The organism is Streptomyces winkii, from assembly GCF_032248595.1.
In the GTDB taxonomy this organism is placed as follows: Bacteria; Actinomycetota; Actinomycetes; order Streptomycetales; family Streptomycetaceae; genus Streptomyces; species Streptomyces winkii.
The window spans coordinates 458,712-574,054 of the sequence record NZ_JASTTH010000006.1 but is presented as its reverse complement, the minus strand read 5'-3'; the positions used below and the strand labels follow the sequence as shown (position 1 = coordinate 574,054).

Annotated in this window: 93 protein-coding genes, 1 other RNA gene and 2 pseudogenes (2 of these 96 cut by a window edge); 59 read left to right on the top strand and 37 right to left on the bottom strand. The window is 71.4% G+C overall.

All coding sequences use genetic code 11. From position 1 onward, the window contains the following. Window positions 1–458, bottom strand: the 5' portion of a protein-coding gene (locus QQM67_RS21365; RefSeq protein ID WP_314175586.1) for a glycosyltransferase family 4 protein. It extends 2,224 nt beyond the left edge of the window; 458 of the gene's 2,682 nt are visible here — the first part of the coding sequence; the start codon lies at window positions 456–458; its stop codon lies beyond the left edge, outside the window. Window positions 459–843: 385 nt separating this feature from the next. Here QQM67_RS21365 and QQM67_RS21360 point away from each other — a divergent pair, with 385 nt between their 5' ends. Beyond that, window positions 844–1,812, top strand: a complete 969-nt coding sequence (locus QQM67_RS21360) for a class I SAM-dependent methyltransferase (protein WP_314175585.1) — start codon at window positions 844–846, stop codon at window positions 1,810–1,812. Window positions 1,813–1,885: 73 nt separating this feature from the next. On the opposite strand, the gene QQM67_RS21355 is transcribed toward QQM67_RS21360, so the two are convergent. From QQM67_RS21355 to QQM67_RS21340, 4 genes are all read right to left on the bottom strand, one after another. After that, complete coding sequence (locus QQM67_RS21355; RefSeq protein WP_314175583.1) at window positions 1,886–2,842, bottom strand: carbohydrate ABC transporter permease; 957 nt, start codon at window positions 2,840–2,842, stop codon at window positions 1,886–1,888. Next, window positions 2,839–4,116 carry a carbohydrate ABC transporter permease gene (locus QQM67_RS21350; RefSeq protein WP_314175582.1) on the bottom strand — a complete coding sequence of 426 codons (1,278 nt, stop codon included), beginning with the start codon at window positions 4,114–4,116 and terminating at the stop codon, window positions 2,839–2,841. Before QQM67_RS21350 ends, QQM67_RS21355 begins: the two co-directional genes overlap by 4 nt. Before the next feature lie 282 nt (window positions 4,117–4,398). Then, window positions 4,399–5,829 (bottom strand): ABC transporter substrate-binding protein, encoded by a 1,431-nt coding sequence (locus QQM67_RS21345; protein ID WP_314175581.1) that lies wholly within the window; start codon window positions 5,827–5,829, stop codon window positions 4,399–4,401. A gap of 145 nt (window positions 5,830–5,974) precedes the next feature. Then, entirely contained in the window at window positions 5,975–9,640 is a 3,666-nt protein-coding gene (locus QQM67_RS21340) for an FtsK/SpoIIIE domain-containing protein (RefSeq protein ID WP_314175579.1), read from the bottom strand. 501 nt (window positions 9,641–10,141) lie between these two features. Here QQM67_RS21340 and QQM67_RS21335 point away from each other — a divergent pair. The 4 genes from QQM67_RS21335 (at window position 10,142) to QQM67_RS21320 (ending at window position 15,741) form a co-directional block, all read left to right on the top strand. Further along, window positions 10,142–11,890 carry a serine/threonine-protein kinase gene (locus QQM67_RS21335; RefSeq protein WP_314175578.1) on the top strand — a complete coding sequence of 583 codons (1,749 nt, stop codon included), beginning with the start codon at window positions 10,142–10,144 and terminating at the stop codon, window positions 11,888–11,890. A 120-nt stretch (window positions 11,891–12,010) separates the two neighbouring features. Continuing rightward, complete coding sequence (locus QQM67_RS21330; RefSeq protein ID WP_314175577.1) at window positions 12,011–13,405, top strand: serine/threonine-protein kinase; 1,395 nt, start codon at window positions 12,011–12,013, stop codon at window positions 13,403–13,405. A 275-nt stretch (window positions 13,406–13,680) separates the two neighbouring features. Next, window positions 13,681–14,799 carry a peptide chain release factor 2 gene (gene prfB, locus QQM67_RS21325; RefSeq protein ID WP_314175575.1) on the top strand — a complete coding sequence of 373 codons (1,119 nt, stop codon included), beginning with the start codon at window positions 13,681–13,683 and terminating at the stop codon, window positions 14,797–14,799. A 255-nt stretch (window positions 14,800–15,054) separates the two neighbouring features. Continuing rightward, entirely contained in the window at window positions 15,055–15,741 is a 687-nt protein-coding gene (locus QQM67_RS21320; protein WP_314175574.1) for an LPXTG cell wall anchor domain-containing protein, read from the top strand. Between the two features lie 150 nt (window positions 15,742–15,891). On the opposite strand, the gene QQM67_RS21315 is transcribed toward QQM67_RS21320, so the two are convergent. Next, window positions 15,892–16,086, bottom strand: coding sequence for a hypothetical protein (locus QQM67_RS21315; protein WP_314175573.1), 195 nt, complete (start codon window positions 16,084–16,086; stop codon window positions 15,892–15,894). A gap of 401 nt (window positions 16,087–16,487) precedes the next feature. On the opposite strand from QQM67_RS21315, the gene ftsE reads away from it, so the two are divergent. From ftsE to QQM67_RS21280, 7 genes are all read left to right on the top strand, one after another. Next, the gene (ftsE, locus tag QQM67_RS21310) at window positions 16,488–17,177 is read left to right on the top strand and encodes a cell division ATP-binding protein FtsE (RefSeq protein ID WP_169133142.1); all 690 of its coding nucleotides are present in this window, start codon (window positions 16,488–16,490) and stop codon (window positions 17,175–17,177) included. Between the two features lie 100 nt (window positions 17,178–17,277). Further along, window positions 17,278–18,189, top strand: coding sequence for a permease-like cell division protein FtsX (gene ftsX / locus QQM67_RS21305; protein ID WP_314175572.1), 912 nt, complete (start codon window positions 17,278–17,280; stop codon window positions 18,187–18,189). Window positions 18,190–18,257: 68 nt separating this feature from the next. Next, window positions 18,258–19,556 carry a S41 family peptidase gene (locus QQM67_RS21300; RefSeq protein ID WP_314175571.1) on the top strand — a complete coding sequence of 433 codons (1,299 nt, stop codon included), beginning with the start codon at window positions 18,258–18,260 and terminating at the stop codon, window positions 19,554–19,556. Window positions 19,557–19,574: 18 nt separating this feature from the next. Continuing rightward, complete coding sequence (smpB, locus tag QQM67_RS21295) at window positions 19,575–20,099, top strand: SsrA-binding protein SmpB (protein ID WP_314175570.1); 525 nt, start codon at window positions 19,575–19,577, stop codon at window positions 20,097–20,099. Between the two features lie 235 nt (window positions 20,100–20,334). Beyond that, window positions 20,335–20,705: a transfer-messenger RNA gene (gene ssrA / locus QQM67_RS21290) on the top strand. Between the two features lie 582 nt (window positions 20,706–21,287). Next, on the top strand, window positions 21,288–21,965 hold the full coding sequence (locus QQM67_RS21285; RefSeq protein WP_314175569.1) for a GOLPH3/VPS74 family protein: 678 nt from the start codon (window positions 21,288–21,290) through the stop codon (window positions 21,963–21,965). Window positions 21,966–21,997: 32 nt separating this feature from the next. Further along, a complete protein-coding gene (locus tag QQM67_RS21280; protein WP_314175568.1) occupies window positions 21,998–22,975 on the top strand; it encodes an oxygenase MpaB family protein in 978 nt (325 codons plus the stop codon). Between the two features lie 104 nt (window positions 22,976–23,079). Here the strand turns inward: QQM67_RS21280 and QQM67_RS21275 are convergent, their stop codons facing one another. After that, window positions 23,080–23,805, bottom strand: a complete 726-nt coding sequence (locus tag QQM67_RS21275; protein ID WP_314175567.1) for a dienelactone hydrolase family protein — start codon at window positions 23,803–23,805, stop codon at window positions 23,080–23,082. A gap of 344 nt (window positions 23,806–24,149) precedes the next feature. Here QQM67_RS21275 and QQM67_RS30710 point away from each other — a divergent pair, with 344 nt between their 5' ends. The 5 genes from QQM67_RS30710 to QQM67_RS21255 all read left to right on the top strand — a co-directional run bounded on the left by QQM67_RS30710 (window position 24,150) and on the right by QQM67_RS21255 (window position 28,593). Then, window positions 24,150–24,224 carry a putative leader peptide gene (locus tag QQM67_RS30710; RefSeq protein WP_399067307.1) on the top strand — a complete coding sequence of 25 codons (75 nt, stop codon included), beginning with the start codon at window positions 24,150–24,152 and terminating at the stop codon, window positions 24,222–24,224. A 190-nt stretch (window positions 24,225–24,414) separates the two neighbouring features. Next, window positions 24,415–25,536 carry an ABC transporter substrate-binding protein gene (locus QQM67_RS21270; protein WP_314175566.1) on the top strand — a complete coding sequence of 374 codons (1,122 nt, stop codon included), beginning with the start codon at window positions 24,415–24,417 and terminating at the stop codon, window positions 25,534–25,536. Beyond that, a complete protein-coding gene (locus QQM67_RS21265) occupies window positions 25,533–26,387 on the top strand; it encodes an ABC transporter permease subunit (protein WP_399067268.1) in 855 nt (284 codons plus the stop codon). The genes QQM67_RS21270 and QQM67_RS21265 overlap by 4 nt, the downstream gene beginning before the upstream one ends. Continuing rightward, window positions 26,363–27,157, top strand: coding sequence for an ABC transporter ATP-binding protein (locus QQM67_RS21260; protein WP_314175565.1), 795 nt, complete (start codon window positions 26,363–26,365; stop codon window positions 27,155–27,157). Before QQM67_RS21265 ends, QQM67_RS21260 begins: the two co-directional genes overlap by 25 nt. A gap of 68 nt (window positions 27,158–27,225) precedes the next feature. Further along, window positions 27,226–28,593, top strand: a complete 1,368-nt coding sequence (locus tag QQM67_RS21255) for an LLM class flavin-dependent oxidoreductase (RefSeq protein WP_314175647.1) — start codon at window positions 27,226–27,228, stop codon at window positions 28,591–28,593. A gap of 33 nt (window positions 28,594–28,626) precedes the next feature. On the opposite strand, the gene QQM67_RS21250 is transcribed toward QQM67_RS21255, so the two are convergent. Continuing rightward, entirely contained in the window at window positions 28,627–29,997 is a 1,371-nt protein-coding gene (locus QQM67_RS21250; protein WP_314175563.1) for a lipase family protein, read from the bottom strand. A 96-nt stretch (window positions 29,998–30,093) separates the two neighbouring features. Then, window positions 30,094–31,488, bottom strand: coding sequence for an MFS transporter (locus QQM67_RS21245; protein ID WP_399067266.1), 1,395 nt, complete (start codon window positions 31,486–31,488; stop codon window positions 30,094–30,096). 59 nt (window positions 31,489–31,547) lie between these two features. Here QQM67_RS21245 and QQM67_RS21240 point away from each other — a divergent pair, with 59 nt between their 5' ends. After that, on the top strand, window positions 31,548–31,892 hold the full coding sequence (locus QQM67_RS21240) for a hypothetical protein (protein WP_314175562.1): 345 nt from the start codon (window positions 31,548–31,550) through the stop codon (window positions 31,890–31,892). A 138-nt stretch (window positions 31,893–32,030) separates the two neighbouring features. Here the strand turns inward: QQM67_RS21240 and QQM67_RS21235 are convergent, their stop codons facing one another. The 3 genes from QQM67_RS21235 to QQM67_RS21225 all read right to left on the bottom strand — a co-directional run bounded on the left by QQM67_RS21235 (window position 32,031) and on the right by QQM67_RS21225 (window position 36,591). Continuing rightward, window positions 32,031–33,572, bottom strand: coding sequence for an alpha/beta hydrolase (locus tag QQM67_RS21235; RefSeq protein WP_314175561.1), 1,542 nt, complete (start codon window positions 33,570–33,572; stop codon window positions 32,031–32,033). A gap of 179 nt (window positions 33,573–33,751) precedes the next feature. Then, window positions 33,752–34,426, bottom strand: coding sequence for a DUF6445 family protein (locus QQM67_RS21230; RefSeq protein ID WP_314175560.1), 675 nt, complete (start codon window positions 34,424–34,426; stop codon window positions 33,752–33,754). A gap of 212 nt (window positions 34,427–34,638) precedes the next feature. Then, a complete protein-coding gene (locus QQM67_RS21225) occupies window positions 34,639–36,591 on the bottom strand; it encodes a S53 family peptidase (RefSeq protein WP_314175559.1) in 1,953 nt (650 codons plus the stop codon). Between the two features lie 327 nt (window positions 36,592–36,918). Between QQM67_RS21225 and QQM67_RS30775 the strand changes: the two are divergent. The 6 genes and pseudogenes from QQM67_RS30775 to QQM67_RS21195 form a co-directional block, all read left to right on the top strand. Next, a pseudogene (locus QQM67_RS30775) lies at window positions 36,919–36,990 on the top strand (DUF1062 domain-containing protein); the annotation flags it as partial. 349 nt (window positions 36,991–37,339) lie between these two features. After that, complete coding sequence (locus tag QQM67_RS21215; RefSeq protein ID WP_314175558.1) at window positions 37,340–38,029, top strand: hypothetical protein; 690 nt, start codon at window positions 37,340–37,342, stop codon at window positions 38,027–38,029. A gap of 38 nt (window positions 38,030–38,067) precedes the next feature. Then, window positions 38,068–40,389 (top strand): glycosyltransferase, encoded by a 2,322-nt coding sequence (locus tag QQM67_RS21210; RefSeq protein ID WP_399067305.1) that lies wholly within the window; start codon window positions 38,068–38,070, stop codon window positions 40,387–40,389. Further along, window positions 40,386–41,750: an acyltransferase family protein gene (locus QQM67_RS21205; protein WP_314175557.1), complete on the top strand. Its 1,365-nt coding sequence runs from the start codon at window positions 40,386–40,388 to the stop codon at window positions 41,748–41,750. Before QQM67_RS21210 ends, QQM67_RS21205 begins: the two co-directional genes overlap by 4 nt. Window positions 41,751–41,843: 93 nt before the next feature. After that, window positions 41,844–43,247, top strand: coding sequence for a nitrate/nitrite transporter (locus QQM67_RS21200; RefSeq protein WP_314175556.1), 1,404 nt, complete (start codon window positions 41,844–41,846; stop codon window positions 43,245–43,247). A 110-nt stretch (window positions 43,248–43,357) separates the two neighbouring features. After that, complete coding sequence (locus tag QQM67_RS21195; RefSeq protein WP_314175555.1) at window positions 43,358–44,662, top strand: uroporphyrinogen-III synthase; 1,305 nt, start codon at window positions 43,358–43,360, stop codon at window positions 44,660–44,662. Here QQM67_RS21195 and QQM67_RS21190 read toward each other — a convergent pair. Beyond that, entirely contained in the window at window positions 44,652–45,104 is a 453-nt protein-coding gene (locus tag QQM67_RS21190) for a DUF4190 domain-containing protein (RefSeq protein WP_314175554.1), read from the bottom strand. The genes QQM67_RS21195 and QQM67_RS21190 overlap by 11 nt on opposite strands. A 262-nt stretch (window positions 45,105–45,366) precedes the next feature. On the opposite strand from QQM67_RS21190, the gene QQM67_RS21185 reads away from it, so the two are divergent. Then, a complete protein-coding gene (locus tag QQM67_RS21185) occupies window positions 45,367–47,889 on the top strand; it encodes a HelD family protein (protein ID WP_314175553.1) in 2,523 nt (840 codons plus the stop codon). 207 nt (window positions 47,890–48,096) lie between these two features. On the opposite strand, the gene QQM67_RS21180 is transcribed toward QQM67_RS21185, so the two are convergent. Further along, a complete protein-coding gene (locus QQM67_RS21180; RefSeq protein ID WP_028433118.1) occupies window positions 48,097–48,303 on the bottom strand; it encodes a cold-shock protein in 207 nt (68 codons plus the stop codon). Window positions 48,304–48,618: 315 nt separating this feature from the next. Between QQM67_RS21180 and QQM67_RS21175 the strand changes: the two genes are divergently transcribed. Together QQM67_RS21175 and QQM67_RS21170 are read left to right on the top strand one after the other, a co-directional pair. Continuing rightward, window positions 48,619–50,091 carry an NAD-dependent malic enzyme gene (locus QQM67_RS21175; protein WP_314175552.1) on the top strand — a complete coding sequence of 491 codons (1,473 nt, stop codon included), beginning with the start codon at window positions 48,619–48,621 and terminating at the stop codon, window positions 50,089–50,091. A 460-nt stretch (window positions 50,092–50,551) separates the two neighbouring features. After that, window positions 50,552–50,833, top strand: coding sequence for an HU family DNA-binding protein (locus QQM67_RS21170; RefSeq protein WP_028433116.1), 282 nt, complete (start codon window positions 50,552–50,554; stop codon window positions 50,831–50,833). A 274-nt stretch (window positions 50,834–51,107) separates the two neighbouring features. Here QQM67_RS21170 and murA read toward each other — a convergent pair whose 3' ends face one another. Further along, the gene (murA, locus tag QQM67_RS21165) at window positions 51,108–52,427 is read right to left on the bottom strand and encodes a UDP-N-acetylglucosamine 1-carboxyvinyltransferase (RefSeq protein WP_314175551.1); all 1,320 of its coding nucleotides are present in this window, start codon (window positions 52,425–52,427) and stop codon (window positions 51,108–51,110) included. Window positions 52,428–52,794: 367 nt separating this feature from the next. Here murA and QQM67_RS21160 point away from each other — a divergent pair, with 367 nt between their 5' ends. From QQM67_RS21160 to QQM67_RS21085, 16 genes are all read left to right on the top strand, one after another. Beyond that, window positions 52,795–53,532 (top strand): YqgE/AlgH family protein, encoded by a 738-nt coding sequence (locus QQM67_RS21160; RefSeq protein ID WP_314175550.1) that lies wholly within the window; start codon window positions 52,795–52,797, stop codon window positions 53,530–53,532. Window positions 53,533–53,543: 11 nt separating this feature from the next. Beyond that, a complete protein-coding gene (locus QQM67_RS21155; RefSeq protein WP_314175549.1) occupies window positions 53,544–53,840 on the top strand; it encodes a DUF3039 domain-containing protein in 297 nt (98 codons plus the stop codon). A 405-nt stretch (window positions 53,841–54,245) separates the two neighbouring features. Continuing rightward, window positions 54,246–55,547, top strand: a complete 1,302-nt coding sequence (locus QQM67_RS21150; RefSeq protein WP_314175548.1) for an extracellular solute-binding protein — start codon at window positions 54,246–54,248, stop codon at window positions 55,545–55,547. Further along, entirely contained in the window at window positions 55,544–56,509 is a 966-nt protein-coding gene (locus tag QQM67_RS21145) for an ABC transporter permease subunit (RefSeq protein ID WP_399067258.1), read from the top strand. Before QQM67_RS21150 ends, QQM67_RS21145 begins: the two co-directional genes overlap by 4 nt. After that, entirely contained in the window at window positions 56,506–57,378 is an 873-nt protein-coding gene (locus tag QQM67_RS21140; RefSeq protein ID WP_314175547.1) for a carbohydrate ABC transporter permease, read from the top strand. The genes QQM67_RS21145 and QQM67_RS21140 overlap by 4 nt, the downstream gene beginning before the upstream one ends. Before the next feature lie 45 nt (window positions 57,379–57,423). After that, the gene (locus tag QQM67_RS21135) at window positions 57,424–59,211 is read left to right on the top strand and encodes a beta-N-acetylhexosaminidase (RefSeq protein WP_314175546.1); all 1,788 of its coding nucleotides are present in this window, start codon (window positions 57,424–57,426) and stop codon (window positions 59,209–59,211) included. Between the two features lie 335 nt (window positions 59,212–59,546). Continuing rightward, window positions 59,547–60,407, top strand: a complete 861-nt coding sequence (locus tag QQM67_RS21130; protein WP_314175545.1) for an FAD binding domain-containing protein — start codon at window positions 59,547–59,549, stop codon at window positions 60,405–60,407. Continuing rightward, window positions 60,404–62,632 (top strand): 2Fe-2S iron-sulfur cluster-binding protein, encoded by a 2,229-nt coding sequence (locus QQM67_RS21125; protein WP_314175544.1) that lies wholly within the window; start codon window positions 60,404–60,406, stop codon window positions 62,630–62,632. The genes QQM67_RS21130 and QQM67_RS21125 overlap by 4 nt, the downstream gene beginning before the upstream one ends. Window positions 62,633–63,056: 424 nt before the next feature. Next, window positions 63,057–65,390, top strand: a complete 2,334-nt coding sequence (locus QQM67_RS21120) for a xanthine dehydrogenase family protein molybdopterin-binding subunit (protein ID WP_314175543.1) — start codon at window positions 63,057–63,059, stop codon at window positions 65,388–65,390. A 358-nt stretch (window positions 65,391–65,748) separates the two neighbouring features. Next, window positions 65,749–66,078 carry a hypothetical protein gene (locus QQM67_RS21115; protein ID WP_314175542.1) on the top strand — a complete coding sequence of 110 codons (330 nt, stop codon included), beginning with the start codon at window positions 65,749–65,751 and terminating at the stop codon, window positions 66,076–66,078. A gap of 21 nt (window positions 66,079–66,099) precedes the next feature. Next, complete coding sequence (locus QQM67_RS21110) at window positions 66,100–67,503, top strand: hypothetical protein (protein ID WP_314175541.1); 1,404 nt, start codon at window positions 66,100–66,102, stop codon at window positions 67,501–67,503. Between the two features lie 114 nt (window positions 67,504–67,617). Beyond that, a complete protein-coding gene (locus QQM67_RS21105) occupies window positions 67,618–68,880 on the top strand; it encodes a S8 family serine peptidase (protein WP_314175540.1) in 1,263 nt (420 codons plus the stop codon). 351 nt (window positions 68,881–69,231) lie between these two features. Next, a complete protein-coding gene (locus QQM67_RS21100; protein ID WP_314175538.1) occupies window positions 69,232–69,522 on the top strand; it encodes a WXG100 family type VII secretion target in 291 nt (96 codons plus the stop codon). Window positions 69,523–69,552: 30 nt separating this feature from the next. Continuing rightward, window positions 69,553–70,764, top strand: coding sequence for a putative T7SS-secreted protein (locus QQM67_RS21095; RefSeq protein WP_314175537.1), 1,212 nt, complete (start codon window positions 69,553–69,555; stop codon window positions 70,762–70,764). Between the two features lie 365 nt (window positions 70,765–71,129). Beyond that, window positions 71,130–71,468, top strand: coding sequence for a hypothetical protein (locus QQM67_RS21090; RefSeq protein ID WP_314175536.1), 339 nt, complete (start codon window positions 71,130–71,132; stop codon window positions 71,466–71,468). 51 nt (window positions 71,469–71,519) lie between these two features. Further along, entirely contained in the window at window positions 71,520–72,617 is a 1,098-nt protein-coding gene (locus QQM67_RS21085) for a hypothetical protein (RefSeq protein WP_314175534.1), read from the top strand. A 113-nt stretch (window positions 72,618–72,730) separates the two neighbouring features. Here QQM67_RS21085 and QQM67_RS21080 read toward each other — a convergent pair. The 5 genes and pseudogenes from QQM67_RS21080 to QQM67_RS21060 all read right to left on the bottom strand — a co-directional run bounded on the left by QQM67_RS21080 (window position 72,731) and on the right by QQM67_RS21060 (window position 75,993). Next, window positions 72,731–73,248 (bottom strand): annotated as a pseudogene (locus tag QQM67_RS21080) (DUF1203 domain-containing protein). A gap of 184 nt (window positions 73,249–73,432) precedes the next feature. Beyond that, window positions 73,433–74,017 (bottom strand): GNAT family N-acetyltransferase, encoded by a 585-nt coding sequence (locus tag QQM67_RS21075; RefSeq protein ID WP_314175533.1) that lies wholly within the window; start codon window positions 74,015–74,017, stop codon window positions 73,433–73,435. 102 nt (window positions 74,018–74,119) lie between these two features. Beyond that, a complete protein-coding gene (locus tag QQM67_RS21070) occupies window positions 74,120–74,812 on the bottom strand; it encodes an HAD family hydrolase (protein ID WP_314175532.1) in 693 nt (230 codons plus the stop codon). A 157-nt stretch (window positions 74,813–74,969) separates the two neighbouring features. Beyond that, on the bottom strand, window positions 74,970–75,374 hold the full coding sequence (locus tag QQM67_RS21065) for a hypothetical protein (RefSeq protein ID WP_314175531.1): 405 nt from the start codon (window positions 75,372–75,374) through the stop codon (window positions 74,970–74,972). A 262-nt stretch (window positions 75,375–75,636) separates the two neighbouring features. Next, complete coding sequence (locus QQM67_RS21060) at window positions 75,637–75,993, bottom strand: hypothetical protein (protein ID WP_314175530.1); 357 nt, start codon at window positions 75,991–75,993, stop codon at window positions 75,637–75,639. Window positions 75,994–76,435: 442 nt separating this feature from the next. On the opposite strand from QQM67_RS21060, the gene QQM67_RS21055 reads away from it, so the two are divergent. Continuing rightward, on the top strand, window positions 76,436–76,921 hold the full coding sequence (locus tag QQM67_RS21055; protein WP_314175529.1) for an acyl-CoA thioesterase: 486 nt from the start codon (window positions 76,436–76,438) through the stop codon (window positions 76,919–76,921). Window positions 76,922–76,947: 26 nt separating this feature from the next. Here QQM67_RS21055 and QQM67_RS21050 read toward each other — a convergent pair whose 3' ends face one another. Genes QQM67_RS21050 through QQM67_RS21025 form a run of 6 tightly spaced genes read right to left on the bottom strand, consistent with a single transcriptional unit; the run spans window position 76,948 to window position 85,710 of the window. Next, window positions 76,948–81,396, bottom strand: coding sequence for a trypsin-like peptidase domain-containing protein (locus QQM67_RS21050; RefSeq protein ID WP_314175528.1), 4,449 nt, complete (start codon window positions 81,394–81,396; stop codon window positions 76,948–76,950). 7 nt (window positions 81,397–81,403) lie between these two features. Then, a complete protein-coding gene (locus QQM67_RS21045) occupies window positions 81,404–81,739 on the bottom strand; it encodes a trypco2 family protein (protein ID WP_314175527.1) in 336 nt (111 codons plus the stop codon). 10 nt (window positions 81,740–81,749) lie between these two features. Continuing rightward, entirely contained in the window at window positions 81,750–83,015 is a 1,266-nt protein-coding gene (locus tag QQM67_RS21040) for an FAD-dependent monooxygenase (RefSeq protein WP_314175526.1), read from the bottom strand. Window positions 83,016–83,042: 27 nt separating this feature from the next. Then, on the bottom strand, window positions 83,043–83,612 hold the full coding sequence (locus QQM67_RS21035) for a maleylpyruvate isomerase N-terminal domain-containing protein (protein WP_314175525.1): 570 nt from the start codon (window positions 83,610–83,612) through the stop codon (window positions 83,043–83,045). Window positions 83,613–83,638: 26 nt separating this feature from the next. Next, window positions 83,639–84,490 (bottom strand): fumarylacetoacetate hydrolase family protein, encoded by an 852-nt coding sequence (locus tag QQM67_RS21030; RefSeq protein WP_314175524.1) that lies wholly within the window; start codon window positions 84,488–84,490, stop codon window positions 83,639–83,641. Next, a complete protein-coding gene (locus tag QQM67_RS21025; RefSeq protein ID WP_314175523.1) occupies window positions 84,487–85,710 on the bottom strand; it encodes a cupin domain-containing protein in 1,224 nt (407 codons plus the stop codon). Before QQM67_RS21025 ends, QQM67_RS21030 begins: the two co-directional genes overlap by 4 nt. A 205-nt stretch (window positions 85,711–85,915) precedes the next feature. Here QQM67_RS21025 and QQM67_RS21020 point away from each other — a divergent pair, with 205 nt between their 5' ends. Then, window positions 85,916–86,737 (top strand): IclR family transcriptional regulator, encoded by an 822-nt coding sequence (locus tag QQM67_RS21020; RefSeq protein WP_314175522.1) that lies wholly within the window; start codon window positions 85,916–85,918, stop codon window positions 86,735–86,737. Between the two features lie 96 nt (window positions 86,738–86,833). On the opposite strand, the gene QQM67_RS21015 is transcribed toward QQM67_RS21020, so the two are convergent. Beyond that, window positions 86,834–87,709, bottom strand: coding sequence for an alpha/beta fold hydrolase (locus tag QQM67_RS21015; RefSeq protein ID WP_314175521.1), 876 nt, complete (start codon window positions 87,707–87,709; stop codon window positions 86,834–86,836). A gap of 931 nt (window positions 87,710–88,640) precedes the next feature. On the opposite strand from QQM67_RS21015, the gene QQM67_RS21010 reads away from it, so the two are divergent. The 7 genes from QQM67_RS21010 to QQM67_RS20980 all read left to right on the top strand — a co-directional run bounded on the left by QQM67_RS21010 (window position 88,641) and on the right by QQM67_RS20980 (window position 97,360). Continuing rightward, on the top strand, window positions 88,641–90,269 hold the full coding sequence (locus QQM67_RS21010) for an MFS transporter (RefSeq protein WP_314175520.1): 1,629 nt from the start codon (window positions 88,641–88,643) through the stop codon (window positions 90,267–90,269). A 174-nt stretch (window positions 90,270–90,443) separates the two neighbouring features. Continuing rightward, entirely contained in the window at window positions 90,444–91,349 is a 906-nt protein-coding gene (locus QQM67_RS21005; protein WP_314175519.1) for a LysR family transcriptional regulator, read from the top strand. 118 nt (window positions 91,350–91,467) lie between these two features. Continuing rightward, the gene (locus QQM67_RS21000) at window positions 91,468–92,088 is read left to right on the top strand and encodes a cysteine dioxygenase family protein (RefSeq protein WP_314175518.1); all 621 of its coding nucleotides are present in this window, start codon (window positions 91,468–91,470) and stop codon (window positions 92,086–92,088) included. A gap of 221 nt (window positions 92,089–92,309) precedes the next feature. Beyond that, window positions 92,310–93,344 carry a putative sulfate exporter family transporter gene (locus tag QQM67_RS20995; protein ID WP_399067303.1) on the top strand — a complete coding sequence of 345 codons (1,035 nt, stop codon included), beginning with the start codon at window positions 92,310–92,312 and terminating at the stop codon, window positions 93,342–93,344. 271 nt (window positions 93,345–93,615) lie between these two features. Then, window positions 93,616–95,418 carry a DEAD/DEAH box helicase gene (locus tag QQM67_RS20990; protein ID WP_314175516.1) on the top strand — a complete coding sequence of 601 codons (1,803 nt, stop codon included), beginning with the start codon at window positions 93,616–93,618 and terminating at the stop codon, window positions 95,416–95,418. A gap of 338 nt (window positions 95,419–95,756) precedes the next feature. After that, window positions 95,757–96,401, top strand: a complete 645-nt coding sequence (locus QQM67_RS20985; protein ID WP_314175515.1) for an IclR family transcriptional regulator — start codon at window positions 95,757–95,759, stop codon at window positions 96,399–96,401. A gap of 164 nt (window positions 96,402–96,565) precedes the next feature. Further along, window positions 96,566–97,360, top strand: coding sequence for a S16 family serine protease (locus tag QQM67_RS20980; RefSeq protein ID WP_314175641.1), 795 nt, complete (start codon window positions 96,566–96,568; stop codon window positions 97,358–97,360). 49 nt (window positions 97,361–97,409) lie between these two features. On the opposite strand, the gene QQM67_RS20975 is transcribed toward QQM67_RS20980, so the two are convergent. From QQM67_RS20975 to QQM67_RS20955, 5 genes are all read right to left on the bottom strand, one after another. Next, complete coding sequence (locus QQM67_RS20975; protein ID WP_314175514.1) at window positions 97,410–98,399, bottom strand: glycine betaine ABC transporter substrate-binding protein; 990 nt, start codon at window positions 98,397–98,399, stop codon at window positions 97,410–97,412. Further along, window positions 98,399–99,268 carry an ABC transporter permease subunit gene (locus tag QQM67_RS20970; protein ID WP_399067300.1) on the bottom strand — a complete coding sequence of 290 codons (870 nt, stop codon included), beginning with the start codon at window positions 99,266–99,268 and terminating at the stop codon, window positions 98,399–98,401. Before QQM67_RS20970 ends, QQM67_RS20975 begins: the two co-directional genes overlap by 1 nt. 110 nt (window positions 99,269–99,378) lie before the next feature. After that, complete coding sequence (locus QQM67_RS20965) at window positions 99,379–100,623, bottom strand: ABC transporter ATP-binding protein (RefSeq protein ID WP_314175512.1); 1,245 nt, start codon at window positions 100,621–100,623, stop codon at window positions 99,379–99,381. Continuing rightward, window positions 100,616–101,263 carry an ABC transporter permease gene (locus QQM67_RS20960; protein ID WP_314175511.1) on the bottom strand — a complete coding sequence of 216 codons (648 nt, stop codon included), beginning with the start codon at window positions 101,261–101,263 and terminating at the stop codon, window positions 100,616–100,618. The genes QQM67_RS20965 and QQM67_RS20960 overlap by 8 nt, the downstream gene beginning before the upstream one ends. A 216-nt stretch (window positions 101,264–101,479) precedes the next feature. Then, window positions 101,480–102,007, bottom strand: coding sequence for an Lrp/AsnC family transcriptional regulator (locus QQM67_RS20955; RefSeq protein ID WP_314175510.1), 528 nt, complete (start codon window positions 102,005–102,007; stop codon window positions 101,480–101,482). 146 nt (window positions 102,008–102,153) lie between these two features. Here QQM67_RS20955 and hppD point away from each other — a divergent pair, with 146 nt between their 5' ends. Beyond that, window positions 102,154–103,311, top strand: a complete 1,158-nt coding sequence (gene hppD / locus QQM67_RS20950; RefSeq protein ID WP_314175509.1) for a 4-hydroxyphenylpyruvate dioxygenase — start codon at window positions 102,154–102,156, stop codon at window positions 103,309–103,311. 180 nt (window positions 103,312–103,491) lie between these two features. After that, entirely contained in the window at window positions 103,492–104,859 is a 1,368-nt protein-coding gene (locus QQM67_RS20945) for an FAD-binding oxidoreductase (RefSeq protein WP_314175508.1), read from the top strand. Between the two features lie 32 nt (window positions 104,860–104,891). On the opposite strand, the gene QQM67_RS20940 is transcribed toward QQM67_RS20945, so the two are convergent. After that, window positions 104,892–105,428 (bottom strand): winged helix-turn-helix transcriptional regulator, encoded by a 537-nt coding sequence (locus QQM67_RS20940; RefSeq protein ID WP_314175507.1) that lies wholly within the window; start codon window positions 105,426–105,428, stop codon window positions 104,892–104,894. An 81-nt stretch (window positions 105,429–105,509) separates the two neighbouring features. On the opposite strand from QQM67_RS20940, the gene QQM67_RS20935 reads away from it, so the two are divergent. Further along, window positions 105,510–107,069 carry an MFS transporter gene (locus tag QQM67_RS20935; protein WP_314175506.1) on the top strand — a complete coding sequence of 520 codons (1,560 nt, stop codon included), beginning with the start codon at window positions 105,510–105,512 and terminating at the stop codon, window positions 107,067–107,069. A 20-nt stretch (window positions 107,070–107,089) separates the two neighbouring features. Here the strand turns inward: QQM67_RS20935 and QQM67_RS20930 are convergent, their stop codons facing one another. Next, on the bottom strand, window positions 107,090–107,569 hold the full coding sequence (locus QQM67_RS20930) for an SsgA family sporulation/cell division regulator (RefSeq protein ID WP_314175505.1): 480 nt from the start codon (window positions 107,567–107,569) through the stop codon (window positions 107,090–107,092). A 646-nt stretch (window positions 107,570–108,215) separates the two neighbouring features. On the opposite strand from QQM67_RS20930, the gene QQM67_RS20925 reads away from it, so the two are divergent. Continuing rightward, a complete protein-coding gene (locus QQM67_RS20925; protein WP_314175504.1) occupies window positions 108,216–109,979 on the top strand; it encodes an RDD family protein in 1,764 nt (587 codons plus the stop codon). A 115-nt stretch (window positions 109,980–110,094) separates the two neighbouring features. After that, on the top strand, window positions 110,095–110,778 hold the full coding sequence (locus tag QQM67_RS20920; RefSeq protein WP_314175503.1) for an RDD family protein: 684 nt from the start codon (window positions 110,095–110,097) through the stop codon (window positions 110,776–110,778). A 63-nt stretch (window positions 110,779–110,841) separates the two neighbouring features. Here the strand turns inward: QQM67_RS20920 and QQM67_RS20915 are convergent, their stop codons facing one another. After that, complete coding sequence (locus QQM67_RS20915) at window positions 110,842–111,165, bottom strand: hypothetical protein (protein WP_314175502.1); 324 nt, start codon at window positions 111,163–111,165, stop codon at window positions 110,842–110,844. A gap of 312 nt (window positions 111,166–111,477) precedes the next feature. On the opposite strand from QQM67_RS20915, the gene QQM67_RS20910 reads away from it, so the two are divergent. Together QQM67_RS20910 and QQM67_RS20905 are read left to right on the top strand one after the other, a co-directional pair. Continuing rightward, a complete protein-coding gene (locus QQM67_RS20910) occupies window positions 111,478–113,865 on the top strand; it encodes an immune inhibitor A domain-containing protein (RefSeq protein WP_314175501.1) in 2,388 nt (795 codons plus the stop codon). Window positions 113,866–114,209: 344 nt separating this feature from the next. Further along, window positions 114,210–114,533: a hypothetical protein gene (locus QQM67_RS20905; RefSeq protein WP_314175640.1), complete on the top strand. Its 324-nt coding sequence runs from the start codon at window positions 114,210–114,212 to the stop codon at window positions 114,531–114,533. Between the two features lie 96 nt (window positions 114,534–114,629). On the opposite strand, the gene QQM67_RS20900 is transcribed toward QQM67_RS20905, so the two are convergent. Beyond that, window positions 114,630–115,223, bottom strand: a complete 594-nt coding sequence (locus QQM67_RS20900) for a nicotinamidase (RefSeq protein ID WP_314175500.1) — start codon at window positions 115,221–115,223, stop codon at window positions 114,630–114,632. Window positions 115,224–115,317: 94 nt separating this feature from the next. Continuing rightward, window positions 115,318–115,343, bottom strand: the 3' end of a protein-coding gene (locus tag QQM67_RS20895; RefSeq protein WP_314175499.1) for a nicotinate phosphoribosyltransferase. It continues 1,303 nt past the right edge of the window; only the last 26 of its 1,329 coding nucleotides appear in the window; its start codon lies off the right edge, out of view; the stop codon is at window positions 115,318–115,320.

The window sequence follows — 115,343 nt, the reverse complement described above, 5'->3', positions numbered from 1 at the left end:
TGGGACCGCACATGCTCGCTGTGCATGGCGTGCGTGAGGTGCTCCTGGCCGATGCGCAGATAGCGGTCGCTGCCGTACGCCGCCAGATAGTCGTTGATCTTGGGGCGGGTGGCGATGACGACGTCGGCGTCGGTCTCGCGCAGGAACTCCTCGACGCGTACGTCGCCCAGGCGCGTCGAGACTCCGCGCTCCAGGTGGTCCGCGCCCTCCGTGAAGCGGTGGCTGGGTTCGCGGAAGCGGGGGTCGTCGCCGTCGAAGCCGCGCTCGGTCCGGCGCAGCTCCAGCAGGTGGGTCATGATGACCCGCGGATCGAAGGAGAGGGAGGTCTCACGGACCGTGCGGCGGAGGCTGACGACCTCGACCGTGTGGCGATCGGCAAGCGCCCGGGAGAGATTCACAGTGGAGCGGATCGTTCCGCCGATTCCGTAGGCATTGTCCAGCAGAAAAGCGATTTTCATCTGGCCTGTTCCTCACAGGTGCTGCTCGAAAACTGGCATCCGAAATGCCCCATATCGGCAGTATTGTCCATAGGTGATCTGAAAATAGCCAGCAGGGGCGAACTCGACGTGTTCGGGGAGCCGATACGCGTCGGCGCGCTGCCGGCGGCGGCCGTCCCCGCTTCGTGCGCCCGGCCCCAACACCGGCTGAACCATCGGTGGACACGGGACGTCGGTCGGCGGAAGCCCTGCTCGCAGGCGCCCTGAGGACGTGCATGCAGGGGCGGGGGACTCATATACAGGGCGGTGGGTGCTGTGGACCCTGCGGAGTTTCACCGGATGCTGCGGATTCTCCGGTTCCGGCGCCTACGTTCCGCCCTTCCGCCGTACAAGGAGAGCCCTCTCCATGACCTCCACCTCCACGACCCGAGCCGGGACAGAGGACGCCAACGGAACCGTCACGGCAGACACGGAAGACCCGCTGCCGCGGCCACGCTCCTTCCGCGACGTGCGCGGCTGGTTCTACAACACCGACATCGTGCTCTTCGACTGGCTGCTCTCCCGGCAGCGCAGGCTCGAACAGCGCGGCGACCTGCTGGAGATGGGCGCCTATCTCGGCAAGAGCGCGATCATGCTGCGCTCGTATCTGGAGGCGGGTGAGACGTTCACGGTGTGCGATCTCTTCGGCTCCGAGGCGCCGACCGAGAGCAACGAACGCGAGATGCGCGGCTCGTACTCGACGTTGACCCGGCGGGGGTTCGAGAGCAACTTCCTCTCCTTCCACGACGAGCTGCCGCGTGTGCTGCACGCGCCGACGTCCGTCGTTCCCGGCGAAGTCACGGCGGGCAGCTGCCGCTTCGTGCACGTCGACGCGTCCCACCTCTACGAGCACGTGCGTCCCGACATAGCGGCCGCGCGCGGCACGCTGATACGCGACGGCATCGTCGTCCTCGACGACTACCGCTCGTCGCACACGCCTGGCGTCGCGTGCGCGACGTGGCAGGCCGTGCTGGAGGACGGGCTGCGGCCCGTGTGCGTCAGCGCCCAGAAGTTCTACGGGACGTGGGGCGACCCCGAGCCCGTACAGGAGGAGCTGCACGCGGCGCTGCGCGAGCGCGGCGACTGCTGGTTGCAGTGGCAGGACGTGGCGGGGCAGCGGCTGCTGCTGGTGGGGGCGGACAAGGCCGCGATACCGCCGCTGCCGCGCTCCCGGTACGCCAAGTCCGGGGCCGGAGCAGGGGAGTTCGAGCAGGGCGGCGGGCGTCGCGGAAGGGGCTCGTTCTCCGCGCTCTCCCGCAAGGCCGCTCGTGAGGTGCTGCCGCCGGTGGTCTCACGTCACCTGTCCCGGATGCTGCGAGGCACCCGGGACAGGTGACCGGCGGGGGCGGCCCCCGCGTCTGTGCTGTCGTGTTCCTTCCGCGTCGCGTTGAACTGCCGTCGTACGGCGGCTACTTCACCGCGCCGGCCATCATTCCCGAGACGAACTGACGCTGGAACGCGAAGAAGACGATCAGCGGGATGATCATCGATACGAAGGCGCCCGGCGCCAGCACGTCGATGTTGTTGCCGAACTGGCGGACCTGTTGCTGAAGGGCGACCGTGATCGGCGGATTGCCGGAATCCGCGAAGATCAGCGCGACGAGCATGTCGTTCCACACCCACAGGAACTGGAAGATGCCCAGCGACGCGATGGCCGGACCGCCGAGCGGCATCACCACGCGGGTGAAGAGGCGCACCTCGCCCGCACCGTCGAGACGGGCGGCCTCCAGCAGCTCGCGGGGGATCTCACCGAAGAAGTTACGGAGAAGAAAGATCGCGAACGGCAGACCGAAGGCCGTGTGGAAGATGACGACACCCGCCGTGGTCTCGAAGAGCCCCAGGGCGTTGAACAGCTTGGCGATCGGGATCAGAGCCACCTGCACGGGGACCACGAGCAGTCCCACGACGAGCAGGAAGAACCAGTCGCGGCCCGGGAAGTCGAGCCACGCGAAGGCGTATCCGGCGAGTGCGCCGATGACGACGACCGTCACCGTGGACGGGACCGTGATCATCATCGTGGTGAAGAGAGAGTTCGTCACCACGTCGTTGGTGAGCAGAGCGTCGTAGTTCACCGTCGAGAACTGACTCGCGTCGAGCACCCACGGGAAGCTGGAGTTGAAGTCGAAGATCTCCCACCAGCCGGAGAGCGAGATGTCCTCCGGGCTGCGCAGCGACGAACTCAGCAGACCGGCCGTCGGCATCAGCCACAGGAGGGCGACGACGACCAGTCCCAGCCGCACTGCCCAGTGGCCGGTCAGGGTGACCAGCCGGGAGGCGACGGACGTCTTCTTCTGTCCCTCCGGCACCGAAGGCTTCGGGGAGTCGATAGCGGCGGGTTCGGGCTGGGCCGCACTGACCGCGGTCATCGGCGTGACTCCCTTCGCAGGCGGCGGATGTTGACGATCATCACCGGTACGACGAGAAGCAGCAGGATGACGGCGATGGCACTGCCGACACCTTGGTTCGACTTCGTGCCGAATGACGACAGATACAGCTCTAGGGCGAGCACGTTGGCATCCTTCTGGCTCGCGCTGGGAGCGATGACGTAGACGAGGTCGAAGATCTTCATCACGTTGATCATCAACGTGACGACGACGACGCCGAGGACCGGAGCCAGCACCGGCACCGTGATCTTGCGGAAGACCTGCCACTCGTTGGCGCCGTCGACTCTCGCGGCCTCCAGCAACTCACGTGGCACGCCCGCGAGTCCGGCCGCGATGAGGACCATGGCGAAGCCCGCCCACATCCACACGTAGGAACCGATGATGGAAGGGGTGACCAGAGTCGAGCCGAGCCAGTCGATGCCGTTGTACGGCGCCGCGAAGTTCGAGGCGGGCAGGCGGAGTTTGGCGCCGTCGGCCGCCGACGGCAGCGAGAACGTACCGTCGGCCGCGGTCTCGGCGGTGCCGACGACCTTGCCGCCCTTGACCGCCTCGACCTTGATGCCCTTGAGCGCCTTCTCCTTCTTGTCGATGACGTCCGGCTTGCCCGCGCCGCCGGGGGCGAAGTCGAGCCAGACGGTGCCCGTGACCTTGCCGGCGTCGGGTTTGGCCGACTTGGCGGGGGCCGCACCGGCCACGTCCTTCGGCGGGACGCCGACGAGCGCGAGATCGGCCGGACCGGACGCGGAGACCGCCGACTTGGTGGTGAAGGCGCCTCCGCCGGACTTGGCCAGATCGGCGTTGGGCCGGGGGCGGGCGCCGGGCCAGGCGGAGGACTCGGCGAAGGTGTCGTGCACGCCGACCCAGACGGCGTTCGCGACGCCCTTGTCCGGGTCCTGCTCGTACACGAGCTTGAAGATGATGCCCGAGGCGAGCATGGAGATCGCCATCGGCATGAAGATGATCAACTTGAACGCCGTGCCCCAGCGCACCCGTTCCGTCAGTACGGCGAAGATCAGCCCGAGAGCCGTGCACACGGACGGGACGACGATGATCCAGACGAGGTTGTTCTTGAGCGCGATCAGGGTGTCCTCGTCGGTGAAGATCTCGGCGTAGTTGCCGAATCCGACGAAGTTCGACCCGGAGGCGTCCAAGGTGCTGCGGAAGATCGAGTACAGGATCGGGTAGACGACGAGCAAGCCCAGCAGCACCAGCGCGGGCATCAAGAACGTGAAGGCGATTCCGGGCCGTGCGCGCATCACGGAGACGCTCGCAGGCGCCGGGCTCGGACCCGAGGGTGCGGAGGCGGCGTCGCCGGCTGCCGTGATCGACGTCGTCCCGCCGGCTGCGGTGCCGGAAGTCTCACCTGTGCCTGGTGGTTCGTCCGTCGGCGGGGAGGGGGTTGGGGTGGGCATGACAGTGTGTCCCTTGTCCGGGCCCTGGTGTTCCCAGGGTTGGAGGTGGCTGGATGCGAGCGGTGCCCACTGTGCCGGACCAGCCGCGAACGGCGGGTCCGGCACAGGCGGTCGTGTCGCTGCTCGTCAGTCCTTGAAGACCTTGGCCGCGGAGGCCTCGAGGGCGCTCTGCGTGCCGGCTACGTCCTTCGGGTTCTTCAGGAAGTCCTGCAAGGCCTTCCACTCACCCTCGCCCTTGGTGCCGCCGAAGGCGGCCGGGGCCTGGTCGGACATGTCGAAGCGGAAGTCGTCGCCTGCCGCGACCAGGGACTTGGCGATCTTCTGCTGTGCGGCGTTCGGGTAAGCGGAGTTCTCCAGCGCCTTGTTCGGCGACAGGTATCCGCCTTCCTGGGCCCAGACGGCTGCGGCCTCGGGAGACGCGAGGAACGTCATCAGAGCGTTGGTGGCCTTGCCCTCCTTCAGCACCACAGCGGCGTCGCCACCGGTGATGACGGGGGCGTCTCCGCCGACCGCGGGGAACGGGTAGACCTTGGCGTCCTTTCCGATCTTCGCCTTCGTGTCCTTGGCGATGTTGATGCCGACGAAGTCACCCTCGAACACGCTTGCCGCACTGGGGCTGTCGGTGGAGTCGAAAGCCTTCGAGACGGAACCGGGGAAGTCGGTCTGGAGCGCGCCCTTGTTGCCGCCGGCGAGCAGTTCCTTCTTCCCGAACAGCTCGGCGAGGGTGGTGAGCGCCTTCTTGACCGAGGGGTCGGTCCACTTGATCTTGTGCTCGGCGAGCTTGTCGTACTTCTCGGGGCCCGCCTGGGAGAGGTAGATGTTCTCGAACCAGTCGGTGAGGGGCCAGCCGTCGGAACCGCCGACGGCGACAGGCTCGACGCCCGAATCGGCGATCGTCTGGGAGTTCTTGATGAACTCGTCCCAGGTCTTCGCCTCGCCCACGCCCGCGTTCTTGTACGCGGCGGTGTTGTACCAGATCAAGGACTTGCTGGCGGCCTTGAAGTACACGCCGTACTGCTTGCCGTCGACGGCGCCCAGATCCTGCCAGCCCTTGGAGAAGTTCTTCCCGAGTTCGGCCTTGGTGCCGGCGTCGAGCTCCTTGAGCCAGCCCTTGTCCGCGAACTGCTTGAGCACGCCGACCTGGGGCAGCATCGCGACGTTCGGCGGTGCGCCGCCCTCGATCTTGGAGCCGAGGAAAGCCTCCACGTTGTCGCCGGTGGGCGTGAACTTCACCTCGGCACCCGTCCGCTTCTCGAAGGCCTGGAGGACCTTCTCGAAGTTCTTCTGCTCGTCGCCCGTCCAGACGGCGGCGACTTGAAGCTTCTCGCCCTTGAGCTTGGGCAGCTTCACGGTGCTCTTCTCGGCTTGCGAAGAGCCGCCGCCCTCTCCCTTGTCCTCGCTGCCCCCGCCGCCGCAGGCGGCCGTCAGCGACAGGGCTGCGACGGCGCACAGCGCCACCGCGCCACGTGCGGCCGCCCTGGTGGTGCCGGTCTTGCTGAAGATACTGGTGTCGCTCCCGGTGCCCGATGCACCAGTCGCACGAACCGTATTACGCATAGCTCCCGCCGTCCCCATCGGAGGCGCTGGCTCCGGATCCCGGCCGCCGCGCCGCTTCGTCACAAGGAAGAGGGCTTCTGGTCAACGCCCCTCAGTCCTGTGCGCAAAGTCCTACGCCTGAACGCGGAGGAGCCGCAATACGTTGTCAGCTTTCAAGAACCTCATCTTGACCACTCCGTGATCTGTTCGCAGCGGGAGTGCCCGTTTCCTGTCGGTCCAGCCCGAGAGATCGGGCCGCCCGGCCCACCGCGCTCGCCAGCAGGGCGAGGTCCGTCGGGCCGTTGCCGAGCTCCCGTACGGGACGGCGGGCCGGCGGATCGCCGGCGCGCGTCCAGTCCAGCTGAACGACCGTCGGACGCTGCGTCGCGGTGCGCGGAATGCGGCCCGTGATGCGGCCCGCCTGGAAGGCCGTTGCGGTGCCGTCGGCCTCGATTAGCGTGCCGCGGCCGGGCAGTGCGCCTTCGCCGCCCGCTCCGCCGCCGTGCCCTGACAACTCGGCGCGGAGCGCGGCCGCGTGGGCGACCGCCGTCTCCGCCGTACGGTCGGGACGGCCGCTCGCCGCGACGATGTGCATCCCGAGGCGCGCTCCGTCCCGCGCGACGCTCTCCAAGGCGCGCATGACCGAACCGGCCGCGGGGCGGCCCGGATTGCCGAGAGAGGGATCGGCGAGTGTGTCGAAGTCGTCGACGATGATGACGATTCTGGGGAGAGGGGCAGCCTGTGCGTCCAAGTGTTGAACGGTCGCGCCGGTCGGAGTGCTGGTCGTGGCCTCGGCCCGCTCACCGGCGCCGGGGCTCGGGACGGGCCCCGTCTGCGTACGGAGGCGGAGGGTGCCGGGCTCGTCGCGCGAGCTGCGCACCGGGGCCGCGTCGGGCGCGGCGGCGGGCTGTGCGCGACGGCGCTGCTGCGCGGCCAACCGGTGGCCCGCGCGGGCGTACTGGCGCGCGAACCCCTCGTAGGTGCTCTCCTCGCCGATCAACTCCGCACGCCGCTTGAGCTCACCGCTGAGCGACTGCGCGAACTCCCGCATGAGGGCGGGGTCGTTGGCGGCCAGATGGTGCCGGGCGTGCGGCAGTTCGAGGCAGATGTGCAGGCCGTCGCCCGCGGCGCCGTCGCCGTCCAGCAGCACGAGTTGGAGCCGGTCGGGCGGGCTGCCGACGGAGAGGGAGGCGGCGAGCGAGCGCAGCAGCTCCGTCTTGCCCGAGCCGGTCGGGCCCGTGACGAGGGCGTGTCCGCGGGTGAGGCCCAACTCGGCCTGGAGAGCGCCGCGCGGCCCCGCTCCGAACACGAGAGTGGCACGGCCGGCCGCGGGGCCCGCACCGGAGCCGGGGGCGCCCGGGCCTGTGCCGCTCCGGCCGCCGGAACTCGCCTGGCCGCCGCGCATCCCGTACGCGGCGGATCCTTCCTCCGCGGCCTCGCCGGAGCCGGAGGTCCCGGCGTCCGTGCCGCCGGGCTCGGCCCAACGGGACAGCAGCGCGGCGGGAGTCGCCCGGGCCAGCCCCAACTCGTCGAGCAGGCGCGAGCTTCGGGGAAGCGTGACGACGGACCTGGCCGCCGCGCCCGAACGCGCCCGGCCCTCCTGGGACTCGCGCAGCGGAGCCATGGCGCGTGCGAAGCGCTCGGCCCATGCCGCCGAGACGGCGTCGAGCGTGCAGACGGTGCCGGGAGCGCCCGGACCGCCGGGCGCCGTGGCGCCCCGGTGCACCACCCGGACCGCCGTCGCGACCGCTCCGCTGAGCAGCGCGAGCGCGCCGCACTCACGGAACGCGGCGGACGCGGCGCACGCCGCCCGCACCGTCTCGGAGACGGGGGAGGAGGGAGTCGCCGCCGGTGTCTCCGCGAGGCAGAGCAGATGGATGCCGGCCCGCGGACCCTCCGCCGCCAGCCGCGCCACCGTGTCCCGCAGCGAGGCGGAACCGGGATCGCCGTCGACGACGAGCAGGGTGTACGGGCCGGGGGCGGGCATGGAGCCGGGGCTCACGCTCCGCGGGCCTGCGCCGTGCCCCGCGTGCTCCCCCGACTCCTCCAGCCTGTGGACGAGTTCGGCCGCGCGGGCAGCGGCCTGATCCCTGTCGTACGCCGTGAGCAGACGGCAGTCCTGGCCGTGCGCCGGACGCAGATGCGGCAGCCACCCGAGCCAGGACCACTCGCGGATGCGCGCCTCGGCCTCGCGCGAGCGGTCCGCCGAGATCAGCACCATCTCCAGGGTGCTCGGCCCGTGCAGCGCGGCGAGCTGTGCCAGCACCGAGCGGGCCATTCCCGTCAGGCGCGGCCGGGGCCCCGCGAGGCCGAGGGCGCCCGCCTCGCGCAGATCGACCGTGACCGGAGCGCCGGGGAGGCCGTGGCCGCGGTGCGCCGTGCCGATCCGCACCGTCATGGCCTCGGGGTGGGCCGGCTCGCGCTCCCAGAGCCGGGGGCCCGGGCCGAGCGCGGTGAGCAGGATCGTGGCCGGATCGGGCCGGCTTCCGTCCTCGGACTGGGACGGGGCGTGCGTGGCGGCGTCAGCGCCGTGCGGGGACGCGGCGCCCGGGCCTCCGGTGCCGGCCGGGCGCGCGAAGGACGGTGAGGGCTCGCCGCCCTGCTCCTCCTGCCGGCCGCCCGCGAACCGCCGGGCCCAGGCGCCCAGTCCGCGGGCGCGCGGCCGCTCGGCCCCGCCGGTGGCGGTGGCCTCCGGCGCGCCGGGGCCGCCAGGGCCCTCGGGCGGGAACTGCTGTGCGTAACGGGCGTGTTGGGCGATTCCGGAGCCGTGGGTGGTGCCGCCGTCGGGGAAGGGGCCGCCCGGTGCGTAACCGTGCGCGCCGTCTCCGGCGGGCGGTGCGGCGCTCTCCCGTGGGCCCTCCGCCTCGGGACCGGAACCGGCACCCTCCGGACCGCCGCCGCGCCGGGACGTGCCGTCGGCACCGTCGGCGCCTTCCAGGCCAGCGGACGCCGAGGCGCCCGCGGCGTCTCCGGAACGGGCCGCCGCTTCCCGGCCGTGTGCCGGCGCCGCCAGACGCAGCTGCCCGTTCCCGTCCGGCGTCGTCGGCAGCGCGCCCGGCACCGGAGCGGACGCCGAAAGCCCGTCGCTGCCCGCGCCGGCGGACTCCGGAAGAGCACCCGGCGCCGACGTCTCGACCCGCAAGGCCGACTCCCCGACCCGCAGCGTCGAACCGGGACGGAAGAGCACCGGCGTGCCGCCGACGGGCGCGCCGTCCAGCGAAGTGCCGTTCGTGGAGCCCAGATCGGCGACGGTGACGGCGCCGCCGTCGGAGACCGTGACCGCGCAGTGCAGCCGCGAGACGTCCGGGTCGTCGAGCGGGACGTCCGCCTCGGCGGCCCGGCCGAGCCGCACCACGCCGCCCTGAAGAAGGTGTATCCCACCGGCATCGGGACCCGAGATCACGTGCAGCCGCGCCTTCGCCGAGCCGTACGCCGCGAGGGCCGGTACGGCCGCCGGGAGCGCCGGGCCGTGCAGCGAGACGACCGCGCCGTCCAGCAGCGGGGGCTCGCCAAGGATCTGACGGTGCGGATCCAGCCGTTCCGTGCCCGCGTACACCGCGGCCGTCGAGTCCGCTGCGGACTCCGCTCCGGCGCCCTGCGACGGTCCGCCCGCCCCGGCGCCGGACGAGGAGCCACCCGCTCCGGAGCCCGAGCCGCTCACCGCGGCGGCGGCCGTGGAGACGAGCCCGCCGGTGACGGCGGACAGCGGCGTCCCGGACGGAGCGGTGATCAGCACGTCGCACGCCGACCCCGCGCTCGGCGCACCTGCCGCGCCACCCGCGCCCTGGCCGCCTCCACGCGGCCCGAGGGTGACAGTCAGCCGGATCTGCATCGGCCCTCCCGGTACCAACCACCGGTGTGCCGGTCGCTTACGCGGTGAGGCGGTCGCCCTCGCCGACTCCGCGCCCGGCACACATGTCCCACACGGCACAGCACACGCCGCGGGCCGCGCCGTCCACGGACCGGCCGGAGCGACCCCGCGGAACCAGGCGCTCGCGCACAGTGCTGTCGATGCCGGAAGCATCTTCGCACTCGTCACCGACATCGCGTCCCGCCCGCGGCGGTCAATGATCATGATTTTGCGCCCGGGTGCGCAAGAGGGCCTGCCCGTACGCCCGGCCGGATACGATCCGCGCTCCGCGCGCGGCGCCGTCCCGTGGTCTCGCGCGGGGGCCGCTTCCGCGGCGGGCGCGGAGCGGTCCGGCCGCAACCGCCCTGGGGGCGGCGCGCGTCTTCACCGGAAGTCGCCCATCCGTTCGCACTCGGCGTCGACCGTTCGCGAGACGGCACTATTGTGGGCGGGATTGCAGTACGACACCAGGGAGCGCATGACGTGCGGCCTGTAGGCAGCAAGTACCTGCTCGAGGAACCGCTGGGCCGCGGCGCCACGGGCACCGTGTGGCGGGCGAGGCAGAACGAGACGGCGGGCGCCGAGGCGGCTGTGGCCGGCCAGCCGGGCGAGACGGTGGCGATCAAGGTCCTCAAGGAGGAGCTCGCCAACGATCCCGACGTGGTCATGCGCTTCCTGAGAGAGCGCTCCGTCCTGCTCCGCCTCACGCACCACAACATCGTCCGTACGCGCGACCTGGTGGTCGAGGGCGATCTCCTCGCCCTGGTGATGGACCTGATCGAGGGGCCCGACCTCCAGCGCTATCTGCGCGAGAACGGGCCGTTCTCGCCGGTGGCCGCGGCGCTGGTGACCGCTCAGGTCGCCGACGCGCTCGCCGCGAGCCACTCGGACGGCATCGTGCACCGGGATCTCAAACCGGCCAATGTTCTGCTGGCGAACGGTCCCGAGGGCATGCGCCCGATGCTCACCGACTTCGGCATCGCGCGGCTCGCCGATTCGCCGGGCCTCACGCGCACCCAGGAGTTCGTCGGCACGCCCGCCTACGTCGCTCCCGAGTCCGCCGAGGGCCGCCCGCAGACGTCCGCGGTCGACATCTACGGCGCGGGCATCCTGCTGTACGAACTGGCCACGGGGCAGCCGCCGTTCGCGGGCGGCTCCGCACTGGAGATGATCCACCGCCACCTGGGAGAGGAGCCGGCGCGGCCGCCGAGCATGCCCGATCCGCTGTGGACGGTGACGGAGCGGTGCCTGCGCAAGCGGCCCGAGGAGCGGCCCAGCGCGGTGAACCTCGCGAACGCTCTGCGTACGGTCGCGTCCGGCATCGGCGCGCAGGCCACGCCGGAGCAGGCGGCCGCCGCGATGGGCGTCGCGGGGCTGCTCGCACCGGACCCCGCGCCCGCTGCGGTGCCGGAGACCGGTACGGGCCCCGGCGGTGCGGCGGCAGCGGCCGCCGGCGGAGCCGTCGCGGGGGCCGCGGCGGGAGCGGCGGCCGGTGCGGCCGCGGGCAACGCCGACCCCACGCAGGTCCTGCCGCACTCCGCGTCCGCTCACGCGCAGGGCCCGGGTCAGGGACAAGGCCAGGGGCAGGGCGGCGCTCAGTACGACCCCAACGCCGCCACCAGTTACATGCCCCAGTCCGCCGGTCAGGGCGGGCAAGGGGGCGGTCAGGGCCCGAACGCGGACCCGACACAGGTGATGCCGCCCGTCCCCGGTGCGCCGCCTCCGCCGTCGCAGTCGCCGGACGTCGGGACTCCGGACGGCCCGCACCCCTGGGAGACCCAGATGCGTGCGGCCCGCGACCGCAACGAGCAGACGCAGGTCCAGCCGCTCGACCCGAGCATGGACCCGCTGCGCCGCCGTCCGCACCGCCAGCCCGCGCCGCAGCAGCCGCCTCCCGGCCGCCGTCAGGGCCCGCCGCCGGAGCACTACGGACGGCAGCAGCGCCGCCCGGCACAACCGCCCCCGCAGCGGTACGAGCCCGAGCCGCCGCCGCGGCGGGAGCCGCGCCCCCGGCGCGAGCCGCGGCAGCGCAGCGCGAATCCGATGCACATTCCCGGACTCGGCTGCCTCAAGGGCTGTCTGTTCATGATCCTGCTTCTGGTCGTGGCGGCCGTACTCGTGTGGAATCTCACTCCGCTTCCCGAGTGGTGGGAGCAGGGCAAGAGTTTCTGGGAGTCGGTGGAGAACACGGTCGACAAGATCGGGAATCTGATCGACAGTGCTCCCAATTAGCGCTTCCAGTACGCGAGTTCGGTGATTTGTCGACTTCCTGAGAGGGAATTCCCCCTCGAAAGTGACGGTTAGCGCGCTCCGGGGCCCTCAACCCCCCTTCCGCCGCGTAGTTTTGTCGTTATGGCACGGAAGATCGGCAGTCGCTACACCGCTCACCAGATCCTGGGCCGCGGCAGCGCCGGCACGGTGTGGCTCGGCGAAGGGCCCGAGGGCCCCGTCGCGGTCAAGCTCCTGCGCGAGGATCTCGCCTCCGACGGAGACCTGGTGGAGCGGTTCGTGCAGGAGCGCAGCGCCCTGCTCTGCCTGGACCACCCGAGCGTGGTCGGCGTCCGCGACCTCGTCGTGGACGGCAACGACCTCGCTCTCGTCATGCAGTTGGTGCGCGGCACGGATCTGCGCACGCGTCTGGAGCACGACCGCCGCATCGCGCCGCAGCCCGCGGCCGCCATCGCGGCGGACATCGCGGAGGGCCTCGCGGCGGCGCACGCGGCGGGCATCGTCCACCGCGACGTCAAGCCCGAGAACGTACTGCTGGACGCGCTGGCCCCGGCCGGCCCAGGAGGCGCACCGCCCGCGCTGCTCACGGACTTCGGCGTCGCCAAGCTGATCGACTCGCCCCGCACCACGCGCGCGACGTCGATCATCGGCACGCCCGACTATCTGGCCCCGGAGATCGTCGAGGGCCTGCCGCCGCGCGCGTCCGTCGACATATACGCGCTCGCCACCGTGCTCTACGAACTCCTCGCCGGATTCACGCCGTTCGGCGGCGGACATCCCGGCGCGGTGCTGCGCCGCCACGTCACGGAGTCGGTGGCTCCGCTGCCCGGCATCCCGGACGAGCTGTGGCTGCTGATCCACCAGTGCCTCGCCAAGGCGCCCGCCTCCCGGCTGCGCGCGGAGGAGGTGGCGTCCCGGCTGCGCGAGCTGCTCCCGGATCTGGAGGGGCTGCCTCCGCTGGACATCGACGAACAGCCCGAGGAGGCCTACGAGCCGTACGAGTACGAAGGCGCGGACGGCCCGTACGGGACCGGCGGCTCGCGCGAGCCGCACGGCGGCGGGCGCGCTGCGGCGGGCGAGCCGGGCCGCGCGACGGCGTCCGCCTCCGCGAGGCAGGGCGCGAGCCGTCCCGCGGGCGCCGGTCCTGCGGGTTCCGGCCCCGGCACACACGCCCACGGACGCACCGGCCGTGCGGCGGTGCCGCTGGTGCACGGCGGTGCGGGCCCCGACTCCAACCGGGACACGCACACGAGCATGCGCGTGCCCGGCGCCGACGAACTGGCGGGCGGCGCGCACGGCACCGCCCGCGCCCCGAGGGCGGTGGGCGAGCCGCGTGCGGGCTCCGCGCGGAGCCGGAGCGCGGTGGCGGCGGCTCGGCGGCGACGGCGCCTCAAGCTCGGCGCCGGAGCGGCGGTGATCGCGGCGGTCGCGGGGCTGGGCGGATGGCTCGCCGCCTCCGGCGACGACGGCGAGACCACGCAGCCGGCGCCCGCGGTCGAGCACCCGCAGGAGCCCTGACCGGAGCCTCCCCGGCCGGACCGGCCGGGGAGACCGTACGAGCCGCGACGACAGCGAGCCGGTACGGAGGGGGTACGGAGCCGGCGCGGAGGCGGACGCCGTGAGCGCTCCCGCGCGCTCCCGCGCGCTCCCACCGGACCCGCCGGACCCGCCTCGCGGGCAGCGCACGGCCCGCCCGCCGCTGCGACGGGGCCGCGCCCCTGCCCCGTCCCGGCCGCGTCCGCGGCCTCACCCGGCCGGGACCGGCCGCATCGCCCAGCCGTTAGGGTGGAGGTGTGGCCATCCCCGATTTCCCCGAAGAGCTCAAGTCCCTCCGCTCCACCATGGAGTCGATCGAGGCCGTGATGGACCTCGACAGGATGAGGGCCGACATCGCCTCCCTCGAGGAGCGGGCCGCGGCCCCGGACCTGTGGGACGACGTGGACAACGCGCAGCAGGTCACCAGCAAGCTGTCCTATCTCCAGGGCCAGCTGCGGAGGATCGAGGAGCTGCGCTCGCGGATCGACGACGTCGAGGTGCTCTTCGAGCTCGCCGGAAGTGAGAACGACGCGGAGGCGCGCGGCGAGGCGGAAACCGAGCTCGAATCGCTCCGCAAGTCGGTCGACGAGCTGGAGGTCCGCACCCTCCTCTCAGGTGAGTACGACCCGCGCGAGGCCGTCGTCAGCGTGCGGGCCGAGGCCGGCGGCGTCGACGCCGCGGACTTCGCCGAGCAGCTCATGCGGATGTATCTGCGCTGGAGCGAGCGCCGGGGCTATTCCACCGAGGTCTACGACACCAGCTACGCGGAGGAGGCGGGCATCAAGTCCGCGACCTTCGCCGTCAAGGCGCCCTACGCGTACGGGACTCTCTCCGTCGAGCAGGGCACGCACCGCATGGTGCGGATCTCGCCGTTCGACAACCAGGGCCGCCGTCAGACGTCCTTCGCCGGCGTCGAGGTGCTGCCCGTCGTCGAGCAGGTCGACCACATCGACATCCCGGAGAACGAACTGCGGATCGACGTGTTCCGTTCCTCCGGCCCGGGCGGTCAGTCGGTCAACACCACTGATTCCGCGGTGCGGATGACCCACATCCCCACGGGCATCGTCGTCTCCTGCCAGAACGAGAAGTCCCAGATCCAGAACCGCGCCGCCGCCATGCGCGTGATGCAGTCACGTCTGCTCGCCCACCGCCGTCAGGAGGAGCAGGCGAAGATGGACGCGCTGAAGGGTGACGGAGGCAACTCCTGGGGCAGCCAGATGCGTTCGTACGTCCTGCACCCGTACCAAATGGTGAAGGACTTGCGGACGGAACATGAAGTCGGCAATCCCCAGGCCGTTCTCGACGGAGATATCGACGGCTTTCTCGAAGCGGGCATCCGCTGGCGCAAGCAGCAGGAGCAGCAGGACGAGGGCTGAGTGCCGGGGCCAACAAGCCACGCCCGCATAACGATTCGGGCGGCACCCGTGAACTCGCAGTGTGGAACGGCCAATTCACACCCTTCTCGCTTGACTGAGGTGTGAAATATGGGAAAGCTGTTCGCTCGCATGCCTGTGTCAGGGGCGCGCGCGGGGGTGATGAAGCGGGCAGGTTCCGTGTCCCGGCAAGAGGCTCCGCAGCCCGTCAACACAGCTGCTCCATTGAAAATTGAAACTACTGGGGGTAGTTGGCCAATGATCAAATCGAAGACGCGGCTGCGTGTGGCGCGCGTTGCTGCCGGCACTGTGTTCGCCGTCGGCGCCTCGCTCACCGCTGCGGGCGCCGCGCAGGCCGCGGACAGCAGCCCCTCCGCTGCGCAGGAGGACGAGGGCCTCGTCGGTGGCCTCCTCGGCGGCGTCATCGGTGGTGGCGACAGCGGCGGCGACTCCGGTGGCGACACCGAGGGCTCCACCGGTGGTGACACGGGCGGCGACACCGAGGGCACCGTCAGCGGCGGCGCCGACGGCGCCGTGACGGGCGGCGACGACGGTGGCGACACCGACGGCGGCTCCACCACCACGACGGGCGGCGACACCGAGGGCAGCACCGGTGGCGACGACGGCGGCTCCACCACCACGACGGGCGGCGGCGACGACGGTGGCGACACCGGCGGCGAGGAGCCCGCGACGATCGGCGGCTCCGGCGGCGGCGACGACACCTGCGACCTGAACGACGACAGCGTCGACTGCGAGGGCGGCACCCAGCCCGACAGCACCGACAGCCAGCCCGTCGAGCAGCAGCCGCAGGGCCCGAAGGAGGAGCTGGCCGACACCGGTTCCGCCGAGACGACCTACCTGCTGGTCGGCGCCGCGACGATGATCGCGGGCGGCGTGGCCTTCCGTGTGATGCCGCGCATGATCAACCGCCGTACGGCCGCCTGAGGTCCGTAAGGCGTACTTACGCAGACGAGGGGCCCGGAACGCAGCACAGAGCGCGTTCCGGGCCCCTCGTCTCGTCGTATCGCGGACTTCCGCCCGCTGAGGAAAGAACGCAGCGTCCCACCGCGCTTACACAGCGCCAGGTGGCCGCTCTTACGCCGTGGCCATCCGCTGGGCCACGAGCGCCACGGTGAGCAGCGCCAGCAGCACCGCGAAGAGGGCGGCGGGGGAGAGGCTCGCGAGGGGCGACTCCCGGTGCAGACGCTCGCGGTGCGCACGGCACACGGAGCAGCGGCCCTCGCTCACGGGGCCGGCGCAGTTGGCACACACCAGTCGGTCGCATGTCATGCGAACTCCTCCTCAGTCTGCCAACGACACCGGGGAGTAATCGGTTCCCCAAAGGATGCGGTTCTCCCCTCCACTGTGCCAGCATCCGCGCGCGGGCGCAGAGGCTCCGTCCTGCCCGAGGCGCCGTGTGCCGCCTCGCGACACCGCTCGCCTCGGCGCGCTGGAGAAATGGACCGTGGATGTCCGCTTTGTTCCGGCCGATGTCCGCTTTGTCCCAAAGGGTGCGTGACCAAGCCCACCAACAACCAACGCCGACTGCGCGCCCCGCACCGGTTCGCGTAAGGTCGCCACACCGTCCCCAGTCAGTGCTGGTGGGCGTCCCCCGGGGGAGCTCGGGGGAGTACCCCGGGGAGCCGCACCGCGGCTTCCGTGCCCCTACCCCAGGCCGACATGGTGTATCCGTGATCCGATTCGACAGCGTCTCCAAGTCCTACCCCAAGCAGAACCGCCCGGCGCTGCACGATGTCTCGCTGGACATCGAGCGCGGCGAGTTCGTCTTCCTGGTGGGCTCGTCCGGCTCCGGCAAGTCCACCTTCCTGCGGCTGATCCTCCGCGAGGAGCGCGCCAGCAACGGCCAGGTGCACGTACTGGGCAAGGACCTCGCGCGGCTGTCCAACTGGAAGGTGCCGCAGATGCGCCGCCAGCTGGGCACCGTCTTCCAGGACTTCCGGCTGCTGGCCAACAAGACGGTCGGTGAGAACGTCGCGTTCGCGCTCGAAGTCATCGGCAAGTCCCGTGTGCAGATCCGCAAGACGGTCCCGGAAGTGCTCGACCTGGTCGGCCTGGGCGGCAAGGGCGACCGGATGCCGGGCGAGCTCTCCGGCGGTGAGCAGCAACGCGTCGCCATCGCCCGGGCGTTCGCGAACCGTCCGATGCTGCTCATCGCGGACGAGCCGACCGGCAACCTGGACCCGCAGACGTCCGTCGGAATCATGAAGCTTCTGGACCGGATCAACCGGACCGGCACGACAGTGGTGATGGCCACGCACGATCAGCAGATCGTCGACCAGATGCGCAAGCGCGTCGTCGAACTGGAGCGCGGCCGGCTCGTGCGTGACCAGACGCGCGGTGTCTACGGCTATCAGCACTGAGCCGCCCGCGAGCGGTCGCCGGCGCTGCGGCGGGCCGTCCCGCGGGCCAACAGTCTGAGCAGTCTGAGCAGTTGAGACGGCAACACACTGAAAGGACGCCATGCGCGCCCAGTTCGTACTGTCGGAGATCAGCGTCGGTCTCCGCCGCAATCTCACGATGACCTTCGCGGTGATCGTGTCGGTAGCCCTGTCTCTGGCCCTCGCGGGCGGTTCCCTGCTCGCACGCGAGCAGGTCAGCACGATGAAGGGCTACTGGTACGACAAGGTCCAGGTGTCGGTCTACCTGTGCAACGAGAACGACGCCGACTCCGACCCGAACTGCGCCAAGGGCGCCGTCACCGCGCAGCAGAAGACGCAGATCCGCACGGAGTTGCAGAAGCTGCGCGTCGTCGACAAGGTCTACCACGAGTCCGCCGACGAGGCGTTCAAGCACTACAAGGAGCAGTTCAAGGACTCGCCGCTCGCGGACTCCCTCACGCCCGACCAGATGCAGGAGTCCTACCGGGTCAAGCTCAAGGACCCCACCAAATACCGGGTGTTGCAGACCGCGTTCTCCGGCAGACCAGGGGTCCAGGAGGTACAGGACCAGCGGAACCTGCTGGAGAACCTGTTCAACCTCCTCAACGGCATGAACATCGCTGCCCTGTTCGTGATGGGACTGATGCTGGTCGTTGCGCTGCTGCTGATCGTCAACACGGTCAGGGTCTCCGCGTTCAGCCGCCGCCGCGAGACCGGGATCATGAGACTGGTGGGGGCGTCCAGCTTCTACATCCAGATGCCGTTCATCCTGGAGGCGGCGATCGCCGGCCTCATCGGCGCGGGCTTCGCGTGCGTGCTCCTCGTCGGCGGCAAGTTCTTCCTCATCGACAGCTGGCTCGCGGAGAAGATCGCACTCATCAACTTCATCGGCTGGGACGCGGTGTTGAAGGTCCTTCCGCTCCTCATCGCGGTGGGTGTCCTGATGCCCGCGGTGGCAGCGTTCTTCACGCTGCGCAAGTACTTGAAGGTGTGACGCACGACGCTGGCGCCGTACGGCCAACGGGCCGTGCGGCGCCCCTCGTCTGGCCTAGACTCCGAATCATGTCGGACTCGTGGTATTCCGCCCCATCCCCCGACAAACGCAGGGGAAGCTCCCGGCAACTGCGCCGCGGGGCGGGCCTGGCACTCGTTTTCGCGAGCGTGCTCGCGACGGGAGCGGCAACAGGCGCCTGGGGCGACGGTGTTCGGGCCTTCGCGGGCTCGCGTGACATGTCGTTGGACGGAGGCCCCGGGGACGCCGAGTTCGCCGAGGGCACCTACGGCGGCGCCACGAGCAGAGTGGCCGGCCTGCACGAGGAGACAGAGCGCGGCCGGGACGGCGGCGGCCAGTCCGGCGGCGAAGAGGCCGAGGAGCTCGTCAGCCGCAGCGGCGACCGCTGGTCGTCCGCGTACACGGCGCGTGAGTACGAGGGACTTCAGCGAACCCTCGACGGCGAATACGTCGGCGTCGGCATCTCCGTGCGCCGCGAACGGGACGCGGAGGGCGCACCGTCCGTCGCCGTCGCACGGGTCGCACCGGACAGCCCCGCCCACCGCGCGGGCGTCCGCCGCGGCGACCGGCTGCGCGCCGTCGACGGCAAGGGCGTCTCCGACCATCCCGTCACCGACGTCGTGGCGCGGCTGCGCGGCTCGGAGTCCGGAGGCTCGTCCGCGGAGCGGTCCCCGGTGGGCAGCTACGTGGACCTGGAACTCGAGCGCGACGGGCAGCAGTGGACGGAGACCCTGCGCCGGACCCGGCTCAGCGCCGACGCCGTGACCGTGGACGACATGGGGCGGGGCGTGACCCGCATCAAGGTCTCCTCCTTCACGAAGGGCTCCGCCCAGCAGGTGCGCGACGCGGTCGCCGAGCACGTCCGGTACGGCTCCGGCATCCTGCTCGACCTGCGCGGCAACTCCGGCGGCCTGGTCAGCGAGGCCGTCACCGCGGCCTCGACGTTCCTGGAGGGCGGCCTCGTGGCCACGTATGAGGAGCACGGCAGCCAGCACGCCCTCTACGCGGACAGCCGTCCCGGCCCCGCGGCGCCCGGCAGGGCGGCACCGCCGCTGGTGGTGCTCGTGGACGGCGGCACGATGAGCGCCGCCGAGCTGCTGACCGGCGCCTTGCAGGACCGGGGCCGTGCCGTCGTCGTCGGCTCCCGCACCTTCGGCAAGGGCTCCGTGCAGATGCCGCGGAAGCTGCCGGACGGCTCCGTCGCGGAGCTCACCGTCGGTCACTACGCCACGCCCTCGGGTCGCTCGCTCGACGGGGAGGGCATCACGCCGGACCTGTCGATCGACCCTTCCGGGGACGCCGCCGAGCGGGCCCGCACGGTATTGAGTGGCCTGGAGGCCCGGTCGTAGTGGGAGAATGGCCGGGCTATGGCGAAGAAGGACGACAAGAAGAAGAGCGCGGCCAAGAAGGCCAAGGACGCGAGCGGCGGCCGTAAGCTCATCGCGCAGAACAAGAAGGCGCGGCACGACTACCACATCCTGGACACCTACGAGTGCGGCATCGCGCTCATGGGAACCGAGGTCAAGTCCCTGCGGCAGGGCCGTGCTTCGCTGGTCGACGGCTTCGCCCAGCTCGACGGCGGCGAGGTCTGGCTGCACAACGTGCACATCCCCGAGTACGCACAGGGCACGTGGACGAACCACACCGCCCGGCGGAAGCGGAAGCTGCTGCTGCACCGGTACGAGATCGACAAGCTGATCGGCAAGACCCAGGAGACGGGCCTCACGCTGGTGCCGCTCCAGCTGTACTTCCTCAACGGGCGGGCGAAGGTCGAGCTCGCGCTGGCGAAGGGCAAGAAGGAGTACGACAAGCGGCAGGCGCTGCGGGAGAAGCAGGACCGGCGCGAGTCGGACCGGGCGATCTCGGCGGCGAGGCGGCGGCAGCGCGTGTAGGGCCGCGGGGCGGCTGGGCGGGCCGCCTCGGCGGTCGGGCCTGACGGGCAGGGACTGTAAGGAAACCTTACGGTTGCGTTGCGGGCTTGCCGTGCGGCGGTGGGGTACGGAGCGGGGCGGCCGGCCCCGGAGCGGGAATACGGGGCGGCGTCAAAGAGTTGGCCTCCGTGTGGCGAGGTCACGTACCATGGTCACAGCGCCGTCCGCCAGGCGGCGTGGGTTGTCAACTCAACATGGGGATGATCGGTTTCGACAGCGGATGTCGAAGCAGGTGAAGCGAGCCGAGGAACGCGGCAATGATCTCGTTAACCATGGGCCGCAAAAAAATAATCGCCAATCAGAAGCGCGATTCCTTCGCCCTCGCTGCCTAAGCAGCGAGTGTGAAGTGTCAGCCCGGGTGCGTTCCCGACCCGGATCCTGGCATCAGCTAGGGAACTCACCGCGTAGGCCCGGTCACGGGGTCTGCCGGGACACCTCACAGTGACTGGGCCCGTCGGAGACTTGTCCACGTGATCTCCGGGGCCGAGAAAATCGAAGTGGACTGCGCTCGGAGAAGCCCTTCTTCTGCTCCGTTGGACGCGGGTTCGATTCCCGCCATCTCCACGAGTTCGAGGGTGATCTGTGTCCGCGGAAAGCGCGGACCGGGTCGCCCTCGTTGTTTTTGCGCGGCTGGCGCCGCGCGGGGCGGGGGCTCCGCCACCCGCACCCCCGGCGGGGGGCTTCGCCCCCCGGCACCCCCTTTCGCGGGGGCTGCGCCCCCCGGCACCCCCTGCGCGGGGGCTGCGCCCCCTGCTGCCCCTTCCGGGGTCCGCTGGTCTTTCGGGTCTCGCTGGTCTTCCTGAGATTCTTGTACGAGCGCCGGCGATGGCAGTCATTTCGCTCGATCCGCCGGTCTCCCTGGCGTTCCTGGGCTTTCTGCACGGTGGGCGGGGCCGTTCTCGGCACTCCTTCGGGGTGCTTTTGGTTTCCCCGGGGCTCTGGTGGGGGCGTGGCGTCACCCGTACTGCTGGACGGGGTGCGCGCGGCGCCGGGTTGGGGGCCGGGTGCGTTCAACCGGCGCCTCGGTGGGGGCAGTTCGCACGCGGGAGCGTCGCGCGCCCGGCGCGTGGGGAACGCGTGCCGCCGTCGGGGAACAAACCCCGTGACTGGCCCTTCGGCCCCGCCCCGCTTCCGTGCTGTGATGGGGGCATGGACCGTAGGGAGAAAAATCCGGGGGACGGGCGCAGCCTCCCCGCCGAGTTGTATCTGCTCGCGTGCGACACCGAGAAGGAGAAGCTCACCAAGCGGGACGTGCTCGGCAGCGTGCTGCGGGCCGCCGTGCTGGTTGAGTTGACCGACCGCGGCTGTCTCACCGACGAGGACGGCAGGGCGCGGACCGTCGGTGACAGGCGCACCGGCGATCCGCTGCTGGACGAGGCTCTGCGTGGCATAGCCGCGGAGAGGCGCCCCCGCAAGTGGAAGACGCTGGTGCAGCGCAACCGCAAGCAGACGTTCCAGGCGGTGGAGCAGCAGTTGGAGAAGGAGCGCGTGATCCGTGTGGAGCGGCGTACGTGGCTCTACGACAAGGTCGCGGTGAAGGACACCGCACGGGCGAAGCGGCTGCACGCCGAGGCCCACGAGACGCTCACCGGCGGGCGTCCCGTCGAGGAATTCAGCACCCGGCAGGCCGCGTTGACCGCGCTGGCCGCGGTGGGCGGGTTCCCGACCGTCGTGTCCGGGAAGGACCGCCGCGAGCACAAGAAGCGCATCAAGGCGCTGACGGAGCGCGCCGGTGAGGCCGGGCCCGCGCTGAAGAAGGCGCTGGACGACATGCAGATCGCGACCGGAGCCGCGATGGGCGCCGCGGTCGCGGCCGGAAGCCAGTGACGGGGTGACGGGAGCGGGGTAGGAGTCCGCGCATGGATCGGCATCCGCACGCGCGGCCCGGCCTCGCCGGCGAGGAGCAGGAGCCGTTGGGCCCTGACTCGCTCACGTGGAAGTACTTCGGCGACTGGCGCGGGGTGCTGCTCGCCCCCTGGGCGGGCGCGATGCAGAACATGCATCCCGGGCTGGGCGCCGGAGTAGCCGAGCACTCGCGCTTCTTCGAGGAGCGGTGGCAGCGGCTCTTCCGGTCGCTGTATCCGATCGGCGGCGTCGTGTACGACGGTCCGCGCGCCGCCGAGACCGCTCGTCAAGTGCGCGGGTACCACAACACGATCAAGGGCGTGGACCGTCACGGGCGTCCGTACCACGCGCTCGACCCCGACACCTTCTACTGGGCGCACTCGACCTTCTTCATGCTCACGCTCCTCGTCGCCGACCGCTTCGGGCCGGGCCTGAGCGAGGAGGAGAAGAGGCGGCTCTTCGACGAACACGTGCGCTGGTGGCGGCTGTACGGGATGAGCATGCGGCCCGTGCCGGAGAGCTGGCCGGACTTCCAGGCGTACTGGGACCGGATGGCGCGCGAGGTGCTGGAGGACAACAAGCCGACCCGGGACGTGCTCGACATCCGCTTCATCGCCCGGCCCCCGGCGCTCTCCTGGATGCCGCACGCCGTGTGGCGCGCGCTGCGCGGGCCGCAGGCGCGGTTCGCCGTCTGGTTCACGGTCGGGCTCTTTCCCGCGCCGGTGCGGGAGCGGCTCGGCTACCGCTGGACCGTGCGGGACGAGCGGCGGCTTCGGCGGATCGGCCGAATCGTCCATCACGCGTGGCGTCTGGTGCCGTTCAGGTACCGCTACCACCCGCGGGCGCGGGCGGGATGGGCGCGCGAGGCGGGGCTGCGGGCGGCGGACGCTCCCCAAGTGGAGTCTCCCGTAAGGAATTCGCCGCTGCCGGAGGAGCGGAGTTCGCCGAAGCACTACGTGCCGCCGGCCTGCGACGCGTGCGAGAGCTCGTAAACGCGATCACGGTCCCGCCTTCTTGAGACCTGCTGTGACGCGGTTCCGGCCACCGGGCCTGGCCGACAGCCTCTGGTGTCTGCTGCCGGCCAGGCCGCCCGGCCTTACTTCAGGTGCCGGTCACAGAACCGGATCCCGTCCTCCGCCTCGAACCACGGGGTGCCCGTGTGCCCGCCCATGTTGGCGTGCAGCGTCTTCTCCTTGCTGCCGAAGGCGTCGAACAGGTCCAGGGCCCGCTGACGCGGGTTCCCTTCGTCGTCCCACTGGAGCAGGAACAGCAGCGGGATGGTGACCTGCCGGGCCTCCTCGCGCTGGGCGCGGGGTACGTAACCCCCGGCGAAGAAGCCCGCGGCGGCGATGCGCGGCTCGACCACCGCCAGCCGGATGCCGAGGGCGGTCCAGCCCCCGGAGTACCCGACCGGACCGCCGATCTCGGGCAGCTCGAGGAGGGCGTCCAGGGTGGTCTGCCATTCCGGGACCGCGTTCTCGACCAGCGGGCCGATGAAGGACTCGAAGAGCTCGTCGACCGGCTCGCCGGCCTGCATCGCTCGCCGGAGGTCGGCACGGGCCTGCTCGTCGGCGGCGGAACGGGGACGGTCACCGCACCCGGCGGCGTCGATGGTGGCCACCGCGTAGCCGTGCGCCGCGGTGTACCGGGCCCGGGCCACCAGCCGGGGTTCCGCCTTGGGCAGGCCGTTGTTGTGGGCCATCAGGATCAGCGGGGCCGGTGCGGAGGATTCAGTCGTCCACAGGGTGCCGGGGATCTCGCCGAGGGTGAATTCGCGCTCCAGGACGCCGTCGTCGAGGCGCGCTTCAGAAGTGAATCGCATGGTCGTGCCTTTCGGGAGTGCTCGTGGACGGCGCTCCCGGACGACCTATCGCCCGACCGTGACCCCGGAGGGGAGCACCCATGTCGATACTGCGTTCACGGGTAACCACCTCCTCGTTCTCTCGCACGGCCCCCGGGAAGCTAGCAGTCGTCGCCGTGGTCCGCCAACGGGTTTTCCGGCCGCACCGCGGTCTCACGACGACCGGGCCCTGATCGCGTCACGAACTCCCGGGTGTTTCCCGGGTGTAACAGCGCAATGGCGGGGCCACGAAGCCCGTATTGCGCTTTCTCCGTTGCGCTTTCGGGCTGTTGACCCGGGTGCATGCCCTCGTTAGCTTCGACGGCATGCTCGAATTCCCCGGCTTCACCCGGCGCCGTTCCGTGGATTTGCGGCGCGTCGCCTCGGCGCTGTGTAGCTGAGTTTCCGCTCCGGCGCGCGCCGCGCAACCACGCCGCCCCCCGTGCCCGTTCGCGCCGTTCTCTCAACTCCTTCTTCTTTTCCGCGCTTTCCGGATGCCCGCGCGCTCCGTGCCCCTGTGCACTTCAGCCGTGGGCCCGCCGGCGCATGCCCCCGTACCGCAGCATCACCCGAACGAACCGGGACACGAACATGCCCAGGCCCGATTCCGACCTCCACCGACCCCGCGCGCATACGTACGGCCGACGGCGGCCCGTAGCCCGGAACCTCGCCCTTCTGCTGGCCCTCATATCCCCTGCCCTGCTGGTGAGTTGCGCGCAGCAGGACGGCACCGGCGGCACCAGCGACACGAAGCTCGCGAAGACGGAGATCCCGGCGAAGGTCTCCCCGAAGACGACGCTCACCATCGGCGCCCCCGAGGACCGCGTCATCCTCAAACTCTCCGGCGCGGCGAAGAAGTTGCCGTTCAAGGTGAAGTGGGCGAACATCAGCGGCGGTCCGCAGTGCTCCGAGGCCTTCCGCGCGCATTCGCTGGATCTGTGCGCGGCGGCGGAAGTGCCGTCCATCCACGCGCACTGGACGGGCCTGGACACGAAACTTGTCGCGGCGGAATTCCGCAAGGACCCCGCGAGGAATCCGATCTACCGGCTCGGAATCGCGCCCGGCGCGCACATCGACTCGCTGAAGGATCTGCGCGGAAAGAAGATCGCATTCAGCCCCGGGCAGGCGCAGGGCGCACTCGTGCTGCGCATCCTCGCGAAGGCGGGCCTGAAGAAGGACGACGTGAAGCTCGTCGAGATGCCCAGCACGGGCGACGTCTACACCACGGCGCTCGGTGAGCGTCAGGTCGACGCGGCGCCCCTCGGCCAGGTCAACCTCAAGCGCTATCCGGCCAAGTACGGCAAGGAGGGCGGCAAGACCATCCCGCACGGGCTCCGCGACGACGCCTCCCATCTGTGGGCGCCGACCGAGTCCGTGGCCGACCCCCAGAAGGCCGCCGCCATCAGGGAGTTCATCAAGTTCTGGGCGCGGGCCCAGTTCTGGGCGTACGAACACCCGAAGGAGTGGATCGACGGCTACGCCGTGAAGGACCAGGGCCTGAGCCACGACGACGGCGCCTATCTCCACAAGCACAACGGCGAGCCGGAGATCCCCGGCGACTGGGATCCGGTGATCCGCCGCCACCAGAAGACCGTGGATCTGCTCGCGCGGGAGACCGGCCAGAAGAGGTTCGACGTGGCCACGCTCTTCGACCGGCGCTTCGAGCGGGTCGCGGCGGACGCCCTCAAGAAGTCCGGGGAGGAGAAGCCGTGAGCGTCGCAACCAGCCGGAACACCTTTCTGCGCCTGACGGGCGCCACCCGGCGTGAGCGGCCGCGTCCGGGCTCCGGCCCGCGCCTCGCGCCGGGCCGCCCGCTCCCGTTCGGCAAGGCGCTCGGCCCCGTGCTGCTGCTGGCGATCTGGTCGGCCGGCTCCGCGGCAGGGCTCATCGAGCCCCGGCTGCTGTCGGCTCCGTGGACGGTCGTGACCACCGCGGGCGACCTCATCGCGGACGGCAGGCTCCAGGGGCATCTGGCGAGTTCGGCCCAACGCGCCGTGCTGGGCCTCGCGTTCGGCACCGTCACCGGAGTGCTCCTCGCGGTCGCCTCCGGCCTGAGCCGCATCGGCGAGGGCCTGATCGACGGCCCGGTGCAGATGAAGCGCGCCCTGCCGTCGCTGGCGCTCGTGCCGCTGCTGGTCCTGTGGTTCGGCATCGGCGAGTCGATGAAGGTCATCACGGTGGCGCTCGCCGTCTTCGTCCCCGTCTACATCCACACCCACAACGGGCTGCGCACCATCGACAGCCGCTACGTCGAACTCTCGGAGACGGTGGGGCTGAACCGCCGCGGGTTCATCCGCCATGTCGTGCTGCCCGGCGCACTGCCGGGCTTCCTGCTCGGCATGCGCTTCGCCGTGACGGCCGCCTGGCTCACGCTCGTCGTCGTCGAACAGGTCAACGCCACCAGCGGACTCGGCTACATGATGGAGCTGGCACGCACGTACGGACAGACCGAGATCATCATCGTCGGTCTCGTGGTGTACGGGCTGCTGGGCCTCCTCTCCGACGGGCTGGTGCGATACGCGGAGAGGAAGGTGCTGTCATGGCGGCGGACACTCGCGAGCTGAGCGCCTCCCCGGGGCGTACAGCAGTACGCATCCACGGTCTGGAGCGCTCCTTCGGCGAACGGAAGGTCCTCGAAGGGCTCGAACTCGACATCGGCGCGGGCGAGTTCGTGGCGCTGCTCGGCCGCAGCGGCTCCGGGAAGTCGACGCTGCTGCGGGCCCTGGCGGGCCTGGACCACGAGGTGTCCGGCACGGGGCTGCTGAGCGCGCCCGCCGACGTCTCCGTCGTCTTCCAGGACGCCCGGCTGCTGCCGTGGAAGCGGGTCCTGGACAACGTGCTGCTCGGCCTGCGCGGACCGGACGCGCGCGAGCGCGGACGTGCGGCGCTCGACGAAGTCGGCCTGGCCGACCGGGAGTCGGCGTGGCCGGTGGAGCTGTCCGGCGGCGAGCAGCAGCGGGTCTCGCTGGCCCGCTCCCTCGTACGCGAACCCGAACTCCTCCTCGCCGACGAGCCGTTCGGGGCGCTGGACGCGCTGACCCGCATCCGCATGCACGAGCTGCTCCGGAAGCTGTGCGAGGCACACCGTCCGGCCGTGCTGCTGGTGACGCACGACGTGGACGAGGCGATCGAACTCGCCGACCGCGTCGCGGTGTTGGAGGACGGCCGGATCACGGCGGACGTACCCGTCGAGCTGGACGGTCCGGCGCGCGGTCACGGCACGCCGGAGTACGCGGCACTGCGCGAATCGCTGCTGACGCGGCTGGGCGTGGACACGGCGGCGCGGCCGTCCGGGGTGGAACCGGACCGGGAGAAGGAAGAGGTGTCCGCGTGACGGCGCACGTACCCGTGAACGGGAACGCGGAGACGAACGGGAGCGCCCAGACGACGAACTGGGGCGCGGTGCCCGAAGGGGAAGCGGAGTCCCCGGAGCGCGAGCTGCACCTCAATCTGTTCGTCTATCCGGGCGGGCACCACGAGGCGGCCTGGCGCCACAGCGCCTCGGACCCGGAGCGGCTGCTGGACATCCGCTTCTACCAGGACCTGGCCCGCAGCGCCGAGGCCGCCGCCTTCGACGGCGTCTTCTTCGCCGACGGCCCGGCCCTCGCCGACAACGTCCGCTACGCGAGCCGCTTCCGCCTCGAACCCTTCACCTGGCTGTCGGCCGTCGCCGCCGCCACCGAGCGGATCGGTCTGATCGCCACCGCGTCCACGACCTACTCCGAGCCGTACAACCTCGCGCGGCTCTTCGCTTCCCTCGACCACCTCAGCCGGGGCCGCGCGGGCTGGAACATCGTCACCACCGGGGCGCCGCAGGCGGCGCAGAACTTCGGCCTCGACGCCCATCCCGTACACGCCGAACGCTACGAGCGCGCCCGGGACTTCCTCGAAGCCGTCGGCAAGCTCTGGGACAGCTGGGAGGACGACGCCCTCGTCGCCGACCAGCGCAGCGGCCTGTTCGCCGACACCGACCGCATCCACACCGTCGACCACGAGGGCCCGCTGCTGAAGGTGCGCGGCCCGCTCAACATCCCCCGCTCGCCGCAGGGCAGACCCGTGTACGTGCAGGCCGGCTCGTCGGAGGACGGACGTGCCTTCGCGGCGCGCTACGCCGAGGCCGTCTTCACCGCGCACCAGACGCTCCCCAGCGGCCAGGAGTTCTACGCGGACATCAAGCGGCGTGCGGCCCGACTCGGCCGCGATCCGCGGAAGTTGCTGGTGCTGCCCGGCATCAGCCCGTTCATCGCGTCCACCGAGGCGGAGGCCCGGCGGCTGCACGACGACTTCAACGAGCTGACGCAGCCCGAGTATTCGCTCCAGCTCCTCCACCGGCTCCTCGGAATCCGGCTGTCGCCGGAGCAGCTGGACGGGCCCGTGCCGCGTGAGCTGATCGAGACCGGCGGCGAGCGCGGCAACGGCAGCCGCTTCCAGCTCGTCCTCGACATCGTCGAACGTGAACAGCCCACCGTGCGGCAGCTGTTGCACCGGCTCGCGGGAGCGCGCGGCCACAGGGTCATCGCGGGGACGCCGGAGCAGGTCGCCGACCAGCTTCAGCAGTGGTACGAGGAGGGCGCGGCCGACGGCTTCAACGTCATGCCGCCGTGGCTGCCGGGGGGCTTCGACCTCTTCTCCGGGCACGTCGTGCCGATCCTGCGCGAACGCGGCCTCTTCCGGAGCGGCTACACCGGCCGCACGCTGCGCGAACACTACGGACTGGCACGCCCGTCGAGCCGCTACGCCCCGCGGGCCGCTCCGGCCACGGTGGCGTGACCGGCGGCCCTGAGGCCGCCGGGTGCCGGCGCCTCAGGGCCGCCCGGCCAGCGTCCCGCAGTCGGAGGCGGCGGCCTCGCCGGACAGCCGGTCGGTGAGCCAGGAGATCGCGTCACTCTGGTCCACGACGAGGGGCGCGAGGTGGTTGGTGAGCAACCCCTTGCCGAGGTCGGGCAGTTGGACGGGCTGGTACGTGACGTCCGCGCCCTTGCCGCACCAGTCCACCGCGAGGCGGCGGGCCTGAGCGTGGGGCACGATGTCGTCCTGGACACCGGTCGCCACGCGCACCGGCCCGTACGGCTTCCGCGAGCCGATCCGCTGGGCGTCGAGGGTGGCCTGGAGCTTCGGCTCGGCGGCGACGATGTCGGAGATGGACTTGCCGCTCGTCGTCCACTTACCGCTCTGTGTGAAGCCGTACTTGAAGATCGCGTCGCCCACGCACATGGTCGACAGATCGTCGAGCGCGGCCCTGCCGGCGGCGTTGATGTTCGCGTCGGCGATGTCCTCCAGGGACGGATCGGACTGGACGAAGCCGTTGACCGACCAGCCGAGCGCGCCGGCCAGCGCGCTTCCGTCGATGCCCTCGACGACGTCGGTCAGGTCGGCGGGCGGCGCGCCCGCGTACGTCCCGGCCAGCTTCACGTCCGGCGCGTACGACCGCGCCGACTCGGCGGCGGCCGCACTCGCGCCGCCGCCCTGGCTGTAGCCGAAGAGGCCGACGCGCGAGTCGGCGGTGACCGAGGCACCCTCCACATGACGGGCGGCGCGCGCCGCGTCCAGCAGGGCATGGGCCTCGTCGCGGCGGTTGACGTACGTGTGCAGCCGGTCCGTCGCACCGAGGCCCGCGTAGTCGGTGACGACCACGGCGGCCCCTTCGGCCAGCAGCCGGTAGACGGCCACGTCCTCGTAACCGACGGACACCGTCTTGCCGTTGAGCGTGACCGGGTGCTCCAGAGCGAGGGACGCCGCGCACTGGTCGCCCTGCCCCATCGTGCCCGGTGCCACGGCCACCAAGGGGCGCGGGCCGTCGCCCTTCCAGTCGGCCGACGGCTCGATGTAGGCACCGGTCACCGCGACCGGATCGCCGCCCGCGTCCGTGGACTTGTACATCAGACGGGTCGCCTCACCGGGCAGCGGACCGTCCGGGCCGGGCAGGCTCAGGCCGAGCGGCAGCGGCTCGCTCCGTACCAACGCGCCGTCGGCGCCGGGCAGTTGTGCGGGAGGGTCGTAGAACGCCGGGATCTCCACACCGCGGGAGACCGTACGCTGCGACGCGGTGGCCGAGGCCGCCGGTACGGCCTGCGCGGCGACGCAGGCGAGCGCCGCGAGGACGACCGCGGGCAGTCGGCGGCCGGGGCGGCCGAAGATCCCTCGGGCGGTGCGGCTTCTGGGTGTGCGTCCCATGGCTCTCTCCCCTCGCTCTGCTCCGGTGCGAAGTGAGGGAAAGCTAGCGGTGCCGGCGTACCCGCGGTAACCCCTCGTTCGGTTACGCATGAGTAACTATTGAGCGTGCGACGACCGCTGCCGCCACGTGGAGCGTACGAAAGCGGAGAACGCCACGGCCGCGGCGAGGGCGGCGGCCGTCGGCGGGATCGTGAACGCGGCGCCCGGCGCGAGGTGTTCGGCCGCCCAGCCCGCGGCGGCCGACCCGGACGCGATGCCGCCGACCAGCGCGGTCACGGCCAGGGTCATGCCCTCGTTCAGCCGGGCGGCGGGGACGGTCTCCTGGATCAGCGTCATGCCCGTCACCATCGCGGGAGCCGTTCCCATTCCCGCGACGAGCAGGGCCGCGCCGAGCAGCAGCAGGCTCCCGCTGCTCGCCGCCGCGAACGACACCAGCGCCAGCACGGCCATGACGCCGACGCACAGAGCGAACCGCCGCACGACCGGGCCCGTGGGCGGCCGGAGCGTGCCGACGAGGAGGCCCGCCACCGCCGAGCCCGTGGCATGGAAGGCGAGCACGACGCCAGCCGCCGCCTGCTGCCCCCGTCCGTCGGCGAAGGCGATCGTCGCGACCTCCATCGACCCGAACACGACGCCGATGCACAGGAACGTCGCCAGCAGCGGCAGCAGAGCCGGCAACCGGAGGGCGGGGGCGGTGCGTTCGGAGGTCCGCCGCTCCACCGGCGGTTCGGTGGAGCGCTGCGCCGCGAAGAGCAGCATGCCCAGCAGCAGAAGCAGCGCTCCGGTCAACATGCCGGATTCCACGAAGAGTTGCGTGCACAGGAACGCGGAGAGCGGCGGCCCCGCCATGAAGCACAGCTCGTCCGCGGCCTGTTCGAAGGAGTTGGCGGTGTGCCGGGCGGCCGGCTCGTCGCGGAAGATATGCGCCCAGCGGGCCCTGGCCATGCCGCCGGTGTTGGGCATGGTGGCGGTCGCCGCGTGGGAGGCGAACAGCGTCCAGTCCGGCGCCCCGAACCGCACGCACGCAGCGAGCGACACCGCTCCGGCCACCGCGACCAGGGAGGCGGGCAGGGCGATGCGGATCTGCCCGTACCGGTCGATGAGCCGCGCCGTCAGCGGCCCGAGGACGCCGGTCGCGGCGAGCCCCGTCGCGCTCACGGCCCCCGCCAGCGCGTACGAGCCTCGCGTGCTCGCGATCATGATGACCGCGGAGACGGTGAACATCCCCATGGGCGACCGGGCGAGCATGCTTCCGGCCGTGAAGGCCCGGGTTCCGGGCACGGCGAACAGCCGCCCGTACGGGGCGAGTCGGCGAGGTATCGCCCCCGGCGGCCGGGGTGTGCGGCCGCCGGGCGGAGGTCCGGCAGAGCCGGTCGCGGGCTTCGGACGCGCGATGAGCGTGTGGCCGGTCAGCCCCAGAAAGGGAACCCCTTCCCCGGGCGGTCGGCGAACGCCCTCGCCGTCGCTACGGTGGTCGGGGCTGCGGGGCATGTGGGCAAGACTCGCGGTCGGCCGGGCGTCCGGCCAACCGAATTCAGGGAGGGCAGCGCGTGGACGGGAGCGATCCGCACATCCACGTCGAGTCGAAGGTGGTGCACGGCGACGCCGCCGCCCGCAACATGCTGGCGTCCACGTTCGGCCTGGCCGGCGACCTGCCGAGCGCCGTCACGACCGGCTGCGGGCTGCGGGTGCCGTATGCGATGACCTCCCCGCGTCCGGACAGCGTCACTTGTCTCGCGTGCCGCGAGCACGCGCACACCGAGCATCTGCGCCTCGCGGGCGAGGTCGAACGGCTGGGCGGCATGCCCGGGTCGGTCATCAGTCCCGCCCAGGCGAAGCTGGCGGCGGACAGGCACCGAGATCTCGCGCGGAGCTTCTCCGAGCCGCAGGGCTGACGCGGACGGCCGGGACCTGTCCGCACTTCTTCGCGCTTCCTCGCGCTTCTTCGCGCTTGTTCGCGGGGCGGTGAAGGGGGAGACCGGACGGCGGGCCGGAGACCTTCAACGACGGCCGGTCTCCCCCGTGTTGGTGTGTCAGAAGCGGTCAGGCACGCCCGGGACGCGCCGGGGCACCGGCGGGTGCTCGCTCGCGTCGCGGTTCTGGTCCTTCGCCGCCTTGCAGGTGACGTCCTCGCCCGGAAGCCTTCCGGTGCTCAGATACGAGTTGACCGCACGGTTCGCGCAGGCCTTCGGGTCCTCGTCGTACACGCCGTGTCCTTCGCCGCCCGCGACGTAGACCATGCGTGAACCCTTCAGGGCCCGGTGCATGCCGCGGCCGCTGGACAGCGGGGTCTGGGAGTCCCACTGGTTCTGGACGGTGAGCGTGCCCACGTTGTTGTTCACGTCGGTGGCGGGCTCGGCGGGCTTGTCCCAGAAGGCACAGGGCGTGATGTTGGACGCGAAGTCGCCGTAGATCGGGTACTTGGCCTTGTCCCTGACGGCGTCGCGGCGGTACTGCTCGGGGTCGTGCGGCCAGGCGGCCGTGTCGCCGCAGACGACGGACCAGAAGGCGGCCGTCATGTTGTCCGTCTGCTCCTCGGGGGCCGCGAGGCCCTTCGCGTCGGGCCCGCCGTCGGCGGCCTTCTTCAGGTCCTTGACCGTGGTGGCCGCCTCCTTGGGGCTGAAGAACTGCATGCGCAGCCCCGAGCGGATGTCGTCCCCGTTGACCTTGCCGCCCTCGTACGGGATCGGCTTCTCGTCGGCGCGGGCGACGAGTGCCCAGAACGTCTTCCGGACCTTCGCGGGGGTGTCGCCGAGCTTGTAGGTGCTGTGGTGCTCGGCGGTCCACTTCGTCCAACGGGTGAACGCCGGCTCGCTGCCCGACGCCCACACCTGGATCATGCCCCGCCAGATCCGGGCGGGGTCGACCGAGCTGTCCAGGACGAAGCGGTCCGATCGCCCGGGGAACATCTGCGTGTAGACGGCGCCCAGATAGGTGCCGTAGGAGTAGCCCAGGTAGGAGATCTTCTTCTCGCCCAGCACGCCGCGGATCACGTCCATGTCGCGGGCGGTGTTGCGGGTCGTGATGTGCGGGAGCTTGTCGCCGTTCTCCTCGCGGCACTTCTTCGCGACGGTCCGGGCCCACTTGACGTCGTTGCTGAACGTCTCGGGCTTGTACGGGCGTTCGGTGTTCTGCTCCGCGGCCGAGAGGTCGCAGGTGACAGGGCTGCTCCGGCCGACGCCGCGCGGGTCGAAGCCGACGAGATCGTATTGCTCGCGGACCTTCTCGGGCAGCGTGTCCTTCATCATGACCGGCATGCTGAGGCCTTCGCCGCCCGGACCTCCGGGGTTGAAGAGCATCACGCCGTGCCGCTTGCCGGGCTCGCTCGTCTTGATCCGGGAGATGGCGAGCTTGATCTTCTTGCCGTCGGGACGGTCGTAGTCGAGCGGGACCTTGATGGTGGCGCACTGGTACGAGGCCGGCATCTTGGGATCGCAGCGGTGCCACGAGGGCTTCTGGGTCTCGTACGGTCTCAGTGGGTCCGCCGCTGCCGCCTGCGCCGAGACGAGTCCAGGGACGATCGCCGCCGCGATCCCCACGATGAGTATGGGTGGCGCTATCCGTCGTATCCGCACGACAGCCGTTCCTTCCTATCGGCATCCAGGAGGAACGACTGTGTCGTGGCGGGGAGTTGGGGCGAATCCATCTACGGGTCAGGCTTTGTACGACCTGTGACGGAGAGGCGTGGGACCTGCGGAGGACGGGGGACCCTAGGTGCTCCGCCCCGGCCGGGCGGGCGGCCTCGGGTGCGGCGTCAGGCCATCCAGAAGAAGACGGCCGTCATGCGCTTGTCCTCCATCGTGCTGCCGCAGTAACCGGTGGCCGTGTGCATCATGTTCGCGGCGTAGAGGAGCAGCCGGTTGTAGCGGTTCGGCACGCGCAGGTCCTCGGTGAAGGAGTCGGGCGGGACGAAGCGCGTGCCCAGGGCGTCGACGAGGTTGTTGTGCGGCGCCGTCACCAGGTTCCCGCCGAGGAGGCCGCCGGAGAGGCTCTGCCGGTAGAAGCTGGTGCCGCAGTCCTCGGGCGCGTCCGGGGTGAGGTAGAGCACCGCGGCGTAGCGGCACAGGTTGCGCGAATCGGTGTGCGGGCGGGGCTCGCACTCGTCCTTGCCGACGACCTGGATGCAGTTGTGGTTGAGGGTGCCGCCGCCGGGAGCGGTCTCCTGCCACAGCTCGCGTGCCCCGGTCGCCTTCTTCACCAGGCCCTCGACGCGGGCGAGTTCGGCCGGTTCCAGCCCCGGCATGGTGCGCATTCCCGGCCAGCTCTCCGGCCTGTACGGGTAGCCCTTGAGCCATTCGTCCTTCGTCAGGCAGCGGGTGCGTATGTCGTCGATGTTCGGCAGGACGTCGTCCAGCACCCAGTAGTCGCGGTCGCGCGTGGGTCTGCGGTAAGGCAGAACGGGAGGTTGTTTCGGAAGCTGTGGGGGCATGCCGTAGAACCTACGGTCCCCATTCGCCGCCGATTCCCTTCGGTTGGTCAATCCTTCGCCAACTCATCGCCATCGGGCGCTTTCTGAAGCGCATTGCGGATCGCCGAATTACCCGCGGCCCATCGCCGGTTGTCAAGGTTGTCAATTCCCGGCGAAACCCCGTACCGGGAGATCTCCCGGTACGGGGTTCATCATGCGCGCTCCGCCCTTGCTCAGCCGTGCTGGAACGACCTCAGATAGCCCGCGGCGGGCGAGCCCACGCCGGTGACGTCGTCATAGCCCGTGACGGCCTTGAGTGAGCTGTCCTTGCCGAGGGTGCGCAGCGAGGTCTTCAACCCCTCGGAGTCGTCGGCGCCGTTGGCGAAGTCGACGCGCGCCACTGCGAGTTCGGTCGTCGGACCGAGCGGGTGGTCGGTGACGTCGTGGTACGCCTTGGTACCGAACCGGGCGTAGAGGGACGGATTGGCGAAGCCGATCGGCCTGCCGTTCCCGGCCTGCTGCGCCAGTGCCTGCACGCCGGCGACGACCGGGGCGGCCAGCGAGGTGCCGCCGATGCGGTACTCGCTGTACTTCAGCGAGCCGTCGGTCTGCTGCTGCGTCTGGCCCACCAGGAAGCCGGTGTTGGGGTCGGCCACGGCCGCGACGTCGGGCAGGACGCGCTGCCGGGCCTGCCCGTTGGCCTTGGCGAGCGCGTCCGGCACGACGCCGCGCTGGTAGAACGGCTGGCCGTAGGTCTTGCTCGTGCCGCCTCCCGCGCCGGAGGTGAACGGGCCGGGCGGGCCCTTCCAGCTCTTGCCGTTCTTCGACAGCGGCGCCTGATCCGTGCCCCAACCGGTCTCGAACGTGTACGAGTCGCCCTTGCCCACGGCGAGACTCGTGCCGCCGACAGCGGTCACCCAGGGGGAGTTGGCCGGGGTGCCGACCTGCTTCGTGCCGGTGGTGGCGACGTTGTCGCCGTCGTCGCCGGAGGAGAAGTAGAAGCCGATGCCCTCGATGGCACCGAGCTGGAAGACATGGTCGTATGCGGCGGCCACGTCCGGTGTCTCGTTCTCCTCCACGTCCCCCCAGGAGTTGGAGACGACGTCGGCGAGCCTGCGGTCGACGATCTTGCTGAGCGAGTCGAGCAGGTCGGCGTCCTGGCAGGACGCGCCGCCGACGTAGGTGATGTCCGCGGCGGGCGCGAGCGCGTGCACGGCCTCCACGTCGAGGGTCTCCTCGCCGTACCAGCCCGCCGCGTCGCAGTCCTTCGTGTGGTTGTAGTCGTCGGGCAGCACCTGGCTCAACTGACCCTTGCGGTACGCCTTGTCGCCGTTGCGCCCGGCGTACTCGGAGGCATCCTCGGCGATGGACGGCGAGGCGTACGCGTCGGTGATCGCGACGGTCACGCCCTTGCCGGTCAGGCCCGTGCCGGCGGCGCCGTACGCCGCGCGCAGCTGCTTGCCGGTGTAGCCCTTGACCGCGTACGGCACGTGCTTCCCGTACGCCTCGGGAAGGCCGGTGGCCGTCCTGGAGCCGTAATAGCTGGAGAACGGGCCGGAGTTGCGGAAGACCGGGCCGGGCGGCGGCAGCGCCTCGTCGTGCCGTACGAGCTTCGGCGCGTTGTCCAGGCCGGCGACGGTCAGCACCGCCCCGCGCAGCGAGGACGGCACCGACGCGGCCTGCTGCGGCGCACGGTAGGTCTTGCCGTCCTTGGTGTAGTCGTGCAGCTGCGTGCCGAACGCCTTCTCCGCCGACGCGGCGTCGCCCGAGGCGGAGACGTAGTGCTCGCTGGTGCCGGTCACCTTCATCCCGGCCGACCTCAACCACGCGGCGACGGCGGCCTGTTGAGCCTTCGTTGGGCCGTAGCGCGCGCGTGCCTGCGCGGCTGACAGATACTTCCCGTACGACGCGGAGGCCGGGTCGGACACCGCCTTGACGCGTGCCGCCAGCCCCGAGGCGTCACGTCCGGCCAGGTAGACCCTGGGTGTCACCTTCGCGGAGTCGGCCGTACTGCCGCGGTCGGCCTTCGCCGTCGCCCACTGCGGCTTCGTGTTCTTCAGTACGTGCCGCTTGTGCGGTGAGCCGTCGGCATGAGCCGGAACGCCCATGGCCAAGGCGCCGGCGAGCAGCGGCAGTGCGGCTGCCACGGCTATGCCGGCGCGCGTTCTGAAACGGGCAATTCTCATGGAACCCCCTTCGAATTCGGTCGCGAAGTCGTCGCGGACCGCAGTGCCCGGTGGGAGGCACTGTGCTGCGCCAATATTTCGCTGATTCGCGCATGCCGGGGGAATCCGTGCCTCAAGAAAGGCCCAAGGAAAGGCAATGGAACGGCGCTTGGCGCCCTTCGCGCCGATTCCGGAGCGGGCGCGGTGGCACAGCCGGATCTCGCGCTCGACTCCGGCGGAACATGCCGGACAGGCCCGCGGTCCTTTGGAGCCTCAGCGCTTGAGCGTGAAGGTGAAGTCGCCGGAGAGCTTGCCGCGCAGCCGGACCGCCGGGACGAGGCTTTCTTCCTTGATCGGCATGACAACGACCCTGGCCTGACAGCCGAGTTGCTCCAGGATCCGGTCGTGCAGCGCCGCTCCACTGGATTTCGGGCGCCCCACCGCCGCGTCCCCGCCCGGCGGATCATGGACGAAGCGGTGCCCCGGAGCAGGTGCCGGAGCCGGGGCACGGCGACGGAAGCAGCCCAAGTGCCCCCAAGTCCCCTATTCACAAATGGAGTTGGCGCCGAAACCGGTGGGGCGCAGCCCCGCTCGAACCCGGTCAGGCCTGTTTGGGCCGAGTTCACCTTGTCACCGAGTTGTCACAGCTCTGTCCAATGAGTGCGCAAAAAACCCGACTAGTCACATTTATGTCTTCACATCTACGCTACATTTTCTCCCTCAACTAGGAGGGGGCGTGCTCGCCAGAGTGGGGAGGGCGCGAAGCAAGATGGACGAGCACTCCGTGGGGCGGCCGGACGGCGGCACCGCCCCGGTCTTCGTGGACAGCAGCGGCGGCAGGCGCCGCACCTGGCGCCGGCTCGGCTGGGCGATGGGGGCCGCCGGCGGCGGCTACGCGCTGGTCGTGGCGCTGAGCGTGATCGGCGGCAATTCGGACGCGCCCTGGGGCGTGCTGATACCAGGGGGCGACGACAAGTCCGGCGCGGCACGCGTCGTACCGGAGCAGGACGACGACGCGCAGCGGCAGTTGCCGGGGGCGTCCCCGTCCGGCACGGACGAGCCGAGCCCCGGCGCCTCCGCCCCGGCGGGGGCATCCGGCGCCGACGGAGCCCGTACGCCCGCGACTTCGTCCAAGGCGTCGCCCGGAACCCGCGCCACCTCTGGCGCGGGCGGAACGAAGGCCCCGGCGGACGGCGGCGGCAGCAAGGGCGGCGCGAGCGGCACCGACGGCGGCACGGGCGGGACGGGCTCCACGCCTGCCGACCCGCCCGCCGAGCCCGCGGCCGGCGGAGGCACCGGCTCGACGGGCGGCGGCGGCACGCCCTCCGACCCGACGACGGAGCCCGGGGAGCCGACGCCCTCGGAGTCCCCGTCGTCCCAGGGCGGCATCCTGGACCAGGTCATCGACCAGCTGGGCGGCGGCGGTTCGGCCGGCACCATGGCGGCGGGTGCCGAGTGACACGCGCCTCCACCGGGCCCAAGAGGGCCCGGCTGCCGCTGCGTTATCTGCTGCCGGCGGTCCTGCTCCTCGTCGTCGTGGTGATGCTGCTGCTGCGCGGCTACGTGCACAGCGAATTCCTCGCCGACCACCGGGTGCGGCCACCCGTCGCAACCGACGCCGTGCCCGAGAAGGTCCTCTCGGGCGGGCCCGTGGTCGACGCGCGCGGCGCGGAGACCGTCAGCCACCGCGTGCCCGACCACAAGATCGTGCTGACCTTCGACGACGGCCCCGATCCGGAGTGGACGCCGAAGATCCTCGACAAGCTCGCCGAACACCACGCGCACGCCGTCTTCTTCGTCACGGGCACCATGACGGCCCGCTATCCGGACCTGGTGCGGCGGATGATCGAGGAGGGCCACGAGGTGGGGCTGCACACCTTCAACCACCCCGACCTCTCCTACCAGTCGTCGTCCCGCATCCAGCGTGAACTCGCCCAGAGCCAGCTCGCGTTGGCGGGCGCCGCCGGCGTGCGCACGTCGCTGTTCCGGCCGCCCTACTCCTCGACCGCCGACGCGCTCGACGACGAGTCGTGGCCCGTCGTCCGCGAGATCGCGGACCGCGGCTACATCACCGCGTTCATCGACACCGACAGCGAGGACTGGGCACGTCCGGGCGTGGACGAGATCGTGCGGCGCGCCATGCCGAAGCAGCCCGGCAAGGGAGCGATCGTGCTGATGCACGACTCCGGTGGCGACCGCTCGCAGACGGTCGCCGCGCTGGACCGGATGCTTCCGCAGATGCGCGCGGAGGGTTACGAATTCCCGCGTCTGACCGAGGCGTTGGGCTCTCCCAGCCCCCACACGGCGGTGCACGGCAAGGAGTTGTGGCAGGGCCGCGCCTTCGTCGGGGCGGTCGGCGTCTCCGACAGCGTCATGGGTGTGCTCGTCGTGGCCCTGATCGTGGTCGGCGCGCTGGTCGTCGCGCGGTTCGCGATGATGCTCGTACTGTCGACGGTGCACGCGCGGCGCGTACGGAGGTTGCGCGGGCCGCCCGGCAAGCACCGGCAGCCCGTGACCCGGGCCCTGGGTCATTCCGGGAAGCGGGCTCATCCCGTGGCCGGGCCGGTGACCCAGGCCGTGACGCGACCGGTCACCGTGCTGGTGCCCGCGTACAACGAGCGCGAGTGCATAGCCCGCACCGTGCGCTCCCTCGCCGCGAACGACCATCCGCTCGAAGTGATCGTCATCGACGACGGCTCCACCGACGGCACCGCCGAGATCGTAGAGGCCCTGCGGCTGCCGGGTGTGCGCGTGCTGTGCCAGGCCAATGCCGGGAAGGCCGCCGCGCTCAACAACGGGCTGCGGCACGCCGCTTACGACCTGATCGTGATGATGGACGGCGACACGGTCTTCGAACCCTCGACGGTGCGGGAGCTCGTCCAGCCGTTCGCCGATCCGCGCGTCGGCGCCGTCGCCGGGAACGCCAAGGTCGGCAACCGCCGCAAACTGATCGGCGCGTGGCAGCACATCGAGTACGTGATGGGCTTCAACCTCGACCGCCGCATGTACGACGTACTGCGCTGCATGCCCACCATCCCCGGCGCGGTCGGGGCGTTCCGGCGTACCGCGCTGCAACGCGTCGGCGGCATGAGCGACGACACCCTCGCCGAGGACACCGACGTCACGATGGCGCTGCACCGCGACGGCTGGCGCGTGGTGTACGAGGAGCGGGCGCGGGCGTGGACGGAGGCCCCCGGAACGGTCAGGCAGCTGTGGTCGCAGCGCTACCGGTGGAGTTACGGCACGATGCAGGCGATCTGGAAGCACCGGCGCGCGGTGCTGGAGCGCGGTCCGTCGGGCCGCTTCGGCCGGGTCGGGCTGCCGCTCGTGGCGATGTTCACGGTGCTCGCGCCGCTGCTGGCACCGCTGATCGACGTATTCCTCGTCTACGGGGTGGTCTTCGGGCCCGCGCTGCGCACGGCGGTGGCATGGCTGGCCGTGCTGGTGGTGCAGGGGGCGTGCGCGGCGTATGCGTTCCGGCTGGACCGCGAGCGGCTGACGCCGCTGCTGACGCTGCCCCTTCAGCAGCTGCTCTACCGGCAGTTGATGTACGTGGTGCTGATGCAGTCGTGGATCACCGCGCTCACGGGCGGGCGTCTACGCTGGCAGAAGCTGCGCCGCACGGGGCAGTTGGGCGCGGCTCCCGACGGGGTCGGGGCGCAGCCGGCTCCGCGGCATCTTCCGGAGCCGGAGCCGGAGCCGGAGTCGGTGGCGCAGTCGGCGGTTGCGTACCTGCCGGCGTCTGCGTCGGCGTCGGCGTCCGTGTCGGTGCCGGCGTCGGGGGAGCGGCAGACGGCGCGGACGGGGGCGGGGAGTTGACCCCGCATCCCGCGCCGGACGCCGCGCCCGGCCCGGCAGCGGGCCCGGCCTCCCCGTCCGCACCCGGAGCGGCACCCGCCGCCCCCGCGCCGCCCGTACGTGACCGCTATCTGGACCTGCTGCGCGCCGTGGCCCTCGTGCGTGTGGTCGTCTACCACACCTTCAGCTGGGCCTGGCTGACCTTCCTCTTCCCGTCCATGGGCGTGATGTTCGCGCTCGCGGGCTCGCTGATGGCGCGCTCGCTGGGACGGCCCGCCCTCGGCGTCGTACGCGGCAGGGCGCGCAGGCTGCTGCTGCCGCTGTGGCTGTACGGGGCCACGCTGCTGACGCTGCTCTTCGTACAGGGATGGCGGCCGGACCGGGACGGGCTCGGCGGACTGCTGCGCATGCTGTGCTGGATCGTGCCGCTCGGCAGCCCGCCCTACCCGGAGGAGATCGGCTCCAACGGCGGCCTGCTGGACGTCACGTGGGCGATGGAGGCCGCCGGACCGCTGTGGTACCTGCGGGCCTACCTGTGGTTCGTGATCGCCTCGCCGCTGCTGCTGCGCGCCTTCCGGCGGCTGCCGTGGGCGACGCTGTTCGCACCGCTCGCCCTCACCGCGGTGGTGGGCACCGGGCTCGTCCGCATCCCCGGCGAGACCGGCGAGGCGGTCACGGACTTCGCGGTGTACGGCTCGTGCTGGCTGCTCGGCTTCGCCCACCACGACGGGCTGCTGCGGCGCGTCCCCGCGTACGCCGTGGCCTTCGCCGCGCCCGTCGCCATGGCCGCGGGACTGTGGTGGGCGAGCGGCCACCCCGGCGAGGACGGCTGGGACCTGAACGACATCCCGCTCGGCCAGGCCCTGTGGTCGTTCGGCTTCTGTCTGCTGCTGCTCCGGGTCAGCCCGTCCTGGCACCGGCTGCCGGGGCCGCTGCGGCGGCTGGAGCGTCCCGTCACGCTCGCCAACTCCCGCGCCGTCACGCTCTATCTGTGGCACCAGCCGGCGCTGATCGCGACGGTGCCGCTGCTGGACCTGCTGTGGCGCGTACCGGCGATCGGGGATTCGCAGGCCGCGTCGGACGTGCTGGAGCGCTCGTACGACGTGCTGATGTTCCTGGCCGTGTGGCCCCTCGTGGCCCTTCTGATCGCGGCGTTCGGCTGGGCCGAGGACGTGGCGGCCCGGCGCCGTCCGCGGCTGTGGCCCCGTACGGGAGCGGCCGGGGCCCGCAAGGGCGCACGGCACGCACGGTCTCAGCGGCCTCCCGGAACAGCGGGGACCTCGGAGGCAGCCGGAACAGCGGGAACAGCCGGAACGGCGGGGACAGCGGGAACAGCCGGGCCGCCGGAGACGCCTCTCACCGGCACCGCCCGCCGCAGGTGAGCGCAAGGTTTCCTGCGCGACACCTCACGGCACGGCACCGAAACGCGCCGTCCCTAGCTTCGGGTGCGACACCCGAGAATCTGTGGAGGCGCCATGAGCCCTGCGACCGCTGCGCCCGGCAGCACAACCCGGAAGGGACGCTGGATCGAGCACTGGACCCCGGAGGACGAGACGTTCTGGCGGGAGAGCGGCGAACGTGTCGCGCACCGCAACCTGCTGCTGTCCGTCGTCTCGGAGCACATCGGCTTCTCGGTCTGGACCCTGTGGTCGGTCCTCGTGCTGTTCATGGGCCCCGAGTACGGCGTCGACCCCGCCGGGAAGTTCCTGCTCATCTCGATGGCGACGCTGGTCGGCGCGGTGGCGCGCGTGCCGTACACCTTCGCGGTGGCCCGCTTCGGGGGCCGCAACTGGACGGTGATCAGCGCGAGTCTGCTGCTGGTCCCCACGGTGGCGGCCATGATCGTGATGGAGCCCGGCACGTCCTACACGACGCTCATGGTGGTCGCGCTGCTCACCGGTGTCGGCGGCGGCAACTTCGCCTCGTCCATGACCAACATCAACTCCTTCTTCCCGCTGCGCCGCAAGGGCTGGGCCCTCGGCGTCAACGCGGGCGGCGGCAACATCGGGGTGCCGGTGGTGCAGCTCGTGGGGCTCGGGGTGATCGCCGCCGCCGGCGCCGGTCATCCGCGCGTCCTGCTGGGCATCTACATCCCGCTGATCGTGGTCGCCGCCGTGTGCTCCGCGCGCTGGATGGACAACCTCGGGCCCGTGCGCAACGACACCGGGGCCGCGAAGGAGGCCGTGCGGGACGTGCACACGTGGATCATGTCCTTCCTCTACATCGGCACCTTCGGCTCGTTCATCGGCTACAGCTTCGCCTTCGGGCTGGTGCTCCAGACGCAGTTCGCGCGCACGCCCCTCCAGGCAGCCTCGCTCACCTTCCTCGGGCCGCTGCTCGGCTCGCTCGTACGCCCGCTGGGCGGGCAGCTCGCCGACCGCTTCGGCGGCGCGCGGATCACCCTGTGGAACTTCGCGGCGATGGCGGCGGCGACGCTCGTCGTCGTGGCGGCGTCCCTGCGCGAGTCCCTGCTCTTCTTCCTGGTGGGCTTCACCGTGCTGTTCGTACTGAGCGGCATCGGCAACGGCTCGACGTACAAGATGATCCCGGCGATCTTCCACTCCAAGGCGCTCGCGGCGGGGAAGGGCGGCGAGGAGGCCGCCGCGAGCGGGCGGCGCCTGTCGGGCGCGGCGATGGGCCTGATCGGCGCGGTCGGCGCGCTCGGCGGGCTGGGGATCAACCTCGCCTTCCGGCAGTCGTTTGAGACCGTGGGGACGGGGACGGCGGCATACCTCACCTTCCTGTGCTTCTACGGGGTGTGCTGTGCGGTCACCTGGGCCGTGTATCTGCGGCGTACCGACGCGCCGGAGAACATGCCGGACGGCGCCCCCGCGGCGGCGGACCGGCAGCCGGCGCCCGCCGCGCACGCCGAGGTGTGAGGAGAGCGAACGCCCGGCGTAACAGCCGGGAAACCCCGGAGTACCGGGCCGGTCATCCACTGTTGACAGGCTCGGTACTCGGTACGAACAGGGGCGGAGCGAGAAAAGACATGCGGGAACAGGCGGAACGAGGCGCGCGCGGTGCGGGAGGCGTTCCACGCACGGAGGCGCTGCGCGGAACGCACAGCGCGCAGGGCGCGCGGCCAGTGAAGCCCCTGGCCGGATTCACCGTGGGCGTCACCGCGGCCCGCCGCGCCGAGGAGCTGGGCGCGCTGCTGGAGCGGCGCGGCGCGGAGGTGCTGCACGCGCCGGCGCTGCGCATCGTCCCGCTCGCCGACGACAGCGAACTCCTCGCCGCCACCAAGGCCTTGATCGAGCAGGCGCCCGACACCGTGATCGCGACGACCGCCATCGGCTTCCGCGGCTGGGTCGAGGCCGCCGACGGCTGGGGGTTCGGCGCCGACCTGCTCAAGTGCCTGGGCGAGGTGGAGGTGCTCGCCCGCGGTCCCAAGGTGCGCGGCGCCATCCGTGCGGCCGGGCTGAAGGAGACCTGGTCGCCGGAGTCGGAGTCGATGGCCGAAGTTCTCGACCGGCTGCTCGAAGACGGCGTGGACGGGCGGCGCATCGCGCTGCAACTGCACGGCGAACCGCTGCCGGGCTTCGTGGAGTCGCTGCGGGTGGCGGGCGCGGAGGTCGTCGGGGTGCCCGTCTACCGCTGGATGCCGCCGGAGGACATCGCTCCCGTCGACCGCCTCATCGACGCGACGCTCGCCCGCGGCGTCGACGCCCTCGCCTTCACCAGCGCGCCCGCCGCGGCGTCTCTGCTGGAGCGTGCCGGGCTCCGCGGCGTGCGGGAGGCGCTGCTGGAGGCGATGCGTACGGACGTGCTCGCGGCCTGCGTGGGCCCGGTGACGGCGGCGCCGCTGGAGAACGACGGCGTGCCGACGGTGCAGCCGGAGCGCTTCCGGCTGGGCCCCCTCGTACAGCTGCTGTGCACCGAACTGCCGGGCCGGCTGCGGGCGTTGCCCGTGGCCGGGCACCGGGTCGAGATCCGCGGGCGCGCGGTCGTCGTCGACGGGGAGCTGCGGACGGTGCAGCCCGCGGGGATGGCGCTGCTGCGTGCGCTCGCGCGCCGCCCGGGCTGGGTGGTCTCGCGCGCCGAACTGCTGCGCGCGCTCCCCGGATCGGGAAGCGACGAGCACGCGGTGGAGACCGCGATGGCGCGGCTGCGCGTGGCGCTCGGCTCGCCGAAGCTGATCCAGACCGTGGTCAAGCGGGGCTACCGGCTGGCCCTCGACGCCGCCTCGGACAGCGGCAAGTACGACACGGGGGACGGCCCGGACGGCGACGCCGCGGACGCGGACGCCGCGTACGGGACCGGTCCCGGCCCCGCTCCCGGCGGCCCTACGGGCTGATGCTCTTCACGAAGTCCTTCTGGCACTGCTCCTGTTCGGCCTGCGTGGTCGCCTTCTCCGCGCAGGCCCGCAGCTCGTCGTAGTCCCCGGAGGAGACCACCGAGACGATGAAGGCGAGGACGACCGACGAGCCGACGAGGGCGAGCGCCCCGATGACCGCGCCGACGGCGGCGAGGGTGCCGTTCGTCGCCTCGCCCCGCTTGCCCCGCCGGAAGCCGACGATGCCGAAGATCAGCGCGAGCAGGCCGAGCACGATCCCGCCCAGCACCGTCCAGAACAGCAGCGCGCCCACCAGCGCGAGCGTGAGCGCGGCCACACCGAATCCGTTGCGCGGCGGGCGCGAGGACTCCCACATGCCGGGGTCGCCGCCCGGACCGGGACCGGCGCCTCCGGCGCCTTGATGTGCCTGGCCCCAGCTCTGCGGTGAAGTCGGTGAAGTCATGGCGCCCCCTCCGGCGTACTCGGCTCCCCGGTCGCCCGGGTAGCCACCTGCTGCCCGGCTTCCGCGCCGTTACTCCTGCCGGGCCAGCACGGCAGGTGCGCAGGGCACGGTCGTTCGCGTACGGTTGACGGCTGCCCTTGGGCGAGCCTGCGCATACACGCACGACCGGCGCAGACAGCCGTGGACAGCCGCACACACGGCCGCGGCGTCCGTCCTCGCCCCGCGCCGGCAGGGCCTGAACCAGCAGAAGGGGGCCGCGTCGTTGGCAGCGCAGCACGACTGGCAGCACGACTCCGTCCGCGAGCGGGAGATCCGCGAGGAGCAGAAGCACCTGGACGAGGTGTACCGGCGCCTCGAGGAGAAGATCCACGAGGCGGAGTTCCTCATGGAGGACGCCTCGAAGCGCGCCCAGGTCGGCACCCCGGGAGCGCTGGCGGAGCGTGACGCACAGGTCTTCCGCGCCGGCGTGCACCTCAACAGGCTCAACCGCGAGTTCGAGGACTTCCTCTTCGGCCGCATCGACCTGCTGACCGGCGCGGACGCCGAGCGCGGCGCGGACGGCGCCTACACCTCCGTCGAGCCCGCCGAGGGCGCGGTGCGCCCGGACGGCACCGCCGACATCGCCGAGACCCTGCATGTCGGACGCATGGGCGTGCTCGACGCCGACTACACCCCGCTCGTCATCGACTGGCGGGCACCGGCCGCGGCGCCCTTCTACCGCGCGACGCCGGTCGCTCCCGGACGCGTCGTACGGCGCCGCGTCATCCGCAGCAAGGGCCGCAAGGTCCTCGGCGTCGAGGACGATCTGCTGCGCCCGGAGATCAGCGCCCGCCTCGGCGGCGAGGAGCTGTCCGTCACCGGCGACGGCGCGCTGATGGCGGCGCTCGGGCGGGCCCGCGGGCACGCGATGCGCGACATCGTCTCGTCGATCCAGGCCGAGCAGGACCTCGTCATCCGCGCGCCCGCCGCGTCCGTCACGGAGGTCGAGGGCGGGCCGGGCACCGGCAAGACCGCCGTGGCGCTGCACCGCGCCGCCTATCTGCTCTACCAGGACAGGCGGCGCTACGCGGGCGGCATCCTCGTCGTCAGCCCGACGCCCCTGCTCGTCTCCTACACGGAGGGCGTGCTGCCCTCGCTCGGCGAGGAGGGACAGGTCGCCGTGCGGGCCCTCGGGTCGCTCGTCGAGGGCGCCGAGGCCACCACGTTCGACGAGCAGCACGTCGCCCGGATCAAGGGATCGGCACGCATGGCGAAGCTGCTGCACAAGGCGGCACGCGCCGCGCTGGACGCCGGCCGCGTGCCGGACGTGCTCCGGGTCGTGGCCTTCCGCAACCGCGTCGAGCTGGACGCGGCCGAGCTGCGCCAGGTGCGGCGGCAGGTGCTCGGCGGCACCGCGCCCGTCAACCTGATGCGTCCGCGCGCCCGCAAGTTCCTGCTGGACGCGCTGTGGGAGAAGTCGGGGGCTGGCCGCCGGCACACCGATCCGGAGCTGGCGGCTGAGGCACGTGAGGCCTTCGACGAGGAGGTCTCGTACGAGGACGACTTCATCGACTTCCTCGACGCGTGGTGGCCCGAGCTGACGCCGCGCCGGGTGCTCGCGTCGCTCGCCGACGAGGACAACCTGGCCCGCATCGCCGGCCTGTCCGCGCGCTCGTCCAGGCGCGCGGGTTCCGGCCGTACGGCGTCTCGCGGCCGCGGCGGGCGCCGGCTGCTGGACGCCGCCGAGGTCGCCGCCCTCGCCGGCTCGCTGCGCCGTCTCGACGCGGACGGCGAGGGCCCGCTCTCCGTGCACGACGTCGCGCTCCTGGACGAGCTGCGCGTACTGCTCGGCGCGCCCGCCGCGCCTCGCGGCCGCGAGGCCGACGCGTCCCACGGCGAGGAGCCCCATCTGGCCGCGGCATGGGAGAGCCTCGCCGAACAGCTCAGCGGACTGGACGAGTTGACGACGGCGGCCGACCGGGACCCCACCGCCCGCCGCGACCGCGCGGCGGAGCGGCAGGCCGAGGAGCGCACCGACTACGCGCACGTCATCGTCGACGAGGCACAGGATCTGACGCCCATGCAGTGGCGGATGGTCGGCCGCCGCGGCCGCCACGCCACCTGGACGGTCGTCGGCGACCCGGCCCAGAGCTCCTGGCCGGACACGGAGGAGGCCGGCGAGGCACGCGCGGAGGCACTGGGCTCGCGCCCGCGCCGCCGCTTCGAACTGACCGTCAACTACCGCAATCCCGCCGAGATCGCGGAGCTCGCGGACCGGGTGCTGGCCCGTGCGATGCCGGGCATGGCGCCCCCGAAGGCGGTGCGCTCGACGGGCCTGCGTCCCCGTTTCGCCGCCGTGCGGGGCGAGTTGGGGGCGGCCGTGCGCGAGGAGGCGCAGCGCGCGCTGGCGGAGGTGGAGGGCACGGTCGGCGTCGTCGTCCCGATGAGCCGCAGAGACGAGGCCCGCGAGTGGCTCGCCGGGCTCGGCGACCGCGTGGTGACGCTGGGAAGCCTGGAGGCCAAGGGACTTGAGTACGACGCGACGCTCGTGGTCTCGCCCGCGGAGATCGCCGGCACCTCGGCGGACGGGGCCGGAGTGCGGGCCGATGCCGGTGACGGAACCGGTGACGGAGTCGGGTCCACCGGCCGCGGCACCGCCCGGGACGGAGCCCCGGGGGGAGCGGCGACGGCGGGCCTGCGAGTGCTGTACGTGGCCCTGACGCGGGCGACACAGCGGCTGACGGTGCTGTCCGCGGAGCGGGATCTGCCGGACGCGGAGGGTGTTCCGGAACTGCTCGGCGACTGACGAAAATCGCTGCCGGGGAAGGGAATCGCTCCCGGGAGCTGTTTGTTAGCCTGGATGTGGCACCGGCCCGATCCATGCCCCCGGGCCCAACCATTGTCGCTTCGAGCGACCACTTGCCGCGAGGCGAGCTGGCGGGTCGGTGTCACCAAAGACTTCTCGAGCTTCCGCTTCGGTGAAGCTCTTCGAAGGGGTTCGCGCCGCCGGCTCTCAGCCGATGATGCGGACCCCTTCCGCCTGCGGGCCCTTGCGGCCCTCCGCGATCTCGAACTCGACGCGCTGGGTGTCCTGCAGACTGCGGTAGCCCTCTCCGTGGATCGAGCTGTAGTGGACGAATACGTCCGGTCCGCCGTCCTCCTGGGCGATGAAGCCGTAGCCCTTCTCGGCGTTGAACCACTTGACGGTGCCCTGAGCCATTCCTGGTCTCCCTGTATGCATATGGGGTTTGCGGGCCGATCCTAGGCTGAGTTAGGGCGCTTTGAAGTGATTTGGGGCGTAGACACAGATTTTCGCGCCGGTGCCGAAAGAAGGGGGCCGAAGGAGCTCCGATCACGGTCATCTCGTACTGTGGAAGGCTCTTTCCGCACTGAGAGCCGGCCGGGACCGCGGGTTACCTCGTACCGGAGGGTAGGTGGGACGATCTGTTGACGCGCCCCACCCCGGGAAGCCGATACTTCGGCGCCCGGTTCTGTGCGGCACTACGCGTCAAGGGAAAGCAGAGGGAAGTCGGCAATGAGCGCGCCCAGCGTCTCCTACTCGATGACTGTCCGCTTGGAGGTTCCCGCCGGAGGGACCGCGGTCAGCCAGATCACCACGGTCGTGGAGTCGTCGGGCGGTTCGGTCACCGGCCTCGATGTCACCGCTTCGGGGCACGAGCGGCTCCGAATCGACGTCACGATCGCCGCCTCGTCCACCGCGCACGCCGACGAGATCGTGGCGAAGCTGCGGGACATCGAGGGCGTCGCGCTCGGGAAGGTCTCCGACCGTACGTTCCTGATGCACCTCGGCGGCAAGATCGAGATGTCGTCGAAGCACCCCATTCGCAATCGCGACGATCTCTCCATGGTCTACACGCCGGGCGTGGCCCGCGTGTGCACGCAGATCGCCGAACACCCCGAGGACGCACGGCGGTTGACGATCAAGCGGAACAGCGTCGCCGTGGTCACCGACGGCTCGGCCGTGCTGGGCCTCGGCAACATCGGCCCGCAGGCGGCGCTGCCCGTCATGGAGGGCAAGGCGGCGCTCTTCAAGCGCTTCGCCGGCATCGACGCCTGGCCGATCTGCCTGGACACCCAGGACACGGACATGATCGTGGAGATCGTTCGGTCGCTGGCGCCGGGCTTCGCCGGGATCAATCTGGAGGACATCTCCGCGCCGCGCTGCTTCGAGATCGAGGCGCGCCTGCGGGAGCTCGTCGACATCCCCGTCTTCCACGACGACCAGCACGGCACGGCCATCGTCGTGCTCGCGGCGCTGTTCAACGCGCTGCGCGTCGTCGACAAGCGCATCGAGGACATCCGCGTGGTGATGTCCGGCGCGGGCGCCGCCGGGACGGCGATCCTGAAGCTGCTGCTGGAGGCGGGCGTCAAGCACGCGATCGTCGCCGACATCCACGGCGTGGTGCACGACGGGCGCGAGGACCTCGTCGGCGAGGCCGAGGGCTCGCCGCTGCGCTGGATCGCGGACAACACCAACTCCGAAGGCGTCACGGGCACGTTGAAGGACGCCGTCGTCGGTACGGACGTCTTCATCGGCGTCTCCGCGCCGGACGTGCTCGACGGCACCGACGTGGCGCGCATGGCGGAGGGCGCGATCGTGTTCGCTCTCGCCAATCCCGACCCGGAGGTCGACCCGGCGGTGGCGCGCGAGACGGCCTCCGTCGTGGCCACCGGGCGCTCCGACTTCCCGAACCAGATCAACAACGTGCTGGTCTTCCCCGGCGTCTTCCGCGGGCTGCTGGACGCGCAGTCGCGGTCCGTCAACGACGAGATGATGCTGGCCGCAGCGCGGGCGCTCGCCGACGTGGTGCTGGAGGACGAGCTGAACCCGAACTACATCATTCCGAGCGTCTTCAACGAGAAGGTCTCGGGCGCCGTGGCCGGCGCCGTGCGGGACGCGGCGCGCGCCGCCGGGGAGGCGGCCATCGCTCCCGCGCCCACGGCGACGGTGGGCGCCGCCACCGTGGCGGAGGCCTCCGCGGACTGACCGGTCACGCCGGCGCCCGGCCCCCGTGCGCGCCGCCGCCGGCGCCACTCGCCCCGTGCCGAGCGGTTTGCACGGACCGCGAGGGGTACCCACGGCCCGGTGGGCTCATGCCGGAAGCAGACCGGATCCGGGCCGCTCACCGCGTGGTGGCACGGCGCGTCGCGAGGTGCAGGGCTACGGCGCCCCCTCTAGGGTTGCGGCAGACACAAGCCTGTGGGGCGTCAGCACAGCGGGGACATCGCCGCCGCTCGTGTGACTCCGCAGCTGCCAGTGCCTTCCGGATTGGCTTTCCCGCCATACGTAGGGGCAGGATTCGTCCCCGGGGACTTCGTCCTGGGGATTCCCCAAGGGGCGGGAGGGTCTCAAAGCAGACCCTGGTCAGGGGACTGTCCGAGGGCCCTGGCAGCATCGGCTTCGATCTCACGCCTCATCGGCAAGAAGAACACGGGAGTAACGAGTTATGAACCGCAGTGAGCTGGTGGCCGCTCTCTCCGAGCGCGCCGAGGTGACCCGTAAGGACGCCGACGCCGTTCTGGCCGCCCTCGCCGAGACCGTCGGCGAGGTCGTCTCCAAGGGCGACGAGAAGGTCACCATCCCCGGTTTCCTCACCTTCGAGCGCACGCACCGTGCGGCCCGTACCGCGCGGAACCCGCAGACCGGAGACCCGATCGAGATTCCGGCCGGGTACAGCGTGAAGGTGTCGGCCGGCTCCAAGCTCAAGGAATCCGCCAAGGGCAAGTAAGGGCCCGCAGGACCGGAGCTGCCGACGGCGGCTCCGGGCCACGCACGGCGGGGCGGTCACCCGGAGAACCGGGTGGCCGCCCTTCGTGCGTCTGTGGGGCCCGCACCGCGTGTGCACCCGGCGCGACGGACGTACCGGACGTACCGGACAGGCGGGCGTCCGCATGCTGGATGGCGGGCGTGGGCTTTCTCACCCCGACGACGCCCGCGGGCGTCCGTCACGCGCCCGCGACGGGCCCTGCCGGACGGACTCACGCGGCTCCGTCGGAGACGGACTACGGCCGCTCCGCCTTGGCGCCGAGCTCCGCGAGCTTGTTCATGAAGTTCTCGTAGCCGCGGTTGATCAGATCGATGCCGTGGACACGGGAGGTGCCCTGGGCGGCGAGCGCCGCGATCAAGTACGAGAATCCGCCGCGCAGGTCGGGGATGATCAGGTCCGAGCCCTGGAGCTTCGTCGGGCCCGAAACCACCGCGGAGTGCAGGAAGTTGCGCTGACCGAAGCGGCACGCGGAGCCGCCGAGGCACTCGCGGTAGAGCTGGATGTGGGCGCCCATCTGGTTCAGCGCCGAGGTGAAGCCGAGCCGCGACTCGTAGACCGTCTCGTGGACGATGGACAGGCCCGTGGCCTGGGTGAGGGCGACGACGAGCGGCTGCTGCCAGTCGGTCTGGAAGCCGGGGTGCACGTCCGTCTCCAGCGCGATGGACTTCAGCGGGCCGCCCGGGTGCCAGAAGCGGATGCCCTCGTCGAGCACCTCGAACGCGCCGCCGACCTTGCGGAAGGTGTTGAGGAAGGTCATCATCGCGCGCTGGCTGGCGCCCCGTACGAACACGCTGCCCTCGGTGGCCAGCGCCGCGCTCGCCCACGAGGCCGCCTCCAGGCGGTCCGGCAGCGCGCGGTGCGTGTAGCCGCCGAGCTTGTCGACGCCGGTGATGCGGATCGTGCGGTCCGTGTCCATCGAGATGATCGCGCCCATCTTCTGAAGGACGCAGATGAGGTCTTCGATCTCGGGCTCGACGGCGGCGTTGCTCAGCTCCGTGGAGCCCTCGGCGAGTACGGCGGTGAGCAGCACCTGCTCGGTGGAGCCGACCGACGGGTAGGGCAGGCGGATCTTCGTGCCGCGCAGCCGCTGCGGCGCCTCCAGGTACTGGCCGTCGGCGCGTTTCTCGATCGTCGCGCCGAACTGGCGCAGCACGTCGAAGTGGAAGTCGACGGGGCGGCCGCCGATGTCGCAGCCGCCCAGGCCCGGGATGAACGCGTGGCCCAGGCGGTGCAGCAGCGGCCCGCAGAAGAGGATCGGGATGCGGGAGGAGCCCGCGTGCGCGTCGATGTCGGCGACGTTCGCGCTCTCGACGTGCGACGGGTCGAGCACCAGCTCGTCCGTCTCCTCACCGGTGGTCACGGTCGTGCCGTGCAGTTGCAGAAGACCCCGTACGACCCGCACGTCGCGGATGTCGGGGACGTTGCGGAGCCGGCTCGGCTCGCTTCCCAGCAGCGCGGCGACCATCGCCTTCGGAACGAGGTTCTTTGCGCCACGGACACGGATCTCGCCGTCGAGCGGGGTGCCGCCGTGGACGAGCAGGACGTCGTCGGTCATTGATCTCCGCGTTCCTGAAGACAGTTCGGGGCAGATGACTTGAGGCCTGGTGCGGCCCCCGGCCCCCTGGAGAAGCTTGGGGCAAGGACGAAGGACAATCGTAATGGTCCCGGCGCGGCGCCGCTTGGGGGGCGAATCCGGCCACGGACACGGCCTGCGCGCGTTATCACGTTGTGTGACGGGGAAGTGCCCGTGCTGTGACCGGAGTTGCGGATGCGGGGTGGGTTGTGCGGGGGTATGCGAAGCGAAGTGCGCAAGATCCGCGTGGATTCGGTGCACATGCGATGACCAGGGCGTACGCCGGATCATGGGCGCCTGATCCGGCCGTTGGCTCACACGGAAGCCTCAGGTGCGGGACCATTACGGCATGAACGAGGTGTCCTCGCTCACCGGGCGGCTGCTGGTCGCGACTCCGGTGCTTGCTGACCCGAACTTCGACCGTGCCGTGGTGCTGCTGCTCGACCACGACGCGGAGGGATCTCTCGGCGTGGTGCTCAACCGCCCGACGCCCGTGGACGTCGTCGACATCCTGGAGCCCTGGGCCGCGCTCGCCGGAGAGCCCGGCGTCGTCTTCCAGGGCGGGCCCGTCTCGCTGGACGCGGCGCTCGGCGTGGCCGTGGTCCCCGCGTCTCAGGGCGGCAGGCACGCCGAGGGAGCCCCGGAGCCCCCGGGGGGCGGCGCCACCGCCTCCACGAGCCTGCGCGGCGGTCCTGGCCGCGGGCCCGGCCGGGACGGCGACGGCGTGGCCCGCGGCGGCAGGGATGGCGGCGGCAGCGACGACGGGGCCGACGCCGACGGAGAGACGCGGGACGGGCCGCTGGGCTGGCGCCGCGTGCACGGCGCGATCGGCCTCGTCGACCTGGAGGCGCCGCCGGAGCTGCTCGCCGCCGAACTGGGCTCGCTGCGCATCTTCGCCGGGTATGCGGGCTGGGGTCCCGGCCAGCTGGAGAAGGAGCTGTCCGAGGGCGCGTGGTACGTGGTCGAGTCCGAGCCGGGCGACGTCTCGTCGCCGTCGCCGGAGCGTCTGTGGCGGTCCGTACTGCGACGGCAGCGCAGCGAACTGGCGATGGTGGCCACATACCCGGACGATGCCTCGCTGAATTAGGCTTGGTCCGCATGAGCACTCTTGAGCCTGAGCGCGGTACGGGCACCGGCACTCTGGTCGAGCCGACGCCCCAGACGTCGCACGGAGACGGCGATCACGAACGGTTCGCCCATTACGTCCAGAAGGACAAGATCATGGCGAGCGCCATGGACGGGACGCCCGTCGTCGCGCTCTGCGGCAAGGTCTGGGTACCCGGGCGCGACCCGAAGAAGTACCCGGTGTGCCCCATGTGCAAGGAGATCTACGAGACGATGAGCTCCGGCGGAGACAAGGGCGGCGGCAAGGACGGCAAGGGCGGCAACAAGTAACGCCCCCTCCTCGGGCCCGGGCGCCGGTCCGTTGGGGCCGTCCGTTCCCTATGGTCCGCGGCGGCGCGGCTCTTCGGCCCGGCCGGTGACCCGCTGTTCCCCGGTGCTTCGTTACCTCGGATCTGCGATGCTCCGTTACCTCGGAGCGTCGTCCGCGTAAGGCTCACAGCGCGCCCTGTCCGTCCCCATTGCGGGACGGGCAGGGCGCGCTGGTCTGTTGAGGGGCGGACGCCGCATCGCGTGCTTCGACGAGTGCTCCCGGGCGCGGACCCGGCGGTGTGCCGACCGGATTGGTCGAGACCTATTGCCGGGCGGGGCGTCGGCTCGTAACCTCCTGTGCGGTTGTGCGTCGCGGAATCCGCGTTGCGAACTCTGCAACGCCCTATGAGGGTTGGGGAACTCGCCGTGAAGTGGACCGTACGAACTGCCGTGCCGCTGACGGCACTTGCACTGGCCGGAACGCTTCTGGCGGGCTGTGCCCCGTCCACGTCCGGAGGCGGGCCGCACGAGGACGACAAGAGCGGCACGCTGCGCGTGTGGCTCTTCCGCGAGGTCGGCAACAAGCCCAAGGAGCGCGTCGTCGACGGCGTGGTGCGCCGGTTCGAGAAGCGGCACGAGGGCGTGCGCGTCGACGTCCAGTACATCCCCGTCGACAGCCGCGCCGAGAAGATCAAGGGCGCCCTGAACGATCCGTCGTCCGCGCCCGACGTGATCGAGTACGGCAACACGGACACCGCCGGATACGTCGAGAACGGCGGACTCGCCGATGTGAGCGCCGAGTTCGCCGACTGGCCGGAGGCCCGGGACGTGGACCCCACGGCGAAGAAGTCGGTCACCGTGGGCGGCAAGATCTACGGGGCGCCGCTCTTCGTCGGCGTACGGGCGCTGTACTACCGCACCGACGTCTTCGGCGACCTCGGCATCGAGAAGCCCCGCACGCTTGGTGAAGTCGCCTCCGCCGCGCGGAAGATACGGGCGGAGCGGCCCGGCATGTACGGGCTCGCCGTCGGCGGCGCGTACACCTACGGTGCGCTGCCGTTCATCTGGGCGCACGGCGGCTCACTGGCGGAGAAGAAGCGCGACGGCACCTTCGTCTCCGCCGTCGACGGAGCCCGCGCGAAGCGCGGAATCTCCGCCTACACCGGCCTGTTCGGCTACGACAACTGCCCGGCCGCGAAGTGCGCGGAGATGGGCGGCAACGAGAACGTCGAGGCCTTCGCGGCGGGCAAGGCGGGCATGGTCGTCGCCGGCGACTTCAACCGTCAGGCGATGGAGGACGGCAAGGTCAAGGGCGAGTACGACGTCGTGCCGCTGCCCGGCACCGAACGCGGCAGCATCGCACCGGCCTTCGCGGGCGGCAACAACGTCGGTGTGCTGAAGAGCAGTTCGCACCGCACCCTCGCCGTCGCGCTGATGCGCGACCTGGCGGGGAAGGCCACGCAGCGCAGGCTCTTCGACGCGATGGGGTTCCTGCCCACCTTCACCGACACGCGCGAAGAGGCGGCGAAGAAGGAGCCGTTCGTCGAGCCGTTCGTCGAAACCCTCGACGCCGGCACGGAGTTCGTGCCCGCGACGCCCGCGTGGGCGGAGATCGACGCCGGGCTCGTACTGCCGTCGATGTTCCAGCAGATCGCCGGGGACAAGCGCAGCGTGGACGACGCGGCGTCGGAGGCCGCGCGGAAGATGGACAAGGCGTTCGTGGAGTGAGCGCCCTCGCGCCCGCACCGCGTACGGACGTCTCCGGGCGCCGCCCGGCCTCGCGGGAAGGCCCGCGCCCGACCGGTCCGCCCTTGCGGCGGGACCGTCTGACCCCGTGGCTGTATCTGGCCCCCGCCCTCGTGGTGCTGGCCGGTCTACTGGCTTATCCCGTCTACCAGTTGGGCCTCATCTCGCTTCTGGAGTACACCCAGGCGCAGGTGAGCGGGGGCGAGCCGACGTCGTTCCAGGGCCTGGGCAACTACGCCGAACTCTTCGCCGACGCCCAGTTCTGGCACGTACTGCTCGCGACGGTGCTCTTCGCCGCCGCATGCGTCCTCGGCACCCTCGCCGCCGGATGCGCGCTCGCCGTGCTCCTCACGCGCGTGCGGGCGGTGCCGCGGCTGCTGGTGATGCTGGCCGCGCTGGGAGCGTGGGCGACCCCGGCCGTCACCGGTTCCACGGTCTGGGTGTTCCTGTTCGACGCCGACTTCGGGCCCGTCAACAGGGTGCTGGGGCTGGGCGACTTCTCCTGGACGTACGGGCGGATGAGCGCCTTCGCGCTGGTCTTCCTCGAAGTGGTCTGGTGCTCCTTCCCGTTGGTGATGGTGACCGTCTACGCGGGGATCAGGGCGATACCGGAGGAGGTGCTGGAGGCGGCGGCGCTCGACGGCGCCTCGCAGTGGCGCACGTGGCGCAGCGTGACGACGCCGATGCTGCGGCCGATTCTGCTCGTCGTGACGATCCAGTCGGTGATCTGGGACTTCAAGGTCTTCACCCAGATCTACGTCATGACGGGCGGCGGGGGCATCGCGGGACAGAACCTCGTGCTCAACGTGTACGCGTACCAGAAGGCCTTCGCCTCCTCGCAGTACAGCCTCGGCTCGGCGATCGGCGTCGTGATGCTGCTCCTGCTCCTCGGCGTCACCCTTGTCCATCTGCGGGTGCTGCGGCGGAGGGGTGAGGAGCTGTGACGGCGGCGGCGCCGGCGCGGCGGCGCTCACGCGGGGGAGGCTTCCGGCTCAGGCCGTGGCGTACGGCGGCGGAGGCCACCGCGGTCGCCGTCGCGCTCGTCGTCGCCTTTCCCCTTTACTGGATGGTGCTTTCGGCCTTCAAGCCCGCCGGAGAAGTGCGCTCGGCGCATCCGGTGCCGTGGACGGCGAATCCCTCACTCGACGCCTTCCGGCGGGTGTTCGCGCAGCAGGACTTCGGGCGCTACTTCCTCAACAGCCTGCTCGTGGCGGGGACGGTGGTGGTCGTCTCGGCCCTCATCGCCTTTCTCGCGGCGACGGCGGTGGCGCGCTTCCGCTTCCGTTTCCGTACGACGCTGCTCGTCCTCTTCCTCGTGGCGCAGATGGTGCCGGTCGAGGCGCTGACCATTCCCATGTTCTTCCTCATGCGGGATTTCGGCGCCCTCAACTCCCTTGTGTCGCTGATACTTCCGCACCTCGCCTTCTCGCTGCCGTTCGCCGTGTGGATGCTGCGCGGATTCGTGAAGGCGGTGCCGGACGCGCTGGAGGAACAGGCCACGATCGACGGGGCGAGCCGCGCGCGGTTCCTGTGGCAGATCCTCTTCCCGCTGGTCTTTCCGGGACTCGTGGCCACAAGCGTCTTCTCGTTCATCTCGACGTGGAACGACTTCCTCTTCGCCAAGTCCTTCATCATCTCCGCCACCGAGAACTCCACGCTTCCCCTTGCACTGCTGGTCTTCTTCGACACCGAAACCCCCGACTGGGGAGGGGTGATGGCCGCGTCGACGGTGATGACCCTGCCCGTGCTGGTCTTCTTCGTCCTCGTACACCGGCGGCTGGTCTCTGGACTCGGCGGCGCGGTGAAGGACTGAACTCCCGGATTCCGGCGTCTTCTTCCAGAGCGAAAGGTGCCGCGCGTGCCGTACCCGGATCTCGTTCCAGCGCCCCGTTCCGTCACGGCCAAGGCGCCGCAGTCGTCGTCCGTCCAACAGGGCGGTGACGGGCCCGGGTTCGTCCTCGGCCCGGACACCGTGCTCGACGCCGGCCACGGCACGGACGGCACCGCCCGCTGGCTGCGCGGCACGCTCACCCCCGCAACAGGCCTGCCGCTGCTGCCGCCTGGCGGCGCGGGCGACGACGGCGGTGTGCTCGCGCTGCGCACGGACGAGTCCGTCGCCGCCCGGCTCGGCCCGGAGGGCTACGTGCTCGACGCGTCCGCCGGGAGCCTGCGCATCACCGGCGGCACTCCGGCGGGGGTCTTCTGGGGAGCGCAGACGCTGCGGCAGCTGCTCGGCCCCGCCGCGTACCGGTGCGCGAGGACCACGGCGCACGACGCGTGGCGGGTGCCCGCGATGCGCATCGAGGACGGGCCGCGCTTCGCCTGGCGCGGCCATCTCCTCGACGTGGCCCGCCACTTCATGCCGAAGGACGGCGTGCTGCGCACCCTCGACCTGCTCGCCGCGCACAAACTCAACGTCCTGCATCTCCATCTCACCGACGACCAGGGCTGGCGCATCGAGATCCGGCACCGGCCGCGGCTGACCGAGGTCGGCGGGGTCCGCGCCCGCAGCCGCGTCGGGCGCGACGGGCCGCCGGGGACACCGCAGCTGTGGGACGAGCGGGCGCACGGCGGCCGTTACACGCAGGAGGACCTGCGGGAGATCGTCGCGTACGCCGCCGACCGGCACATCACCGTCGTCCCCGAGATCGACATCCCGGGCCACTCGCAGGCGGCGATCGCCGCGTACCCGGAACTCGGCAACACCGACGCCGTCGACACCGCCGCCCTGGAGGTGTGGACCGACTGGGGCGTCAGCCCCAACGTGCTGGCTCCCGCCGAGCACGTGCTCCGCTTCTACGAGGGCGTGCTGGAGGAGGTGCTGGAGATCTTCCCCTCGCGCTTCGTCCACCTCGGCGGCGACGAGTGCCCCAAGGACCAGTGGCACGCGTCGCCGTCGGCGCGGGCGCGCATGCGTGAGCTCGCGCCGGAGGCGGCCTCCGGGCAGCCCGGCGGGGCGGACCCGGCGCAAGCCCTCCAGGCCTGGTTCATGCGGCACTTCGGCGACTGGCTCGCCGCACGCGGCCGCCGCCTCGTCGGCTGGGACGAGATCCTCGACGGCGGCCTTGCGGGGGGCCTCGCCGGGGGTCTCGCCGAGGGCGCCGTCGTCTCCTCCTGGCGGGGCCGGGCCGGCGGCGTCGCCGCCGCGCGCGCCGGGCACGACGTGGTGATGTGCCCCGAGCAGCAGGTGTATCTGGATCACAGGCAGGACGGCGGCGACGACGAACCCGTTCCCCTCGGATACGTGCGCACGTTGCGCGACGTCTACCGATTCGAGCCCGTACCCCGGGAGTTGGCCGGAACTCCGCAGGAACGTCGTGTGCTCGGCGCCCAGGCCAACATGTGGACCGAGTGCACCGAGAACCCTCAGCGCGTCGACTACCAGACCTTCCCGCGCCTCGCGGCCTTCGCCGAGACGGTCTGGTCGCCGCTGCCCGCACCCGACCGGCGCGACGTCGCGGACTTCGAACACCGCATGACGGACGGGCACTACGCCCGCCTGGAGGCGATGGGCGTCGACTTCCGGCCACCCGGCGGCCCGCACCCGTGGCAGCGCCGGCCCGGCATCGCGGGACGCCCGCTTCCCCAGCCCGGCAGTCCGCGGGAAGGCTCCGGCGGGGGCTCCCCGGGAGAGCGGCCCGCGTAACCGCAGGCAGCGCGTGTGGTCCGTAGCACGAAAGTCCGCACAGCAGCGGTGATCCGCACAAGAGTCCCCGAGAGTGGCAATTCGCTGCTTGCCTGTGTGAGCTGGGGATTACGGGCCCCTGTTCCGGACAAGGGACGAGAGTGATGTCAGCTGACGGAACAGCCCATACCGGGCCGCCGGTCCGACTGCCCGCCGAGATGTGCCAGAGTTGCCTCGTCCGGCCGGTGAGCACGTACCGTACGGGCACGGCAGCCGGGTCGACCGGGGAAGGGGCGGCTGGATTGAGCTCGCAAGCACAGCATGAACAACATGCGCCACAGGCTGTGCCGTCGGTCATGCTGCCCACCACACTCGACGAGGCCGTGGCCGCGCTCTCCGCGGTGCCCGCGGCGGTGCCCGTAGCGGGCGGCACGGACCTGATGGCGGGCGTCAACGCGGGCCATCTGCGCCCCGCCGCGCTCGTCGGGCTCGGGCGGATCAGCGAGATCCGCGGCTGGCAGTACCTGGACGGCGAGGCGCTGCTCGGCGCCGGCCTCACCCACGCCCGCATGGGGCGCCCCGACTTCGCCGCTCTCATCCCGGCGCTCGCGGCCGGCGCGCGCGCCGCGGGCCCGCCCCAGATCCGCAACGCCGGCACGCTCGGCGGGAACGTCGTCAGCGCCCACCCGACGGGCGACACCCTGCCGGTACTGGCGGCGCTGGAGGCCACGCTCGTCATCGCCGGCCCGGAAGGGGCGCGGCGCGAGATCCCGGTGAGCCATCTGCTCGCGAACGTGGACATGCTGCGGCCCAGCGAGGTCGTCGGGCATGTCCGCGTGCCGCTGCTGCACGCGCCGCAGACCTTCCTCAAGGCCACGGGCCGCACCGGTCCCGGCCGTGCGATGGCCTCGGTCGCCGTCGTGCTCGACCCGGTGCGGCGCGGGGTGCGCTGCGCGGTGGGCGCGGTGGCGCCGATGCCCCTGCGCCCCCTGGAGGCGGAGCGCTGGATCGCGTCGCTGATCGACTGGGACGGGCAGCGCGGGCTGGCCCCCGAGGCGCTCGCCGCGTTCGGCGACTACGTGGCCATGGCGTGCATCCCCGACCCCGCCCCCGCCGAGGAGGGCGGTGAGGCTCCCGCACTTCCGCCCGCGGCCTTCCACTTGCGGCGTACGGTGGCAACACTGGCCCGCCGAGGACTCGGGAGGGCGCTCGCATGAGCAACGGCAGCCCGCACGACCCCAACGCACCGGGCGAGGGATACGGGCACGGGCAGGGGTACGGAGACGGCTACGGCGGCGGCTACGGCGAGTACGGCGACGAGGGCGGCTACGGCGGCGAGTACACGGACTACGCCGGCGAGTACGGCGAGTACAACGAGTACGGGGAATTCGTCCCTCACCCCTCGCAAGGGCGGCAGCAGGCACAGCCGCAGCAGCCGCACCCGTCGTATCCGCAGCAGGTCTCGTACCCGCGGGAGGGCTGGGGCGGCGAGTCCGACCAGGACGCCACCGCCTTCGTCCAGCTGCCCGCCGGTCCGCTGCCGCCTCCCGGCGCGGGAGCCGAGGCATGGGACGCGCTGGCCGCGCCCGGCACCGGGCAGGGCGGCTACACGCCGCCGCCGCTGGACCCGGCCGAGGTCGCCGGGCAGCAGGCTTCCGGGCAGCACGCGCCGCCACCGGCCGCCGCCGACCCGGCGTCCGCCGGGCAGTGGGAGATGCCGTTCGGGCAGGGGATGGGTGCCGGGGCTCCCGGCATGCACGACCCGTCCGCGTACGGGCAGGGGTATGAGCAGCAGGCCCCCGGACAGCAGCCTCCGGGGCAGCACTCTCCCGGGCAGCAGGCACGGCAACCTGGCGGAGCGCCCGCGTTCGGCGGTCCGGGCATGGAGCACGGCGGTCATGACGGCCCCGGCGGTCCGGGCGGCCAGGGCGGCCAGGGCAGCCAGGGCGGAGGTCCGGGCTCCGGCTCCGCGATGGGCCAGGGAGCTGCCGCGGCGCTCGCGGGCTCGCACGAGGCACGTACGCGGCGTCCGCTCGGCACGGGCGGCGGCGTCCCCGCGGACGAAGCCGAACCGATAGGACCCGGCAGGCAGTTGGGCGGTCACGGCGCGGCGGCGCAGCAGGCCGCCGCACCACATCAGCACGACACCGCGGCGGGCGCGCACTTGGCGGCGGCGCACGCGCGCCGGCAGGTGCCCTTCGAGGGGCACGAGGCCGTCTCCGAACCCGGCGCCGGCGCGGGGGACATGAGACCGGGGGACGAGGGGACGAACGCGCCGGGCGCATACGCGCAGCCGGGCCCCGAGAGCGAGCACCCGACGCCCGGTGGGGGCGCGGCCGAAGACGTCCACGATGGCGGCCGCGAAGACGGCCAGGACGACGAGCCGCAGCCCGTCATGGGGACGGTGCGCTCCGGACTGCCGTTCACGCCCTCTTCGGGCCCGGCGACCGGAAGCGTCGCGACCGGCCCCGGCACCGACGGCATGCCGTCCGACGGCCCGTCGTCCGGCGGGCAGCGGGACGCGGACCAGGGCGGTGGAACCGCGGCGGGAGGCGGCGGTTGGGGCGAAACGCCCGCGCCGCCGGCAGCCGGAGCCGCGAACCCGTCCTCGCACGCCGCCGCGTCCGGACCGGACGCGTCCGCACCGGCCGGCGACGTGGCGGGCGGTGACGTGACGGGCGGGGAGACGCCCCACGGGACCGACGGGCGCGGCAGCCGTGCCGCCGCCCCCCGCAGGGACACCGACGATGCGGCCGGCGAACCGGTCACCGACGGCGAGGTCTCCGAGGAGCCTCCCGTCGAACTCGCCCCCGAACTGGGCGGCGAACACCCCCACGTCTCCTACGTCCTGCACGTCAACGGCATCGACCGGCCCGTCACCGACGCCTGGATCGGCGAGTCCCTCCTCTACGTCCTCCGCGAGCGCCTCGGCCTCGCCGGCGCCAAGGACGGCTGCTCGCAAGGAGAGTGCGGCGCCTGCTCGGTGCAGGTCGACGGCCGTCTCGTCGCCTCCTGCCTCGTGCCCGCGGCGACCGCCGCCGGGAGCGAGATCCGTACGGTCGAGGGGCTCGCCGCCGACGGCGTGCCCTCGGACGTGCAGCGCGCGCTCACCGAATCGGGCGCCGTGCAGTGCGGATTCTGCGTGCCCGGTCTCGCGATGACCGTGCACGATCTGCTGGAGGGCAACCACGCGCCCAGCGAGCTGGAGACCCGCAAGGCGATAAGCGGCAACCTGTGCCGCTGCTCCGGCTACCGCGGTGTGCTCGACGCCGTCCGTACGGTCGTGACCGAGCGCGCCGAGCAGGCAGCCCGGGAGGAAGCCGAGGCGGAGGCCGAAGCGGAGGCGTACGAGCAGGAGTTGGCGGAGGCGTCCGCGCGCATTCCGCAGCAGGCGGGCCCGGGTGCGGGCGGGGCGCACTTCCCGGACGGAGGCGCCGTATGACGGGCGGCGGCCTCCCGGCGGCCCTTTCTCACGGGAGCCGCGCAGGGGGAGAGCGGAGCGGGAACGGCGCACGGAGGCGCCGCGCGGCGGACTGCCGGGTTCCGGAACACGGCGTCCTGGAACAGCCCGTTCCGGAACAGCGCATGCGTGAACACCCTGTGCGGGAACGGTGCGTACGCGTACAGGGATGCCGCGTGCGGGAACAGTGCGTACGGGGATGCGGCGCACAACGGCACGGCGTACGGGAACACCACGTACGGGAACACCACGTACGGGAAAACGGCGTACAAGAACACGGCGTACGGGGGCACCCCGCGGCGGAGCGCACCGGACGCCGGGGCACCGCGAGGCGGCACCCAGCACAAGGGCGAGGCGTACAGGAGCACCACCGCGTGCAAGGACGACGCGGAAAGGCAGCAGTGGCATGACCAGCACGGCCGACGGCCCCGGTGCCGTCACAGCGACCCCCGCCCAGGGCACTCCGCTCGCGCACGACTCCGCCGACGGCGGTCCCGCCACGCACGGCATCGGTGCGTCCCTGCCCTCGACCGACGCCCCCGCCAAGGCCGAAGGCACCTTCCCCTACGCCGCCGATCTGTGGGCCGAGGGCCTGCTGTGGGCGGCGGTGCTGCGCGCTCCGCACCCGCACGCCCGCATCGTCTCGATCGACACCGCGCAGGCGGCCGCGCTCACCGGCGTGCACGCCGTCGTCACCCACGAGGACGTCCCGGGCGACGCCGGGCACGGACGCAGGGTCGCCGACCAGCCCGCCTTCGCCCGCGACGTCGTGCGCTACTACGGCGAGCCCGTCGCCGCCGTCGCCGCGGACCATCCCGACACGGCACGGCTCGCGGCCGCCGCGATCTCCGTCGAGTACGAGCCGCTGGAGGCGGTCACCGACCCGGAGAAGTCCTTCGAGGCCGAACCGCTGCACCCCGACGGCAACTTGATCCGCCACATCCCGCTGCGCTTCGGCGACCAGGACGTCACCGGCGACGTCGTCGTCGAGGGCCTGTACCGCATCGGCCGCCAGGACCCCGCGCCCATCGGCGCCGAGGCGGGCCTGGCGGTGCCGCGGCCCGACGGCGGCGTGGAGATCTACACCGCCTCCACCGATCCGCACACCGACCGCGACCTCGCGGCAGCCTGCTTCGGACTGCCGCCCGAGCAGGTCAAGGTGGTCGTGACGGGCGTGCCGGGAGCGATGGGCGACCGCGAAGACACCGGCCTCCAGGTGCCGTTGGGGCTGCTCGCGATGAAGACCGGCAGCCCCGTGAAGATCGCCGCGACCCGCGAGGAGTCCTTCCTCGGACACGCGCACCGCCACCCCACGCTGCTGCGCTACCGCCATCACGCCGACAGCGACGGCCGGTTGGTCAGGGTCGAGGCCCAGATCCTCCTCGACGCCGGCGCCTACGCCGACACCACCGCCGACGCGCTCGCCGCCGCCGTCTCCTTCGCCGCCGGGCCGTACGTCGTGCCGCACGCGACGATCGACGGCTGGGCCGTACGTACGAACAACCCGCCGTCCGGCCATGTCCGCGGCGAGGGCGCGATGCAGGTGTGCGCGGCGTACGAGGGCCAAATGGACAAGCTGGCCGCCCAGTTGGGCATGGACCCGGCCGACCTGCGCATGCGCAACGTGATGGCGACCGGCGACCTCCTGCCCACCGGCCAGACGGTCACCTGCCCCGCCCCCGTCGCCGAACTGCTGCGCGCCGTAAGGGAATCGCCGCTGCCCGCGCTCCCGAAGGACAGCCCCGAACGCGACTGGCTGCTGCCCGGCGGCCCCGAGGGCGCGGGGGAACCCGGCGCGGTGCGGCGGGGCGTGGGCTACGCGCTCGGCATGGTGCACATGCTCGGCGCGGAGGGCGCCGACGAGGTCTCCACAGCCACCGTGAAGGTCAACGGGCCGGTGGCGACGGTGATGTGCGCCGCCGTCGAGACGGGGCAGGGCTTCACGACGCTGGCCCGCCAGATCGTCCAGGAGACGCTCGGCATCGACGAGGTGTATGTGGCGCCCGTCGACACCGACCAGCCGCCCGCGGGCGCGGGCGCGCACAGCAGACACACCTGGGTCTCGGGCGGCGCGGTCGAGCGCGCGGCGAAGATGGTGCGCACGCAGCTGCTTCAGCCGCTGGCGGCGAAGTTCGGGATGTCGACGGAGCTGCTGACGATCGCCGACGGGAAGATCACCTCCTACGACGGCGTCCTCTCCACGACTGTCGCGGAGGCCCTGGAGGACAAGGAGTTGTGGGCCACCGCCCAGTGCCGTCCGCACCCCACGGAGCCGCTGGACGAGACGGGGCAGGGCGACGCCTTCGTCGGGCTCGCCTTCGCCGCCGTACGCGCCGTGGTCGACGTCGACGTCGAACTCGGCTCGATCCGCGTGGTCGAGATGGCCATCGCCCAGGACGTCGGCCGCGTGCTGAACCCGCGCCAGCTCAACGCCCGCATCGAGGCGGGCGTCACCCAGGGCGTCGGCGCGGCTCTCACCGAACACCTCCGCATCAACCGCGGCGTGGTGCGCCAGCCCGACTTCACGGGCTACGCCCTGCCGACGGCGCTGGACGCGCCGGACATCCGCATCGTCCAACTCATCGAGGAACAGGACGTGGTGGCCCCGTTCGGCGCCAAGGCCGCCTCGGCGGTGCCGGTGGTCACCTCCCCCGCGGCGGTCGCCGCGGCGGTCCGCGCGGCCACGGGCATGCCGGTCAACCGCCTCCCGATCCGGCCGCAGACGGCGGTGGGGGGCTGAGCGCCCGGCTGCGGCGCGCGGCGTCGCGTGTGCGCGGCCCGTCGAACCGCATTACGGTTCCGTATCGCTGACGCGGGCAACTCGGCTGCGGCGTACGGCATTTGTGCCTCTTGCGCCACGGGGTAACGAGTCCGCTTCCGCCTCGCCGGGCAGGTCCACGCACGGTGACGAGGAAACCGTCCGCCGGGCCCGGTTCCGCTCCCGCGGATGTGCCCGGGAGTTGCGGGGGCGGCGACTGGCTGTCAGTGGTGGTTACTAGGGTGTATGTGAAACAGACGTACGGCACCATGGGTGGCGACTGCTCGGCGGGCACGGTTGAGTGTGCGGACGATGAAGACAGAACGGGGTAGGTGCAGCCGTGGGTGAGATGCGAGTTGACCTCAGTGAACTCGAGGAGACCGTACGCAAGCTCGGTCGCGTGACGACCGCCATGGGCGAGTCGGTGACCAAGAGCCAGTACAACACCTTCCTCCCGAAGGGTGCGCTCGGCAGGAACTTCGCCGAGCAGACCGACCTCGACGAAGCGCACGATGAGATGAAGTCTCACATCGAGGAGATCATCCGCGTCATCAACCAGGTCGTCGACGACTTCGGGACGAACACGAAGAAGGCCCACGGCAAGTACCAGAACGCGGAGCACGACGCGAAGTACGGCATGGACGGCGGCCGTTCGGGGTCCGGGAACTGACGGTCAGGGGGCGAGGACGACATGGGCGACGACACTGGGCTGGACAAGTACACCGACACCGGCAACATGTGCTACGCGGGCGAGGTGAAGACCGCGTTCGCCACCGAGCAGACCATCGACTCGATGAAGGCCATGCTCGCCGACGCCAAGCCCGAGCTGGTCATCGAGGTTGCCGACGCGTGGAAGAACATCCATGACCACTTGGTGAGCGGCGGCGGCAGCGTGAAGAGCGACTTCGACAGGGCCGTCGAGCACGTGTTGCAGCATTGGGAAGGCGAGTCCGCGGACGAGTTCGCCAAGAAGGCGAAGAAGATCAGCAAGCAGATCTCCGACTGCGCGACATACGCCCACTACACCTCCACCGCGATGCGCAACGCGGGCCAGAAGCTGAGCGAGATCAAGCCGAAGGTCGACGCCATTGAGAAGCCGAGCAAGCTGTCGAGCGCCATGAACTCCCTCGGGGACGGCTTCTCGCGCGACGACAGCAAGTGGCGGAGCGAGATCCACGGGAAGCAGGGTGCGCAACAGGCCCTGGACAACCACGACGACGACCTCTCCGCCGGCAAGGAAGAACAGCTCAAGGCCGCGGCGCACATGGAGACGTTGGCTCTCGCGTACACATCGCAGGCCAAGACCATGGGGTCGTGGGAGAAGCGGAAGCCCAATGTCCGCGACGGAGACGACTACCCGGGCGAGCCCGGCGGAGTCGCCCCTGTTCCGATCGGCGTGACCCCTGACGACTCCGGCCCGGCGGGTGCGGTCGCAGGAGCCTCCAGGACCGGCAGCGCAACCGGGAGGAGCGCGCCGAAGTCGACCTCGCCGGGCACCGCGGGCACGCCTGCAGGCACGAAGGTTGATGGCATCTCGGGCGGAACGCCGACCGGCACGGGAGGCGGAGGCGCGCACGCTGGTGGAGCAACCGGTGCTCCCGGTGGCGGAGTTGCCGGAGGTTCCGGCGGCGGTGCCCCGGGCGGCGGTGTTCCCGGCGGCCCGGGCTATGTCGGCCAGACGTCCGGGGGCCGTGGCGTCACCGGCGGTCGTGCGGGCGTCGGGCGCGGCGCAGCCGGGCGCGTCCCGGGCGGCCTCGGAAGCGGTGGAGCTGCCGGAGCCGGAGGCAAGGGCGTCGGAGCTGCCGCAGGCCGGGGCCCTCTGGCACGCCAGAAGGGCGGCAGGCTCGACACCCCGCAGCAGGGCAAAGGTGCCGCGCGGCAGGGCGGTCAGGGGCTGCACTCCAGCCGCGGCGGCACGATGGCAGGCGAGCGCGGCCGCGGCGCCAACGGCGCCATGGGCGGCGGTGTCGCAGGCAACAACTCCCGGCGCAAGGAAGGGGAGAGGGGCCAGGGGGACCGTCCGGACTACCTCGTCGAGGACGAGGAGACCTGGATGCCCCAGCGACGCGATGTAACCCCGCCCACTATCGGCTGACGAAGTACCGGCACACTACGAGGTAGCCCGTACCGGGGTGCGGTCACAAAGACCGCACCCCTCCGCCGCAAAAAGAGGATTCGACAGATGGGCATCTCGCGGACCTTTCGCGTAATGAGCAGCGCAGCGCTGACAGGGGCCCTGCTGTTCGCTTCGGCACCGAACGCCGCAGCCGATCAGGTGAGAAACGACCAGTGGGCACTGAAGTCCCTTGATGCCGAGTCCATCTGGAGCACAACCAAGGGCAAGGGGCAGACCGTCGCCGTCGTCGACGACGGTGTCAACGCGAACCACCGCGACCTCAAGGGGAATGTCCTCAAGGGCAAGGACTTCATCGACGGTGGTTCCACGGCTCCGAAACAGGGCGACGACCACGGTACGGGCATCGCTTCGGTCATCGCCGGTCACGGCCATGGGCCGGGGAACGGCGACGGCGTCATGGGCCTGGCACCAGAGGCCAAGATCCTCCCCATCCGCGATCAGGGGTACCGCGACGACGGATACGCGTCGTCGATCCGCTACGCCGTCGACCACGGCGCTTCCGTGATCAACATCTCTCAGAAGCAGGACAAGCCCGAGGACGAACAAGCGGAGTCGGAGGCCATCGGCTACGCCCTGAAGCACGACGTCGTCATCGTCGGGGGGACCGGCAACGACGGGGGCGCTGTCGGATATCCGGCCGCCTATGCCGGAGTTGTGGCGGCAAGTGGCCTGAACAAGGACGGCACCTTCTGGGACGGGTCGAACCGCGGCAAGCAGACGCTGCTGAGCGCGCCGGCCGCGAAGATCGTCTCCTCCGGAGGGCCCAGCAACCTCAATGGATACGGCATCGGAGACGGCACCTCCGATGCCTGCGCCTACGTCTCCGCCGCTGCCGCGCTCGTCAAGGCGAAGTACCCCGATCTGACCGCAGGCCAGGTCGTCAACCGCCTGACCAAGACGGCGAAGATGCCCGCGTCCGAGAAGGGCGCGAAGCTCCCCGACGAGCGGTACGGATACGGTGCGATCCGGCCCCTCGCGGCGCTTCAGAAGGACATCCCCAAGGGGTCCAAGTACGGCCCGCTCTCCGTCCCTCAGGCTCTCAAGGACGACGCGAAGGCCGCCGAGAAGGAGCAGGAGTCGCAAGCGCTTCAGGAGCAGGCGGACCAGAAGTTCGTCATCATCTGGTCCGTCATCGGCGTCCTGGGTCTCCTCGTCGTCGGCGTCATCGTGCTTCTCGTCGTGAGGTCCCGCCGCAATAGGAACCGGAACAACGGCCCCGGCCCCGGAGGCCCCGGAGCCTCTGGCGGCTACGCGTACCCGCCCGGCCAGGGCCCCGGGTACGGGGTTCCTCCGCAGCAGCAGTCGATGCCGCCGCAGCAGTCGCCGTACAACTGACCGGATCCTTCGCGCTATCGCGGTCAGGCAACGTCGCCAGCGTTCGGGCTTCATCTTCGAGTTGTTGCGAAGTGCACCGCATGCCAAGACACCTACACCCGGCCTCCTTGTCCTCGGCAACGCCCCGTACCGCCAGCGGCCTGAAAACGTTGAGGTCGGGTGCCAATTGTGGATTTTTGAAGTCGCTTCTGCTCCAAGACGACATAGTCGAACGGTGTCTGAGCTGCACCGGATGGCTATGTATGGGCCAACTGCGCACCGCGGAGGGCTCGTTGCATACCCTGTGGGTGGGCACCTAGCGTTGCCCTTCCGACATCTTTCAACGCGACGCCATTAAACGGGGGCTGAGCTGTGAGTGCAGATTTCCGAATCGACATCCAGCGCGCAGAGCAGGTGCTGAACAAACTGGGCGAGTCCACCGAACGCATGCAGCAGGCAAGAACGCGTCTGAACAAGGTCGGGCCCAAGACACTGGGCACGGACGGTCTGGACGATGCCTGCGACACCTTCCAGTCGGAGTGGGAGGACGGGATCAAGCGCATCGAGGACGCGTCCAAGGACATCAAGGACCGTCTCAAGACCACCATTGACGCGTACAAGGCCGGCGACGAGGCGAACGCCAAGAGCTTCGGCAAGGGTTGAGGGGGGAAACAGCACATGTCATGGCGCAGCATGTTCATCGAGGACGACGGAAGCTGGCCCGGCCTGGGATTCAATCCGGCCAAGGGCGACACGGAAGCCCTTGGGCTCCTGGCCTCAGACGTCAAAGCTGTCGGTGAGGAGCTCGACGAGCTGCACGAACTCATCAAGAACGCCGGAGAGCAGGGCAGTTGGTGGGAGGGTGACGCTGCGGAGAGGTTCTCCAAGAAGCTCGGCGAGCTGCCCAAGTACCTTAAGCAGGGCACCGATTCAATGCAGGAGTGTGCGAAGGCCCTGCGTGGGTGGCAGACGAAGCTGGAGGCGTTCCAGAAGCAGGCCGAGAAGCTGGAGTCCGATGCGGTCGAGGCCCGCAAACGGGCCGATGAGAAGAACGCACACCACAAGGCTCTCTACGACAAGTATGAAGGGTCGTTCGGTGTGTCGATGGATGCGGAAAAGGCCGACAGCATCAACGCTCAGCTTGAGAATGCCCGACGGGACGCCATGGCAGCCAACGATCGCCTGGACGATCTGATCCGTGAGGGTGAACGCATCCACGCCAACTGGAAGGACCGCGCGGGCGACGCCGAACGCGCGATCCTGGAGGCATCGGAGAATCACCCACCGGACCTGGGTTTCTGGGACCGCATGGCCGACGGCCTCAAGGGCGCTTGGGACGGATTCAAGGACTGGCTCGTGGACAACGCGGACTTGCTGTCCAACATTTCTGCCGGCCTCGGTGCTGCTGCCTTGGCGCTGCAGTTCGTCCCTGTTGTCGGCAACATTGCGGGCGGTGTGCTGGCTGTGGCAGCGGGCGTGTGCGCAGCAGGAGCGATGGCAGGACATTGGATGGGCAACGCGCGGGGGAACGGGACCCCTGGCTGGAAGGTCGGTCTGGATGCCTTCGGCGTGCTGCCCGGCATAGGTGCAGCCGGAAAATTGATCAAGCCCGCGGCGAATGCTGGTGGGCGATTGGCGCAGTTCGCCAGGGTAGCCGGTGAGCGGACGCGTGATTCGTTCTCGCAGAGGTACCTCATCACCGGGCCGACGCAAAAAATACTCGGCCGCTTCGGGAAAGAGATGTCCGATGACGCCGTCAAGACGTTCAACGGAGTCTCGCAGATAACCATCAAGACCGGCTCTGTCGCGCACGGTGTATATGAGCGCATGACTGGCGGCAACGAATCTGCCACCGCAGCCAAGACACCCAGTGGCAGTAAGTTTCACGGCGCCCTGGCAAGCTGAGAGGCAGATACATGGCAACGAAATGGCAGAGTCCTTCGGCCGTTGGGAAGGTTGTTGCCTGGGCGGAGGAATTCTCTCAAGGAGAGCGCCTGACAGGCCTGTTCGCTGTTGCTGACGGACCTGACGCAGAAATTCAAATCTCCCGTTCAAGGCAGCCGGAGATTCTTGCCGGTCACGAAAGATCGGGTTCTGCGTTGAGGCGGGCGGTGACATGGCCCTTCAGGCTTCTTACGGGAACGTTGCCACCGACTTCGGACGTCAGGCTTCCCTCAAGCCCGGATGAGCGAGAAAGGCTTCGGCAGAACTCGACGTCTGCGCGCCCTAGTCATATAACGGCTGGTTGGCAGTTCGGGACCTGGGACAGCATGGGCGGAAAGCTGCTCGTCGCTACGCAACCGAAATCCAAGACACGGTTCATGGTGTTTCTCGCGGTGACAGAAAAGCGGCTAGTGATGTTCTACGTTCAAGATGCCTCTCGCACACAGAACTTTGCGAAGGTCGCGGAATCAGGATGGCAGCAAGACCGTTCTAACGTTCTGTGGACTCGGGATACGCGAAGGAAGTTGGATCGGGGCGGCTATCAGATCGGCTTCACTGATGGTTCCTGGATGACGCTCAACGGTCAACCGGCAGTTGGGTTTCCGGATTTCCCGGAAGTCTTCCCCGGGACTCTCCGCATCACCGATCCAATTCCCCCCTCCTGACACGCACGGAGATCTCTCATCATGTTCGAGGTACACAGGCGGAGTTGAGTCGTGAATCTCACCACCGAGGCTCGGCTCGGGTGGATCATGCCGTCCTTCATGCAGGATCTGCCGCTCGAAGCAGTCGACGAAGATGACCTGGTCGACAAGGTCTGCGATCTTTCGCGAACCATCTTGGAAAATCGGGATGATGACGACCAGGCCCAGTTTGCCGTAGTCCTTTTCCACCTCGTGGCGCAATTGGTGGAGGTGGCCAACGCGGTGTACGCGGGTATGGCCTTCCTGGACATCGACGGCAGACCGAGCATGGCAACTGTTCTTGTAAGTCGTAGTGCCCACGAGGCCTCGGACGAGCAGGAGGCTTGCGAAACCGCGGAGGCGGCACTGAGGAGTGCCTATCCGGACGACGACATTCGGACTGTGGAGCTTCCACGTGTCTGGGCAGTGACGCGAATAGCGGCCTCGCCTATTTCCATGCCGGCGGACCTGTCGCCGGACGGTACAACGCATATCGTTGCCAGAAATATCATCCAAGCGTATGTTCCGATCCCGTATGGCAAAGATTTTCTGGTGTTTGAACTGAGTACAACCTCACTCGAAGACTGGGATCTGTACTCTGAACTCTTCGCGGAGATCCTCCGAACCATTGATTGGACTACGGACGAAGAGATTGCTGAACAGCGGCGGTTGGCGGAAATCTCGGCTACTCCTCAGAAGCCTTCGATCAGCGAAGACATGACCGCAACCCTGCACTTGCAATCCAGTCGCGTTATGGATCTGCTGCAGTGTCACGGTCAGGTTCTTGAAGGCGGAGACGGAGTCAGTGCGATCGTATGCGATGAGTGTTGGAGCAAGGGACTCAGGGCAGCATGTGTGGCGGAGCACAGGTGGGGAATCAGCGTGTTGCCGGACGGGGATATTGAAGCTGTACTCGACCGAGTAGTGGATTCCGCAGCCGTCCAAAATGATGTGGATCAGGCCGGGGTTGATCAACCCACTCGAAAGCTCTCCTGGTCGGTGTGCGACGAAACTGGTGCGACCTTCCGGGTCGACGTTTCCGGCTGGATAGCAGAGTCGCGGATTGATGTGCGTGTCTCCTCCGCCTGTTGGCGCAGGAACGACACCAGGTTGTCGTCAGACTTCGGGTGAAGTAGCCGGTCAACGCTTACCGGGCGCGTCCGCGGCAGGAGGACCGATGCCGGCTCTCGGGAGGGCGGCCCGCTCGGAAAGGTTCCGAGGGGCCGTTTCCGGGGGCGTCTCGTCTACGGCCTGCGGACCTCGAACAGGAAGCAGCCGTACTCGACGGCTCGTACGTGTACGAGCTCCACGTCTGGCCGGGAGAACGCCTCTCCCAGCGCCCGGTCGAATCCCGCCCCGGCGTCCTCGGGGATCTCGAAGAGGCTGCCGCCGACGATGTGGCCCGTGGCGTTGTAGCGGCGGACGGTGCGCAGCGCTCCCGGCCGCGCGAAGGGGTAGCCCGGGGCGTCCCGCGGGCCGTCGCACTCCTCGGCGTGCACGAAGACCGGCCCCGACTCGTCGTAGGCGCCGGGTTCGGCCCCGGTCGCCGCGGCCCAGCGTCGCAGCGGCGCGTACGAGACGAGCGCGACCCGCTCACCGGGCTCGATGGGCCGCAGGCAGCAACGCAGGGGACTGCCCACGCAGTTGATCGGAACGCCGTCCTCGCGGGCGGTGTACGGGGCGAGGGGCCGCCCGGCGTCGTCCGTGTCCCGGAGTTCCTTGAGAACGGAGGGAGGGATGGGGGGGGTGTGTATGCAGTCATGGAGCCAGAGTGCGCGGACGGCCCGCGGGGCTGCTGGCGGGAATCGGACCCGTAGACCGGCGGTGTTGAAGGGCCGGCGACGGCAGGGAGCTGAGCGGAGCCGGGGCGGAGTCGGGCTTCGCCGTGCGGGTGGCTGCCGCAGCACGGCCGGCGCGGCATGGCTGCCGCACGGGTGACCGTCAGGTCACGATGTCCGGCTCGCCGGCTCCCCGCCCGCGCGCCACCGCCGCCACTCCGGGGCGAGCACCGACCAGACCTCCATGTCCCGCCGCCTGCCCCGGTACGGATAGCTCTCGCGCAGCACGCCGTCCCTCGTCATTCCGAGTCGGCGGGCCACGGCGATGCTGGGGGCGTTGTCCGCGGAGACCACCCATTCCACGCGGTGGATGCCGCGCTCCTCGACGGCCCAGTCGATGATCACGCGTGACGCCCTTGTGACCAGGCCCCTGCCGGCCGCCGCCGGCTCCAGCCAGCAGCCCGCCTCGGCGGTGCCCCGCGCGACGTCCATCGTGCGGAACAGGACTCCGCCGACCAGCGTGCCCTCCGCCGTCCAGATGCCGTGGATGCGCCCGGTGTCGGACGCGGTCTTCTCCGCGTACGACTGGAGGAACGAACGGCTGGACGCCAAGTCCGTTACGGCGTCGGGCAGTCCGATGTGCTGCCCGATGAACTCGCGGCCCCGGTCCATGTGGATGAGGAACTCCTCGGCCTGCCACGGTTCGAGCGGGCGCAGCTCCGCGCCGTCGTCGCCCAGCGGTACCGCGTACATCGTGCCTCCAGCGGCGGGATCGGTGACCTGACGGTCAGCGCACGGTGCGTGCGTCGGCCGGGCTCAGAAGTGGTCGGCCGGGCCCAGTGGTGGTCGGTCGGCTCAGAAGTGCTCGGTGAGTTCGCGGAAGCTGCGCAGGTGGAGGACCTGGTCGTCCGAGTGGTCGAGTTCGCCGTGTTCGAGGACCCAGGTGTGCTGGTTGGGGATGAAGACCGCGTTCATGCCGGCCTGGCGCGCGGGGAGGATGTCCGACTTCGGGGAGTTGCCGATCATCCAGCTCGTGGCGGGCGTCAGGCCGTGCGTCTCGATGAACCGGCGGTACGTCTCGTGGTTCTTCTCCGGGACGATGCCGATCTCCCGGAAGTGGTGCGCCAGCCGGGACATGTCGATCTTGCGCTGCTGTTCGTCCGGGTCGCCCTTGGTGAGCAGCAGGAGGTCGTGGCGGTCGCCGAGGGCGGTGAGCGTTTCGGCGACTCCCGGTATCAGCTCCACGCGGAGGTCGATGAGCGCCGCCGCCAACTTCTCGATCTCGTCGTGCTCTTGGGCCGTCGCGGGCCTGCTGCGCAGGCGCTCGACGCAGTCGGCGAGACTGCGCAGCAGCGACCGGGTGCCGTAGCCGTGGACGACGGTGTTCGCCTTCTCGATGTCGTCCAGTACGGCCCGGAGTTGGTGCCTGTCGAGGGTGGGATGGGCCAGCCAGTCGAGGAAGTCCTCGATGACGCGCTCGAAGAGGACGTTGTTCTCCCACAGCGTGTCGTCCGCGTCGAAGACGAGCACTTGGCGGTCGCGCCTCAACCTGGAACCTCCCCGAACGAGCCCGTGCGCACAGCCCGGACGGTAATCCGGGTGCCGTCGAGGCTGCCAGGGGTTTTCTCGGCGGGAGCGGGAGCGGGAGCGGGAGCGGGAGCAGAGCGGGGCCGGGTCCGGCGCCGGGCGTCGTGCGTCGATGTGCTCAGCTGCCGGAGCGGCGCTTCTCCTCGTCCTCCCGTGCGCGTCGCAGCTGCGTCTCGTGGTCGATCGTCCGCCGGGTCACGGAGCCCGAGGTGAAGAGGACCGCGCCGACCGTGGCCAGCGGTGTGGAGACCACCAGGGCGGAGACCGGGCCGGGCCAGTCGCGGGCGCCCGCGCAGTGCCGTTCCTCCGCCGTCTGCTGGAAGTCGGGGCTGTAGATGCCGCTCCGGTCGGAGAAGGCGGGCGCCGGGCAATCCACGTGCCAGGACTCCAGCGTGTACGGCGTGAACACCGTCCACGCGGAGTAGATCCAGGACACCGCGGCGAGCGCGAGGAGAACGGCACCCCAGCCCAGCTGCCGGGTGGCGCGGACACGGAAGTTCCGCTCGACGGCTGTCGGGTGCATCAACTCTCCCTGCGGCGCTGCGAGTCGGAAACGTACGGATTCGGATGTCGGGAGACTACGGGCGGTTGGCGCCGCGGCGAGATGAGCATGTCGTGCCTCGCGTCCTAGGGCAACCGCCGGGCCTGCCTGCTCCTCTGACACCGGGCCAGGCCCCGCACTGCTCCGCACCTGGCACCTGAGCCGGGCTCGGACCCGGCGTGTCCAAGTCCGAGTCCGAGCCCGAGTCCGGCTCACTGTGCGTGCCGTGCTCTCTCCGGACGGTCTAGGGCGATTCGGGGTACCCCTCCGACCAATAGCGGTGCCGGGAGTCGAGCACGCCGTTGCACTTGGCCTTGGAGACGCTGTAGCCCCCGACCCGCGGGCCCGCCTTCTCGTACAGGCCGCCCTCGAAATCGGTGCACTGAAGAATGATGCGGTGGGTGTACTGCGCCTGGTTCGGGCGGCAGTCGGAGTAGGCGGTCTGATCTCCGCTCGCGTACGCCCCGCAGAGCGAGGACACGGTCGCCGTTTGACCGGACGTCGGCTGGGCGGCATGCGTTGCCGCGCCGGCCGGCACCGCGATCCCGGCAACGAGCGCCCCGGCCACCGCTGCGGTGGCCAGGTGCTTGCGCAGTCTCATGATGGTCCCCTCGTGGTTCGGTTCGGTCGGTCGATGCGCCCACCGTGCGTGGGGCGGCCGAACCGGGTCCAGGGATGCCGTCCTTCGAGGGACACCGTGGGACGAGTGGTCGCTGACCTGCGGGGAAGCGAGGCGTGCTGACACGACGCGGGGACACCGAGGGACGGCCTTCCGGCCTCCGCCGCCCGCGCGAAAGCCACGCGCCGCCGCGCGAAGCCACACGGGCACCGCCCGCCCCGCGGCCCTCGTGCCCCCTCGAAGGCTCGAAGACCCCTGTTCACGGCTCCGGTTCACGGCTGCGGTTCACGGCGCCGGTTAACGTCCGCTAACGTACCGGGAGTCGGTGTCCGCGACCGGGATCAGGGCCGGGGGCGAGCCGGGCACGGCCGGCGAACGAGCGGGCCGGTGCGGAGCCGGAACGAGTGAGGGAGAGACGACGCTCATGACCGAGGCCCGTGCCGATGCCGATGCCGATGCCGATGCCGATTCCGGTGCCGCCAGGCTGGAGGTGACGTACCGCGGGACGGTCTACCCCTGGCACTGCGACCAGATGGGGCACATGAACGTCATGTGGTACGTCGGGAAGTTCGACGAGGCCACCTGGCAGCTCTTCGCGACCTTCGGCATCACGCCCGAGTATCTGCGCACCAGCGGGCGCGGCATGGTCGCCGTCGACCAACGGATCTCGTACCGGCGGGAGTTGATGGCCGGAGACATCGTGCTGGTGCGTTCCGCGCTGCTGGAGGTGCGGGAGAAGGTGATCCGCTTCTGCCACCGCATGGAGAACGCCGCGACCGGTGAGGTGGCCGCCCTCACGGTGCTGACGGGGGTCCACTTCGACACGGCGGTACGGGGCTCCTGCCCGTTCCCGGAGGAGCAACTGACCCGTGCGCGGGCCCTGTTGAGCGACTACGACCCGGGGATCTGACGGGGTCTGACCTCCCGGCGGGAGCATCACCGGCGGCGCTTGAGGATCTCCGCCAGCCGGAGGGCGCCGGGCTCGTCCGTACTCTCCGCCGCGTCGAGCCAGTCGGCGGCCAGCCGCGCGCACGCCTCCGCCTGCGACGGCGTGAGGACGGGCCGTCCGCCGGGCGGTTCGAGCAGGGCCGCCATGACGTCCTCGGCGTACGGGCGCGAGGAGTGCGCGCCGAGCCAGCTCATCGCCCGGTTGACGGTCTCGCCGCCGGGTCCGGCCTTCAGGTCCGTCCGGGAGAGGAGTGCGCGGAGCAGCCTTCCCTCGACGGAGTCGGCGTAGCGGTCGCTGCGCAGCCGCTCCAGAGCCAGGTCCACCAGGGCGCCGGCCTCGTCCGTACGGACGTCCTCGCGCTCCAGGGCCCCGGCCAGCAGCCGTACGGCGCCGATGCTCTCCTCGGAACGGGCCTCCGCCAGCACGTGCCGGGCGATACGGGTGCCCAGGTCGCCGGGCAGCGGGTCCTCGCGGCACAGGGCACGCAGACGCTGTCTCGACAGGGCCGCGTGGCCGTCGTCGGCGCAGTCGAGGACGCGTCCCACGAGCCGGCTCCGCTGCGGTTCCCGCCCGGCCAAGTGGCGGTCGAGCAAAGGGTCCAGGACCCACTGTGCGCTGCGCGTGCCGTGGTGGACGTCCAGCCAGTCGAGGGCGTGCTCGACGGCGTCGGAGGCGGAGTCCGCGTCCAGGCCGGGGCAGGTCAGCAGCGGTCCGAGCACGAACGACGCGGTGGTGTCGGTGCGGTTGGAGGCCGGCTTCAGCCAGGCCAGGGCGTGCGGAGCCCCGCGCACGCCGCCGTTCCGGTGCTTGAGCAAGGGGCGCAGTACGAAGCGTGCCACCGGTGAAGTGCCGTGCGTGGCAAGCCAGTCGAGCCCGGCGCCGACCGCGGGATCGACCGGTTCCCGGTCACCGGCGCGGACGTCCGCCGGCTCGTCCGCCGGTTCGTCCAGCGAGATGTTCAGCGAGAGCAGCGGCTTGAGCACGAACGGGGCGTTCGGCGACTCGCCGTGGTTCCCGAGCCAGGCGAGGGCGTGGCGGGCGGCGTCCGCGGCATGCTTGCCCAGCGCGGGCTGGCTCAGCAGGGGATCGAGGACGAAGCTGGTCTCGTCCGAGCCGGTTCTGGGCTCGGCGTCGAGCCAGCGCATCGCGGCGGCGCAGTGCTCCCGGGCCCCGGGCAGCCCGCGGTACTTGAGCAGCGGCCCGAGGACCGATCTCGCCCACTCCTGCTTGCCGTGCGCTCCGGTACGCAGCCAGACGAGGGCCGCTTCGGCGGCCTGCTTCGCCGGTTCGCGGAGCAGGCCCGGCTTCTCCAGCACGGCCCGGAGCACGAAGTGCGCGTCGTCGCGGGTGCGGTGGGCGTCGAGCCACTCCAGGGCATGGCGCACGGCCTGGTCCGTACGGCCCTCGGTCGCCTCTGTGCTGCCCTCGGCCGCGTCCGTACCGTCATCGGTGCCATCCGTGGGGCCCGCGGCTGCCCCGTCCTCGTCGGGAGGGCAGCGCTGGAGCATGGGGAGGAGCGGCTGGAGCACATACGTCGCGTCCTGGTCCGTGCCGTGCTTCGCGAGCCAGCCGACCGCCAGGTCGGCGGCCAGGCCGGCGCGGCTCCCCCGCAGGTCCTGGCGGCCGAGCAGGCGGCGCAGCACGAAGGAGGCGACGGGCGAAGGGCCTTGCGCGGTCAGCCAGTTGAGGGCCCGGTCGGTCACCTGGGTCGACTGCTTCTCGTCCAGGTCCTCCCGTACGAGCAGCTCCGCGAGGACGAAGGAGGCCACGTCCGCGCTCCTGTGGCGCTTGAGCCAGGCGACGGCGAGCGCGTACGCCTCGTCGGGCCGGCCGGGTTCCGGTGCGCCGCGGCGCAGGAGCGGGCGCAGCACATGGGCCGTGGGCGGGGCGCCCAGATGCCGGGAGGCCACGGTGAGGGCGATGCCGACGGCCCGTTCGGCGACGTCCGGGTCGAGGTCGTCCCGCGCGAGCAGTGCGCTGATCAGCGGCCTGCCGTCCCAGGTGAGGCCGTGGGTCTCGAACCACTCCACGGCCCGCAGCGCGGCGGTCGACCGCTGCTCCGCGGCCAGGCCCGTCGCCCGCAGCAGGGCTTCCAGCACGGACCGGGTCTCGCGCCTTCGAGCGGGGTGCTGCGCCTGCCAGTCGAGGGCGGCTGCGGCGAGGCGCTCGGGGACGGCGTCGGAGGTGTTCCGTACGGCGTGCGCGAACAGCGTGTGCGCGAGGTGCGGTGCCTCGGTCTCCGCCCTGCGCAGCCAGGGTTCGACGAGCCGGTCCCAGGACAGTACGACGCCGGACTGCCACGGCGGTCCCGAGAGCAGGGTCAGCAGCGTGCGGGCGCTCTCGGCGAGGTCCGTCTCGGCGGCGAGGCGGGCTTCGAGGCAGCCGTCGCGGAGGCCGTCGCCCCGGCCTTCACCGGGGCTCCCGTCGCCCGGGCTTGGGGACGCGAGCCAGTCCTCGCAGGTCTGCCGCACCTCGTCCCGCGTCATCGGGTCGAGGTCGGCGCTCCACCGGCGCACATGGTCGGCGGCGAGGCGGAACGTACGGGTGGTGGCGAGGAAGGCGGAGAACATTCTCTCGGCGACCACGCCCTCCAGCTGCAACGGGTCGGGCAGCAGCGCCTGTTGGAGAAGCTCGTCGGCCACGAAGTCGTGTACGACGTCGAGTTCGCCGTCGACGGTGCCGTCCGAGGAGAGCAGCCAGCCCAGCTTCAGCAGGCGCCCGACGACACCGACCGGCTTGACCATGAACTCCCGGTCGTCGTGGCGTTCGAGGAACGAGCCGACCGCCCGCTTCACCTCCGGCCCGTCCTGGGTGCACGAGGCGGCCGCGACGGCGGACGCCAGCAGACTCGTCTGCCGGTGCTTGAAGTCCTCGCCCGTGCGCTGCTGCAACCAGCGGGACAGGCCGCGGTCGTTGCGCAGCCCGGGAAGACTCAGCGCGTCGTCCACGCCGTCGCGCACGTGCGACTCGATCGCCTTGGCGATCAGCAGAGCGAGGACGGGACGGCTCCCGCACACCTCGGCGATCTGCGTTATGCCGTACTCTGCGACGGCCTCCGGGGCGGCCTTGGCGACGATGCCCTCGGCCACGTCGTCCTGGAACTTCTTGTCCTGGCAGACGTCCACGCGGTCGAAGAAGTGGAGCTGGCCGCGGCGTTGGAGGCTCTGCACGCTCCCGGGGCGGGCGGAGGCGATGCAGGCGACCCTGACCGACGCGGCGGTGGGCAGCTCCTCCAGCTTCTGGCCGAACTCGGCAAGGCCGAGCTGCGAGTAGCTGTCCAGATAGTCCAGCACCAGCAGCACGGGCTTCCCCCGCGCGGACAGGCTGCCCACCGTGGCCGCCAACTGCTCTGCGGGGACGGGGGTGTCCGCCCCGATGTGCAGTACGAACCACCCCTTCCTCTCGGCACGGGCCGCCACCTCGAAGCAGGTGCGGGTCTTGCCCGTCCCGGCCACGCCCACCAGCAGCACGCCCAGGGAGTCGTACTTCGCTCCCGGCGCCGCCGCCGCGGACAGCCGCTCGAGGATGCGGTCGGGTTCGGCCTTGTGCTTGTCGCCGGGGCTGACGAAGCGGATCTGGCTGTCCGTGAGGTACTTGTCCCGGATCGCGGACCGTGCGAGTTCCTGCCTGTGCGTGCGGACGCCCTCGGGCAGCCGGAGGCTCACGTCCGGCAGGTCGTCGGGGTGCAGGCTTTCGCAGCCCAACAGGGAGGCGAGGTAGTCGAGTTCGGCGGTGGTGAGGTGGTCCGGCAGGCGGTCGATCCTGGCCGCGGCGAGCCGGCCCCCGTCGGCGCGGTGATGGTTGACGACGACGCCGATGATCCTTCCCGCGGAGATCACCGCGGCACCGGACATGCCCTCCCACGGCTCGTACGAGGGCGAGTCGTCCGCCGTGTGCGCAGCGTGGGGCTCCTCGGCGTCTTCGCGGGGGCGAGGGTCCGCCGTGGAGGAGGGCGGGCTGCTCATCCGCAGATCGAGGGTGCCCTCTCGCCGGTTGGAGAACGGCGCGCAGCGGGCGAAGCCGTGCTCCGAGTCGCGGTACCGGGAGTCCCGGAGCTTGAAGAGAGGGAAGCCGGCGACCGTGCAGTCGATCTCCTCGGTGCCCTCGCCCGCCTTGCCGAACGAGGCGCGGACGTCCGTCTGTTCGGGCTCGTACGGCCCGTCCGCCCCCTCGTGCGCTCCCCGCGGGTCGAATTCGAGTACGGCGATGTCGGCGTCCGTGTTGCTCCATGCCACCGTGGCCGGGTATTTGCGCTCCGCCGGGCGGTCGGCGTCGAACCGCACCTGGACCCCGGACTCTCCCTTGAGCGCGTGCGCAGCCGTCAGCACCTTGCCGGGCGCGACGAGATAGCCCGACGCCCGCTCCTCGCCGCGGCAGGGCATGTCCACGATGACCTCGACGACGTGACGCCTCAGCTCTCCGGCAAAGCCGCTCACGCCTGCGTCAGCGCTCGCCGTCGACCGCGGGGCCGGAGATCCGCGGGGAGTGCGCCGAACCGTCGGGCCGCACCGTCTTCGGGTTGAGGGTCAGCGTGATCCGCTGGGTCTCGGAACGGGTGAACCTGCTGTCGCCGCCCGCGTCGACGACCCAGAAGCGGACCTTGCCGCTCCCCCCGGCCTCGCGGGTCGCCGCCACCGTCGCCTCGATCTCGACCGGCCCGACGTCGAACTGGAGGGTCTCGCCCGCCTCCGCGCCCTCCGCTGCCGCTGCCTTCAGTTCCGCTCGTAACTGCCGTACCAGTTCGGACAGTTCGATCGGTCGTTCCCCGTTGGACGCCATGCAGCCGATTCTATTGATCGGCGTAGAGCCAGTCGATGTGCCGGAAGTCGGCGGGGTCGCGGTCGCGGAAGAGGGTGTTGCGGAGGGTGCGGGCGAAGCCGTCCACGTGCCAGGTCTCGCCCCACACCCGCGCGGCCGACTGCACTTGGGCCGTACGGACCGTACGGGCGGCTTCGTACGCACGCAGGGCGCGCGGCCAGTCGCAGCCGCCCCCGGGCGAGGAGTGCCTCACGGTCTCGGCCGCCAGGCAGGCCGCGTCCTCCAGCGCCTGGCAGGCGCCCTGCGCGAGGTACTGGAGCATCGGATGGGCGGCGTCTCCCGTGAGGGCCAGGCGGCCGTCGACCCACCGTGGGATGGGCTCGCGGTCGTACATCGGCCAACGGCGGTCGCGCCACAGGGACTTCAGCCCCCGCCGGGCCTTCTCGCAGGCGCCGGCGAACGCCGCGTCCAGTTCGTCCGGGCCGCCCCAGTCGCTCTCGCCGCGGCGGAAGCCGGGGGAGGCGAAGACGGCGACGGTGTTGAAGATCTCCCCGGAGCGCAACGGATACTGCACCAGATGGCAGCCGGGGCCGACGTGGACGACGACGTCGCGCAGCGCGTCGGCGCCGAGCCCGTCGGCGACCTCGGCCACGGGGAACGCACCGCGGTAGGCGACGAAGCCGGACGGCACGGGCTCGTCGTCGCTCAGGCGGGCGCGCAGCCGGGAGCGCAACCCGTCGGCGGCCAGGGCCACTCGGGCGCGGTGGCGCCTGCCCCCCGCGTGGACGACCGCCGACTCCCCGTCGGTCTCGACGCGTTCGACGTCGTGGTCCGGCACGAGGGCGACTCCCGCGCGCTCGCACGCCGAGACGAGAATCCGGAGCAGATCGCTGCGGTGGATCAGCACATACGGCGCTCCGTAGCGCTCCTCGAAGCGCGCATCCAGGTCGAGACGGCTCAGCTCCGCGCCGTCGAGCATGTCGCGGAAGACCAACCGCCGTGGCAGGACGCCGAGTTCGACGACCTCGTCCAGAAGTCCCCAGTCACGCAGCACGCGGGTGGCGTTGGGGGCGAGTTGCAGGCCGGCGCCGATCTCCGTGAAGTCCGGGGCTCTCTCCAGCACCCGGACCGTGTGTCCGGCGGCGGCGAGGGCGCAGGCGTTGCCCAGCCCGGCGATTCCGCCGCCCGCGATGACGACGTCGGCGCCGGTGACGTCCGCGTCCGCGGGCGCGGCGGGGCGGCTCCGGGGCGTCGCGGCGCTCCCCGCGCTGCTCGCGTCGACTGCTGCTGCGTTCACGTTCGTCGTCCTTTGCGGAGGCTTCGGCTACAGCCACGGCCCGAGGGACGGCGCCCCGGCCGCGCGCCCGGTGAGCCACGCGGCGAGCCGTGCGGCCTCGCCGCCCGTGCTGCGCTTGCGTGCCGCGTCGGTCACGAGCGCGGTGTTGAGGTCTTCCGGCAGGTCCTCGAAGCGCGTACCGGCGTCCAAGTCGACCGTGTGGACGGCCACTTCGCGCGTACGCAGCCACAGGACCGAGCGTGCGGGCACGGTGCGTCCCTGCGCGGTGACGACCTCGTTGTCCCACGCCGCGCCCGGCAGCCCGTCCGCGGCGGCGGACAGGTCTCCGGCCGATGCGCGCACGAGCTCCCGCAGGCGGGGAGGCGGCAGGGCGGCGCCCTCCTCTATCTCCGATTCGCGCTGCCCCGTGCTCTCGTACATCAGGGTGCGTTCGCCGGTGCGGGCCCAGTGCAGCAGCCGCCGCAGCGCTTCGGCGTTGAAGTGCACGTGCGCGACGACGTGGGCGCGCGTCCAGCCGGGCAGGGCCGTGGCCTCGGCGAAGTCCTCGTCGGACAGGGCGTCGACGGTGGCCAGGAAGCGGGCCGTGTTCTCGTCCATCCAGCGTCGTACGTCTGCTGACCCGGTCAACGCTCGGCCCGCCGCGCGATGTTGTCGAGGCGTCCGATGCCGTCGATCTCGGTGACGAGGCGCGAGCCGTCGGTGAGATAGCGCTGCGGCTGCCGCGCGTGCCCGACGCCGCCGGGCGTGCCGGTGGCGATGACGTCGCCGGGGCGGAGCGTGAGGACGGTGGAGATGTAGCGCACCAACTCCACCGGCTTGAAGACCAGATCGGAGGTGTCGGCCTTCTGCATCGTCTCGTCGTCCACGGAGCACGTCATGGTGAGCGCGGGTGCGGTGCCGCCGGGCAGCTCGTCCGGCGTCACCAGCAACGGCCCGACGGGCGTGGTGTTCTCGAAGGTCTTGCCTTGCAGCCACTGCTTGGTGCGGTACTGCCAGTCGCGCATCGTGACGTCGTTGAGGACGGTGAAACCGGCGATCGCCCGCGCGGCCCGCTCGTCGTCGGCCCGGCGCACCGTCGCGCCGATGACGACCGCCAACTCGGCCTCCCAGTCCGTACGTTGCGACTCCTCGGCGAGTTCGATCGTGTCGCGGGCGCCGATGAGGGCGTCCGCGTACTTGGCGAACAGGGTGGGGTGCTCGGGAAGTTCGCGTCCCATCTCCAGGATGTGGTTGCGGTAGTTGAGCCCGACGCAGATCACCTTGCCGGGCCGGGGAACCACCGGTGCGAGGTCGCCGGGGTGGAGCGGCGGCCTCGTGCCGGCCGCCGGGGCGGCGGTGGCCGCGATGTCCAACCAGCCGTCCTGGGCGAGGAGTTCACCGACGTCGGCGAATCCGAGGCCGGTGCAGGCCCCGTCGTCGTCGACGCGTACGGCCTCGGTGCGGCGGTCCGCGGTGCGCAGGGTGGCGAGCTTCAACGCGCGGCTCCTTCCGCGGGGTCGCCGCCGGCTCCGGAAATGCCGTCGGCGGCGGTGAATTCGGGGGCCGTGTCTTCGGGGGTCCTGTCTTGGAGGGCCGTGTCGTCGGCGGTGGCTTCGATCTGGGTGCGGGACTGGTGGAGCCGGTCGAAGACGGGGGTGTCGCTGAACCGGAACAGGTCCAGCCCGTCGCCGCCGCCCGCGGCGATCTTCAGCGGCTGCCAGGACGGCACGACGAACAGATCGCCGTGCGAGACCGTCCACTCGCGCTCGCCGACGCGTACGGTGCCGCCGCCGTCGAAGACCTGGTAGACGGACGAGCCGACCTCACGGCGCGTGGCCGTCACGGCGCCCGGGCGCAGCCGGTGGAGCTCGGCGCGGATCGTGGGCATCACATCGCCGCCGGTGGTGGGGTTGGTGTACCGGACCGCGGCGTGTCCCGGTTCGAGGACGCCGGCGTATCCGTCCTTCTCCAGGGCGAGTTGGTCGTTCAGCGCACGGTCGGTGTGCTCCCAGCGGTACGCGGCGATGGGCGAGCTGGGCAGCGGTGTTCCAGCCGCCGAGACGGGTGTGAGCCCCGGGTGCGCCCACAGGTGCTCCGAGCGGGAGCGCCCGGGCGTGCCGCGGTCCTCGACCTCGTCCGGGCCGAACTCGAAGAACGTCGAACCGGTGTAGTGCGAGAGGGGGATGTCCAGGCCGTCGAGCCACGCCATCGGGGCGTCGCTCTGGTTGTGGTGCCCGTGGAAGTGCCAGCCCGGCGTGAGCAGGAAGTCGCCCCGGCGCATGGCCACCGGGTCGCCGTCGACGACCGTCCAGACGCCTTCGCCCTCGACGACGAAACGGAAGGCGTGCTGCGTGTGCCGGTGCACGGGCGCGTCCTCGCGCGGCCCGAGGTACTGGATCGCGGCCCACAGAGTGGGAGTCGCGAACGGGGCGCCGCCCAGGCCGGGGTTGGCCAGCGCGATGGCGCGGCGCTCGCCGCCACGCCCGACGGGCACGAGCCGCCCCGCCCGCTCGGCCAGCGGCAGCAGGTTCCGCCACCGCCAAGTGTGGGGCAGGGCACGGGAGTCGGGCTGCTGCGGCATCAGATCGCCGATCTCGGTCCACAGCGGCACGAGCAGCTCGGACTCGAACCCCCTGTAGAGCTCCTCCAGTTGGGGGGTGCGTTCCGGCTGGCCGGGACCGTCGGAGGCGGTGATGCGCACCGGCGCGGTGGTCATTTCCGGGCTCCTTCGCTTGCGGGGGGGGGTGTCTGTGCGCAGGGCTGTGTCCGGGGGCGTCTCCGTGTCCGTGTCCGCTTCGGGTCCGGGTGTGGGTGCGGGTGTGGGTGCGGGTGCGGATCTGGTGCGGATCGGGTGCGGGCGGATCGGCCCGTACTACGGCAGACTGCTTGCAATTCCCTCTTGCGGGATAGTCTTTTCTGCTATGAAGAACAAGCCGTCGTACGCCATCGGCTCCGTCGACCACGCGCTGCATCTCGCGCAGGTGCTCCAGCAGGAGGGCCCGCTGCGCGTGACGGACGCGGCCGAACAGCTCGGGGTGTCCCGGTCCACGGCGCACAGGCTGCTGGCGATGCTCGTCTACCGGGACTTCGCCGAGCAGATCGACGACCGGCGCTACCGGGCGGGCCCGGTGCTGCGTCCGGCCGAAGTCTCCGAGGCGCCGGTGGCGTTGCTGCGCCGCGTCGCCCAGCCGCACCTGAGGACGCTGGTGGACAGGGTGGGGGAGACGGCCAACCTCGTCGTCCTCGCCGGTACGGAGGTGCGGTTCCTGGCGACCGTCGAATGCGACCGCGTCCTGCGCGTCGGCGACCGCGCGGGCCTCGCCCTGCCCGCGCACCTGGTGTCCGGGGGCAAGGTGCTTCTGGCGGCCCTGACGGAGGGGGAGTTGGAGCGGCTCTACGGGGAGTCCGTGGAGTACGGGCAGTCCGGGGAGTACGGGCAGTCCGGGGAGTACGGGGAGGAGCCGGCGGGGCCGGGCGAGGCGGGCGTGGACCTGAGGCGGCTGCGGCGCGAGCTCTCCCTCGTACGGAAACGGGGCTTCGCCATCAACGACGGGCTGACGGAGACGGGGCTGACGGCGGTCGGCATGGCGGTGCACGACCCCGAGGGGCACGCCGTCGCGGCGGTCTCCGTCGCCGCGCCGACCGCGCGCTTCGACAAGGACGTACTACCGGTGTGGGCGGCAGCGCTCTCCGCGTCGGTCACCCGTATCGCGCGCGACCTCACGGGCACGGCCGACGCGTAGCGGATGTGGACGACGCAGCCGACGCACGCGCCGTGCTCTGCGCCCCGCGGGGGTTACGCGCCGCAGCGCCGCGCGCCGCGCTCCGCGGGTTACGCGTTACGCCGCTTCGTTGAGGAAGTCCTGGAGGAGGCGGGTGAGGGAGCCGGGGGAGTCGATCCAGGGGTAGTGGCCCGTGCCCTTGAGCGTGTGCAGACGGGAGTTGGGGAAGGACTCCGCGACCGCTTCGCCCGCGCGCATGCCCGTCACCGCGTCGAGGTCTCCGGTGACGACGAGGACGGGCGTCTCGACGTGGCGCAGCCCGTCGAGTACGGCCTGGCGCGCCGGTTCGTCGACGCCCTGCCAGAAGCCCGCGCGGGGGACCGGGTTCAACTGGTCGCCCTCGGCGGCGGCGTGGGCACGCTGCGGCGCCTCCCAGCGTGCGTACGCCATCGGTGCGGCGCGCAGGAGCAGCGAGCGGATCTCTTCGAAGTCGGTCGCCTGGTCGAGGAGTTGGACGGCGGCGTGCGCGTCCACCCACCAGTCGCCGTCTTCCGCACGGGAGTTGAAGATCTCCCGTGCGTCGTCGGGGAGTTCGCCCTGGAGGCGGGAGCCCGGATTGAGCAGTACGAGGTGCGAGAGGCGGTCGGGGTGCGCGGCGGCGTACGTCTGCGCGGTGGCCGCCGCGGCGTCGTGCGCGAGAAGCGCGATCCGGTCGAGGCCGAGATGGCGGCGGAGCGCCTCCACGTCCTCCGCGAGACGCGGGAACGCGTACTCGCCCGGGTCGTCCGCCGCCGGGGAGTCGCCGGTGCCTCGCGCGTCGAGGACGATCAGCCGCCGGTACGCGCCGAGTCCGCCGAGGTCGCCGAGGTAGGCGGCGTCGCGTGCCGGACCTCCGGCGAGGCACACCAGCGGCGGGCGTTCCCGGCCCGGGGGATCGCCGCCGAGGAGGTGGTAGCCGATCCTGGCGCCGTCGTACGAGGAGAAGTGCGGCATACCCCTCAGCGTGCCCCAGACAGCGCCGCGCAGCCGTCACCCTGGCGCCGCCGGCGCCCTCGTCGCGTCGGCCCCGGCCGGGGGTGCGGGTCCCGGCGCGGCTCGCCCTCAGCCTTCGGCCGGGGCTCCCGACGCTGCGTCCTCGCCGGTCGTCGGTCGCCGGTCGCTGTCCGTTTCGGGTTCGGCCTCCGGTCACCGGCCTTCGGCCGTCGCCCTCCGGCCTGTCGGTCGCCTGTCGCGGGTTGTCTGTGGGCCTGTCCGGTTTCCGCTTCCGGCGCGGTCGTCGACGGTTTGCCCATGGGCCTGTCCGCTTCAGGTCTCCGGCCGTCAGGGCCGTCGCCGGTTGTCTGTCGGCCCGTCCGTCTCCGGTCTCCAACCCGGCGGTCCGGTTGCCGGGTTGGCTGTCTGCCCGTCGGCCGGGGGCTCACGACGCTGCGTCTTCGCCGGTAGCCGGTCGCTGTCCGTTTCGGGTTCGGCCTCCGGCCTCCGGTCATCGGCCTTCGGCCGTCGCCCTCCGGCCTGTCGGTCACCTGTCGCCGGTTGACTGTCGGCCCGTCCGTCTCCGGTCTCCGGCGCAGGGCGCTGCGTCCTCGCCGGTCGTCGGTCGCTGTCCGTTTCGGGTTCGGGCTCCGGTCATCGGCCTTCGGCCGTCGACCTCCGGCCTGTCGGTCGCCCGTCGCCGGTCGCCTGTCGGCCCGTCCGTCGGCGGCTCCTTCGATTCCGGCCTCCGGCCCGCCTGTTGCCGGTCTCCGGCCCGTCGACCGACGGGCCGACGTGTACCGCCTCCCCGGGGGTCCACGACCCGGCGGCGTCCGCGACCTACCGCTCGCCCGTGGCCCCGTCGTGCGGACGCGGCCCTAGGGCGAAAGGCCGACGTCGACGGCGCCGAAAGCCAGGTGCCGTGGCGGGCGCGTGGCCTTAGCGTGCCCCTATGACTGCCTCTGGAGACGAGCCCGGCGGGCCGCACCGGCCAGCGAGAGCGCACGGCGTGGACGCCGCGCACGGCGTACGGGCCGAGGAGGCGGGGGAGCACGGCGCGGCCGTGAATCCCGCGCGGGGCGGCGGCGGTTCGGCCGCCGTGGCGCCCGCACCGGCGGCCGTACCCGTGCCCGCACCGGCCGCGCCGCCCCCGGAGACCGGCGCGCGCCCCGGCAAGGAGAGCGTCCTCGGGCGCGGATACCTGGCGCTGACGCTCGGCATCGTCTCCGTCGTCTTCCTCATCGCCTTCGAGGCGACCGCCGTCGGCACCGCGATGCCCGTGGCCGCCGACGAACTCGACGGAGTCTCCGTCTACGCCTTCGCCTTCTCCGCCCTCTTCACCACGTCGCTGCTGGGCATGGTCGTCTCCGGTCAGTGGTCGGACCGGCGCGGGCCGCTGCCGCCGCTGGCATGGGGGATCGGATCGTTCGCGGTGGGGCTCGTGCTGTCCGGTACGGCCGTCGCGATGGGGGTCTTCATCCTCGGCCGGGCCGTGCAGGGCATCGGCGTCGGGCTCGTCATCGTCGCGCTGTACGTCACCGTCAGCCGCGCCTACCCGGAGCATCTGCGGCCCACCGTGCTGGCGTGCTTCGCCGCGGCATGGGTGGTGCCCGCCGTGGTCGGGCCGCTGATCGCGGGCTCCGTGACCCAGCACCTCGGCTGGCGCTGGGTGTTCCTCGGGATTCCGCTGCTGGTGGCTGTGCCGCTCGCGGTGATGCTGCCCGCGCTCCGGCGTGCGGCGTCGGGACCGCTGCCGGGCGGAGCGGGCACCGCGCCGGCCGACGGCCGCCGGCTGAAGTACGCGGTGGTGCTGGCCGCGGGCGCCGGACTGCTCCAGTACGCGGGACAGGAGCCGACCCTCCTCGCGGCGCTCCCGGCGGTGGCCGGTGCGGCGCTCCTCGTACCGGCGGCGCTGCGTCTCCTGCCGCGCGGGACGTACCGCGCCGCACGGGGTCTGCCCGCGGTCGTGCTGCTGCGCGGCATCGCGGCGGGCGGCTTCGTGGTGGCGGAGAGCTTCGTACCGCTGATGCTGGTCAGCCAGCGCGGGCTGTCCGTCACCATGGCGGGGCTGGCGCTGGCGGCCGGCGGGGCGACATGGGCGCTCGGCTCGTTCACACAGTCGCGGCAGCGGCTCGCGCCGTACCGGGAACGGCTCGCACGCGGCGGGATGGTGCTGGTCACGGGCGGCGTCGCATACGCCCCCCTGGCGCTGGAACAGGCCGTCCCCGTCTGGACGCTGGCCGTCGCGATGGCGCTCGCCTGCTACGGGATGGGCCTGGTCATCTCCTCCACGAGCGTGCTGCTGCTCCAGCTCTCCGCACCCGACGAGGCGGGGAAGAACTCGGCCGCGTTGCAGATGTCCGACAGCCTCTCCAACGTCGTCCTGCTCGCGGCGACCGGTGCGGCGTTCGCACTGTGCGGGGGCGGATCGGTCAGCGTCGGCGCCGCCGGAAGCGGCGGCGGCGCCGCGGCGGCGACGGCGGAGGGCAGACCTCTGGCCTTCGTCGCGGTCTACGCGGTGGCGGCAGTGGTCTGCGCGGCCGGCATCGGCGTCGCGGGACGGCTGCGGGTTCGGGGGTAGGGCAACGCGGGTGCGACGGTCATCCCGTGGCCTCGTGCTTCCCCGGGCGACCGGGACATCTCCTCGCCCCGTACGAGCCGCTCCCCGCCCGACCGGTCCGCATTCGTCCTGTTGGTACGCAGGGCCGGGTAGGGGGAATGTTCCACGGACCCAAAATCCGCTTATGGTTCGGCCATGTTCGACTCACGGCACATACGGACGTTCCACGAAGTGGTGCGGGCCGGTTCGTACTCGGCGGCGGCGCGGGCGCTCGGCTACACGCAGCCCGCGATCACGCAGCAGATGAAGGCCCTCGAACGGTCCGTCGGCACGCCCCTGTTCGTACGTGTCGGCAGGCAGATGCGGCTCACCGAGGCGGGAGAGGCCCTGCAACGCCACGCGGGCATCATCCTCGACCAGATCTCCGCCGCGCAGCAGCAGATGTCGGCGATCACCGGGCTGCGCGCCGGGAGGGTGCGCATGTGCGCGTTCCCCAGCGCCGGAGCGACCCTCGTGCCGGAGGCGCTGGCGCGGCTGGCGGCCGGACACCCGGGCGTGCGGGTCGAGTTGCAGGAGGCGGAGCCGCCGGACTCGATGCGCCGCGTCGCCGACGGCGAGTGCGACATCACCCTCGCCTTCACCTACCCCGGACTCCACGAGCAGGTGCCGGACGAGCTGGTCGAGATCCCGCTCATGGAGGACCAGTTGACCGTCCTGATGCCCACCGGGCACCCCATGGCGCGGCGCCGCGCGGTCCGGCTCGCCGAGCTGGCGGACGAACGCTGGATCGCCGGATGCCTGCGCTGCCGCGCCAACTTCCTGCACGAGTGCGCGGAGTTGGGCTTCGCCCCGGACGTGGCCTTCACCACCGACGACATCCTCGTCGTGCAGAGCCTCGTCGCCGAGGGGCTCGGCATCGCGATGATGCCGGGGCTCGTGCTCTCCTTCCTCGTCCACCGCAAGGTCACCGGCCGCGCGCTGGACCCGGCCTCGCGCCGCCAGGTCTCCGCGTACGTGCTGCGCGAGCACCTCGACATCCCGGCGACCGCGCTCGTGCTGGACGAGCTGAAGACCGCCGCCGCGAACCGCGTCGGGTGCTGACGAGCCCCGCGGGCAGCGTGCCCGGCGCCGCCCGAAGTCCCTGTCCATAAGCGGCGTTTGGAGTACGGCCAACAAACCGTCGTTGGACGTGATGGATCGGCGGCGTCACGCTGCGGACATGGCCACCTCGACGCAGCACCGCACCGCGGAGACCTCCGCCCGCACCGCGCCCCGTACGACGGCGCGGCTCGACGCCCTCGTCGCGGACGTGCGCGAGGTGGTGGGCCGCGGGATGGCGCCGGACGTCACGGCCTATCTCGTCGGCGAGAAGCTCGCACCGCACCTCGGTGCCGACGCCGCCGCCGGTAGCGGCGGCGCGGACCGGCTCCTCACGCCCGAGCAGTACGAGGGCGACCCGGACCGCTACCGCCAGCATCTGCTGCACGCCGAGTCCGACGGCAGCTTCTCCGTCGTCGCGCTGGTGTGGATGCCCGGGCAGTGCACGCCTGTGCACGACCACGTCTCGTGGTGCGTGACCGGAGTGCACCAGGGCGAGGAACACGAGCGGCGCTACCGGCTGCTGCCCGCGGAGGAACCGGGCGGCAGGGCGCGGCTCGTGGCCACCGAGGACGTCGTCAACCCCGTCGGCGCGGTCTGCGGCTTCGCCCCGCCCGGCGACATACACAAGGTGTGGAACGGCTGCGCCGACAAGGCGGTTTCCCTCCACATCTACGGCGCGGACGTCTCCCGCCTGGGCAGCAGCGTGCGGCGCGTGTACGAGCTGCCGGCGGACCGCTGATGGCGCTGCTGTGGGACCGGCCGTCCACGTCCGCCTCCACCTCGCCCTCCACCTCGCCCTCCACCTCGCCCTCCGACTCCCTCTCCGACTCCCTCTCCGACCCGACGGCCGCCTCGGCGGCCGGTTCGACGTCCACGGCCGCGTCCTCTCCGGGCCGCCCGGCCCGTTCCGCGGCACCCGCGGCACCCGCGGCGCGCACGAGCAGGCTGCCCGGACTGGCTCTGGCGGCGCTCGGCGTCGCCGCGGCCGCCGCCGTACATCTCGCGCTGCCCGCCGTGCCGAAGCTGACGGCGGCCGTCGTCCTCGGCGTACTGGCCGCGCATCTCCCGGGCGTGCGCACGCTGGTGAGCGGCGTGGCACGCCCCGGGCTCTCGCTCGCCGGCAAGCGGCTCATGCGGCTCGGAGTCGTGCTGCTCGGGCTGAAGCTGAGCCTCGGCGACATCGCCGGGCTCGGCTGGGCGACGGTCGCCATGGTGCTCGGCGTCGTCGCGGCGACCTTCTCCGGGACGCTGTTGCTCGGCAGGAGGCTCGGACTCCCCGGCGACCAGCCGCTCCTCATCGCGACGGGCTACTCGATCTGCGGCGCCTCCGCGATCTGCGCGGTCAGCGAGGTGCGGGAGAGCGAGGAGCGTGACGTCGCCACGTCCGTCGCGCTCGTGACGCTCTGCGGCACCCTCGCGATCGCCGTACTGCCGCTGCTGCACCACCCGTTGGGCCTGGACGCCGCGCAGTTCGGGCGGTGGGCCGGGGCGGGCGTGCACGACGTCGGGCAGGTCGTCGCCACCGCCCAGACCGCGGGCCAGCACGCACTGGGCCAGGCGGTGCTGGTGAAGCTCATGCGCGTGGCGCTGCTGGCGCCGCTGGTGGCGGCCATGGTGCTGGCGGTACGGGCACGGAGCGCGCGGCGGCACGGCTCCTCAGGCAGTGCCGCCGGTACAGCCACCCGTACAACTGCCGGCACTGCCGCCGCTACCGGCGGCGGCAAGCAGAGCCGGCGCCCGCCGCTCGTCCCGCTCTTCGTGCTCGGCTTCCTCCTCATGGTCGCCGTCCGCACGACCGGACAGCTCCCCGCAAGCGCCCTCGGCCTCGCGGACACCGTCCAGGAACTCCTCCTCGCCGCCGCCCTGTTCGGCCTCGGCAGCGCCGTGCACCTTCCCACCCTCGCCCGTACGGGAAGCAGGGTCGCCGTGCTCGGCCTGTGCTCGTGGATCGTCATCGCGGGCGCGTCGTACGGCGGCGTGCTGCTCACCACATGACGTGCGCGACGCCGCTCTGAGCCGTACGTCCCGGCCTCCCCCAGCGTCCCGCCTGGGCCCAACTCGGGCCCAACTCCCGTACACACAGGCGGAATACGGCGGAAACCAGACTCGCCGGGGAGGCTGTCACCGGCCGCCGGTAGGCTGAACCGGCCTCGCCTGAACGCGTACGGCAACGCGTACGACCAGCGCGCAGAACGAGGCGCAGACCACCCGCGGGACACCCCGCGGAACAACGCTACGACCGCGCCGGCCGACCCCTTCGGAGCCCGTGACTACCAGCACTTCCTCCACCAGCCACCACCTGTCGCCCGCCTTCCCCGGCCGCGCCCCCTGGGGCACGGCCGGCAAGCTGCGCGCCTGGCAGCAGGCGGCGATGGACGCGTATCTCCAGCGGCAGCCGAGGGACTTCCTCGCGGTCGCCACGCCCGGTGCCGGGAAGACGACGTTCGCGCTCACCCTCGCCTCCTGGCTGCTGCACCACCACGTCGTGCAGCAGGTGACCGTCGTCGCGCCCACGGAGCATCTGAAGAAGCAGTGGGCGGAGGCCGCGGCGCGCATCGGCATCAAGCTCGACCCGGACTACAGCGCGGGCCCGCTCAGCAAGGAGTACCACGGCGTCGCGGTGACCTACGCGGGCGTCGGCGTGCGGCCGATGCTGCACCGCAACCGCGTCGAGCAGCGCAAGACCCTCGTCATCCTCGACGAGATCCACCACGCCGGCGACAGCCGCTCGTGGGGCGAGGCCTGCCAGGAGGCGTTCGAACCGGCCACCCGGCGGCTCGCGCTCACCGGCACGCCGTTCCGCTCCGACACCAACCCGATCCCGTTCGTCGAGTACGCCGAGGCGCCCGGGAGTTCGGACGGCGTGCGCCGCTCCGTCGCCGACTACACCTACGGCTACGGCAACGGGCTCGCCGACGGCGTCGTGCGGCCCGTCATCTTCCTCTCCTACAGCGGCAACATGCGCTGGCGCACCAAGACCGGCGACGAGATCGCCGCGCGCCTCGGCGAGCCCATGACCAAGGACGCCGTCTCACAGGCCTGGCGCACCGCGCTCGACCCGCACGGCGAGTGGATGCCCTCCGTGCTGAGCGCCGCCGACCGGCGGCTGAGCGAAGTCCGCAAGGCGATTCCCGACGCGGGCGGCCTGGTGATCGCCAGCGACCAGGACTCGGCGCGTGCGTACGCGAGGCTCCTCCGCGACGTCACGGGCGCCCGGGCCACGGTGGTGCTCTCCGACGACAGCGGCGCCTCGAAGCGCATCGAGGACTTCCGCAACTCCGACGACCGCTGGATGGTCGCCGTCCGCATGGTCTCCGAGGGCGTCGACGTCCCGCGCCTCGCGGTCGGCGTCTACGCCACGACGATCTCCACGCCGCTCTTCTTCGCGCAGGCCGTGGGCCGGTTCGTGCGGTCCAGGCGGCGCGGCGAGACGGCGTCGGTGTTCCTGCCGACCATCCCCGCGCTGATGACGTTCGCGCACGAGATGGAGGTCGAGCGCGACCACGTACTCGACAAACCGAAGAAGTCCGCCGAGGACGACCCGTACGCGGAAGAGGCGGATCTTCTCAAGGAAGCCGAACGCGAGCAGGACGAAGACACCGGCGAGCAGGACGAACTGCCCTTCGAGGCCCTGGAGTCGGACGCGGTCTTCGACCGCGTCATGTACGACGGCGCCGAGTTCGGCATGCAGGCCCACCCCGGCAGCGACGAGGAGCAGGACTATCTGGGCATCCCCGGACTGCTGGAGCCCGACCAGGTGCAGACCCTCCTCCAGAAGCGGCAGGCACGGCAGATCGCCCACAGCAGGAAGAAGCCGGACTCCGAGGCCGACCTGCTGGAACTGCCCGCGGACCGGCGGCCCGTCGTCACCCACAAGGAACTGCTGGAGCTGCGCAAGCAGTTGAACGGGCTCGTCGGGGCGTACGTCCACCAGAGCGGCAAGCCGCACGGGGTCGTCCACAACGAGCTGCGGCGGGTCTGCGGGGGGCCGCCGAGCGCGGAGGCGACCGCGGGGCAGATCGAGGCGCGCATCGCGAAAGTGCGGGAGTGGGCGACGCGCATGCGCTGACGGCGCTCCGCGCGCGGCCGGGCGGTGTGCGGCATCGCGGCATCGCGGCGGCGCGACGCCGCGATGCCGGGTGCGCCCCTGGTTGTGCTCGGAGTTGCGTGACGTGGCGGGGAGTGTCCCGTTCCCGCGCCCTTCACGCCCCGTACGCGCACACCGGACGACATCGGGACCGACCTGAACGAAACCGAGCACGAAAGCATTCGCTCGTGACCGGATTCTGGACAGGCTCTTCCGCTCAGCGGAGTCGTTTCGCTAAGTTTCGACGTCACAGCGCGATCCCGGCCACGGCTACGCCCCCACCGGAGCCGCCCCCACTGACCAGAGGAGAGGAGCGCGTCGTGACTGCGGAGACCTCTCAGACGCTCGACCGGGGACTGCGCGTCCTCAAGCTGCTCGCCGACACCGATCACGGGCTGACCGTGACGGAGCTGTCGAACAAGCTCGGCGTCAACCGCACCGTCGTCTACAGGCTGCTCGCCACGCTGGAGCAGCACGCCCTCGTACGGCGCGACCTGGGCGGACGCGCCCGCGTCGGGCTCGGCGTGCTGCGGCTGGGCAGGCAGGTGCATCCCCTCGTACGGGAGGCCGCGCTGCCCGCGCTGAGGTCGCTGGCCGAGGAGGTCGGGGCCACGGCGCACCTGACCCTGGTCGACGGCACGGAGGCGCTCGCGGTGGCCGTCGTCGAGCCGAGCTGGACGGACTACCACGTGGCGTACCGCACGGGCTTCCGCCACCCCCTCGACAAGGGCGCCGCGGGCCGGGCCATCCTCGCGGGGCGCGGGCCCGACAGCGAGCTGGGCCCGGGCTTCGTGCTCACGCACGGCGAGCTGGAGGCGGGCGCCGGCGGTGCCGCCGCCCCGGTGCGGGGCGTGACCGGCATCGAGGGCAGCGTGGGCGTGGTGATGCTGACGGACGCCGTTCCGCCGCAGGTGGGGGAGCGCGTGGTGCGGGCCGCCCAGGAAGTGGCCGACGCGCTGCGCTGACCGCGCCCGGGGCCGTCGTCCCCTCCCGGCCTCGCGGCCCGGCCGCGCACGGCCACCGCCCCGGCGACCGCTGGACGGGCAGCCCCTCCGCGGTTGTTAGGTTGCCTGTCGTGACGACACCCGCCCCTGATTCCTCTCTCCGCTCACTGCTCGCCGTGCTCACTCTGCGACGGCTGCCGCCGCGCCGGCGCACGCTCGTCCTCTGTGCGCTTCCGCTGGTCGCGCTGTTCGCGGTGACTGCCCTCGCGCCGCTGCCGTTCGCGCTGGCGCAGCCCGGCCTCACCGCGAACGTGATCGGTGACAGCAAGAACAAGCCCGTGATCACCGTGACAGGCGAGAAGGGGCAAGTGCGGAAGGACGACGGCAAGCTGCTGCTGACGACGATCGCCGCGACGCCGCCGGGCGCTTCGGTGCATCTGCCGACGGTCGTCGAGAGCTGGTTCCGTACGGACAGGGCGGCGATGCCGACCGAGGCGGTCTACCCCGTCGGCGAGACCATCGGCGAGGTCGAGGCGCACAACAAGGCCGAGATGCGGCAGTCGCAGAACGCCGCGATCAAGGCCGCGCTGCGGCAGCTGCACAAGTCACCGCGGAACGTACGGGTTTCGCTGCGCCTCGCGGACGTCGGCGGCCCGAGCGCCGGGCTGTTCTTCTCGCTCGGCATCGTCGACAAGATCGACGGCGACGGCAGGGGCGGCGGCCTCACCGGCGGCCGGATCGTCGCGGGCACCGGAACCATCAAGGCGGACGGCACGGTCGGCCCCGTCGGCGGTGTGCCGCTGAAGACGAAGGCGGCGAAGCGGGACGGCGCGAGCGTGTTCCTCGTGCCGCGCGCCGAGTGCGCCGACGCGAAGGCGGAGCAGCCGAAGGGCCTGCGCCTCGTACCGGTCGACACGCTCGGCGGGGCAGTGAAGTCGCTCACGGCGCTCAAGAACGGCGGCCGGGTGCCCGCCTGCTGAACAGCCCCTGGCTCGGCGGGCGTTGACGTAGTGCCGAACAGCCCCTGGTTCAGCCTGTCTTGATGAAGCCCTTCGAGACGAGCCAGTCCTTGGCGACGTCGTGCGGGTCCTGGCCGTCCACGTCGACCTTCGCGTTGAGCTTCTGCGCCGTCTTGTTGTTCAGCGCCTTGGTGACGGGCGCGAGCAGCCCGGCGATCTGCGGGTGCTCCTTCATCGTCGCGCTGTTCATCTCGGGCGCGACGTTGTAGTTCGGGAAGAACTTCCTGTCGTCCTCCAGGATCTTCAGCTTCAGCGCGGGGATGCGGCCGTCGGTCGCCGCGATCGCACCGAAGACGCACGGCTTGCCGTGTGCGGTCTGGGTGTAGACGACGCCGCCCGCCATCTTGTGGATCTGCCCCGCGGGGAAGCGCATGCCGTACTTCTTCGCCATGCCCTTCAACCCGTCCTGGCGGGAGGCGAATTCGTTCTCGACGCAGATGCTCGCCGCGTTCGGGTTCTTGCGCGACAGCTCGGCGACGTCGGAGAGCGTCTTCGTGCCGTACTCCTTCTGCAACTTGTCGCTGACGACGAGCGCGTAGGTGTTGTCGAGCGTCGAGGGCGCGAGCCATTCGACGCCCTTCGCCCGGTCCTCCTTCCGTACGGCACGCCACTGCTCGACGGGGTCGGGCACGGGCTTGGTGTGACCGAGGTAGGTGATCCAGGACGTGCCCGTGTACTCGTACATGCCGTCCGCCGTGCCGGTCTCGACGGCCGAGCGCGCGCCGATGGAACCCTGCACGGCGGTGCGGTCGACGACGTCGGCCCCCGCGGCGCGGAAGATCAGCCCCATGATCTTGCCGAGGATGATCTGCTCGGTGAACTCCTTGGAGGTGACGGTCAGCTGGGCGCCCTTGAGGGGCTGCCCCGCGCCCACCGTGCCCGGCCGCACCTTGTCGCTCAGCGGACTGCCGCTGACCAGGCCGCAGCCGCTCAGCGTCCCCGTCAGCGCGAGGGCCGCCGTGGCGGCGGCGAGTGCGTACGTACGCCCGAACCTGCGCATCAGGACGTTCCCTCCAAGCCGCGGGGACGCAGCAGCAGTTCGACGAGTGAGGCGATCCAGTCGACCAGCAGGGCCAGCGCGACGGTGAGTATCGAGCCGAGCATCAGCACGGGCATGCGCTGGTTGGTGATGCCGGACGAGATCAGATCGCCGAGTCCGCCGCCGCCGATGAAGGTGGCGAGCGTGGCGGTGCCGACGTTGAGGACGAGCGCGTTGCGGATTCCCGCGAGTATCAGCGGTACGGCCAGCGGCAGTTCGACCTTCGCCAGCACCCCGAGCGAGGACATCCCGATGCCCTTGGCGGCCTCCGTCAGACCCGGGTCGATGTTCCGCAGCCCCGTGATGGTGTTGGCCAGCACGGGCAGCACCGCGTAGACGACCATGCCGACGACCGCGGTGCCCTGGCCGATGCTGAGCCAGAAGACCAGCAGCACGAGCAGCCCGAGGGAGGGGATGGCCTGCCCCAGGTTCGCCACCGCCATGGCCACCGGTGCCGCCTTGCGCAGCATGGGACGGGTCAGGGCGATGCCCAGCGGTATCGCGATGATCAGCACGAAGAACGTGGAGACGACCGTCATCTCGACGTGCTGGCGCACGCGCAGCGCGACGTTGCCGCCCGCGATGGAGTTGCGCGCGATCGTGTCCAGCTGCGCGCCCTGGAACCACAGCCAGGTGCCGAGCAGTACGAGCGCGAGCACGCCCGGCAGGATCGTCAGCTTCTGCCAGGTGAGCCGGTCGCGAAGCCGTTCACCGGACGCCGCGGCACCGGCGGCGCGCCCCGCGGACGGCGCCGGTGCCCCGCCGGGCGGGGCCTGTCGGGCCTGCGCTGCCGATTCCTGCTGCGCCGGATCCTGTTCTGCCTGTGCCAGTTGTACGGGGGCTTCCGCTGCCGGTGCCGGTACCTGCCGGGCCTCCGCCTCCGCCTCCGTTGCGGCGCCGTCTTGCGATCCGCCGCCGCTCGTTCCGCCGGTCGCCCCGCTCACGATGTAAGGCCCTCCTGCGCCGCGTAGGTGCGCCTGGCCCGCGCCTCGCCCACGCTGTGCCGGTGCTCGATGGCCTCCAGCCGGTCGGCGTCCAGCAGGTCGTGCACGCGGTTCATCAGCGTCTCCAGGTCGACGACGCCGGTGTACTCGCCGCGCCTGCCGGTCACCGCGACACGGCCTCCGCTGTCGGTGAGCACCGCCTCCAGCGCGTCGCGCAGCGTCGCGTCGCGCGTGACGGTGTCGTGCACGAGCGTGCCCGCGCGGGCCAACGAGCCCTTGGCGTGGGTGAGATCGCCGCGCCGCAGCCACTTGTACGGGCGCTGCTTCGGGTCGAGCAGCAGCACCTCGTTCGTCGTACCCGTGGAGAGCATCTCCGAGATCCTCTCCACGGGCTCCTCGACGGTGGCGGTGGGGACGTCGACGATCTCCACGTCCCGTACGCGCGTGAGGTTGAGCCTCTTGAGCGCCGCGCCCGCGCCGACGAAGCCGGAGACGAAGTCGTCGGCGGGGTTGGTGAGGATGGCCTCCGGGGTGTCGAACTGCGCGATGTGCGACTGCTCGCGCAGTACGGCGATGCGGTCGCCCAGCTTGATGGCCTCGTCGAAGTCGTGCGTGACGAAGACGATGGTCTTGCGCAACTCGTGCTGGAGCCGGATCAGTTCGTCCTGAAGATGGTCGCGCGTGATGGGGTCGACGGCGCCGAACGGCTCGTCCATCAGCAGCACCGGCGGATCGGCCGCCAACGCCCGTGCGACGCCGACGCGTTGCTGCTGCCCGCCCGAGAGCCGCCGCGGGTAGCGGCCCTGGAACTCCCCGGGGTCCAGGCCCACGAGGTCGAGCATCTCCTCCACCCGCGCCTTGATCCTCGTCTTCGGCCAGCCGAGCATCTTCGGCACCTGCGCGATGTTCTGCGCGACGGTCATGTGCGGGAAGAGTCCGGACGACTGGATCGCGTAGCCGATCGTGCGGCGCAGCCGGACCGCGTCGATGCCGGTGACGTCCGCGTCGTCGATGCGGATGCGCCCCGAACTCGGCTCGATCAGCCGGTTGATCATCTTCAGCAGGGTCGACTTCCCGCACCCCGACGGCCCGACGAGGACGACCGTCTCGCCCGCCTTGATCTCCAGGCTGACGTCGTCCACGGCGGGCGCCGCCGAGCCGGAGTAGCGCTTGGTGAGTGCCTCCAGGCGGATGGTCGCGCCGCTGGCGCCGGAGCCGGACGATGCGGATGTCTCAGGCACGTATCCCCCTCGGGGTGGTCAGGCGTCCGACGACGACGTACGCGCCGTCGAAGAGCAGGGCGAGCACGACGATGCCGAGAGTCCCGGCGAGCACCTGGTTGAGGGCGTTGGCGCTCCCGAGGGAGGCGACGCCGCGGAAGATCGAGTTGCCCAGGCCGGGGCCCGAGGCGAAGGCGGCGATCGCAGCGATGCCCATCAGCATCTGCGTGGAGACGCGGATGCCGGTGAGGATCGGCGGCCAGGCCAGCGGCAGTTCGACCTTGAGGAGCTGCCTGGTGCGTGACATGCCGATGCCGCGCGCCGCGTCGATCAGATCCGGATCGACGCCGCGCAGACCGACGATCGCGTTGCGGACGATGGGCAGCAGCCCGTACAGCACCAGCGCGACGACCGTCGGCGCGACGCCGAGCCCGACGAGGGGGATCAGCAGACCGATCAGCGCCAGCGACGGCACGGTCAGGATCGTCGCACCGGCCGTGGTGGCCAGATCCCCCAACCACTCGCTGCGGTAGGTCAGTACGCCGATCGCGACGCCGAGCACGGCCGCGACCACCATGCACTGGAACACCGCGCTCGCGTGCTGGAGGGAATCCGCCAGCAGCTGGACGTGGCGGTTGCCGAGATACTCCCAGAAGCTCACTCCGGTACCCCTCGCGTCGTCAATGCCTCACGCCTCTCCGTCCGTTCCCGCCCGTCGCGTGCGCGGCGCCGCACGCTCTTGTGCCCGCCGGAGGCGGAATGACGCGTCACAAGTCGATGACGGGCGCACGGAGTTCGGCGCGGACGCGCGGAGTCCGGCGCGTGACGGCGGCGGGCCAGCGGAGTCAGCGGGCCGGCGGGCCAGTCGGTCAGCGGGTCACCGCACCGGCTCCGCGCCGCCGGCCGCGCTCCCCGCTGCGTTCCCCGCCGGGTCCCCGGCCGCGCCCGCGGCCTGGCGGACGAGCGGCACGATCCTCAGCGGCACCGGGTTCTCCATGACGATCGCCGTCGAGGCACGCACGATGCCGTCGAAGCCCACCACGCGGTCGATCACCCGCTGGAGGTCCGCGTTGGACCGCGCGACGAGGCGGCAGAGCATGTCCCCGTGGCCCGTCGTCGTATGCAGCTCCAGCACCTCCGGCACGGAGTCCAAGTGCGCCCGTACGTCCGGGCCTTGCCCCTGCTTGATCTCCAGGGTGGCGAAGGCGGTGACCGGGTAGCCGATCGCCGCCGGATCGACGTCCGGCCCGAAGCCGCGGATCACGCCGGCCGTCCTGAGGCGCTCCAGCCTCGCCTGCACGGTGCCGCGCGCCACCCCGAGCCGCCGGGACGCCTCCAGCACACCGATCCTCGGTTCGTCCGCGAGCAGTTCGAGAAGCCGTCCGTCGAGCCGGTCGATACCCACAGGTTCCCCTTCAGTGACCGTTACAGAGACCGATTTCCTGAGCACCTTGTACAGATCGTCCGGCGTATGCGGCATATGACTGGTCAAGGTGCTCAGCGAATACGTGAAGTATTGCGCACCTTGTGGAACGGGAGGAGCCTTGAGACATGACTGAGACCACCCACACAGCCCCCGCTGCGACGCCTCACGAGGGCCCCCGGCAAGCCGACCACTTCCCGGTGAAGGGCATGGACGCGGTCGTCTTCGCCGTCGGCAACGCCAAGCAGGCCGCCCACTACTACTCCACGGCGTTCGGCATGAAGCTCGTGGCCTACTCCGGACCGGAGAACGGCAGCCGCGAGACCGCCGCCTACGTCCTCGAATCGGGCGCGGCCCGCTTCGTCTTCACCTCCGTCATCAAGCCCTCGACCGACTGGGGCCGCTTCCTGACGGAGCACGTCGCGGCACACGGCGACGGCGTCATCGACCTGTCCATCGAGGTTCCGGACGCGCGCGCCGCGTACGAGTACGCGATCGCCCAGGGCGCCACCGGCCTCGTCGAGCCGCACGAGGAGAAGGACGAGCACGGCACGGTCGTACTGGCGTCCATCGCCACCTACGGCGAGACGCGGCACACGCTCGTCGAGCGTTCCGGCTACACCGGCGCCTATCTGCCCGGCTACGTCGCGGCACAGCCGATGGTCGAGCCCGGCAAGCGCAACTTCCAGGCCATCGACCACTGCGTCGGCAACGTCGAACTCGGGCGGATGGACGAGTGGGTGGCCTTCTACAACAAGGTCATGGGCTTCACGAACATGAAGGAGTTCGTGGGCGACGACATCGCGACCGAGTACAGCGCGCTGATGTCGAAGGTCGTCGCCGACGGCCACCGGAAGGTGAAGTTCCCGCTGAACGAGCCCGCGGTGGGCAAGAAGAAGTCACAGATCGACGAGTACCTGGAGTTCTACGGCGGCGCCGGCGTCCAGCACATCGCCCTCGCCACGAACGACATCGTCGCGACGGTACGGGCGATGCGCGCCGCGGGAGTGCGCTTCCTGGACACCCCGGACTCGTACTACGACACGCTCGGCGAGTGGGTCGGCGAGACCCGCGTGCCGCTGGAGACGCTGCGCGAGCTGAAGATCCTCGCCGACCGCGACGAGGACGGCTACCTGCTCCAGATCTTCACCAAGCCGGTCCAGGACCGTCCGACCGTCTTCTTCGAGATGATCGAGCGGCACGGCTCGATGGGCTTCGGCAAGGGCAACTTCAAGGCGCTCTTCGAGGCGATCGAGCGGGAGCAGGACAAGCGCGGCAACCTCTGACATTTTCTGAAATCTGTCATCTGTCAGCCGTCATCTGCTGTCTGTCATCTGTTTCCAACCGCTGACCGACACCCCTGCACACCCCCGCACGCCCACCGCACCACGCACCCCTCGCACCCGCCGCGTCCGCCCGCACCGCCCGGCCTTCCCGGCGGTGCGGGCAGGTGCGACGCTGAGTCCATGAGCGAGTTGATCCAGCGCCTCGGGGACGGCCTGCCCGCGGACGCCGTACTCACGGACCCCGATGTGACCGGCTCCTACGCCCGCGACATGGCCGACTTCTGCGCCGCCGGCACGCCCGCCGCCGTCGTGCTTCCCCGCGCCGTCGAAGAGGTGCAGCACGTGATGCGCACCGCGACGGCGCTGCGCGTCCCGGTCGTCCCGCAGGGCGCCCGCACCGGGCTGTCGGGTGCGGCGAACGCCTCCGACGGCTGCATCGTGCTGTCGCTGATCCGCATGGACCGGATCCTGGAGATCAGCCCCGCCGACCGCATCGCCGTCGTCGAGCCGGGCGTCGTCAACGCGGCTCTCTCCCGCGCGGTGGGCGAGTACGGCCTCAACTACCCGCCCGATCCCAGCAGTTGGGAGCAGTGCACGATCGGCGGCAACATCGGCACCGCCGCGGGCGGTCTGTGCTGTGTGAAGTACGGCGTCACGGCCGAGTACGTGCTCGGCCTCGACGTCGTGCTCGCCGACGGCCGCCTGATGTCCACGGGTCGCCGCACCGCCAAGGGCGTCGCCGGCTACGACATGACGCGGCTGTTCGTCGGCTCGGAGGGCACCCTCGGCGTCGTCGTACGCGCCGTGCTCGCGCTCAGGCCGCAGCCGCCCGAACAGCTCGCGCTGGCCGCCGAGTTCCCCTCCGCCGCCGCGGCGGGCGACGCGGTCTGCCGGATCATGGAGAGCGGACGTGTGCCGTCGCTGATGGAGCTGATGGACCGCACGACGCTGCGCGCCGTCAACGCCCTGACCCACATGGGGCTTCCGGAGTCCACCGAGGCGCTGCTGCTCGCAGCGTTCGACACGCACGACCCAGGCGCCGACCTCGCCGCCGTGGGCGAGCTGTGCGAGGCGGCGGGCGCGAGCCAGGTCGTACCGGCGGAGACCCCCGCCGAGTCCGAGCTGCTGCTCCAGGCGCGCCGCAGCGTGCACTGGGCGCTGGAGGCGCTGCCGGGGACGACGATGATCGACGACGTGTGCGTGCCGCGTACGAAGCTGGCCGGAATGCTGGAGGGCACCGCGGCCATCAGCGAGAAGTACGGCCTGACGATCGGCGTCTGCGCGCACGCCGGCGACGGCAACACCCACCCGACCGTCTGCTTCGACCCGGACGACGAGGACGAGACGCGCCGCGCGCACGAGGCGTTCGACGCCATCATGGCGCTCGGCCTGGAACTGGGCGGCACCATCACCGGCGAACACGGCGTGGGCACCCTCAAGAAGGAGTGGCTGGCCAGGGAACTAGGACCGGTGGGGCTGGAGATGCAGCGCGGCATCAAGCAACTCCTCGACCCACTGGGCCTGTTGAACCCGGGCAAGCTCTTCTGATCCCGGGACCCCAGACCCCGGCGCCGGGCCCCTCAGCGCGGCAGCGGCTGCGGCAGCGGTTCGAGCAGCCTGCGCGGAGTCCGCAGGGCGCGGTCGACGGGGTCGGCGGGCTCGGGGTCGGCGCCGGGCCCCGGCCGCATCTCGACGTCCTCGGGGGCGATTCCCTGTCCGCACTCGGGGCAGCGGCCCCCGTCGTCGAGCCGCACGGCGCACTCCGCGTGCAGGAAGTCCCGGCGGCTGCCGCGCTCGGCGCCGTAGTGCTCCTCGCCCCACACGGCCAGCGCGTACACCGCCGGCCACAGCCGCCTGCCCTTGGCCGTCAGTACGTACTCGTCGCGCGGCGGCGAGGTCTGATAGCGGACGGTCTCCAGGATCCGGGCGTCGGTGAGGGTGCGCAGGCGTGTGGAGAGCACCGCGCGCGGCATGCCCAGGTGCGTGAGGAAGTCGTTGTAGCGGCGCACGCCGTAGAACGCGTCGCGGACGATCAGCAACGTCCAGCGCTCGCCGACCAGTTCGAGGGTGCGGGCGAGTGAGCAGCTCTGCGCCGCGTAGTCCTTCCCCAGTGCCATGACGTCAGCCTAGCAAGCAGTAGGTTCAGTGAAAGAATCCTGTGGTTCATTCACTGAACTCACGCTGCTAGGGTGCCCGCCATGACTGTAAGTTCAGTGAATGAACCCTCGGGGGTGCCGTCGGCCCCGGAGGCGCCTCCCGCGCACAGGCCCGCCGCCACCCTCGCGGTCACCACCTCCGTGACCTTCCTGGTGCTCATGGACTACACGGCGCCGATGACCGTGCTGCCCGACATGACCGCCTCCCTCGGCACCGGCCTCAGCGGCCAGGCGTGGCTCCTCAACGGCATCGCCCTCGGGCTCGCGGCCACGCTGCTCGTCGCCGGCAGCCTCGCCGACGACTACGGGCGCAAGCGCGTCTTCGTCCTCGGGACCCTCGCCCTCGCCGTCACCATGGCGCTCGGCGCGGCGGCCACCGGCACGCTCGCCTTCACGCTCGCCCGCGTCGCCCAGGGCGCCGCGAGCGCGGCCGTCATCGCCGCCAGCCTCGGCCTCATCGCCCACGCGTTCCCCTCCGGTACGGGACGCGTGCGGGCCACCGCGCTGTGGGGAGCCTCGCTCAGCGGCGGCATCGCGGCGGGCCCGCTGGTCTCCAGCGGTCTCAACGTGCTGAGCTGGCGCGCCTGTTACCTGGCCCTGGCGTGCGCCGCGCTGCTCGCCGCCCCCGTCGCGGTGCGCACCCTGCGCGAATCCCGCGACCGCCGCCCGGGCCGCCCCGACGTGCTCGGCGCGGTCACGCTGGGCCTCGCCCTCTCGGCGCTGTTCGCGGCGCTCACCGTCGGACGCGACGGCTGGCTGCGGCCCGCCGTGTGGGGGCTGCTGGCCGCCGCCGTGGCGCTGGGCGCGGTCTTCGTCGCGGTCGAACGGCGCAGCTGCGCACCGATGATCGACCTCGCCCTCTTCCGCCGCCCGCTCTTCCTCGTCGGCACCGGCGGGGCGCTGTTCACGGGCCTCGCCGTCATCGGGCTGTTCAGCTACGCACCGACGCTGCTCCAGCAGACCGTCGGGCTCTCCCCGCACGCCACCGCGTGGCTGCTGGCGCTGTGGTCCGGTACGGCGCTGCTGACGGCCGCCCAGTCCCGGCGCCTCGTGCACCGGCTGGGAGCGCGGCACCAACTCGCCGCCGGTTTCCTGCTGTCGGCGCTCGGCATGGCGGCGCTGCTCGGCGCGGCGGGCGGCGGCTCATGGGGCCGCCTGCTGCCGGGGCTCTTCGTCGCGGGGGTGGGCGTGGGCCTGCTCAACGCGGCGCTGCCGCGGCTCGCCGTGGAGAGCGTGCCGCCCGAGCGGGCCGCCATGGGCTCGGGCGCCAACAACACCGCCCGCTATATCGGTTCGGCCGCGGGTGTGGCCCTCACGGTCGCGGTCAGTACCGCCCACCGGGACGGGGACCCGCTGCGCGCCCTCGCCGCCGGCACCGACCGCGCGCTGCTCGTCGCGTGCGGGCTGGCGATCGCCGGGGCGGCGGCCGTACTGGCGCTGCGCGAGAAGCCGCTCGGGCAGCCGGGCTCGGGAACGGAGAAGCCGGGAACGGAGAAGCCGGGAACGGAGAAGCGGGGAACGGGAACACGGGATACAGCAAGCGGCAACTCACCGCAGGACGGGGCACGTTCACGCTCAACGCACATTCGCCGGATCGGGTGAAAGACGGAGGGAGAATCAGCTCACGCCTCGGCGTCGCCCGCCTCGTCGGACTGCGAGGGGTCGCTGAGGCAGACCCCGTCGCCGTAACGTCCGGCCATCAGCAGCTCCGTCAACGCCGCGTCCACACCTAGCACTTCGCTCTCGCTGCCCGCCGGGACGGCCCGCAGCGTACGTTCCAGCCAGCCGGAGACCACGCCCGACGGGGTCTCCAGCAAGGCGTCGCCGTCCGGAGAGGAGAGCGCCACGCAGATCACGTCGCGGTCGCGCACCTTCGCGGGCCACACGCGCACGTCCCCTTCGCCGCAGGGCCGGAAGACGCCCTCGACCAGCAACTCGCGGGCGAAGGTCCAGGTGACGGGCGCACCGGCGCCGACGTGGAACGCGATGTGCGCGGCGTACGGATCGTCCGCGCGATAAGTGAGACGCGCCAGTACGGGGAGGCTGCGCTCGGGCGAGAGCACCAGCCGGATCTCGAGCTCGCATTCGACGACGAGGTTCATCGGACCGCCCTTTCGTGATCCCGTGATCAGTCGCGCAGCCTGTCTGGCGTTGCACTGAAGAGGGCCCAGGCCGTGGCCGGTTACGCGTGTCCGCGCCATTCTCCCTTCCGGGGAGGCCGCGCGCGTCCACTTCCGGCGGGGCGAGTCGTGCGCCCTGCCGGGGTAGATGTGGACACTACGCCTCACGGTTGCGCCGCGCCGCTCAACTGCCGAGTAGCACTGTGTGAGTCCGCATCGCGGGACGTGACAGGCGGCGAGGAGCCGAGCCGAACCGTCCGCGATGTCCGGGCCGTTCGGCGCGGGACACCGCCGCGCAAGCCGCCGCCGCGCCCGTCTCGTCCGCAACTCGCCCGTCTCGTCCGGTCGTCGCGCGCCGCGAGGCCCGTCTCCGGTCGGTCCGCCGTACGGTCTCCGTCCGGTCTCCGTCCGGTCTCCGTACGGTTCTCGTCCGCGAAGTGCCGTTGGGCGTCCGCGCGGTGGGCAAGTCGTCACCCCCGTCTGGTAGATGTGGAGACTACGATTCACGGTTGCTCCCCCTGGCACCGCCGGGAGGCGCCCCAGCCGCGCCGCGCCTGCACGGGCGTCCCGCGGAGCACATACGTCACAAGACGACACGACGGTCGAACAGATACGGGACCTGGACACTATGAGCGCGCCCCTCTCAGGATCCTCCGGCGGCAGCCCCGCCCCTGGCTTCTATCCGGATCCGTCCATCCCCGGCTACATCCGTTACTGGAACGGTTCTTCGTGGGTGCCCGGCACCAGCCGCCCCGAGCCGCAAGAGGGCGAGCCGATGCCCACCCCGCCGTCCTCCGCCGCGGCGTCCTCGGCGGTCGCTCCGCCGACCCGAGAGGAGCCCGCCCCGGCCGAGGAGACCGGGCCGGTCTTCCTCGACGAGGAGACGGACGGCGGCGGCCCGCAGGCACAGGTGCCCGCCGCGCGCAGCAGTGACTCGCCGCTTCCCGAGGTGCGCCCGCGCGGCGAGGTCGCGCCTGCCTCGGGGGCCATCGACTGGGACGACCCGAGCCGCCTGCACGGGCAGCGCCCCGAACCGGCGTCGGCCTGGCAGGCGGACGCCGCGCGGCAGACCGGCTTCGCCGGGCAGAGCGAGGAGCGCGTCTCCTGGGGCCGCGGGGAGAGCGGCGACGAGGGCGCAGGGGGCGTCGCCGGCACGGCGGGCGACCCTCGCGGCGGCTGGGGACGACCCGCGGACGAGGGCCCCTCACAGGGGTTCGCGGAGGGGCTTACGGACGGTGTGGACGCCGGCGCGGCGGCCGCGTCTCCGGGCACCCCGCGTTCCCCGCACTTCCCGGAGGCTCCCGGCTCCGCGGACTCCCCGGGCTCCGCGGGCTCGCCGCCCCGTGACGGCACCTTCCAGATGCGCGCGATGAGCCCCGAGGCGTTCGGGCAGGCGGCGCGGGAGGCCGCGGGCGGCCCCACGCAACAGCCCGAGCACACCGTCGGCCTGCGGCGCTCCGATGTGGCGACGCCCGACGCCGGACAGAGCGCGCCGCCCTCGACTCCGTCGCCGCCCTCGGCTCCCTCCTCGCCCTCGACTCCGTCGCCGCCCTCGGCTCCGTCCGTCCCGGGCCAGGGTGCCCACGCTCAGCCGCAGGCTCCGGGGCAGCCGCAGGTTCCCGCTCAGCCCCAGGCACCGGCGCAGCACCAGGTGCCGGGGCAGCCGCACGCCCAGCAGCAGGGCACCGCACCGCCGGGCGCCCAGCAGCAAGGGGCCGTGCCCGGTCAGGGCGCCGCCCAGCCGTCGTGGGCCCAGCAGGTCCACGACCTGGCCGGCGGCGCCTCCGGTGAGGCCCCCGCCGCACACGGTGCGCAGGGTGCGCCCGGCGCGGAGCCGGTCATCCCGTGGCGCCCGCCGACGGCGGACCCCTTCCAGTCCGCACAGCGAGAGGCGCGCCCCGCCGCCCTGGGCAAGCGCTTCGGCGCCCGCCTGGTCGACGGAGTGCTCACCGCAGCCGTGGCCGTCGCCGCGGCGTTCCCCTTCGCGGGCCAGGCAGTCGACCACGTCCAGGGGAAGATCGACGCCGTGCGGGACGCGGGGGAGACCAAGACCGTCTGGCTGATCGACGGCACCACCGGCGTCTATCTCGCCGTCGTCCTCGGCGCCCTGCTGCTCTTCGGCCTGCTGTACGAGGTGCTGCCCACGGCACGCTGGGGCCGCACCCTGGGCAAGAAGATGTTCGGCGTGCGGGTGCTGACCATGGAGCAGCAGGACAAGCCGGGCTTCGGCAGCGCCTTCAAGCGCTGGCTCACGTACGGCGTGCTGTCGGCCCTGGTGATCGGCGTGTTCAACGTGCTGTGGTGCGTCTTCGACCGCCCCTGGCGGCAGTGCTGGCACGACAAGCTTGCGGGCACCTTCGTCTCCGGGGACTCCGGCGAGATCCGCCTCTGAGCCGGCGATGCGCCACTGACAGCCGGGCCCGCCGTGCGCCCTGTGTGCCCCTCGTGCGTCACCCCGATGACGCCCGCCGGGTGCGAGGCCGCCCGGGCCGCGGTCCACTCGGCGCATGAGTACGGATCAGCCCGGCGGCGACCACGACCCGTTCCGCAAGAAGGAGCCCCACGAGGGGAGCCAGGAGCCGCCCGCATACGGCGACCCGGCCGGTCCGTACGGCGCACCGCCCCCACCGCCGGCCGGCGGCGAGGACCCGTACGGCGCCGGTCCGTACGGCGGCGCCGGAGGCCGGTATGGCGGCGGCCCGTACGGCTCCAATCCGTACGGAGACATGGCGGGAGCCACCGATCCCCTCGCGGGCATGCCGCCGCTCGCCTCACGCGGCAGGCGCCTGCTCGCGCGGATCGTCGACGCGCTGCTGATCGGCATTCCCGTCGGTCTCATCATGGGGTTCGCGCAAGGGGGTTGGGGGACGGACGGCAACGGACGCACGTACGGCCAGCAGGCGGTCTACACGCTCGTCTACCTGGTCTACGAGGGGCTGATGCTCACCAACTCCGGGCAGACGGTGGGCAAGAAGCTGATGCGGATCCGGGTCGCCCTGCTCGCCGACGGCACGGTGCCGCGCGGAGCGCCGGGCTGGCTCCGTTCGGCCGTCTACCATCTGCCGCCGCTGGTGCCGTGCGTCGGGTTCCTCTTCTGGCTCGTGAACGTGCTGTTCTGCACGTGGGACAAGCCGTACCGGCAGTGCCTGCACGACAAGGCGGTCAAGACCGTGGTGGTCGCCGCCGATTGACGTCATCCGGCGCGTTCCGGCCTCTGCGGCCTCGCCCGTGCGGCGAACGAACTCCCGCCGTACTCAGGAACGCAGCGAGGGCTCCGCCACGCGCCCCGCGTTCCGTACCGCGGCCGCGTCGTGCCGCGCGTGGATGCGGGACGGCGAGGGCGAGGAGGTCCGCGTGCGCACCGCGCCGGCGCGTGCCCGGAAGCCCGTACGCGCGGCACGGGCCGTCCGCACCCCCGGAGCCGTGAGCGCCACCAGCACACCGGCCGCGAGTGCGACCACCGCGATCAGCGCGACTCCCGGCCCCGAACGGGCCTGGGAGAGCAGGAGCATGGCGAGGGTCGAGAAGACGACGGTGGCCGAACCGTAAGCGAGCTGTGCGGGGGTCGGACGCGGCATGGCGTGATCCGTCCTCGGGAGACATGTCGGGAGTGGGGCCGTCGGTCGAGCCGGCACAACGGCACGGAGTGCCTGTCGATGTGACTCTACGGTCCGGGATTCCCGGACGGACACCACGGTAAGCGTGAGCCCGCCCACGTCGAAGTCGCACAGGGGGCGCACGGTCGCACAGCCGCTGATCGTCCCAATGGGCGGACGCACAGGGCCGCTTGAACCCTCCCGAATCTGTGTATCAGGGTCTGTCTTTTCTCCCTCCGCTGCTGTCCAATACCTCCTGACCCATGACACTCCACAGGGGAGGGCACCTCAGAGGTGAACGGCAGACGGAGATCCAAGAGATCCAGAGCGGCGGCGCTGACGGCGGCCGTCGCGGCGATCGGCGCCACCGCGCTCATACCCGCGAGCGCGGCACAGGCCCAGCAGACGTCCGGAAGCGCGGCGAACACCGCACACCCGGCACCGCAGTCCGCGCCGGCCCAGCCCGGCGCACCGGGGGGAAGCCGGGACGGGCACAGCGAGGACAACCTCAGGGGCCCGTTCGACAAGGCGCAGGACAAGAAGCGTCAGGCCGCGCTCCAGCAACTGGCACAGGGTGACGCCAAGAAGGTGCAGCGGAAGGGCTCCGAGGTCGTCAAGCTCGACGACGGCAAGTACGTGGAGCTCGCACGCGAGAAGACGGACAAGATCTTCACCATCCTCGTCGAGTTCGGCGACAAGGTCGACGACAAGTACGGCGGCGACCCCGGCCCCGTGCACAACAAGATCCCGGCGCCGGACCGCGACAAGGACAACTCCACTTACTGGAAGAAGGACTTCAACAGGGAGCACTTCCAGAAGACGTACTTCTCCGGCGACACCGAGGACTCGGTCAAGAGCTACTACGAGAAGCAGTCCTCCGGCCGCTACTCCGTCGACGGCACCGTCTCCGACTGGGTCAAGGTCGACTACAACGAGGCCCGTTACGGCTCCAACTACTGCGGCGACACCAACTGCCCGACCGTGTGGGACGCGATACGCGACGGCGTCGAGAAGTGGGTCGAGGACCAGAAGGCCGCCGGCAAGAGCGACGACGAGATCGCGGCCGCGGTCAAGGACTACGACAAGTGGGACCGCTACGACTTCGACGAGGACGGCGACTTCAACGAGCCCGACGGCTACATCGACCACTTCCAGTTCGTGCACGCCGGTGAGGACGAGTCGGCCGGCGGCGGAGCCGAGGGCGAGAACGCGATCTGGGCGCACCGCTGGTACGCGTACGGCAGCGACGCCGGCAGGACCGGCCCCGAGAACAACAAGGCGGGCGGCACCCAGATCGGCAAGAGCGGCATCTGGGTCGGCGACTACACCGCCCAGCCGGAGAACGGCGGACTCGGCGTCTTCGTCCACGAGTACGGGCACGACCTGGGCCTGCCCGACCACTACGACACCACCGGCGAGGGCGAGAACTCCGTCGGCTTCTGGTCGATCATGTCCGTGGGCTCCTGGCTCAACAAGGGCAAGGACGCCATCGGCGACTCCGCCGGCGACATGAGCGCGTGGGACAAGCTCCAACTCGGCTGGCTGGACTACGACAAGGCCACCGCGGCCACCAAGTCGCAGCACACGCTGGGCACGCACTCGTACCAGACGAAGAAGAAGCAGGCGCTGGTGGTGGAGTTGCCCGAGAAGGACGTCACCACGACCATCACCAAGCCCGCCGAGGGCGAGAAGCAGTGGTGGAGCGGCAGCGGCGACGATCTGCGCAACACCCTTTCCCGCAGCGTGGATCTGACGGGCAAGTCCAAGGCCTCGCTCGACCTCAAGGGCTGGTGGGACATCGAGGAGAACTACGACTTCCTCTACACCGAGGTCTCCGAGGACGGCGAGAACTGGACGCCGATCGACGGCACGGCCGACGGGAAGCCCATCCCGCGCGACGGAAGCGACCAGCCCGGGCTGACCGGAGTGTCGAAGTCGTACCGCGATCTCTCCTTCCCCCTCGACGACTTCGCGGGCAAGAAGATTGATGTTCGCTTCCGTTATCTGACGGATGGTGGGGTCGCCCAGAAGGGCTTCGCGGCGGACGCGCTCAGCGTCACCGCCGACGGCAAGAAGATCTTCGAGGACGGCGCCGAGGGCGACAGCGACAACGGCTGGGAGAAGAAGGGGTTCTCGCGCATCGGGGAGTCCTTCACGAAGCCCTATCCGCAGTTCTACATCGCCGAGAACCGCAACCACGTCTCCTACGACAAGTCGCTGAAGTACGGCCCGTACAACTTCGGTTGGGCCTCCACGAAGCCCGACTGGGTCGAGCGCTACGCGTACGAGAAGGGGTTGCTCGTCTGGCTCTGGGACACCTCTCAGCTGGACAACAACGTCTCGGCGCACCCGGGGCAGGGCCTGATCCTGCCGGTGGACGCGCACGCGAAGCCGGAGAAGTGGGCGGACGGCAAGCCGCTCCGCAACCGCATGCAGGCCTATGACTCGCCATTCGGCCGTTACTCGACGAAGGGGATCACTCTCCACAACGACGGCGAAGCGGTCGAGATCCAGCCGAAGAAGGGCGTCTCGGTCTTCGACGATCACAACGGAACGTACTGGTACAAGTCGAACCCCACACAGGGGGTCAAGGTGCCGGACACGAACACCCAGATCAAGATCGTGAAGCAGCCCCGCTCGGGCAAGACGATCACCCTCCAGGTGAGACCTTCCACAAATTAATTTGCATCGTTGCAGGTCAAAACATGATCGGCCGTCGCCCCTCTGGCGGGCGGCGGCCGATCGCGTTTAGATGCCTGTGACGGGCCTCTGCGGAGGTCCACCGGAACAGTCTCGCGGGGGTGTTGTTGATCATGGCTGGAGGCGGATTCGCCCAGCTGCCGGACGGGAGCGTGATCGTCGCGCTGACCCTTCCGGTCCCGGCCCAGCGCGCAGCCAGGCGTGCGGAGCCGGATACGGGGGCGACCACGGACGCGGGCCCGGACCCGGCCACGGAAGGCCGGCAGCCGGGCCCCGTACGGCAGGTACAGGAGCAGGGCCGCAGGGGCGGCCCGTACGACGGCCTCATGCCGGAGCCGCGCCGCTGGTCCGCCCATGCGGACGAGGCGCACACGGTGCGTGCCGTGACGGCCAGGCACGGCGACGAGCCGCGCGTACGCGTGCTCGTGCACTCGCTGAACCGGGCCCGCGCCCTGACCAGGCTGCGGAACCTGGGCATGCGGGCGGTCTATCTGCGGGGCAACGCGGAGCCGCCGACCGCCGACGAGATCACGGCCGTGCTGCACCACCCCGACGGGCTGGTGTGGCGGGCGACGCCCGGCGACGACCGGGAGTCGTGGCACCCGATCGAGGCCCTGCTGCGGCCCACGGACAGGGTGCACACGGGCTAGGCCGAGCGGCGGGACGCGAACCCGGGAGGCTGCCCGGGAGACTGCCCGCGAGACGGCCCTGGGGGCCGACTCTGGAGGGGGCCCGGCCCGCGGGCTCTACGCCTCCCGCAGGACCGGCGTGCCGGAGAGCACGACGCCCGCGTCGCGCATCTCCTCCAGCGCGTTCTGCGTCGTGACGGGCGCGACGCCCGCCGTGAGGTTCAGCAGGACCTGCGTGCGGAAGCCCTCGGAGGCGGCGTCGAGCGCCGTCGCGCGCACGCAGTGGTCGGTGGCGATGCCGACCACGTCGACCTGCTCCACGTCCCGCCGGCGCAGCCAGTCCGTCAGCGGCGTGCCGTTCTCGTCCGTCCCCTCGAAGCCGCTGTAGGCGGCGGAGTACGAGCCCTTGCTGAAGACCGCGTCGATCGAGCCGGCGGCGACGGCGGGCGCGAAGTTCGGATGGAAGCCGATGCCCTCCGTGCCCGCGACGCAGTGGGGCGGCCAGGAGTGCTTGAAGTCGGGGTTCGACGCGAAGTGGTCGCCCGGCTCGATGTGGTGGTCGCGGGTCGCGACGACGTGATTGTATCCGGCGGAGGCGTCGCCGATGAGATCGGTGATGGCGGCGGCCACATCCGCACCCCCGTTGACCCCGAGGCTTCCCCCTTCACAGAAGTCGTTCTGCACGTCTACGACGATCAGTGCCCGGTGCATGGGGAGCCTTTCGGAGGACGGGGGCTTCGGGGAGGGGCGGTCGGCACGACCCTAGAGAATCGGCCGCCGTCGTGGGAGGTCCCACGCACACCTGTCACACGTACTCCGTCGGCAACACCG

Bases quoted from the DNA above. Each gene is read 5' to 3' on its own strand.
- QQM67_RS21110 (WP_314175541.1), top strand. From the start codon at position 66,100: ATGGGCGACGACACTGGGCTGGACAAGTACACCGACACCGGCAACATG.
- QQM67_RS21170 (WP_028433116.1), top strand. From the start codon at position 50,552: ATGAACCGCAGTGAGCTGGTGGCCGCTCTCTCCGAGCGCGCCGAGGTG.
- QQM67_RS21200 (WP_314175556.1), top strand. From the start codon at position 41,844: ATGAGCCCTGCGACCGCTGCGCCCGGCAGCACAACCCGGAAGGGACGC.
- QQM67_RS21300 (WP_314175571.1), top strand. From the start codon at position 18,258: ATGTCGGACTCGTGGTATTCCGCCCCATCCCCCGACAAACGCAGGGGA.
- QQM67_RS21180 (WP_028433118.1), bottom strand. From the start codon at position 48,303: ATGGCTCAGGGCACCGTCAAGTGGTTCAACGCCGAGAAGGGCTACGGC.
- QQM67_RS21175 (WP_314175552.1), top strand. From the start codon at position 48,619: ATGAGCGCGCCCAGCGTCTCCTACTCGATGACTGTCCGCTTGGAGGTT.
- smpB (WP_314175570.1), top strand. From the start codon at position 19,575: ATGGCGAAGAAGGACGACAAGAAGAAGAGCGCGGCCAAGAAGGCCAAG.
- QQM67_RS20935 (WP_314175506.1), top strand. From the start codon at position 105,510: ATGACTGTAAGTTCAGTGAATGAACCCTCGGGGGTGCCGTCGGCCCCG.
- QQM67_RS21260 (WP_314175565.1), top strand. From the start codon at position 26,363: ATGGCGGCGGACACTCGCGAGCTGAGCGCCTCCCCGGGGCGTACAGCA.
- QQM67_RS21055 (WP_314175529.1), top strand. From the start codon at position 76,436: ATGACCGAGGCCCGTGCCGATGCCGATGCCGATGCCGATGCCGATTCC.
- QQM67_RS21010 (WP_314175520.1), top strand. From the start codon at position 88,641: ATGACTGCCTCTGGAGACGAGCCCGGCGGGCCGCACCGGCCAGCGAGA.
- QQM67_RS20900 (WP_314175500.1), bottom strand. From the start codon at position 115,223: ATGCACCGGGCACTGATCGTCGTAGACGTGCAGAACGACTTCTGTGAA.
- QQM67_RS20920 (WP_314175503.1), top strand. From the start codon at position 110,095: ATGAGTACGGATCAGCCCGGCGGCGACCACGACCCGTTCCGCAAGAAG.
- QQM67_RS21075 (WP_314175533.1), bottom strand. From the start codon at position 74,017: ATGTACGCGGTACCGCTGGGCGACGACGGCGCGGAGCTGCGCCCGCTC.
- QQM67_RS21320 (WP_314175574.1), top strand. From the start codon at position 15,055: ATGATCAAATCGAAGACGCGGCTGCGTGTGGCGCGCGTTGCTGCCGGC.
- QQM67_RS21285 (WP_314175569.1), top strand. From the start codon at position 21,288: ATGGACCGTAGGGAGAAAAATCCGGGGGACGGGCGCAGCCTCCCCGCC.
- QQM67_RS21225 (WP_314175559.1), bottom strand. From the start codon at position 36,591: ATGAGAATTGCCCGTTTCAGAACGCGCGCCGGCATAGCCGTGGCAGCC.
- QQM67_RS21035 (WP_314175525.1), bottom strand. From the start codon at position 83,612: ATGGACGAGAACACGGCCCGCTTCCTGGCCACCGTCGACGCCCTGTCC.
- QQM67_RS20975 (WP_314175514.1), bottom strand. From the start codon at position 98,399: ATGCGCAGGTTCGGGCGTACGTACGCACTCGCCGCCGCCACGGCGGCC.
- murA (WP_314175551.1), bottom strand. From the start codon at position 52,427: ATGACCGACGACGTCCTGCTCGTCCACGGCGGCACCCCGCTCGACGGC.
- QQM67_RS20915 (WP_314175502.1), bottom strand. From the start codon at position 111,165: ATGCCGCGTCCGACCCCCGCACAGCTCGCTTACGGTTCGGCCACCGTC.
- QQM67_RS21275 (WP_314175567.1), bottom strand. From the start codon at position 23,805: ATGCGATTCACTTCTGAAGCGCGCCTCGACGACGGCGTCCTGGAGCGC.
- QQM67_RS21315 (WP_314175573.1), bottom strand. From the start codon at position 16,086: ATGACATGCGACCGACTGGTGTGTGCCAACTGCGCCGGCCCCGTGAGC.
- QQM67_RS20945 (WP_314175508.1), top strand. From the start codon at position 103,492: ATGAGCGAGTTGATCCAGCGCCTCGGGGACGGCCTGCCCGCGGACGCC.
- QQM67_RS21330 (WP_314175577.1), top strand. From the start codon at position 12,011: ATGGCACGGAAGATCGGCAGTCGCTACACCGCTCACCAGATCCTGGGC.
- QQM67_RS21215 (WP_314175558.1), top strand. From the start codon at position 37,340: ATGGACGAGCACTCCGTGGGGCGGCCGGACGGCGGCACCGCCCCGGTC.
- QQM67_RS21340 (WP_314175579.1), bottom strand. From the start codon at position 9,640: ATGCAGATCCGGCTGACTGTCACCCTCGGGCCGCGTGGAGGCGGCCAG.
- QQM67_RS21360 (WP_314175585.1), top strand. From the start codon at position 844: ATGACCTCCACCTCCACGACCCGAGCCGGGACAGAGGACGCCAACGGA.
- QQM67_RS21000 (WP_314175518.1), top strand. From the start codon at position 91,468: ATGGCCACCTCGACGCAGCACCGCACCGCGGAGACCTCCGCCCGCACC.
- QQM67_RS21025 (WP_314175523.1), bottom strand. From the start codon at position 85,710: ATGACCACCGCGCCGGTGCGCATCACCGCCTCCGACGGTCCCGGCCAG.
- QQM67_RS21120 (WP_314175543.1), top strand. From the start codon at position 63,057: ATGACCAGCACGGCCGACGGCCCCGGTGCCGTCACAGCGACCCCCGCC.
- QQM67_RS21020 (WP_314175522.1), top strand. From the start codon at position 85,916: ATGAAGAACAAGCCGTCGTACGCCATCGGCTCCGTCGACCACGCGCTG.
- QQM67_RS21130 (WP_314175545.1), top strand. From the start codon at position 59,547: ATGCTGCCCACCACACTCGACGAGGCCGTGGCCGCGCTCTCCGCGGTG.
- QQM67_RS21190 (WP_314175554.1), bottom strand. From the start codon at position 45,104: ATGACTTCACCGACTTCACCGCAGAGCTGGGGCCAGGCACATCAAGGC.
- QQM67_RS21160 (WP_314175550.1), top strand. From the start codon at position 52,795: ATGAACGAGGTGTCCTCGCTCACCGGGCGGCTGCTGGTCGCGACTCCG.
- hppD (WP_314175509.1), top strand. From the start codon at position 102,154: ATGACTGAGACCACCCACACAGCCCCCGCTGCGACGCCTCACGAGGGC.
- ftsX (WP_314175572.1), top strand. From the start codon at position 17,278: ATGCGCGCCCAGTTCGTACTGTCGGAGATCAGCGTCGGTCTCCGCCGC.
- QQM67_RS21345 (WP_314175581.1), bottom strand. From the start codon at position 5,829: ATGCGTAATACGGTTCGTGCGACTGGTGCATCGGGCACCGGGAGCGAC.
- QQM67_RS21015 (WP_314175521.1), bottom strand. From the start codon at position 87,709: ATGCCGCACTTCTCCTCGTACGACGGCGCCAGGATCGGCTACCACCTC.
- QQM67_RS21105 (WP_314175540.1), top strand. From the start codon at position 67,618: ATGAGCAGCGCAGCGCTGACAGGGGCCCTGCTGTTCGCTTCGGCACCG.
- QQM67_RS20930 (WP_314175505.1), bottom strand. From the start codon at position 107,569: ATGAACCTCGTCGTCGAATGCGAGCTCGAGATCCGGCTGGTGCTCTCG.
- QQM67_RS21350 (WP_314175582.1), bottom strand. From the start codon at position 4,116: ATGCGCGCACGGCCCGGAATCGCCTTCACGTTCTTGATGCCCGCGCTG.
- QQM67_RS21065 (WP_314175531.1), bottom strand. From the start codon at position 75,374: ATGCACCCGACAGCCGTCGAGCGGAACTTCCGTGTCCGCGCCACCCGG.
- QQM67_RS21230 (WP_314175560.1), bottom strand. From the start codon at position 34,426: ATGCCCCCACAGCTTCCGAAACAACCTCCCGTTCTGCCTTACCGCAGA.
- QQM67_RS21090 (WP_314175536.1), top strand. From the start codon at position 71,130: ATGGGCGGAAAGCTGCTCGTCGCTACGCAACCGAAATCCAAGACACGG.
- QQM67_RS21195 (WP_314175555.1), top strand. From the start codon at position 43,358: ATGCGGGAACAGGCGGAACGAGGCGCGCGCGGTGCGGGAGGCGTTCCA.
- QQM67_RS21125 (WP_314175544.1), top strand. From the start codon at position 60,404: ATGAGCAACGGCAGCCCGCACGACCCCAACGCACCGGGCGAGGGATAC.
- QQM67_RS21155 (WP_314175549.1), top strand. From the start codon at position 53,544: ATGAGCACTCTTGAGCCTGAGCGCGGTACGGGCACCGGCACTCTGGTC.
- QQM67_RS21250 (WP_314175563.1), bottom strand. From the start codon at position 29,997: ATGGGACGCACACCCAGAAGCCGCACCGCCCGAGGGATCTTCGGCCGC.
- QQM67_RS20905 (WP_314175640.1), top strand. From the start codon at position 114,210: ATGCCGGAGCCGCGCCGCTGGTCCGCCCATGCGGACGAGGCGCACACG.
- QQM67_RS21045 (WP_314175527.1), bottom strand. From the start codon at position 81,739: ATGGCGTCCAACGGGGAACGACCGATCGAACTGTCCGAACTGGTACGG.
- QQM67_RS20925 (WP_314175504.1), top strand. From the start codon at position 108,216: ATGAGCGCGCCCCTCTCAGGATCCTCCGGCGGCAGCCCCGCCCCTGGC.
- QQM67_RS21245 (WP_399067266.1), bottom strand. From the start codon at position 31,488: ATGCCCCGCAGCCCCGACCACCGTAGCGACGGCGAGGGCGTTCGCCGA.
- QQM67_RS21060 (WP_314175530.1), bottom strand. From the start codon at position 75,993: ATGAGACTGCGCAAGCACCTGGCCACCGCAGCGGTGGCCGGGGCGCTC.
- QQM67_RS21005 (WP_314175519.1), top strand. From the start codon at position 90,444: ATGTTCGACTCACGGCACATACGGACGTTCCACGAAGTGGTGCGGGCC.
- QQM67_RS21355 (WP_314175583.1), bottom strand. From the start codon at position 2,842: ATGACCGCGGTCAGTGCGGCCCAGCCCGAACCCGCCGCTATCGACTCC.
- QQM67_RS20940 (WP_314175507.1), bottom strand. From the start codon at position 105,428: ATGGCACTGGGGAAGGACTACGCGGCGCAGAGCTGCTCACTCGCCCGC.
- QQM67_RS21280 (WP_314175568.1), top strand. From the start codon at position 21,998: ATGGATCGGCATCCGCACGCGCGGCCCGGCCTCGCCGGCGAGGAGCAG.
- QQM67_RS21270 (WP_314175566.1), top strand. From the start codon at position 24,415: ATGCCCAGGCCCGATTCCGACCTCCACCGACCCCGCGCGCATACGTAC.
- QQM67_RS21095 (WP_314175537.1), top strand. From the start codon at position 69,553: ATGTTCATCGAGGACGACGGAAGCTGGCCCGGCCTGGGATTCAATCCG.